Below are 98,110 nucleotides of genomic sequence, written 5' to 3'. Positions count from 1 at the left end.
CGGGAAAGAGGAGGGCGGAGGCGACCGCGTGATGGCCCTTCATGACGGGGAAGCCGATGGCGGCAAGGACGCGCCCGTTGGGCGCACAGGTGATCTGGTACGTCTGCGGCAGCGCACTCTCCAGGATGGTCCGACAGACCGCAGTGATCTCCTGGGACGGATCGCCGTGCAGCAGGTGGGCGGCGGCTCGATTGAGCACGAGGAGACGCCCCTGGTCGTCGAGCACCAGCAGGCCATCGCTCAGGTGATCTGCGGCCGCGACGATGAAGGGCCCTAAGAGCTTCTCGGCGGCGTGGTGCCGATCAAACGGATCAGGACGCTGCGACGGCGTAAGGAGAGAGCCTGGCAGCAGTTCAACCACCAGATCGCTCTTGACGTGGGTACGGCAGAGCAACACGTGGCCTTGGGCCTGCTCTGCAGCCGAGAGGATCGGGCGCGGCTGCTCGACCCGGTGGATCTGGCCACTGTGGACCATGGCCTTACACCCGCCGCAGTCGCCCTCCGCACAGCGGGTATCGACGAGGCGCAGCCCCTGCCGGAGCGCGTAGTGCAGGATCGGCTCGGTCGCCTCACACTCAATCGTGATCCCCAGCGGTTCAAACCGCACCGTGCGCTTTAGCGTCATCCTGCCGTGTCCCCTCTATGTGCGCCTGCCCCTCGTGCCTGTCACCGGGCACATGTAGCAAGCTAGCAACTCTCGTTCCACTTTTCTGTAGGGGTGGCTGAAGCAGGCTGGGGGCGTTCTGCCTCACATAGTGCGCAAGAGTCCCATTTCTTCGAGCAGCCAGAAGGGATGGAACTAATTCGCTCACGAGGGATGGTAGCCCAAGAACAGCGATTGAAAGTTGTCATTGCGAACGAAGTGAAGCAATCTCGCATTGTTGCATTGAGATTGCCACGCACCCTACGGGTACTCGCAATGACGGGAGGAAGCGAGTGGTTGCGAAGTCTATCGCTGTTCTTGGGGGCAGTATGGAGGTTGACCAGCCTCCTGAGAAGAGATTAGAATGCTAGCTGTTCTCCGCCTGGTCTAAGTGGATGTCAAGAGCGAGGCAGTGAATGGGACCACCTTTATCATGAGAGTACCTGCGGAGGACGTCTGCGGATGAGGGAAAGGACAGGATGCCGAAGCTAGGTCGAGTGCTCGTGATCGTTGACGAAGTGGACATGATCGAGAACTGCGTCAAGCTTCTCACCCGCTTTGGCTACGAGGTGGTGACTGAGGCCGATGGCAGTAAGGCAGCCACGCTGTACGAGCGGGAGAGGCCCGACCTGGTCCTCACCGACCTTCGGATGCCGGGCCTTGACGGCCCGGGCGTCCTCCAGGCGGTCCAGGCCATCGATGCCGAGGCCACGGTGATCCTGATCACCGCCTTTGCCACGATCGAGACCGCCGTAGAGGCGATCAAAGAGGGGGCGTTCGATTATCTACCCAAGCCGTTCTCGGCTGATCAACTTAAGGTGTGTGTCGAGCGGGCGATGGGCCAGCGTCGTTTGCGGGAAGAGAACCGACGGCTCCTGGAGCGGCTCACCGAGACCCATCGCTTTGACAACATCATCGGCAGGAGTCTGTCGATGCTTCAGGTCTTTGAGACCATCAAGAAGGTCGCGAAGAGCGAGGCCAATATCCTGATCATCGGTGAGACAGGAACCGGCAAGGAACTGATCGCCAGGAGCCTCCATGCCAATAGCCGCCGGGCGGCAGGCCCTTTCATCCCCGTTGATTGCGTCTCGCTTCCCGAGAACCTGCTGGAGAGTGAGCTGTTCGGGCACGAGAAGGGCGCGTTCACGGGGGCGCAAGCGACCCGTCCCGGGTTGTTTGAATTCGCAAGCGGTGGGACCATCATTCTGGACGAGGTAGGCGACATCAGTCTGAATTTGCAGGCCAAGCTGCTGAGGGTCCTGCAGGAACGCCAGGTACGACGGGTCGGGTCAAACCGGATCATCGAGGTGGACGTACGCGTCATCTCCGCTACGAACCACGACCTGGCCCAGGCCGTTGCTACTGGTAGCTTTCGGGAAGACCTCTACTATCGCCTGAACGTGATCTCGCTTCCACTGCCGCCCCTGCGAGATCGCACGGGAGATATCCAATTGATCGCGCATCACTACCTCACAAAGTACGCAGCCGGCAGCGGGAAGGAGGTCACGGGCATCACGTCAGAGGCTATGCGGCTCTTAGAGGCGCATCGCTGGCCTGGAAACGTCCGTGAGCTGCAGAATGTGATGGAGCGAGCGGTAGTCCTGGCCGAACATGAGCTGGTCCGGCCACAGGAGTTGCCGGAGCACATCCGAGTAAAGGCCGAAGTCGTCTCGACGCTCTCGCCAAACGAACTGCCGCTCAAGCAGGCAAAAGAGGTGTGGGCCGGTTCGTTTGAGCGGGACTATCTGATCCAGCTCCTCAAGCGGCATGACGGTAATATCTCGCAGGCCGCGAAGGCTGCGTGCGTGGACCGGAAAACGGTTCATCGCCTCATGAAGAAGTACGGGATCAAGCTTTCGTAGCGGTCCGGCGTGCAGGGTTATTTGGCAATAGTCATTCCCCCCCAATTTCCCCTTACCACCCCTGCATCGAAAACCATTCACGCTGTATCTGTCTTATGTCACAAGTGGATATCCCTGTTCATTTCGTTGAGGGGCGATACCCCGCGGCTTGCCGCGAGTTCGTCATGCCGGCGGAAGCCGGTATCCAGAGGGCCCGACTGGATTCCCCCGTATCAAGTACGGGGCAGGCTTGTCAAGCACGGAATGACGGGCCAGAACAGAAGACGATACCCCGCGGCTTGCTGCGGGGTAGTTCATGATCTGTTGCTATTATCGTTTAGAAAGTGTCCCGCTCCGTCCTGAAATCTCCCGTCCCCCCCCCTTTTTCGAAAAGGAGGGTTGGGGGAGGATTTGTGGAATGCTATTTGCCAAATGGGTTAAACCATTATACATTGGTAGCATGAAAGCGACGGTCACCATCGACAAGGCGGGCCGCGTCGTCCTGCCCAAGACACTTCGTGATGAACTTCACCTTGCTTCCGGAGACACTCTGGACCTTACGGTGGAGGGCGAGCGGGTAACGCTGTGCCCCCGGCGGACAGCCCCACCCTTGCAGAAAGAACGCGGTGTCTGGGTGTTCCGCATCGGCGAGCCCCTCATCGCTGCGGAAACGCGTGAAACCCTTCGCAGCATCCGGGAACAGCGCGCCCACCGCGACGCCGGTAAGTTCAGGTGAAGGTCTTTCTCGATACTTCCGTGCTGGTTGCCACGTTTTACGGCGATCATGAGCACCACGCTCCAAGCATCGACCTCTTCTTGCGCTTCGGCAAAAAGGACGCCTGCTGCGCGGCGCACAGTCTTGCTGAGGTTTACGCGACCCTCACCGGAATGCCTGGGAGGCGGCGGGTGGGAGGCGACACCGCGCTTCTTTTCCTCAGCGACGTCCGCGAGCACTTGACGCTCGTCTCCCTTGATGAGTGCGAGTACTTCCAGTTGGTCGAGGAGGCTGCGTCGCTGAATCTCGCCAGCGGCGCGATCTATGATGCCCTGCTCGGCTATTGCGCGCTCAAAGCCCAAGCTAAAACTCTCTACACTTGGAACACCAAGGACTTCCTGCGGCTGCCCCCAGCCATCGCCGGGCGCGTTCGGCAGCCCGATCAATGATCGGTGGTTGTCCACTACCCAACCCTGCCCCACATCTTACCCCAAGAACAGAGATAGGAAGTTGTCATTGCGAACGAAGTGAAGCAATCTCGCATTGTTGTACTGAGATTGCCGCGCACCCTGCGGGTGCTCGCAATGACGCAAGGAGTCGAGGGGTTGCGAAGTCCATCGCTGTTCTCGGGTCTTGCCTTTTCCCTTGACAGAATGGGCCTAAGTGATTGAAGATATGCTCCTGTAATTGTGAAGCTGGGAGAAGATTTAGGCACGTAGCTCAGGGGGAGAGCGCTTGCTTGACACGCAAGAGGTCGGCGGTTCAAGACCGCCCGTGCCTACCATTGTGCATGACACCCGATGTTGCCGCGGGTAGAATCATCTGGTCAGAGAAGGGCATCACAACGGCATGATGCCCTTCTCTGTATTGAGAACGGACACACAGAGTGAGTGAGATCCAGACACAATCGATCGTTGTCACCCTGGACGACGGACGGCGATATGATTTCCCGCCCAGCGTGACCGTGCTGGATGTGCTGGAGGTCGTGGATCCGGCGGCCAAGAAGGAGACGATCGGGGCGAACGTCAATGGGCGTCTTGTCGATCTGGGTAGTCTCATCGATCAAGAGGCCCGGGTGAAGTTTATCACCGCCACCTCTGCAGAAGGGCTCTCGATGCTCCGGCACAGCGCCGCCCACCTGATGGCAGCCGCTGTACAGCAACTTCTGCCCGGCTCACAATTTGCCATCGGTCCGGCGATTCAGGATGGCTTCTACTATGACATCGAGCCCACTCGTCCGCTCACCCCGGACGATTTGCCGGTCATTGAGGCCAAGATGCGCGAGCTGTCGGGGCAACGGCTCCCGTTCGCCAGGCTTGAGGTTCCACTGGAAGAGGCGATTGCGAAGGTGACGGCACTGAACCAGCCGTACAAGGTGGAGCTCCTGGAGACCATCCAAGGCCGGGCGATGGCGTGCGCGAAAGCCGCCGAGCAGGATGAACTGGCGCACGAGTTAGACCCCGCCGCAGAGCAGGTCAGCTTCTACACCACCGGCGGTTTTGTCGATCTCTGCCGTGGCCCACACGTGCTCGATACGTCGGTGATCCGCTTCTTCCGACTGACCCATTTGGCAGGCGCCTACTGGCGTGGTGATGAGCGGCGACCGATGTTAACCAGAATCTATGGGATCGCCTTTCCGACCCAGGATGCGCTTGAGGCACACCTGCTTCTCCTGGAGGAGGCGAAACGGCGGGACCATCGACGCCTGGGCCGCGAACTGGACCTCTTCAGCGTGGATGATGAGGTTGGCGGCGGACTGATCTTATGGCATCCTAAGGGGGCGTTAGTCCGAAAGCTGATTGAGGATCTGTGGCGTCAGGAGCATCTCAACAACGACTACGATCTCGTCTATACGCCGCACATCGGCCGGGTGAAGCTGTGGGAGACCAGCGGCCATCTTGACTTCTACCAGGAGTACATGTATCCGAAAATGGAGATGGAAGGGAACGACTATTACGTCAAGCCGATGAACTGCCCCTTCCATATCAAGATCTTTCAGTCCAAGGTCAGGAGCTACCGAGAGCTGCCGGTGCGGTTCGCTGAGTTGGGAACGGTCTATCGCTTCGAGCGCGTTGGCGTGTTGCATGGGCTCCTGCGCGTTCGGGGGTTTACACAAGACGACGCGCACATCTTCTGCACGCCGGCGCAGATGGTGGATGAGGTGGCTCGCGCCGTCAATTTCAGTGTCGCGTTCCTCGGTGCCTTTGGCTTTGATCGGTATGACGCCTACATTGCCACCCGGCCGGAGAAGGCGATTGGGGACCTGAAGCTCTGGAATGACGCAACCGAGGCGCTGCGCCAGGCAGCCGATCAGGCGGGGCTCTCGTATCAGATCGACGAAGGGGGCGGCGCCTTCTATGGGCCGAAGATCGATCTCAAGGTAAAAGATGCGCTGGGCCGCTCGTGGCAGTGTACGACAGTTCAGTTCGACTTTAATTTACCCGAACGTTTCGACATCACCTATGTCGGGGAGGATAACCGACCGCATCGACCCTTCATGGTCCATCGTGCGGTTCTCGGATCGCTGGAGCGATTCTTTGGGGTGTTGATCGAGCACCATGCAGGCGCCTTCCCAACATGGCTTGCGCCAGTGCAGGCCCGGCTGGTACCGGTGGCAGATCGCTTCCAGCCGTATGCCAAGCAGGTATCCGACCAGCTAAGAGCTACAGGGGTGCGCACGGAAGTAGACGTGCGGAATGAGAAGGTTGGCTATAAGATTCGAGATGCCGAAGTGCAGAAGATCCCCTATATCCTTGTAGTAGGAGAAAAAGAGAGTACACTAGGCACCGTCTCGGTGCGGAAGCGCGGTGGACTGGATATGGGCGTCATGCCGATCGAAGGATTCGTAGCCGCGATCCAAGAGGAACTCAAGCCAGCCGTGAAGACTACCGGGCTGGCTCAACATGAAGGAGGGAACGTCCATCAGTAGAAGTGTTCGGGTGAATGATCGGATTCGGGTCAAAGAGGTGAGGGTGATCAGTGCAGAGGGGGCGCAACTTGGCATCCTGCCGATTCAGGAAGCCCTCGATGCTGCCCTGAAACTTTCGCTCGACTTGGTGGAAGTGGCGCCGGACGCTAAGCCGCCTGTCTGCCGGATCATGAACTACGGGAAGTATCGGTACGAGCAGAGTAAGAAGGTACGGGAGGCAAGAAAGAAGCAGACGGTCGTCCAGATCAAAGAGATCAAGCTCCGGCCCAAGACCGAGGATCACGATTTTCAGTTTAAGGCCAAGCACGCCGAGCGCTTCTTGAAGGAGGGGAATAAGGCCAAGATAACCATGATGTTCCGAGGACGGGAAATGGTTCATATCGATCGCGGGAAGGTGCTCTTGGACCGCTTCGCAGAGGCGCTCAAAGAGGCCGCCATGATCGAGCAACGCCCCAGGCAGGAGGGTCGGAACATGGTGATGATCCTCACCCCCAAGCATTGATAGAGAGGAGCGACGGTGCCGAAGATCAAGACCCTCAAAGGAGCGGCCAAACGGTTCAAGGTAACGGGAACGAACAAAATTGCACGCCACAAAGCGGCGAAGAGCCACTTACTGACCGGTAAATCGAGAAAGCGGAAACGAACTCTGCGGCAGTCAGATCTGGTATCTAAGGCGGATACTGCCAGAATGCGGCGCCTGATCCCCTATCAGGGGAAGTAAATGGCGGGGGGCCAGGGCTAATCGAGGAGGTTGGGAGAATAGGATGCCACGCGCAAAAGGTGGTTTTAAGACAAGACAACGTAGGAACAGGGTCCTCAAGGAAGCGGAGGGATTCTGGGGAAAGCGGAGTAAGGCCTACAGGAGCGCGCAGGAGGCGGTCGATCGGGCGAGGCGGTACGCCTATCGCGACCGCAAGGCTCGCAAGCGGGACTTCCGCGGCCTGTGGATCATACGGATCAATGCGGCGGCGCGCCTGAGTGGCCTGTCGTACAGCGTTCTGATGGGTGGTCTCAAAAAGGCCGGCGTGGCTGTCGATAGGAAGGCCTTGGCCGATCTCGCCATCCATGATCCATCGACATTCAACAAATTGGCGGAGGTCGCGCGGGAGCAGGTGGCGGCCTAAGGACAATGCTGTTCACCTAGGCCCTCCCAACCGTTCGCCCTGAGCCTGTCGAACCGCTCATCACCAACGGCTCAAGTAAATCTACTGTGGGTTCGTTCCCCGCGACTTGTCGCAAGTTCGTCATACCGGCGGAAGCCGGTATCCAGAAGGGCCCGACTGGATTCCCCGTATCAAGTACGGGGCAGGCCCCGTATCCAGTACGGGGCAGGCGTGTCAAGCACGGAATGACTGGCCAGAACAGAAGACGATACTCCGGTTCATTAGTATTGGGCCTAAGGATCGCATAGTTGTGGACTGAGGTATGCCCCGACCCCGTGTCGGGGCTTTGTGTTATGGAGGAGAGGTGGAGGCGCTGAGGCAGGAGCTGGAGGATCTAAGAGCGGCGGCTCTCGATCAGATTCAGCAGAGCGCAGACGCGGCACAGCTCGAACGGGCGCGCGTGCATTTTCTCGGCCGCAAGGCCAGATTGACGGCGATCCTTCGGCAATTGGTTACGCTGTCGCCTCAGGAGCGGCCAGTGATCGGTCTGTTGGCCAACCAGGTTAAGCAAGCGATTGAAGCGAGCATTACAGCCCAGCGGGCGAGCCTGGAATCGATCCCAAGTGATGATGTGCTGGCAACAGACCAGATCGACATCACCCTTCCAGGGCGGCGTCCGACGTTGGGGCGCCTGCATCCCCTGACGCAGATCATGCGTGAGATCTGCCAAGTCTTCGTAGAGATGGGTTTCGCCGTCATCGAGGGGCCTGATGTTGAGTGGGACTACTATAACTTCGAGGCCCTGAACATTCCAGAGGATCACCCGGCCCGGGACATGTGGGACACCTTCTGGATTGATCCGGCAAGCATCTCGGTCGATAAACCAATGCTGCTCAGAACGCACACCTCACCGATGCAGATCCGAATCATGGAACAGACCAAGCCACCGATCCGCGTGGTGGTGCCAGGGACCTGTTATCGGTACGAAGCGGTGGACGCCAGCCACGAGAGTCAGTTTCATCAGATCGAAGGGCTGGCGGTCGATGAGGGCGTGACCTTCGCCGATCTGAAGGGGACATTGTATACCTTCGTTCAGCGCCTGTTTGGCAAAGACCGGAAGATCCGCTTTCGGTGTGACTATTTTCCCTTCGTCGAGCCGGGCGTCGATATGTCGATCGATTGTTTCCGCTGCAAGGGCGCGGGCTGCCGGCTGTGCAAGGAGAGCGGGTGGCTGGAGATCCTGGGCGCAGGGATGGTGCATCCGAATGTCCTGACGCGCGTTGGGTACGACCCGGCACGCTACTCCGGCTTCGCGTTCGGTCTAGGGCCAGCGCGCGTAGCCATGCTCAAGTACGGCATCGACGACATCCGCTTCTTCCACGGCAACGACCTTCGCTTCCTCCAGCAGTTCCCCTGAGAGATCATCTGTGCGCCTGATCGTTGGCCTCCACCTCTCTACGCCTCTCTGATCCCGCAGCATCAGAAGCTCTCGTCGGTCAAGGATTGCCAGTCTTCTCCTCTTCGCTATCGTAGTGCGTCATAAATCCCCTTTAGATTCCGTTCGTGGTGAGCTTGTCGAACCATGAGCGGAATCCCTCTGTCGAGATATTGGCGATTGTATAGGAAATAGGGACAGACACTATTGAGCCTGTCCCGCAAACCCCCGTTCACCCTTCGACATGCTCAGGGCGAACGGAATGGACATTAAAAAGATTGACGCTTTCCCGTTCGTGCTGAGCCAGTCGAAGCACAACAAGGGGTTTGCAGGATAGGCTCATGGCAAGACAAAACCGTCCGTTCTGGGGACCTTGGTAACAGTGTGGTTCTTCCGAAAATTGTAGGGGTTATACTGATCCCCTTGAAAAGTAGGCATGGGCTGTGACACACTGGGGCTACTCAACGAAGGGGAATAGTGGTTTGGCTTAAGGAGTGAGCGCGATGGAAAAGAAGCAACGGCAGTTTGCTCTCTGGTACTTCATAGCCGCCTTTTGGCTTGTGCTGGGGATTCACGAGTTCCTGATAGCCCGCCACACTGAGACCCTCTTGTACAGCGATTTCAAGGTACTCCTGAAAGCCAGCAAGGTGGAAGACCTGTCCCTCGGTGAGCGTATCATCTCCGGGCGGCTAAAGCGGGAGGGGCTCGAGGGGCTCCTCTCCAAAGAGAAGGTGGAGGAGATTCAACGGTTAGCCGATGGGGAGCATCGATTCGTGACCATCCGGGTCAGCGATCCGACCCTGATCCAGGAGCTGGAGGCTTCGAAGGTGCGTTTCGCTGGCGAGGTGGAGAGCACATGGTTTATCACCCTGCTCTCCTGGGTACTCCCTGCTCTGATCTTTGTTGGTGTGTGGGCGTTTCTCATGAAGCGGGTCGGAGGACCGGCGAGCGGTCTGATGGCGATTGGGAAGAGCAAGGCTAAAGTGTACATGGAGAAAGAGACTGGCGTGACCTTCGCAGATGTGGCGGGGATCGACGAGGCGCGTACTGAGCTGATGGAGATTGTCGAATTCCTGAAGACGCCCGAGCGGTACCGTCGGCTTGGGGGGAAGATCCCCAAAGGGGCCCTGATCGTCGGGGCCCCAGGGACCGGGAAGACGCTGCTGGCCAAGGCGGTGGCCGGGGAGGCAGGGGTCCCATTCTTTAGCATGAGTGGGTCGGAATTCGTCGAGATGTTCGTGGGGGTCGGGGCGGCTCGGGTGCGGGACCTCTTTGCCCAGGCTCAAGAAAAGGCCCCCTGCATCATCTTTATCGATGAGCTGGATGCTCTCGGAAAGGCTCGCGGGCTCAATCCGATGGGCGGACACGATGAACGCGAGCAGACCCTCAACCAACTGCTGGTGGAGATGGACGGCTTCGACACGAACAAGGGCGTGATCATCCTGGCCGCGACGAACCGCCCGGAGATCCTCGATCCAGCCTTGCTCCGCCCCGGGCGTTTCGACCGACACATAGCCCTCGATCGCCCCGATATCAGGGGTCGGGAGAAGATCCTCCAGGTGCATGCCAAGCCGGTCAAGCTCTCGCCAGAGGTTGACCTCTCGGTCATCGCCGCGAGGACCCCGGGGTTCGTGGGCGCCGATCTGGCCAACCTGGTGAACGAGGCGGCGCTTCTTGCTGCGCGGAAGGGCAAGGATGCGGTGGAGATGGCGGATTTCGATGAGGCGATCGACCGGATCGTGGGCGGCCTCGAAAAGAAGACCCGGGTGATGAATCCCGCGGAGAAAGAAACGGTCGCCTACCACGAGGCCGGCCATGCCCTGGTAGCGGAGTCCCGCCCTCGCGCCGACCGCGTCTCGAAGATCTCCATCATCCCTCGCGGTGTGGCCGCGCTCGGCTACACGCAGCAGTTGCCCACGGAGGATCGGTACCTGCTCAAAAGGGCCGACCTCCTTGATCGACTCGACGTGCTCCTGGGGGGTCGGGTGGCCGAAGAACTCGTTTTCGGGGACGTCTCCACCGGGGCCCAGGATGATCTCCAGCGGGCCACCGATATGGCCCGCCTCATGGTGACCCAGTACGGGATGAGCGAACATCTCGGCTTGGCGACGTTCGAAGAGCCGCGTGCCTCTGCCTTCCTCAATATCTCGAAGCCTCAGGGGGTACGGGAGTATAGCGAGCAGACTGCTCAGGCGATCGATGAGGAGATCCGGAAGCTCCTGGACGATGCCCACACCCGAGTCGAGCAGACGCTTGCCGCCAGACGCGGCGAATTGGACGCGCTTGGCAAGCTGCTACTGGAAAAGGAGGTGGTCGATCGGGAGGCCCTGACGCAGTTGCTTCAGCCCCAGAAGTCCTAGGGGCCCAGATCCCGGCTGAGAGCTGACCTCATCTAACGCGGGAATTCACGTTCAGAGAGCGGACGTGATGTCGGTTTTGTTGAAATCCTCACCCTTAAAGAGGAGCGACTCGCCGGTGACCTTGGCGAGCGCATAGGCGAAGCAATCGCCGAAGTTCAGGCCGGCCGGATGCCGGCCCTTCCCGAAATCCGTATAGGCCTGCCGCGCCACGTGCGCCTGCTCCTCAGTCACGGCTTCGATGGCGATGCCGGCGCGCCGGAAGAAGGCGTCTAACTGCCGGCTGCCGCTCTCAGTAGTTTGCGCTTCGACGACGATCGCCACTTCGACGAAGTTGGCGGCGGACATTCGGCAGACATCGGCCCGGGCGAGCGCGTGGGCATAGGTGTCGGCGTCGCGCTCGTTAAACAGAATCGCGAGTACTGCTGAGCTGTCTACGATCATCGCGGCACCCCGCGCTCATCATATAGTAGGGCGCCATGGTCCACGGGTCTGCCTTTGAGCGTGCTGGCGCAGCGGCGGCCAATGGCGAGGAGGTCGGCGACGGTGGCGTCGGGTTTGCGCTGTCGGCGGATACGTTCCAGGCGTTCGCGGATCGCTTCCGTTACCGCATGGGTCATCGTCTCGCCTGTTTCCTTGGCCAGGATTTGCGCGAGGGTGTGGGTCGCGGGGTCCTTGATGTTTAGGGTCATCGTATCCTCCTTAGCAGATTATTTTCTACCCGTCTTTATTATGACTTAGAATTCGGCTGTGGGCAAGCCCGAAGTTGTGAATTGAGAATGGATGGCCCAATGATCGCGTCCTATCAGCGGCTGAACAGATTACCGCTGCTGGGACATCCAGCTTCTTATTGGGGCATGCGTGTCCCACATCCCTGTCCTTTAGTTTTCAAGTGGTTACCCCGCTTCTCTGACTTCGGGCTGGGGTAGTTCGTCCCAGCCTAGCGCTGGGGTGCCAGGGCATGCCTTCAGACGTCAGCGACTTTCGGGAAAGAGATCTCATCGTTTCAATGAGTTAGGCGAGGCGCTGGAACGGCAGGGATCGTGGGGTCGTTGGCACCGGAATTGCTCCCACATAAGCTGACGGCTGTTAGCTGATGGCTATCAGGGAGAAGGGCCGGCATTATGAGTGGTCAGCGGAAGGTTTTGATCGTCACGTCAGAGTTATCGATTCGGCAGCAGATCCTCAGCCGCGCATCGGCGAAGGGGTATCAGGCCGTTGCTGTCGAGAGATGCTGTGATGCGTTACTGGCCGTTGTCGAGCAGAACGTCGGGCTGGTGATTATCGATCTCTCGATAGATGAGCCTGCTGGCGTGAAGACCGTTGAGATTCTCCGAAAGATTCGGCCTCGCTTGCCCCTGATTGTCTTGTCGGGTGACCGGTCGCTCGAAGCGGGTCGCCAGGTTCTTCAACATGGTGTCTTCTATTATCTGCTCAAGCCTTTTGATTGTGATGAGCTCGATCAGATTGTCCAGATCGCCCTGACCTCCAACAAGCAACGGGCCGCAGGACCTGGCCTGAGCCCAGTCGAAGAGATGGAGCAGGGGACTCAAGAAGTGAGGCTGGTGACGAGAGGGGAGGGGTGACATGACGGCAGTCCGGCGTGCCGTGAACATCGGCATCTTGGCGATGGCAACGCTGCTGATCATTCGTTCGGATGCGCTCGCGCACGGGGTAGGTGTGCGCGGTACGCAGACGCTCTATGTCGCAAATGAGGGCTCGGATACGGTCTCGGTTATGGATGTCGGGTCAATGAAGGTGACCAGCACCATTGCTGTGGGCTCTGGCCCGCAGCATGTCGCAATCAGCCCGGATCGGCGTTATGCCTTTGTCGCGTGTAGCCGTTCGGCTGAGGTCTGGATTCTGGCCTTGCCCACGCACGCCGCCACTATAGTGCCCAATGCTACCGGCCCAGGGGGCCAGACTGTGTTTGGATCCGGCGCGACCTATGCCTACGTTACCAATAGTCTGTACAGTCGCGTCACGGTGATTGAGACTGCCACCGGAAAGAAGGTTGCGATGATCCCGGTTGGAGAAGCGCCGACCACGATCGGCATCTCCTCGGATGGTAGCCGCGCCTATGTTCCAAGCGAGCGATCCAGTACCGTTGCCGCGCTGAACCTTTCACTGAATGTCGTTGCGGCGGAGCTACCGGTCGGCGTGAGGCCATATGCCGTCGAGATCTCTCCTGATGGCAAATTCCTGCTGGTCTCCAGCGCCGATTCAGACACCGTTACCCTCATTGAGACCGCAACTCAGAAGCCGTTGCGCAGAATCCCCGTCGGTGACGACCCGCATCACGTGGTGTTCGGCCCCGGTGGGGCCTTTGCGTACGTGATCAATAGAGGCTCGGACAACCTCAGCGTTATCCAGATGGCGAACCATCAGGTGGTGGCGACAATCCCCGTGGGGAAGGAACCAAGCGACGCCGATATCACCCCATCCGGTCACTACATCTATGTGACCAATACGGGAGGGGGCGACGTGACGGTCATCTCAACGCGAACCAGCACCGTGGTAGGGACGATCCCTGTAGGGACCCATCCCCACAACATCGTCATCTCGGGCGACGGGCGGTACGCCTTTGTGGCTAACAACGGATCGGACGATATCTCCGTGATCAACCTGCTGTCCCAGGAAACGGTAGGGCGAGTGCCTGTCGGCAAGCGCCCACTTGGGATGGCCTTATGGTGAGGAGCAGAGACTATTCAGGTAGATAGGCTGAAGGCTGAAGGCTTTTAGGGGTAAGTCATGCGTGACCACACAACAAAGTCGTAGAAACCGAGAAGGTCTTGAATGGCTTGATTCGTGCCTTGCGAGATCATTTATAGCCTTCAGCCTTCAGCCTTCAGTCTAAACACCTAAGTAGTTATGAGGAGAAACAGATGACGCAGCTTTCAGAGATCATGAATCGGACGCTGGTCACCGTGGACACGCACGCCTCTCTGCGCCAGGCCCAGCGAATCCTTGATCGGCATAACATCCGCCATCTGTTTGTGATGGACGGCAAGCGTCTGGTTGGGATCGTCACCGATCGCGATCTTCGAAAGGCTGCTCCCTCCTCCAAGTCGCCCTTGACGACCAGTGAGCGCGAGGAGTTCATGGACGAGTTGAAGGTAGTGGAGGTCATGTCGCGGAAGCTGATCGAGGCCTCCCCTTCAACCACTGTGCGGGAGGCAGCGAAGGTAATGGTCCGGGAAAAGATCGGCTGCCTGCCGGTGGTGGATGGCAATGCACTGGTTGGGATCGTGACCGAGATCGATCTCCTCGATATACTGGTTCGGGGAGAGGGGACGTCATGACCGGCGAGCGGTTTCCTTTTCCAGGCATTCCGGCCACAGGAGACGGCTCGGCGGCAGTGGTCTGGGTAGACTCGCATATTACGCAGGGTGCCTGCGCCTATCCGATCACCCCATCCACCAACATGGGGAGCGGGTACCAGGCGGAGGTCGCGAATGGCACACGCAACCTCTGGGGCGAGCCACTCTTCTTCCTCGAGCCCGAGTCAGAGCATAGCTCTGCTTCCTCATGCGAGGGTTTTGCCCTGGCCGGTGGGCGAGTCTCGAACTTTACCTCCGGTCAGGGGCTAGTCCTGATGAAGGAGGTTCTCTACACCATTTCCGGAAAGCGGCTCCCGGCGGTCTTCCACATCGGCGCCCGCGCGCTGACCTCTCAGGCTCTGAACGTCCACGCGGGTCACGATGACGTAATGGCCGTGGCGGATGTGGGCTGGGGCATCCTCTTCGCAAAGAACGCTCAAGACGTGGCCGATCTGGCGCTGATCGCCCGCCGCGTCGCCGAGGAGGGGGAGACCCCTTTCATGACTGTGCAGGACGGCTTTCTCACCACGCACACGATTGAGAATCTCCTGCTTCCGGAACCGGAGCTGATGAAGGAGTTCATCGGAGACCCGTCTGCCGGCACGCGCCTGCGCAACCTCATGAACCCGTCGAAGCCGATCATGATCGGGGTCGTGCAGAATCAGGACAGCTACATGAAGGGAAAGATTGCCCAGCGGTTCTTCTACGATCGTCTTCCGGAGATTGTCGAGCGGGTGATGGAGCAATATTACTCCCTGACAGGCCGCCGGTATGGCCTGGTGGAGGCGTACCGGCTGGAGGATGCCGACTACGCCATCGTGGGGATGGGGGGGATGGTCGAGACTGCCATGGCCACCGTCGATTATCTCCGGGATCGTCACGCAGTTCGGGCTGGCGCCCTCCACGTGACCTGCTTTCGCCCATTTCCAGGACCGCAGATCGTCGAGGCGACGAAACACCTGAAGGCGATGGCAGTGATTGAGCGGATGGACAACCCCGCCGCGCAATCGAACCCTCTCACCGCCGAGATCAAGGCGGCGTTCGCCGATGCGCTGACGGGCGCGCCAGGGTACCCGGCAATCGAACGCATCCCGGTCATCTATTCGGGGTCTGCCGGTCTTGGGAGCAGGGACATCCGCCCCGGCGATCTCGTGGCTGCTATTGAGAATATGCGGCGCGACGATGGTGGATCTCGCTACTTCGTTCTGGGGATCAAGCACGACTTGGCGCTCCTCCCTTCCGAAGATCCGGACGTCCAGCCGGCCGGCACCTTCTCGATGCGCGGCCATTCGGTCGGTGGATTCGGATCGGTGACGACCAACAAGGTGATCGCCACGATCGTCGGCGATCTCTTCGGCTTGAAGGTCCAGGCCTACCCAAAGTATGGATCCGAGAAAAAGGGGCTGCCCACATCCTACTATCTGACCGTGGCCAAAGAGCGGATCCGTACCCATTGCGAGCTCAGACAGGTCGATTTCGTACCGCTCAATGACATCAATGCCTTCAATCTAGGTAACCCGCTGGCCGGCTTAGCGACAGGGGGCATGGTCTTCATCCAGACCGACAAGACGACGCCGGAGGAGGTCTGGGCGCGGATCCCTGACTATGCGAAGAGGATCATCCGGGAGCGGCGCATCCGGGTTCTTGCCCTGGACACCGTGAAGATCGCGCGCGAGGTCGCCAGCTCTCCTGACCTGGAGCAACGAATGCAGGGGATTGTCCTGCTGGGGATTTTCCTCCGCTGCACGCCGTTTCTCCGCGAGCAGCGTCTGACCGAGGAGCAGGTCTTCTCGGCGGTAGAGCGATCGCTGCGCAAGTACTTTGGCAAGCGAGGCGAGCAGGTGGTTCGGGATAACCTGGTAGCAGTGAGGCGAGGCTATGCCGAGGTCTTCTATCTGCCAATGGAGATGATGGCAGAGGCGGAGCTGATCGCATAGGGTTCTCGTTCTGAGTAGTTCGTCTGTGTAGGTCGGGTTAGCGAAGCGTAACCCGACATCCTCCTGTGAGCCGTCGGGTTACGGCCTTAACGGCCTAACCCGACCTACTACGAAGGAAAGGTTCGGCTATGACAGATCAAGAGCCGGAAAACAACCCTCTGGATGAGGAGCACGTCGAACAGGTCCACGGGACCAAGGCTCGCGGGTCTGGGGAAGAGATCCATGAAAGCTCCTTACCGCCAACCGGGCTCCTGGATCTCGACATTGAGCAGTATGTGGGCGACTTCAACGAGCGGATCATCGGGGCATATGCGGCCGGGACGGCTGAGCAGAGTCTGCCGGCCGATGTCGGGGTAGCCCGCAGCTTGATCCCGCCCGGGACCGCCGCCCTGCGCGACTTCAGCTACATTGCGATGGAGATCCCTCAGTTCGATCGGGAGAAGTGTGTCGGCTGCATGGCCTGTGTAACGGAGTGTCCCGACACCGCCATCCTGGGCAAGGCGATACCGAGGTCGCACCTGGAGGCCAAGCTGAATGCTATCACAGACGATCAGGAGCGCGAGGGGATCCGGGCCCAGTGGGCCGAGACAAAAAAGTATGGTGAGGTCTACCAGAAGAAGGGGGAAGAGGGAGCCCTCTTTGGCATCTTCGTCGATCCGACCAAGTGCAAGGGGTGCGCCGAGTGTGTCGAGGTCTGCGATGCCCTCGGTTATCATGCCCTCACGATGGTGAAGAAGGACGAGAAGACGCTCCCCCGTTATCGAAGCTATTTTAACTTCTTTCGACATGTCGGCCCGACCCCGCGCAAGTATATCAACGAGCGGGCGCTGGCGGACATGATGCTCTACGAGGAGGCGGCGCTCCTCTATGTCGGCGGCGCCGGCTCGTGCATGGGGTGTGGTGAGGCGACGGCCATCCGGATGATGCTGGCCGCGACCGGATTCGTCCACGGCGCGGAGGCGGTCGGGATCGTGGCGGCGACAGGGTGCAACACGGTCTACGGCTCGACCTATCCGTACAACCCGTATCTGGTTCCCTGGACCAACTCCCTGTTTGAGAATGCGCCGGCCGTGGCGATGGGAGTTCGCGCCAAGTGGGATCAGCGCGGATGGCAGGAGAAGAAGCTCTGGGTCATCGGGGGGGACGGGGCGATGTACGATATCGGCTTCCAGTCGCTGTCGCGGATGCTGACCTCTGGAATGGACATCAACGTGCTGATCCTGGATACGCAAGTCTATTCCAACACTGGTGGACAGGCCTCCTCAGCGACCTATATAGGGCAGGATGCAAAGATGGCCAGCTTTGGCAAGGCGGTGCGCGGCAAGCAGGAGCGGCGGAAAGAGCTGGCGCTCATCGCCATGATGCACCCGGATGTCTTTGTCGCGCAGACCACAGCGGCCCATATCAATCATTTTTACCGGGCCATCATGGCGGCCAATGAGTACCGCGGTCCGGCCGTAGTCAGTGTCTACACCACCTGCCAGCCCGAGCACGGCGTGGCGGACGACCGGTCCTCGCATCAGGCGAAGCTGGCGGTAGATTCTCGGGCCTTCCCCCTCTTTATGTACGATCCACGAAAGGGGGAGAGGATTAAAGAGCGACTCAGCCTGGCGGGTAACCCGTCGGTGGGCGAAGACTGGTACAAGGTTCCCCATACAGGAGAGGTCATCGACTTTCTTGCTTTCGCCAGGACAGAGGGCCGGTTCGCGAAACAGTTCGATGCGGAGGGCCATCCGTCTGAAACCCTGCGCTACGCCCAAGCCGAGCGGCTTGCCAACTGGCGGCGCCTGCAAGAGTTGGCCGGGGTGCGATAGACGAGGTTGTCGGGTGTAAGCCCAGGGACGCATCGACAAGACTGCTGGTACGTACCGTTATGGTGTCTTGTAACAGGTATGATCCAGTAGCAGCTAGCGCGTTGACATGCTATGCTTAGTGAAGCGATGCTGCCCTGCTATGATTTATTCTGATGATACGGCGGGGTCTGGTTCACTGCGAGAAAGGGGTCAGGCATCAATTTGCCGAGGGAGGGTTATGTATCCTGTTATTACTGCATTTGATCACTTGGTCTTTGCCGAGGCTCCAAAGCTGATCTATTGGGAGCTTACGCGGGCATGCGACCTGGCATGCAAGCATTGTCGAGCTGAAGCCATCGCGGAGCGCGACCCCTTGGAGCTCAGCACGGAAGAGGCGAAGGCGCTACTCGCGGAGCTGCGGGCGTTCGGGGACCCGCCCCCGCAACTGGTCCTGACCGGAGGCGACCCACTGAAGCGTCCGGATTTCTTTGAGCTGATACGGCACGGCAGAAGCGTTGGGTTGCCGATATCCGTGGCTCCGAGCGGTACCCCACTGCTCACGTCAGACGCGATCTCGGCTCTGGCGGCTAACGGGGTCGTGAGTATGTCGCTCAGTATCGACGGCTCGACGGCCGAGAGCCACGATCGGTTCCGCGGAGTCGCGGGTTGCTTCGATACCACCATGCGTGCCATCCATGCTGTCCGGGCAGCGGCCATCCCACTTCAGATCAACACCCTGGTCACCCCCGAAACCATGACGGAGCTGCCTGATGTGTTCCGGTTGCTTCGGGACCTGGGGATTATGCGGTGGAGTCTCTTTTATCTGATCGCCACGGGGCGCGGTCGGGCGCTGCGCGAGATCAGACCCAGCGAGGCCGAGGCGCTTCATAACTGGATCTACGATATTGTCAAGACTGCCCCATTCGCGATCAAGGCGACGGAGGCCCCGCACTTTCGTCGCGTTGCCTATATGCGAATGCGGCTGGAAGGCCTGGATGACGCCGCGATTCGGCAGACGCCCATTGGGCGCGGGTTCGGGATTCGCGACGGGAACGGTATCATGTTTATCTCGCACACCGGGGATGTCTATCCATCCGGGTTCCTGCCAGCGATTGCCGGGAACGTGCGTCGGGAAAGCCCTGTGGCGTTATACCGTCACTCGGAGATATTTACTAAACTCCGCGACGCGGATCAATATTCCGGCAAGTGTGGCATCTGCGAGTTTCGCTGGGTCTGTGGCGGGTCGCGAGCCCGTGCATTTGCCGAGACCGGCGATCCCATGGGAAGTGATCCGCTGTGTGCCTATAGGCCGGAGGCCGCGATGGTAGGGGCGACGGAAGGCGATTGAGGATGTGCGCCGGTCACAGGCTATTGTCGAGGCCGCCTGGATGGGAAGCTCAGAATCCCCAGCGTCGCCGAGTATGTTGAGTCCTGCACAGCCGAGCACTGTCGGTCGCGTGACAAACCCCATTCATTTGCGTTGCGGTTCGATACCCCGCGGCTTGCCGCGAGTTCGTCATACCGGCGAAAGCCGGTATCCAGAGGGTCCGACTGGATTCCCCCGTATCCAGTACGGGGCAGGCTCGTCAAGCACGGAATGACTGGCCAGAACAGAAGACGATACCCTGCAGCTTGCTGCGGGGTAGTTTATTCCTTCAATTGACCCATTTTCGCATTCAAATGCTCTAGCCGATTGGTGGTATCCGGTATAGATTGTGTGTAGAGGAGGCAGCGCTCTAAGCATCAGGCCGATAGCCTGTAAGGAGCTTATAGCGCGTGAGCAGGGGCGGAAGGTCAGTTATTGCAATCGACAGGAGGGACGAATGCAAATCTCACGGGTCCTTTTTCCGACCGACTTCTCCCATGATGCCGAACACGCATTCCAGTATGCGCTCACGTTCGCCCGCGAATTTGGCGCTGAACTCTACCTTCTTCATGTTATCTACTTTCCTCCCCAGACGCCGGAGTACGATCTTGGACAGGTCATCGACGGTCTGGTCAAGAATGCTGAGGAGAGCTTGGATAAGCTGGTAGAGGGTGCCAAAGAGCCGAACCTGGTCTTTCACCGTGACGTGCAGGTCGGGGTAGAGTATGCCGAGATCACGAGGTTTGCTGAGAAGGAAAAGATCGATCTCATCGTGATGGGGACCAGCGGACGAACCGGGCTGGCTCATGTCTTTCTGGGAAGTGTCGCCGAGCGGGTGGTTCGCCACGCCTCCTGCCCAGTCCTGACCGTGAAGCTTCCGGCGACGAAAGGTGTAGAGGCGGCAAAGAGGGGGTGAGCGAGATGACGGTGCAGCACGAGGCGCTGGCCCAGTATCTCAAAGTCGCCCTCGGTGGCGTCGTACAGGTGCAGGCCTTTCGACCGCTTACGGGCGATGAGTCCACCTTTGCCATGCAGGAGCCCGGAGTTCTGCGGGGTTCCGACCTGAAGGCGTTCGGCTATGGCCAGCCGATTCAGATCGACCTGCTCCTCAACGGGATTCCCCGTTCGTACGTCCTCTCCACGATGCGGAGAGGCCCGGGCTTTGGCCACGATCACATGGCCGACAGGGCGGGCTCCTTGATCTGGGCGCATGCCGCCTACGGGAAGCTTGCGCGCCACGTAGGGAGCCTTGACGTCGGCTTCTTCACCGACGAAGGACAGTTGCAATCGGCTGGGCGCGCAAAGGAATACTTCCTCCTCGTAGAGAAGGTCGATGGGGCTGTGTATCGGGTCGATCTTGAGCGGATTCGGACCGAGGGGAAGGCGACCGCTTCCGACTTCGACCGGGCCAGGGCGCTCTCTGGGTATCTGGCGAAGATTCACGCAGAGAAAGGCCAGGATGTCCAGTTGTACTTCCGTCGGATCCGGGATCTGATCGGCCACGGTGAGGGGATCATGGGGATCCTTGATGGGTACCCGGCCGGGTATCTCCCCCTCCCATCCCAACAACAGTACCTCATAGAGAGCGGATGTATGGCCTGGCGACACTACCTGAAAGAAAAGGCCGAGCGCCTGAGTATCGTTCACGGCGATTTTCACCCCTGGAACATCCTCTTTCGAGAGGGGACCGATTTTACGCTGCTCGACCGGAGTCGTGGGGAGTGGGGGGAGCCGGCCGATGACATCGCGGCCTTGAGCATCAATTACCTTTTCTTCTCGCTCTTGCGGTCGGGGCAAATGGAGGGGCCATTCCGGGAGCTGTTCGATCTCTTTTACGGCGAGTACCTTGAGCGGACCCACGATCTGGAGCTGAACTCCGTAATCCCACCCTTCTACGTTTTTCGGGCTTTAGTGATCGCGAGCCCGCGCTGGTATCCTGACCTTCCGGAGCAGGTGCGCGTGAAGCTATTTCGGTTCGCCAAGGCGATGCTCCAAGTCGAGCAGTTCGATCACAAGGATCTCAATCGATACCTGATGTAAGGAGATTGCGATGGCGTGGGTGACGTGGCTCACAGGACTTCCCGGAAGCGGCAAGAGTAGCGTGGGGCGTGAGGTCGCTCGGCGCCTGGAGGAACGCGGAATTCGGGTGCGGGTGTTGGAACTCGATGAGATCCGCAGGGTGGTAACCCCCTCACCAAGCTATACAGCCGAGGAGCGCGAGGTTCTCTATCTCGCCCTCGCCTACATGGCGTGGCTTCTCTACAACGAGGGGGTGAGCGTGATCATCGATGCGACCGCCCACAGACGACGGTTCCGCGATGTGGCCCGGGCGCTGATCCCTGCCTTTGCTGAGATCTTTCTCTGCGCGTCTCTCCCGGCTTGTCTGGCGCGGGCGGGGTGTCGGCGTGGCAGCCACGCTCCTGCTGATGTCTATGGGCAAGCGGGTCGCAAGGGATCGACTGTTCCGGGCGTCGATGAGGTGTACGAGCCACCGCTTCACCCTGAGCTCGTGCTTGATACCGAGGAGCTTCAAGTGACGCAAGCTGCAGATCGGGTGGTGAGGTTTCTTGAAGCCTTTCAGGTCGGCCAGGCGACAGTCTCGTTGAACAGGGATCGTGAGGCTGACCGCGGAGGAAGCGTGATGAATGTGCTGTCGGACCTACAGGCTCCGGATAGCGCAGGTGAGCAGGGTGAGCGAAGTGAGGCGTGCCCCTACCTGCGACGAACCACTCCCCACTCCTGGTACCGCATCGAAGGATACTGCTTGGCGCACCCTTACGGGGGGCTTCAAGTTGTTACCGTTGCCGAGTTTCGCGATCTGTGCACAAAGGCCGAGCACGTTCGGTGCCAACCGTACCGCAGACGGCGCGATCAGGCAGTGGTCGAGGGAGATCCGGAACGCGAAGCAGCCTGATGTGGGCAGGGAAGCTCTTGGTCTCTGGCAAGCGCTATTCCTGACACCGAAGAATGGTCAGTATGCCCTCATTGAATCTGCAGGGGGCTCATTCCGCGCAGCTTGCCGCGTCCGGATGTGATAGGCTGGGGGTTGTGAACGGATCAGACAAGAGGCCGAGCTGGTGATCGGTCAAGGGCCGAACCGCTTGGCCGATTTCTGCGTTGAGTTGACCGCGGGGAAGTATCCGATTTGCTGAGGCAAAGGAAAGGAGCGTGACGATGCGAGTTAAGGATCGAATGAGGCGTTCGCTGGTCAGTCTATCCCAGTCTGACACGCTGGATCATGCGCTGATGACGTTGAGGCGGTTCAATATCCGCCACCTCCCGGTGGTCGAAGGAGACCGTGTGGTGGGGATTGTCTCGGACCGGGACGTGAAGAAGGCCGCCCCCTCTCCCTTTGACTATCCAACCGTGGAGGAGTTCCGGGCCTTCACATCCGCAGTGATCGTCAAAGACATTATGACAAAGGAGGTGGTCACGGTCTCTCCTCTTACCCCCATCGAGGATGCAGCCTGTCTGATGAACCAGAAGCGGATCGGCGCGCTCCCGGTGGTTCAGGAGGGGCTGCTGGTCGGGATCCTCACCGAGACCGATGTCCTTGGTGTCATGACTGAGATGATGGGGGCCACACAGACCGCGTCTCGCATCGAGATCGAGATCTCGGCAAGCCCAGGCGTACTCACCGAGGTCATCGGGATCGTCGAGGGGAAGCAGGTGGAGATCGCCAGCCTCGTGACCCTGCCGGCTCGTGAAGGGGCGAGGCGACTCCTGATCTTGAGACTTCGGACCATCAATCCAGACCCCATCGTCAAGGCTCTGACGGAGCGCGGTTATCCGCAGGTCGTCAGTGAGTTTATGCGCTAGGGCGGTGATGCAGAAGATCCTGATGATGGTGGACGGCTCTTTCGCCGCGGAAGCCGGAGCGCGCTACGCTCTTGCTTTGGCCAAGGCCTGCGGGGCGGAGATCGAGTTGCTCTTTGTCGCGGAGGATCAATCTGGTGAGGCGATGAGACGCGCCGAGGAGTCGCTGCTGCATCTTTTTAGACAGGCGCATGCCCTTGGCCTGAAGGTGCGGAGCGTGACAGAGATCGGCGATCCGGTCCGGGTCATGCGGGAATATGTGGCGCGCGAGGAGATCACGCTGGCCATGGCGTCCGTGACAAGACCGGAGGTTGTGCGTCGCCTCCTCCGTGAGATCCCATGTGCGATATTGCTGGTCCGGGTCGTCCATCCTGGAAGGATGGCTTCACCACACGAGATCCTGGTCCCGGTCTATTCCGGTGAGTTTGAAGGCGGTGGCCTCGATGCGGCGGCCGACCTCCTGGCCAACCTTGGAGGGTACTGGCAAGCCCGAATCGTTCTCTTCCAGTTGAGGCAACCGTTAACGCGACTGTTCGATCGCCAGCGCTTTGGAGGGGAGACGCCGGAACAAGCGGAACGTAAGTTGCACCCGTTCATTGTGGCGCTCTCCCGCCGAGGTCTGGCTCCTGGGACGCGGGTCTCGTGGGGCCGTCGCCACGGTCCTGGGATCACGGCTGAGGCGGCGGCTAGGCGGCACGATCTCATCTTTTTGGGTACCAAGGGGCCGCAGAGCTTCCTGCGGTGGTTACGTGCTGGTACCGTGGATTATTTGGTGCGGAAGAGCCCTTGCGATCTGATGCTTTTCCGGCCGGCAGCCGCCTGAGATCATGCGGGCGATGAGTCAATATGCAGATTCACCGTCTGTCACCTGAAGAGGCGCTGAAGGCCCTTGGAACCACTGACCAAGGGTTGAGCGAGGCCGAGGCAGAGAGGCGGCTTAGCGAATTCGGTCCCAACGAACTTCAGGCTGCGGAAAGGATACCGGTCCTTGCTATGCTGGGGAGGCAGTGTACCCATTTCCTGGCCATTCTCCTCTGGACTGCAGCGGCGCTGGCGTTCGTAGCGGATTGGATGAAGCCCGGGCAGGGAATGAATCTGCTCGGCTGGGCCATCATCGGAGTGGTCGGCGTGAACGCCCTCTTCTCCTTCGTGCAAGAATACAAGGCAGAGCGGGCGATCATCGCCTTGAGGCTTCTGCTGCCTATGCGCGTAAAGGTCCTTCGTGCCGGCGAGGTCAGGGAGACCTCAGCGTCCATGCTGGCGCCGGGTGATGTTGCGATTCTGGCTGAGGGAGATCGAGTACCTGCCGATGGGCGGGTGATCGCTACGGTCCAGTTCCGGGTCAACAACGCTCCACTGACGGGCGAATCGGTCCCCAAGACCCGCACGGCCGAGGCCGCGACGGAGGGCCCCCTCGTCGAGAGCGCCAACGTCGTCTTTGCCGGCACTACCGTCCTCTCAGGGACGGCGAGGGTGGTTATCTTTGCGACGGGGATGAGCACGGAGTTCGGTAAGATCGCCCACTTGACCTCGGGGGTCGAGGCCGAGATGAGCCCTCTTCAGCAAGAAATCCGAAAGGTTACTCGAGTGATCGCTGCGATCTCCATCGGTATCGGCCTCGCGTTCTTTGGGCTCGGGGTCCTGATGGGTCGGAGCTTCTGGGAGAATTTTGTCTTTGCGGTAGGACTCCTGGTGGCCAACGTTCCGGAAGGCCTCCTGCCGACGGTGACCCTCGCATTGGCTGTGAGTGGGCAGCGGATGGCCAAACGGAAGGCGCTCATAAAGAACCTGGTGTCTGTGGAGACGCTGGGATGCGCCACGGTGATCTGCACTGATAAGACCGGGACCCTCACGGAGAATCGGATGGCTGTTACACGCATTTACCTCGACGGCCGCGAGATTCGGGTTTCTGGTGGTTCAGTGACCACGGAGGCAGGAGGACCAGTGACCCCCGATCTTCTGAGACAGTGGGCGCCACTCTTTGCGATAGCGGTCGGGTGCAATAACGCCAGTCGCCACCACGACCGGGATGGAGCAGCAGCCTCAACGTTCGTCGGTGACCCGACGGAAATCGCCCTGCTGGAATGTGCAGCCGCGCTGCTGCCCAACGGGCCTGACTTATCGCCTCGAGTTGGGGAATTCCCATTCGATGCCGACCGGAAGCGGATGACCACAATTCACGCGACGACGTCTGCGAGCAGAGTGGCCTACGTGAAAGGCGCCCCCGAATCGGTGTTGTCGATCTGCCGCTATGTCCTGCGTGATGGGCTCGTGATGGGTCTGGGGGAAGCCGAGCGTGAGGCGATCGTTGACCGGCTGAATGCGTTTGCCGGGTCGGCCCTGCGGGTATTGGCCCTGGCGTACCGCGAGTTGCCGGATGCCGCCCAGCTCCCGTTGATGGAAGAGACGGAGGGGGATCTGACCTTCGTCGGCCTGATCGCCATGTACGATCCGCCAAGACCGGAGGTCCCCGATGCGGTAGCCCGCTGCAGGAGGGCTGGGATCAAGCCGATCATGATTACCGGGGATAACAGTCGCACCGCCCTGGCCATCGCACGGGCTATCGGGATGGTCCACGGGGATGAAGCGCTGGTTCTTGAGGGTAGCCAGGTCGAACGGATGCGGGACGAGGAGCTCAAGGCCGCCCTCGCCAGCCCGGAGATTCTCTTTGCCAGGATGACCCCTACCCAGAAGATGCGGGTCGTGACGCTCCTTCAGGAGATGGGAGAGGTGGTCGCTGTCACAGGCGACGGGGTCAATGACGCCCCGGCCTTGAAGAAGGCCGACATCGGAATCGCTATGGGGATCGCCGGGACCGATGTCGCCAAGGAGGCTGCCGACATCGTTCTGCTCGATGACAACTTCGCCACCATCGTCAACGCCGTAGAAGAGGGGCGGGCGGTCTATGAGAACATCCGGAAGTTCGTCACCTACATCCTTGCGAGCAACATTCCGGAGATCGTCCCCTATCTGGCCTCGGTGGTGTTTCGGATCCCCCTCCTGCTTACGGTGGTTCAGATCCTGGCTGTTGACTTGGGCACTGATATGCTGCCGGCCCTGGGTCTCGGGGCCGAGCCGTCGGATCCGAACACGATGGATCGCCCGCCGAGGTCCAGAGAGGAGCGCCTTTTGAATTTCCCGTTGTTGGCCAGATCGTACCTTTTTCTCGGACCGATCGAAGCGGCTGCGGCCATGAGCGCCGGGCTGTGGTATCTTACTACCGGTGGATGGGAGTGGGGCATCGACCTGTCAGCGGAGAGCCCGCTCTACAGGCAGGCGACGACGGTAGCGTTCGCCGCGATCGTCATCTGCCAGGTGGCGAACGTCTATGCTTGCCGGAGCCCGAGGGCATCGATCCTCTCCATGGGCCTCTTCAGGAACCGACTCATCGTCTGGGGTATCGCGGTCGAGATCTCAATTCTCGGCCTGATCGTCTACAGCCAGATCGGGAACCGGATCTTCGGGACCGCAGCCTTCGATGGAAGGTTCTGGTGGTCTCTGCTAGTCTTTGCGGCGCTGTTGCTCCTTGCGGAAGAGGCGAGGAAGGGCATCGTTCGCCGTCTCGATCCAGGGAAAGGACTTCGTTATCAGGAGGGGACCGCATGAAGCCAAAGGCTGTGCCATTGCAGAAGCAACAGGCAGAATCGACAGAGGCTGAACCTTCGAGGGATCTCGGAATAGAGGTAGAGAGACCGCTCGATGCCGAGGATGTGGCCCTATCCTTGCTGGATGCAAAGGTGCGGGCAGAAGAGACGCGGGCGGATATCAGTTCGACAGAGTCACATGCAGACTTGAGCATACGCCTTCCGCGTGCCGTGATCTTGCGCCTCTCGGCAGAGGCTGCCAATCGCAACATCACCCCGTCAGAGCTTATCAAGCGGGCCCTCATGCAGTACCTGCCCCCGCAGAAGGCCGGGCCCAGCAGGTGATGACGGACGGGAAAGGCATGAGCCACGACAGAGGATCGAACCTCACGATAAAGGAGGCTCTCTCATGCTAGCCGGATTTCCAAAGCAGGTCACACTTCAGACCGGAACGAGCGTCACGATTCGCCCAATAGTCAAAGAGGATGCGGAGAAGCTTCATGCCTTCTTCTGCAAGGTGCCGCGCGAGGATCGTCTCTTTCTGCGGGACGATGTATCCCTCCGGGAGGTGATCGATTCGTGGGCGGAAGAGCTTGATTACGAGAAGGTCCTTCCGCTCGTAGCCTTGGTGGACGACACCATCGTGGCTGATGCCACCTTGCATTGCCGCAAATTCGGCTGGACTAGTCATGTGGGAAAGGTGCGCATGGTCGTCGATGTAGACTACCGGGGGGAGGGTCTCGGGACGCTCATGATCAGGGAACTGATCGACACCGCCAAGAAGATGGGCCTTGAAATTCTCGTCGCCGAGATCATAAGGGATCAGGCGGATAATCTGAGTGCTCTTAAGCGGTTAGGATTCGAAAAGGAGGCGGTCTTCTACAACTACGTCAAAGATCAAACAGGGGAGGAACATGATCTCGTGATCATGATGAAGAACCTGCAGATTGAGCCGGCCATGGTTCCCTTCTAATGCGGAACATCCCATGAGGCTACGGCCGCACCACGGTACATGAAAACCCCCTCAATCCCCCTTTACGAAAGGGGGAGATAAGGAAACATAGAAGTCTCCCCCCTTTTTTTGAAAGGGGGGTCAGGGGGGTTTGTCTGAAGCTGATGGCTAAACGCTGATTGCTGAACGCTAGTTCCGAAGGAATAGTCCATGAAGCTGGTGATCAGGCTGAAGCTACCCAAGGGACGGGCCCCCCATCGGCCTACACAGGTAGAGCCACAGCGGGTTCGCTACGATCGGAAGAGGGCCAAGCAGTCGGTTCGGGAGGAGTTGAAAGGGGGACGGTGAGACGATGATCGATCCGTTGAAACCAGATCAGCTTCGTAAGGTATGCCCGCCGGAGAGCCTCTCCTTCGAAGGGACTGACGAACTCAAACCGCTGGAGGGGGTCGTGGCCCAGGATCGCGCTGTCCAGGCCATCACCTTCGGTGTCGGCATTCGCAGCGAAGGGTTCAATCTCTTCGTCCTTGGGCCTGCCGGAACAGGTAAGACCACAGCGATCAAGCGCTTCCTGGCCAGCGAGGCGGCTAAGCTCCCCACCCCCCCTGATTGGTGTTATGTCAATAACTTCGCCGATCCGCAACGTCCCCGCGCGCTATGCCTTCCGCCAGGCCGCGCCCACCTCTTCCAGGCCGACTGCAAGCGGCTCCTGGAGGAGCTGAAGATCGGCGTCCCCAGAGCCTTCGAGGCCGAAGCCTATGAGCAGAACCGTCACACAATTCTGGAGGAGCTGCAGAAACAGACGAGTGACGAGCTGGAGGCCTTGCGGAAGCGTGCGGAGGCGGTTGGGTTTGGGCTTGCCAAGACGGCCAGCGGCTTCATGGTCATCCCCTTATTTCAAGGGAAGCCACTGAAGCCGGAAGAGTTTGAGGGCCTCGATGAGGAGACCAAGCGACTGGTCAACCTTAGAAGCGAGGAGGTGCAGAAGGATCTGGCCGGTACGCGCCGCCGAATCCGCGATCTGGAGCGAGAGGCGAAGAACCGTCTCGACGGGATGGACCGGGAGGTCGCGACCTCTGCGGTTGATCATCTGATCGAGGAAGTCCAAGAGCGTTACGTAGATCACGCAGCGGTACGGGCGCACCTCGAGGCGATACGTGAGGACGTCATCGCCAACGTGGATCTGTTTCGTCGAGACCAAAGCGGGACAGAAGGGCTGCTGGAACTGACTGCCATGCTGCGGCAAGGGTTGGACCCCTTCGACCGGTATCGGGTCAATGTCTTGATCGAACATGGGGAAGATGGCGGCGCGCCAGTCGTGGTCGAACCCCACCCCACCTGTCAGAACCTGCTTGGGCGCATCGAACATCAGGTTCACATGGGTGCCCTCTACACCAACTTCCTGATGGCCAAGGGGGGCGCCTTGCACCGGGCCAATGGGGGCTTCCTGGTCTTGGAGGCCATGGAGCTGCTCAAACAATTCTTTGCGTGGGACCAACTGAAGCGGACGCTCAAAAACCGCCGGATCAAGATCGAAGAGCCAGGGGAGCAGTTCCACCTCTACAGCACGGTTACGCTCGAGCCGGAGCCGATCCCGCTCAACGTGAAGGTGGTCCTAATCGGCAGTCCCTGGCTCTACTATCTGTTGCACGCCCTCGACCCGGAGTTTCTGGAGCTATTTAAGGTCCAGGCAGAGTTTAGTGATCGCGTGGCCCGGACTCCTGAAACGATCCTGGCCTTTGCCCGCCTTCTGTCAACCTGTTGCGAGACCGAGGGGCTCAAGGCGTTTGATCGGGGTGCCGTTGCGAAACTGGTGGAGCATAGCTCTCGCCTGGTAGAGGATCAGGAACGACTCGCCACGACATTCAGTCATCTCCTGGATGTGGCCCGCGAGGCCAGCTTCCTGGCCGAGCAGGCCGGGCACCACCGGGTCATGGCGGAAGACGTGCGGGGGGCTATCCTCGCCAGGATCAAGCGATCCAATCGACTGGATGAACGGCTACAGGAACTGATCACTGAGCGGACTATCCTTGTCGATACCGATGGCGGCGTAGTTGGTCAAGTGAATGGGATTGCCATTCTCTCGCTTGGGGAGTATCACTTCGGTAAGCCGAGTCGAATCACGGCGCGAACCTTCCTCGGGCGCGGCGGCATCATCGATATCGAGCGCGAAGCTCGGATGGGTGGCCGTATTCACAGCAAAGGCGTGCTTCTCCTTTCAGGCTATCTCGGTGGCCGCTACGCGCAGCAGGTGCCCCTTGCCCTGTCGGCGAGTCTCGCCTTCGAACAACTCTATGAAGAGGTGGAAGGCGACAGCGCCTCCTCAGCGGAGCTGTATGCGATCCTCTCAAGCCTGTCAGGGCTGCCGATCAAGCAGGGATTTGCGGTCACAGGGTCGGTCAATCAGCAGGGAGTGGTTCAGGCTATCGGGGCCGTCAACGCCAAGATCGAAGGGTTTTTTGATGTCTGCCGTGCGAGGGGGCTGACGGGAGAACAGGGGGTCCTGATCCCAGCGAGTAATGTTCGGCATCTCATGCTCAGAGAGGATGTTGTAGAGGCGGTCGCCGCGGGGCAATTTCAGATTATTCCCGTTCAAACCATCGATGAGGGGATTGCCTTGCTTACCGGGCGGGAAGCGGGTGAGCGCGATCCGGATGGGACCTTTCCCGAAGGAAGCGTGAATGCGCTGGTGCAGGGGCGGCTGCGCGAAATGGCGGAGCAGGCGCGAGCCTACGGCGCTGATAGCCAGGTGCGGCCCAGTTCAGACCGCCAGGACGAGTTGCCGTAGCACTTATATCCGGTGACGTCTTGGCGATACAGGTTCCAGAAGTTGATGCAGGCGACCAGAAATGGTCACAAGGAGGAGAGACATGGCAGGTCCTAAGGTGCCGGTCAAGTCGGTCAAGAAGGTTGGTTCACTGCTCAGCGAGTTGTTAGAGATTGAGCGACAAGTGTCTGCGCGTGCCCATGAGCTTTTCAGAGATCATGGTTGGCAAGCCGGCCGCGAGTCTGAGAATTGGCTCCAGGCTGAAAAGGAGCTTCTGTGGCGGCCCTGTGCGGAGCTGGTTGAGACTGATGGAGAACTTCGAGCAAGCTTTGCCTTGGCTGGGCTCACCGCCAAGGATATTAAGATTCTGGTTGAACCCAACCATCTGACGGTACGAGTGGTCACAAAACATAAAGGCATAAAGGATGAGGGGACCTGCCACTTCTCCGAGTTTCATCGAGGAGAACTCTACCGGTCAATGGTCCTGCCGAGTACCGTCATCCCGGAGAAGGCTCAGGCAGAGATGAAAGAGGGCATGCTTACGGTCATCCTTCCCAAGGGGAAAGAGCCTGCCCGCAAGAAGATCCAGACTAAGAAATAGTGAGCGAGGGCTTACGGTCGGTCCTGGAGCGAGCGGGACGACTACTTCAGTGGGCGGATGGAGCGGTGATGGGAGGAGAAGCTGAGGGCGCGCAGGGGCCTTGGCTAAGGGCTAACACCTGCGGGGAGGTACGATCATGACAGTGCCGGCGCGTGTACGTGAGTGGTTGGACCAGGAAAAGGTACAGTACGAGGTTATCCCTCATCGAGAGGCCTACACAGCTCAGGAGGTGGCTGGGGCCGCCCATATTCCCGGTCGGGCCTTCGCCAAGGTGGTCATTCTGAAAGGGCAGCAAGGTCTGACCATGGCGGTCTTGCCGGCCAAGTGTCGATTGGACGTCACTCGAATGCAGCAACTATTGAACGACAGCACGGCGACCCTGGACCCGGAGGCCGATTTCGCGAAGACATTCATCGGCTGCGAGCCAGGGGCCATGCCTGCCTTCGGTAACCTTTACGGGGTCCCGATCTACTTTGATCAGCACTTGATAAAGGAGACGACGATCACCTTTCCCGCGGGAAGCCACCACGAGGTGATCCGAATTGCTTCCAGCGATTTTCTCCGATTGACAGGCGCTCAGGTGCTGGAGATATGCGAAACCCCGCGCGAAGAAGTCGCTTGAATGTGAGTTCAAAAAGGCTCAGGCAGTAGGCCCTTTGAATCCACTGGGGGTTCATTCCCTGCGGCTTGCCGCGAGTTCGTCATACCGGCGGAAGCCGGTATCCAGATGGCCCGACTGGATTCCGTGTCAAGCACGGAATGACGGGCCAGAACAGAAGACGATACCCCGCAGCTTGCTGCGGGGTAGTTCATTGCGTGATCAGTAGGCGGCGCATTCCAGTGTCAAGCCGAGGGAGTATGTTTAGCCTTGGAAGCAGAGTGTCCTGAAGGACCATTCTGCCCCCAAGGGGTAGAATTATTTTACCCGGTTACAGCTTGTAACCAAATTGGCGGAGCAGCGCCTTTCGCTCGGCGATGTCGGATTCCTGCTCGATCCCCTTTGGTGGATGTCCATCCACGACCCCTACGATGCCCCGCCCGTGAGGCGTTTCAGCTAAAATCACCTCCACCTGATTAGCAGTAGCGCAATAGATGCCACAGACCTCCGGCACCTGACGAATGGCCGGAAGGACATTGATCGGAAAGCAGCTCCGTAAGAAGATCAGGAAACTGTGGCCGGCCCCGATAGCCTGGGCGTTGTTCCGTGCCAACTCCACCAATTCCTGGTCGGTCCCACTCCAGCGCACCAGGCACGGCCCCGAGGACTCACAGAAGGCAAGCCCAAAGGCAATACCCGGCACGGCTGTTACAAGGGCCTCGTGCAGGTCCTCGACGGTCTTGATGAAGTGCGCTTGCCCCAAGATCAGGTTGACCGTGTCAGGTTTGCGGATGGTCACTGAAATGAAGTTAACGGCCATAGCTCCTCCCTTCTTCATCGCCCCTACGCCTGATATGGCCCGGTGCGGGTTACCCGTTCGTTCCCCTAGAGTTAGCGGGTACGCGTACGAGACCGCCAGTAAAAGGGGCGTCGTGCATGATGCGCTACCGCGAAGATGACAATGCCGTTGGGTTCCGGGCGATAGAAGATTGAGAAGCAGAATCCCTTCACGATCATCCGGCGCGTATTGGAGCGGGAAGGGGAGCCCGAGAGAGGGAAGGCAAGAGCGCGGGCTGCTGCCTCTTCTACTGCTGCGGCAAAACGCTCGCCCAAACCGGGTTGCGCTTCATTGTGGTAAATGACCTCGGCTAGAAATTCCAGGCGTGCCGCGGCGATGAACCGCGCGCGCTTCACCGGGTGAGGCGCCTCGCCTCGGCAAACACATCCTCGGCTGAAATCGTCCGCAGCTCTCCGCAGTCGTATGCAGCCGCGCGCTCTTCGATTTCACGGTCCCATGCCGCCTCGATGTCAGCGAGTGGCGCGTCTTGCAGTGATTCGAGGAGCATCTCCGCGAGTTGGGCACGTTCCTCCGCCGTAAGCGATTTAGCCTGTTTTTCGAGATCTTTAAGCGTATGCGACATAGCGGCACCCTCTAAATAAGGTTGCGGCAATTTCTGGGGGGTATGTTGAGAGTGTGACCGCCAGTCAACTCGGTCTCAAATTCTATCGTATTGACCATGATTTCATCGTATCCGGTGTGGATAGCGCTGTCAAGACAGAGATTCTTCGGTTGAACGTCCGCGCTACAGGTAGTGGCCGAGCGTGGAGTCTTGCTGCGGTATTACCTGGCGCAGGTGTTTGCCGACCTCGGCGTACTCCCGCTCCATCGCCTCGGTGACAGAGGGCAGTATTTGGGCAAGAGCGGCCAGGAAGTCGGTGTGGGTGACGACCTTGGCCTCCAAGTCCTTTCGCAGGGCAAGCTGGGCAGCCCGCATGCAGAGCAGGGCAAGGTCGGCCCCGGTAAATCGATCGGTCCTGCGGATAAGATCCCTCAGGTCCACGTCTTCGGCGAGGGCCATGCGGCGGGTGTGAACAGCAAGGATCTCGTGGCGGGCATCGGCATCCGGGACCGGAACATACACCAGCGCATCGAAGCGCCCTGGGCGCAGTAGAGCCGGGTCGATGAGATCAGGCCGGTTCGTGGCCCCCAGGATGACCACCCCGCGCAGCTCCTCCAGGCCATCCAGCTCGGAGAGGAGCTGGTTCACGATCCGTTCGGTCACGTGCGGTTCGCCTGCCGCCATTCCACGTCGCGGTACAAGGGCATCCATCTCGTCAAAGAATACGATGGCGGGGGCTACCTGGCGGGCCTTGGCGAAGAACTCTCGAATCCGCTGCTCTGACTCGCCGTACCACTTGGAGAGCAGATCGCTCCCTTTGGCCAGCATGAAGTTGGCCCGCGCCTCGTTGGCGACGGCCTTGGCTAGAAGCGTCTTCCCTGTCCCCGGCGGACCATAGAGCAGGACACCTTTGGGTGGCTTGATGCCGAGGCGCTCGAAGGCCTGAGGATGGGTCAGTGGCAACTCAACGCTCTCCCGGAGGGCCCTCTTCACGTCGGCCAGGCCCCCGACATCGTCCCAGGTGACCCGAGGGATCTCGATGAAGAGCTCCCGAAGGGCCGAAGGGCGGATCCGCCGCAAGGCTTGGTTGAAGTCATCATGGGTGACGATCAGGCGCTGCAGGACCTCGGCCGGGAACGTTTCAAGCCTCAAATCCAGATCCGGGAGGACGCGCCGAAGGGCATTCAGGGCGGCCTCACGACAGAGGGCAGCCAAGTCTGAACCGACGCATCCATGCGTGAGGTCTGCCACCCAATCCAGGTTCACGTCTGGTGCAAGCGGCATGGCCCGCGTGTGGATCGTAAGGATCTGGCGCCGGCCATTGCGATCCGGCACGCGCAGCTCAATCTCCCGGTCGAAGCGGCCGGGGCGGCGCAATGCCAGATCGATCGCGCCGACTCGGTTCGTGGCCCCGATGACAATCACGTTGCCGCGTGGCATGAGGCCATCCATTAATGTCAGAAGCTGGGCCACGACCCGTCGTTCCACTTCACCCGTCACCGCCTCGCGCTTGGGGGCGATGGAATCAAGCTCGTCGATGAAGATGATGGCGGGTGGGTTGTCTTGCCCCTCCTGAAAGATGGCTCGCAGACGTTCCTCCGATTCGCCATAAAAGCGCCCCATGATCTCGGGCCCATTGATGGTGGCGAAGTGGGCTTTGGCCTCATTGGCCAGGGCCTGGGCCAGGAGGGTCTTGCCAGTCCCTGGGGGACCATGGAGGAGTACGCCTTTGGGTGGTGCGATCCCAAGACGATCGAACAGCTCTGGATGCTTGAGCGGCAGCTCCACGACCTCCCGGATCTCATTAATCACCTCGCCCAACCCGCCGATGTCGTCGTAGGTGATATCCGGGAGACGGGTCTCCTTGGTCTCCACGTACTCCGGTAGGAGCTCCACCTCTGTTTGGGGATTGATACGCACAATGCCGGACGGGACGGTGCCGGCGACGACCAGGCGCACCTCGCCCAGCCCGATCGCCAGGGACCCCAGCAAGCCTCGAAAGAGCTCCTCCGGATACATCCCGGGTGGGACTATCTCCTTCGGGCGTGAGGCCGTCCCGACCGAGATCAGGTCGCCACGAACCACAGGACGGTAGAGGAGCGCCTGGCGGAGAACCTCGCCCGGGGCTACGGCACGCAAGCCTTTTCTGGCGGGAGCCAGCGTCACCTTCTGCGCGTCCCGCCATGGAGCCTTTCGCACCTGCACGTAATCCCCTATGCTGGCATGGGCATTGGTGCGAATCACGCCGTCGACCCGGACCACATCCAGGTCTTGATCGGCCGAGTGGGCTGCGGCCACCATGGCAGCCGTTTCCCTGTCCCCGATGATGGAGACGATCTCACCCCGCTCCAGCTCCAGGACGGCAAAGGCCGCGTCGCTGACGCGGACGATCCCGCGGCCGACGTCCTCCTGGCCCGCCTCGGCCACCTTCAGGCGGATACCCTCCGCCGCTTGAGCCTGTTGCATCTGCTCTTACGCTCCCTTGGTCTGAAACCTCATCTGACGCTTACCGAAATGCGCGAGTTTGGTACGCAGTTCCAGTAAGATTCCCCCCTGCCGCACGCGCGAACTCTACCAAGGGCGGCAAGTCGCGTCAAGACCAGAGTGGGGAAAAGACGTCGTTGACGCCGCCTTCGCCTTTTCGGGATAGAAAACCACCATGTGATCTCACCAGCCAGGCCTGCTTACGTAGGAGTGGCTGAACTGACGTGGGGGGAGGGTGCGTAGGGGCGCCCCTTGTGGGCGCCCTCACGTGGCCCGGAACATATATGGGGCTGTGTCGGAAAGCCTGAAGGAAAGCAAAAGCCACAAGGCGTCAGACGCTACAGCATCTCCGGGCAAAAGCCCGACACCTTATGGCTCTCTCGAGGAATCCTCGCTCGAACGGGTTCTGGCCCCTTGGCTAAGCCCCCTCGCTCTGCAAGCAGACACTGCTTCATGCTTGCTCGCACTTCTCCAACCACTGCCCGCTCACTTAGGCTTCCTCACTACTAATATAGTGCGTGAGCCACTTATTTTCAAGGGCCACTTCCTGTCCGCTTGGCCGATCAGCCGGACTCAGGCTATACTTGGAAGCGTTCGCAGATGGTAAGACCTGTCCGGGATGCGAGAAGATCGTCAGGACGATCTTCTCAATGTCAGTGAGCGGATGGCAGCATAACCCTCTTGACGGAAGGAGCCCACATACCATGATACCGAGGTATCGGAAACTGCTGGTGACCACCGATTTCTCACCCCTTGGCAATGGTGCCATCCCTCATGCCTATGCTATCCTGGCAGAACGCGGCGGGACCGTCACCCTCTGCCACGTTACTGAGGTGCACGGGCCGCCGAACCCGCTCTACGCCCACTACTCGCCATGGAGCGGACTCTCCGGGCAGGAGCGAGCGGAGCTCCGGAAGACACTGCTCCGCTCGCTGGAAGCACTTGTGCCTGAGGAGGCCCGCGTAGAGGGGATGGTAGCAACGGAGGTACGGGTGGTAGAGACCCCTTTGCTGGTCCACGAGGCGATCTGCCAGGAGGCCACGGCCCTGGAGGTGGACCTCATCGTGATGGCATCACATGGCCATTCCGGGATGGCTCGCCTGCTCTTAGGCTCGGTGGCAGAGCATGTGTTGCGGTCAGCCGATCGCCCCGTCCTCATTGTCCGCAGCCGAGAGTGAAGCTTCTTGTATCGGTGAAGGCGCAGCGCTATCGCGCGCGCCACGTCGACATCGCGCTTGCGTCAGGTCTCGGTAGGAATCTATAATGCGTTGTGGGGTAGCAGCCAATGCGGCACTGCTGCACCACGGCGTACGAAACCCCACAACCCCTCTTTAGCAAAGGGGGGCCACGGGGGGATTTGGTAAAGGGGATTTTCTGAGAAAGCTGCTTGGCAAGTAGAGGTGGCGAACCGAATTGCTTTTCTGCGGCACCAGGGACAGGAGGAAAGGGATGAAGCGAATCGTGATGGCAGCAGTGGCAGCAATGACGCTGCTCGCAGCGACCCCAGGGTTGACCCTGGCTGCGGGCTATGGCAACCCACAGTTTCTCGTGGATACCAACTGGCTGGCCTTGCACCTCAATGATCGGGATCTGCGGATCATCGACATGCGTAATAGCCCAGAGGAGTACGCGGCCGGACACATTCCGGGCGCGATCCACTTTACGGTCAATCAGGCCCGTATGGCCTTGAAAGAGTCAGGCTTCGCCCTGCCTCCCGATTATGAAATTGAGGAGCGGTTGGGACAGCTTGGAATTACCAAAGAGACGATGGTAGTTGCGTACGATGACCAGGGAGGGTTCAACGCGTCACGCCTGTTCTTCACGCTTGAATATGCCGGCCACAAAAAGGTGGCGCTCTTAAACGGAGGCATCACGAAGTGGACAGCCGAAGAGCGCGCCCTCTCGAAAACGTTGCCAGAGGTGAGCAAGACGGTCTACCAAGTCCATACTGAGACGCAGCGCGTCGCGCCGTCGGGCTGGATCGCGACAAACCTGGGCAAGCCGAACCTCGCCCTGGTAGACGCCCGGTCGGCCGCTGAGTTTCGCGGCGAGGATCTGCGCGCCAAGCGGGGAGGCCACATCCCCGGGGCCGTGAACATTGAGTGGACGCAAAACCTGACCGGCGACAAGACATTCAAGCCGGCCGATGAACTCCTGGCCCTCTATAGCCAGGCAGGGGTGACGAAGGACAAGACGATCGTGAGCTACTGTCAGACCATGCATCGCGCAGCCGTCACCTACTTCACGCTCCGGCTCCTGGGGTATCCGGACGTTCGGGGGTACGATCGCTCCTGGAGCGAGTGGGGTAACGACCCTACACTGCCGGCGAAGTGGTGAGTGAGTGGTGGAGGTCAAAGACGTTCAGCAGCCGATAGCTGAACGTGCGGATTGTCTGCCCGGCGATAGGTTGCAACCTTTTGCGGTGGCGTGAGGAGAGACATGGGTGAGTTGCGACGCGATCCGGTGAAAAATCGTTGGGTGATTATCGACCCAGAGCGGCCGGATCGAGAGGCTGCCCTGAAGGTAGAGGCACAGCCGCCTCCACCGCTTGCGGGCCCATGCCCGCTCTGTCCAGGCAATGAGGCGATGACCCCGCCTGAAATTGCAGCGCTCGGCGAGCCCTCGCGTCAGCGGAATCAGCCCGGCTGGTGGGTTCGAGTCACCCCGGACCTGCAGCCTCTTTGTCGGATTGAGGGTGATTTCGATCGAAGGCCGGAGGGGCCTTTCGACGTAATGAACGCCGTGGGGGCCCATGAGATCGTCGTGGAGAGTCCAGAGCATCATTTAACGTGGGCAGAACTCCCGGAGCAACAGTTGGAGCGGGTCCTGCGCGCCTACAGACTGCGGAGTCTGGATCTCCGCCTGGATGGGCGGTTCCGATCGCTGATCGTGGTGAAGAACCACGGCGACGCAGCGAGTATCCTCCAGCATCCCCATTCTCACGTGCTGGCTTTCCCGTTCGTCCCGCACGGGATTGAAGAAGAACTACGCGGCTGTCAGGAGTTCTATGCGAGAAAGGAGCGCTGCGCCTTTTGCGACATCATGCTCCATGAGCGGGTCTCCCGCGTCAGAAGGGTAGAGGAGACCGACCACTTCGTGGTGCTGGCGCCCTTTGCCTCTCGCTTCCCTTTCGAGACGTGGGTGCTACCCCTCCGTCACGCCTCTGACTTCGCGACCATCGATGATGGGGAGCTGGTCGATCTCGCCGGTCTTATGAAGCGGATGATGCAGATGCTCGGGAAGGTCCTCGGCAACCAATCCTGCACGATAGTCCTCCATACCGCCCCGTTTGACGAACCACATACGAATGACTATCACTGGCATCTCGAGATACTGCCGAAGACCGCGACCGTGGAGGGGTTCGGGTGGGGTGCGCGGCTCTTTGTCAACCCGGTTACACCTGAGGAGGCAGCCGCCCTGTTACGGCAGGCGGTGTAAGGTGACCCGATGTGCCCGCTGGGACATCAGAAGCTCACCCTGGACCAGGGTGACGCCCTGGTCGTGGTGGGTGCAGTATCATCATCCAAACTCTGCCATAAGCAGCTTAGAGGTGGACCAGCCTAACCCACGCGTCACACGGACCCGCAGCAAGCAGAGGCTGCCACAGGCCGGTTACGCGCCTGCTGTTAGACGGCTGCACGGCTGCTTACGGCTTGACCGCCCACGGCTGTCATGCTACAGTCGGCCCGTTACTTCCGCATATGTCTTGCGCCCGTAGCTCAGCCCGGATAGAGCGTTTGCCTGCGGAGCAAAAGGCCGGCAGTTCAAATCTGCCCGGGCGCACCACTAAAATCCGCTAGCTATATTCTTCCCTTGCCGCCCTCCTCCGGAGCGCTACGTTCCGATTCCTGTTTCGCTGCCAAAAATCTATGACCGCCTCTCAGGTTCGGAGCATGGATAGTACTCGATCGGCGCAAGAGCTGCCGGGCCATACCGATGCCAGTACTACCATGGTCTACACCCCTGGCTCAATCAAGGGCGGGGTGGCATCCGGAGCCTCGCAGATCGCCTTCCCTGTCCCGCTGCCAACATCGCTTTTGGGATCCCGGCTGATGCTCCAAGCCGGTCTCGATAACAAGGCTGTCGGTGCCGCCGCTTTGCCGCCAAAACCCCCGCAGCCACGCGGCGATAGGCGCCCAGGGGAGATCGGGCCCCTGCCAGATTAGGCGGCGAGCCCGTAGGCTCACAGTTTAGATCGATCTGTCTAATTGTAGTTCGGCCCATATGGAAAGACGCCGGCGCTCCGCTTGACACCACGCTTTACTGTAGCTATCATAATGTCATGCGAATTTAGTTCGATCCCGCGAAAGACGCAACGAATCGGCAGAAGCACGGTGCATCCTTGGCAGTTGCCGGCGAACTCGATTGGGAAGCTGCACTTGTGTGGGTTGATGACCGCTTCGAGTATGGCGAGACGCGAATGATTGCGCTGGTCCCAAAGACGGCCATCCTGTACTACGCGGCATTTGTTGACCGTGGCAACGTGCGAAGGATCATCAGCCTGCGCCGTGCCAATCGTCGAGAGGTGAAACACTATGTCGAAAACGTCTAAGCGTCCTGCGATCGCGATGCCGACCGTAGAGGAAGACAAGGCAATTACCGCGGCGGCGAAGGCCGACCCGGATGCACAGCCCCTCACGCCTAGCCAATTAAAGTCCATGGTTCCCCTTCGTGTACTACGTGGGCGCCCGAAGTCCGAGAACAAGAAACTCCTCGTGTCTGTGCGCTACAGTCGCGAGGTAGTCACGTACTTCAAGTCAACGGGCGAGGGCTGGCAGTCGCGGATGGATAGTGTGCTTCGCGAGTACGTTGAACGTAAAGCGCGCTGAGCGTGAGATTGGGGCCGAACCTCTGCCCTTGCTTCGAGCAGATCGTAGGCGCCACGTACGGTGTGATCGTAGCCGAGCTTTCCTTTTGGAACGGGAGAACGGCATGGGACATCCTACTGGAACAGGGATACTCCAACCCCCCTCGCATCAGCGTGCTACCAGGTGGACACCTGCCGCCCTCACCCCTCCGCTCGCACCTCCCGCAAAGCCCGCCTCTTGCCACCTGTCTGGCATGACCTCGGTACAGGCAGGCATCGCACTGTGCGATAACGGGGCCGGGCCACACCGATGTCAGTACGACCATGATCTACATCCATATGCTCAATCAAGGGTGGGGTGGCGTCCGCGGTTGGGCGCTTCGCGTCGGCCATCACGCGGATGCCGCATAACAATGGTCTACGCGAGCATGCTCGCGCGTCCGCCTGTCGCTGATCCGCAGCGCCGTTGGGCGTGAAATGGGGCTATGTGGCAATACGTAGTGAAGGTGTTGGTTACGGCAGCGGTGGTCGTCGCAGTTTCTGAGCTTGGTAAGCGCAGTTCGTTCTGGGGCGCGCTGCTTGCGTCCCTGCCCCTCACGTCTCTCCTCGCCTTTATCTGGATCTACATTGGCACGGGCAGCACGGAGTCCGTCGCAACGCTGTCGCAGAGCATCTTTTGGCTGGTACTGGCTTCGCTTCCACTGTTCCTGATCCTGCCGTTTCTCCTTAGCTCCGGCGTCGCGTTTTGGCCTAGTTTCGGCCTCGCCTGCGCGCTTACCGTTAGTGCATACTTTACGCTCGTGTGGGTCTTGGAGCGTTTCGGTGTGAGTCTGTAGAGTTCGCCAAGTAAGAGATAACTGCCCAGGCGGTGATGGAGCAGGAGGAGGCACTTTCCGCATAATGGGTAGCGGCATAAACTGTGGCGCCTGACCAAGCCGGTGAAGCTGAGCACTATGGCTTGACACCCCTCTGGAGTTCGTGTTAGCGTGCGCCTGTCGAGAGTTGGAAGGTCTTCGTGCGTCCTCTCTTAGCGTGTTCCTCACACATAATCTTCTGGTAATACTGGCGGGTCGAAGGGTCTGTTACGCCTACTTGCGAACGAGGCTGGTGTACGGGAAGGGATGCTGGTCAGGGAGAGGTCGATGATGGAGCGGAATGAAGGGCTTCAGGCACCGAAAGAGGGCTGCGCGATTGTCGTAAAAGATGGTCAGTTGATCGTTCCTGACGATCCGATCATTCCGTTCATCGAAGGTGACGGGACGGGCCGCGACATCTGGCGCGCCTCAGTCCGCGTGTTCGATGCAGCGGTGAAAAAAGCCTATGGCGGGAAGCGCCGTATCGTCTGGTTAGAGGTCTATGCGGGCGAGAAGGCGTTCAATGCCCTCAAGACCTGGTTGCCGGAGGAGACCATTGCAGCTTTCCGCACTTACGTGGTCGGGATCAAGGGGCCGCTTACGACGCCAGTGGGAGGCGGTATCCGGAGCCTGAACGTGGCGCTCCGCCAACTCCTCGACCTGTATGTCTGCCTCAGGCCGATCGGCTACATTCGCGGCGTCCCGAGCCCTGTGAAGCGCCCTGAACTGGTAGACATGGTGATTTTTCGAGAGAATACAGAGGACATCTACGCCGGAATCGAGTGGGAAGCCGGATCGCCAGAGGTCAGTAAGGTCATCCACTTCCTTCAGGACAGGATGGGCGTCAAGAAGATCCGCTTCCCGGAGAGCTCTGCGATCGGGATTAAACCGGTCAGCCGAGAAGGGAGTGAGCGACTGATTGAAGCCGCGATTCAATACGCGCTTCGACATAAGCGAAAGTCTGTGACGATGGTCCACAAAGGGAACATCATGAAGTTTACAGAGGGCGCGTTTCGGGACTGGGGATATGCCCTGGCGGCCAGTAAGTATCGCCACGAGACGGTCAGCCTTCGAGAGAGCTGGATCCTTGACAACAAAGAGAAGAGGCCCACCCTCACGGCCTGGGAGAATGCCCTGGCCATCGAGCCCGGTTACAAAGATATGACACCGGACCGGCAGTCGCGGGTCTGCGAGGAGGTGGAGGCTGCTCTCGCGCTGTGGCCGACGCACGGCGATGGGCAGTGGAGGAGCAAGCTGATGATCAAGGATTCGATCGCCGACATTACGCTGCAGCAGACCATGACACGGGCTGATGAGTTCGACGTGATCGCGACGCTGAACCTGAATGGCGATTATCTCTCTGATGCACTCGCCGCCCAGATCGGTGGGATCGGAATTGCTCCTGGGGGGAATATCAACTATCGTACCGGTCACGCGATCTTTGAAGCGACCCATGGTACGGCGCCGAAATACGCCGACCTGGACAAGGTGAATCCTGGCTCGGTTATCCTCTCCGGCGAGATGATGCTGCGACACCTCGGCTGGAACGAGGCGGCGGACTTGGTGGTCCGGGGGCTGGAGGAGACCATTGCTCGGAGGCAGGTCACCTATGACTTTGCCAGGCTGCTGCGTGCCGAGGGGGCTACTGACGTCAAGGAGCTGAAGTGCTCCGAATTCGCCACTGCCGTCATCGAGCAGATGAGCCAGGCAAGCTAAGACGTGAACACTTGGGGGTATTGATGCGACCGAAGGTAACCGTAGCTGGCGGTGCGGGTAACGTTGGAGCCACCGTTGGTCAGTATCTCGTCGTGCAAGAGCTGGCCGATGTGGTACTGATCGATATCCTGGAGAGCGTCCAGCATGGACGAGGGCTGGACCTGCTCCAGACGGGTCCGATCCTGGGATCTGACAGCCGGGTCATCGGCACAAAGGACTATCGGGACTCGGCCAACTCCGACATTGTGGTCGTGACCGCCGGCATTACCAGAAAGCCGGGAATGAGTCGGGATGATCTGCTCCACACGAACGCCAGGATTGTGGGCGAGGTGATCGAGCAGGTTGTGGCCCACTCGCCGAACTGTATCCTTATCATCGTCAGTAACCCGCTTGACGCGATGACCCAACTGGCGCTCAAGCGAAGCGGCTTTGCTCGAGAGCGGGTCATCGGCATGGCGGGCGTGCTGGACGCTGCGCGATTTCGAACCTTTATCGCGCAAGAGCTTCAGGTCTCTGTTGAGAATGTTCATGCCTGCGTGCTCGGCGGCCATGGCGACGCGATGATTCCTCTGCCTCGATTCTCAACGGTTGCCGGGATTCCGATCACCGAGTTGCTGCCGCCCGACCGGATCGAGGCGCTGGTGAAGCGGACAGCCGGTGGCGGGGGGGAGATTTTGGCGCTGCTGGGAACGGGAAGCGCGTATTACGCGCCGGGCGCCTCAGTCGTAGAGATGGTAGGGGCGATTCTGAAGGATAAGAAAAAGATCCTGCCCTGCTGCGTCTACCTGGAAGGGGAGTACGGGATACACGGGTTATGCGTCGGTGTCCCGGTCAAGCTGGGCGCCGGCGGTATTGAGCAGATCATCGAAATTCGACTGACACCTGATGAAACCGCGGCACTGAATCGATCGGCGGCTGCTGTGAAAGAGCTGGTTGACATCCTGAAGCTCTGAACGGACGATGGTTAACTGTGAACACTTAACAGGAGGAGGACGGGCCGTGATGCAACTGAGAAGCAGATACTTGGGTTCCTTGGCGCTGGTCGTAGGGTTGTTGGTCGCAGGCTGCGGTGAGGAGGTCAAGAAGGAGAATGAGCAGTTGAAAGGGCAGATGACAATCCTTCAGAAGGAGAATGCCGACCTTAAAGCTGGGGCGGTGACGGTGAAGGGTGATAACGAGGCGATGAAGAAGGAGCTCGATGAGATGAAGGCGCAGATGCAACTGATGGAGGAGCAGATGAAGGCCAAGGGCAAGCCTGCAAAGAAATAAGGGAACTACTCAGGTAGAGAGACTGTAGGCTTTTAGGCTATAGGAACGCGCACAGATGAGCCAGGCGTTTTCCGGTTGCGACGCGACAATGATGGAGACCGAAAAGGTTCTGGACGCCTTAATTCGGTTCATGCGCAACGACTCACAGCCTTCAGCCTACAGCCTCAACACCAGAGCAGTTACGAAATAAGTAGCCTGCCCAGGCGATAGTACTACCGTGAGCCCTTCAGGGACTCATGGCCGACGAGCGACTCAACAACCAGCGGGGGTAGGTCGTGGCAGCAACCGCGCGAAGGGAGATCTGGTGGCTGCAGCCGATGCTGATCGTGCTGACGCTAGGCGGGTTCATGGTCTACACGACCTGGGCAGTCCTTCAGGGAGCCCACTATGACTATAAGAACTACCTCTCGCCTTTCTATCCACCCTTCGCCAAGCCTGAATGGTGGCCGCTCTCACCGGCCTTCCTGATCCTCTGGGCCCCGGCGGGCTTTCGGTTGAGCTGCTACTATTTCCGGAAGGCCTTCCATCGTTCTTTCTTGCTGGCCCCGCCGGCCTGCGCGGTTGCTGACGCGCGGGCCGGCTATACAGGGGAATCCCGATTCCCCCTCATCCTCATGAACTTCCATCGCTACTTTCTCTATCTCGCCATGGTCGAGCTCATCGTCTTGTGGTACCACGCCGCCCGCAGTATCGTCTTTGACGGCCGACTCGGCGCGGGGACGGGCTCACTCGTGATGGTGGCCAATGTCACCCTCCTGAGTCTCTACCTGACCTCTTGCCACTCCTTTCGACACCTCATCGGCGGGCGCCTCGACTGTTTCTCACTCTGCCCATCCCGGCACGCCCTCTGGAGTCAGGTCAGCCGTCTCAACGAGTGTCACATGCTTTGGTTCTGGCTCAGCCTCTTTTCCGTAGGATTGACTGATCTGTATATTCGCCTCCTGTCGATGGGCATCATCAGCGACATGAGGCTCTTCTGATGGTGCAGGGGCAGTACGAGACTTACGAACACGATGTGCTCATCATCGGTGGCGGTGGCGCAGGCCTGCGCGCAGCCATCGAAGCCAAGGCGCAGGGCGTCTCCGTGGGCCTTATCTGTAAGTCGCTCCTGGGCAAGGCCCATACGGTCATGGCCGAGGGCGGGATCGCGGCCGCCCTCGGTAACGTCAATCCAGAGGACAACTGGCAAGTGCATTTCCGCGACACGATGCGAGGCGGAAAGCTGCTGAACAACTGGCGGATGGCCCAACTGCATGCCCAGGAGGCGCCGGAGCGAGTCCTGGAACTGGAACGGTGGGGCGCAGTGTTCGACCGGACCAAGGATGGGCTTATCCTGCAACGCGACTTTGGCGGTCACCGCTACGCACGCCTGGCCCACGTCGGCGACCGGACGGGCCTTGAGATGCTCCGCACCCTGCAGCAGCATGCGGTGGCTCAGGGGATCGAGGTCTACATGGAATGCACCGTAACGCGCCTGCTCAAAGATGGTGACCGCGTAGTTGGCGCATTCGGCTATCGGCGCAGCACCGGTCAGTTCATCGTCGTGATGGCGAAGGCGGTGATCCTTGCGACCGGCGGTATCGGCAAGCTATGGAAGTTCACCTCCAACTCCTGGGAGTGTACCGGCAACGGTACCATGCTGGCCGTCGATGCCGGCGCGGACCTGATCGACATGGAGTCGTACCAGTTTCACCCGACCGGGATGGTGTGGCCGCCATCGGTGCGGGGGACCCTCGTGACTGAAGGGGTACGTGGCGACGGCGGGACACTGCGGAACAGTAGCGGCGAGCGCTTCATGTTCCGATACATCCCGGAGTTCTTCAAGGCCGAGACCGCCGACAATGAGGCTGAGGCCGACAGGTGGTATACGGACAAGAAGCACAACCGGCGTACGCCAGATCTGCTGCCGCGCGATGAGGTAGCGCGGGCGATCAACTCAGAGGTAAAAGCCGGTCGCGGGAGTCCGCACGGCGGGGTCTTCCTCGACATCGCCTCGCGGCGGCCCGCAGACTACATCATGCGGCGTCTGCCGTCGATGTACCACCAGTTCAAGGAGCTGGCCGGCGTAGACATCACGAAAGAGCCGATGGAGGTCGGGCCGACCGCCCATTATATGAATGGGGGGATCCGGGTCGACGCGGACTCGACAGCGACGGCGGTGCCCGGCCTGTTCGCGGCCGGCGAGGTCGCAGGAGGGCTACATGGCGGCAACCGCCTTGGCGGCAACGCCCTGTCTGATCTCCTGGTCTTTGGCCGGCGCGCGGGTCAGTATGCGGCGCTGTACGCGAAAAGCCTCTCCAACTCGCCGACGGCTGATACGAGCCAGCTTGACGCGTGCGCACGTGAGACCCTGATGCCGTTTGAGGGTAAGGGCGCCGAGAATCCCCACGCTTTTCATGCCGAGTTGCAAGAGACCATGCAGCCGCTGGTGGGGATCATCCGGACGGAAACGGAGCTGCAGGAGGCGCTGGTACAACTCGGACAGTACCGACAGCGACTGCCGCAGGTTCGTGTCGAGGGTGGCCGTACCTACAATCCCGGCTGGCATGCGGCCTTGGACCTGAACGCGATGCTCACAGTGGCGGAATGCGTGACGCGAGCGGCGCTGGAACGCAAGGAAAGCCGTGGCGGGCATACGCGGGACGATTACCCGGCCGCAGATCCACGGTTTGCTTCAGTGAACGTGGTCGTCCGCAAACGTTACGGGGCGATCGTCACGGCACTGGAGCCGACCATCGAGATGCCGGAGGATCTCAGGCAGCTTATCGAGGAGAAGGGGTGATGCCGGTCATCACGCTACAGCTCTTCCGGGGCGACGCGAGGAGCGGAGATTTCACGGAGTACCGGGTAGAGGCCGAGGAGGGGATGGTCCTCCTCGACGTGATCCACCGAGTACAGGCGACGCAGGCGCCTGACTGTGCGGTCCGATGGAACTGCAAGGCCGGCAAGTGCGGCTCGTGCAGTGCCGAGATCAACGGCCGGCCACGGCTTATGTGTATGACCCAGATGAGCCTGTTTCCTGCCGGTGAACCGATTACGGTCGCCCCCATGAAGGCCTTCCCGATTATCCGGGACCTGGTGAGCGATGTCTCCTTCAACTACGAGGTCGCCAAGACGATCCCCGCCTTCAGGCCGCGACCGTCCGAGCCTGATGGCACCCATCGGATGATGCAAGAAGACGTCGAGCGGATTCAGGAGTTCCATAAGTGCATCGAGTGCTTTCTCTGTCAGAATGTCTGCCACGTCATCCGTGACCATGAAGAGAACAAGCCGCACTTTGCCGGGCCCCGCTTCTTCGTTCGTATGGCGGCGCTGGAGATGCACCCGTTGGACACCCACTCGCGCACGGAAATGCTCCGGGCGAAAGCCGGGATTGGCTACTGCAACATCACCAAGTGCTGCACCGAGGTCTGCCCCGAGCAGATCCGGATCACCGACAACGCCATTATCCCGCTGAAGGAGCGCGTAGTGGACGATTGCTACGATCCGATCCTCTGGCTGCTCCGTAAGCTCACCCGAAAGTAATAGGCGTCCGCTCCCCGTCAAAGACCGACTCTTCTCCCGCAAGTATCAGCGAGCTATACATCGACATAATTCTCAGGTAGTTCGTCATTCCGGGCTCGACCCGGAATCCAGTGCCTTCCTTAACTCCCGCTTACGAGGGAATGCCGCCTATCGCTACGACTTATAACGCTAAGCATAATGGCTCAACAACGGGGGTTCGCGGGGCAGACTCTTGTGCTTAACGGTATCGGTCCAAAATGCTACAGAAAGCAGCAGGTGATGGCCAGTAGTCAACGCATCAAATATGAGTATACTACCGCTATAATGTAGGAATACTATTATATTGACTAACTATATTAGAGATGGTATCCGTATATTGAAAGTATTCCCAAAGGAGGTTCCATGGATAAGGCGGTTGTCACGGTCAAGGGTCAAGTGGTGATCCCGTCGAGGCTTCGGCGGAGGTTTGGCATCAAAAAGGGAACGCAGGTGTACCTTTACGAACGGGAGGGAGAAATCGTTCTCAAGCCGATCACTGACGAATATATCCGGACGATGGCAGGGATGACCGGCACCAAGGGCAGGCTCCTGAAAGCGTTGATGGCGGAAAAGGCAAAGGAGCGGGAGCTGTGAGGGCGGCCCTTCGGGTGTTAGATTCGTACAGTCTTATCGCCTATCTGGAGGGTGAGGCTGGGGCAGAGAGGATGATTGAACTGTTCCGGGTCGCAAGGGATTCCGGACGCGATCTTCTCCTCTCAGTGATCAACTGGGGTGAGGTGTACTACATCACGCTGAGAGAGGCGGGACGCGAGCGGGCCGAGGAGGTGGCTCACCTTATTTCGACGTTGCCGATCGAGGTTATTCCTGCCGATCTGGATTTGACTAGGCAGGCGGCCGAATTCAAGTCCAGCAAGAAAATGTCTTACGCCGACTGTTTCGCCGCAGCCTTGGCAAAACTCAAGAAGGCGGAACTCGTGACAGGGGATAAGGAGTTCAGACAAGTAGAGGGGGAACTGAAGATTCTGTGGTTAGCATAGTCTTTCAACTCGCGCCTACTCGACCGTTACGCTCTTGGCGAGGTTGCGGGGCTGGTCCACGTCACACCCCTTCCGTACGGCGATATGGTAGGCGAGGAGTTGCAGGGGGACGACAAGGAGTAGGGGCATCAGGTGAGGGGAGGTGTGAGGGATGTTGACCAAATGGTCGGCCTTGGCCATCAGGCGGGAATCGGTCTCGTCGGAGAGGGCGATGACGATCCCGTTACGCGTTTTCACTTCCTCGATATTGCCCAACACCTTCTCGAAGGTCCTATCCTTTGGCGCGAGAAAGACTACTGGCATCTCTTCAGTAATCATGGCGATGGGTCCGTGTTTCATCTCGCCGGCCGGATACCCCTCGGCGTGGATATAGGAGATCTCCTTGAGCTTCAGGGCCCCCTCCAGCGCGATGGGGTAGTTGATGCCGCGGCCAAGGTAGAGGAAATCCGAGGCGGTGTAGAAGTGCCCAGCCAGTTCTTCCAGCGCGGGCCCGAGGGAGAGTACCTGCTCCATCTGCTGTGGCAGGCGGACCAGCTCACTGAGTAATTCCTGGGATCTCGTTCCATCGAGGCACCCTCTGGCTCGACCTAGGGCCAATGCCAGCAGGTAGAGAGCGGCGAGTTGGGAGGTGAAAGCCTTAGTCGAGGCGACGCCGATCTCCGGGCCGGCGTGGGTGTACAGGACGCCATCGCTTTCGCGGCTGAGCGTAGAGCCGACCACGTTGCAGATGGCGAGGGACTTACAGCCGTGGCGACGGGTTTCGCGCAGGGAGACCAGGGTATCCAGCGTTTCACCGGACTGACTGATTGTGACGACCAGCGTCCGCTCATTCAGGATCGGGTTGCGGTATCGGAACTCGGAGCCATAGTCCACCTCGACCGGAATACGCGCCAGATCCTCGATGAGGAATTTGCCGACCAGCCCGGCATGCCAGGAGGTCCCGCAGGCGACGAGGACGATCCGATCGATCGTCGGCAGCGTGCTGCGGAGTGACTCCAGCCCTTCGAGGTAGATCTGTCCACTCTCCAACGAGAAGCAACCATGGATAGTGTCACGGATGGCTCTGGGCTGCTCGTAGATCTCCTTCAGCATGAAGTGCTCGTATCCGCTCTTCTCGGCCATGATGGGGGTCCAGAGGATCTTCTGGATCTTTTTCTCCACCGGCTCCCCTGTCAAGGTTGTGACGTTGACACCGTCATGGGAGAGGACCACTATCTCTTCGTCGTCCAAAAACAGGACATCGCGGGTGTGGGAAAGTATGGCGGTGACGTCGGAGGCGATGAAGAACTCCCCGTCACCAAGCCCCACGACCAGTGGGCTGCCATTCCTGGCCGCCACCAGTCTGCGCGGATCGCTCTTCCAGAGAACCCCAAGCGCGTAGGCCCCAACGACGCTGGTTAGCGCTCGGCGTACGGCAACCTCTAAGTCTCCCGTTTCCTGAAGTTGCGCCTCGATCAGGTGGGCGACCACCTCGGTGTCGGTATCGGACGTGAAGCGGTGTCCCTCCTGCTGGAGCTTTTCTTTCAGGGCAAGGTAGTTCTCGATAATGCCGTTGTGGACGACGACTAGGTCGCCTGTACAATCGCTGTGGGGATGCGCGTTCGCTTCTGTGGGCCGGCCGTGTGTGGCCCAGCGCGTGTGGCCAAGACCAACCTCTCCTGAGAGGTCACGACCCCACAGGGCGTTCTCCAGCTCCTTGATCTTCCCCACGCTGCGATACAGGGCGATCCGGTCCTGTTGGATGATGGCCAGGCCGGCCGAGTCGTAGCCCCGATACTCCAGCCGCTTGAGCCCCTCCAGGAGGATCGGGACGACCTTCTTGTGTCCGACATACCCCACGATTCCGCACATCGCTCTACCCCTTCTGCTGCTTAGACCGAAATACCGCAGCGAAGCCGGTCTTATTGATCTGCCGTGCCCGGCCCAACGCCAGCGCATCGGCCGGTACGTCCTCTGTGATGGTCGATCCGGCAGCAATGATGGCGCCGCGGCCCACCGAAACCGGCGCCACGAGGCTCGCGTTGCTGCCCACAAACACGTCGTCTTCGATGACGGTCTGGTGCTTGGTGACGCCGTCATAGTTACAAGTAATCGTCCCGGCGCCGATGTTGACCCGCTCCCCGATACTGGTGTCGCCGATGTAGCTCAAGTGTGGGACCTTGGACCCTTCGCCGATGATCGACTTCTTAACCTCCACGAAGTTTCCAATCTTGGCCCGGTGGTGAAGCTGAGTGTGGGGCCTTAGGTGTGCGTAGGGTCCGATCTGGCACCCATCACCGATCTGGCTCTCTTGGATAATGCATCCATCAAGGATAACAGTGCCATCGCCCACCGTCGAATTGCGGATCCGGCAGCCTGAGTAGATCGTTGTCCCCTCCCCGATCACGGTTTGCCCTTCGAGGGTGACGTTGGGATAGAGGATCGAATCGGGACTGATCCTGACATACGGGCCTATGTAGGTACGCTCGGGGTCGAGCAGGGTGACCCCCTCGGTGAGCAGTCGCATGGCGGTCTTTCGCCAAAGAAGACGATGGATCTCAGCCAGCTCGGCGCGGGTGTTGACCCCTCGCACCTCGTCGGGATCGAGCACTCGGCAAGCCTGCACGCCCCCGTCGCGATCCCGCAACAGCGCGATGGCGTCAGGGAGATAGAGTTCACCCTTGACAGCGGAAGGACGGATCGTCTGGAGGGCCTTAAAAAGCGCGGGTGCGGCAAAGCAATAGACTCCGGCGTTGATTTCGTGGATTTGCCGCTCCTGCGGCGTAGCCTCCAGCTCCTCGACGATCCGCAGGAGTTCCCCTGTAGCGGATCGCACAATCCGTCCGTAGCCGGTTGGCTCAGCCACCTCAGCCGTGAGCACGGTGGCCAGCGCACGGGCCTCGCGGTGCGCCAGCAGGAGGCCGTCGAGGGTTGCTGAGGTGAGGAGGGGCGTATCCCCCGATACGACCAACAGATCGCCATCGAAGTCAGCAAGGGCCTCTTGGGCTTGGAGTAAGGCGTGAGCTGTACCTCGCCGTTTCGGTTGGCAAACGAATTCGACGGCTTTGCCAGCCAGGGCCTCTCTTACTCTGTCGGCTTGGTAGCCGACGATCACGAGCGTTCGCTTTGCCAGGAAAGGGCGGCACGCTTCGACGACGTAGGCGATCATCGGCAGGCCGGCCACCTGGTGTGCCACCTTCGGGAGCTTCGAGCGCATCCTGCTACCCTGGCCGGCAGCCAGGATGACCGTGCAGAGATCGTTCACGTGCAGACACACCTCCTCGGACGCGTCTATTGCGTGCGGCGTCTGCCGCGTCGTTGCGTCTAACCCGAAGATCGAGACTCAAAACCCGAAACTCTAATTTGGGCTATGGGTCACAGTCTCCGTGATGCTACCACACCTTCCGATGGCCGCAAAATCGATTGCGCGGACTCAGGGATAGAGATTGACATCGCAGCCGGGTCGTTTGCCTGTCATTGCGAGCACCCGAAGGGTGCGCGGCAATCTTGGTGCAGAACGGCGAGATTGCTTCGCTGCGCTCGCAATGACGGGGGGATGGCGCCTCACGTCTGCCTCCCCTGTACCTCGAGTGCGCGCAGGGCCGCCGAGACGACGAAGAGGGAGCCTGTGACGACAACGGCATCCTCTGGATCGGTCACTGTCTTGGCCAGTGCGATCGCCTCGGCCACATCCTCCAGGATCTCGATCTTAGGACAGAAGCGTTCGGCCTCCGGCAGACGGCGCGGATCGGCGGCACGCTCACTCTCCGGACGGGTGAGGATCACCCGCTTTGCCAGTGGCCCCAACTCTTGCAGCATCGCGATCCAGTTCTTATCCTGCAGCACGCCGAACACCAGGGTCAAGCGACCGGCAAACCCTTGCTCCTCGAGAAAAGCCCGTAGTGCGATCGCGCCTGCCGGGTTGTGGGCGCCATCCAGGATTACAAGGGGGCGGCCGGGGAAAATCTGGAGACGGCCAGGCCATTGTGCCTGGCGTAACCCTTCGCGGATTGAACCCTCCGAAATGACGGCGCCAGCGGTCCGGAGGAGTCGGGCCGCTGCAAGAGCAGCGACCGCGTTGATGACCTGATGCCTGCCGAGAAGGGGGATGTCGAAGGTTTCGGTGGGCTGCCCCTTTTCGCCCAAGCTGAATCGCTGACCGGAGAGATCTGACCGGTGAACCCGCCAGTCGTATGAGTTCCGGACATCGAAAAGGGTCGCGCCCCGCTTTCGACAGGCGTCGGTAATGACGGCCAGGGCTTCGGGGGCATCGACGGCAGTGACGACCCGCGTTCCCTCCTTGACGATTCCTGCCTTCTCTGCGGCGATCGCTCCTAGCGTCTTTCCAAGATACTCCTCATGCTCCAAGGCGATATTGGTGATGACCGCTACCTGGGCGTCGATGACGTTAGTGGCATCGAACCGCCCCCCCATCCCTACTTCCACCACCGCGTAGTCCACCTTGCTGCGAACGAAGTGCATGAAGGCAAGGGCGGTCGCGACTTCGAAAAAGGTGGGGTGCGTAGGGGCGCTGCTTGCTGCGCCCGGTGCGTGGCGAAATCCCCCCGTGCCCCCCTTTTGTAAAGGGGGGGTGGGGGGTTTTGGCGTTCCGGATGCCGGGTGTAGGGTGTAGGGTGTCGGAAAGAACTCAGCGATGACGTGACGAAGTTCATTGGTGAGGGCGACGACGTCGGCCTCCGCGATGGCCTGACCGTCTACCTGAATCCGCTCCGTGAACTCCAGGAGATGCGGTGAGGTGTAGAGCCCGACCCGATATCCGGCAGTCTTCAGGATCGACGCGAGAAAGGCAGCGGTAGACCCTTTGCCGTTAGTCCCCCCGATTAGAATGGACGGAAACCGACGGTGCGGATCTCCAACCGCCCCAAGAAGCCGCTGGATATTCTCGAGATCCAGCTTCACGCCGTAACGCTGGAGCCCATAGAGATAGGCAATCGCCTGGGGATAGGTCACAACGTACCTACAGGGGCCACTGAGTTACAGTCATCCAGCAACTGATCAATCATCTGAGATGACATGACGAGCTCCAGCAGAGATCGCTACTTGGCGCAGCGGAACCCAAGGTCGTTGAAGCGGCGATAGACGTGGCCGCTGGCGGTCCGCCGGGTCGTCCGCGCATGCCACTCTGGAGTGTACCACCCCCCACCTCGCTCGACCCTGCTGCCTCTGACGGTGGGGTCTTCGCGTCCGTCACCGGGATCATAGGGATAGGGCTTGTAGAGTGACGATGTCCACTCCCAGACATTGCCGGCCATATCCATCACCCCGTAAGGGGAGGCCCCTTTTGGGTAGCTCCCCACAGAGGTGGCGGACCCGACCGAGTATCCGACGTTGGCCCGTTCAGCCTCGAAGGTATTGCCCCATGGATAACGTCGGCCATCGGTGCCGCGGGCAGCCCTTTCCCACTCCGCCTCAGTCGGCAGGCGCTTGCCGACCCATCGGCAGTACGCCACCGCCGCCTGATAACTGATGATGGTTGCCGGCAGGCTGGCCTTGGTGGAATCATCGTATCCTCGGTTGGGCGGCCGGGTGCAGGCACCCGCCTCGATGCAGGGCAGGTAGCGGCCGTTCGTCACCTCGAATTTGTCAATGGAGAAGGGCCCCACGAAGACCTTTGAGGTCGGCTTCTCATTGTCATCGGCCTCTGGATCATTGGAGCCCATGAGGAACTCGCCTGCCGGGATGGCCAGCATCTCGACATTATCCTGAACAGGCGCCGCCATCTGGGCACTCGTCAGCCCGTAAGTGATGGTGAGGAATAGGAGTGCAGCCCCTGTAACGAGAGCCGTTCGCTTCATCTGCGATTCCTCCTGTGCAAAGCGGGCGCAGCAAGCGGCGCCCCTACGTTAGTGCTCCCGGGTTCCCTTCGATGACCTACCAGAGCGGGGAGTGTGGATAGCGCCGAGCCAACCAGCGATCGAATCCAAACGAGCGACCGGCCCGCGTGAGGAAGACCACCAGCAGACCGGCCATAAACGCCTGGTCCGAGGTGGTGGCTGGCGACCCGCCCCCCTTGGCCAGAAAGAAACTGAGCGTCATGAAGATCCCCGCCAGCGCAGCCGGACGCGTCAAGAACCCAAGCAGGAGCGCCAGGCCGGCCAGGATCATCCCCCAGGTGACCAGTTCGGCAAAGAGCTGATGATGGGGAATTGCCACGCCGGTCAGGAACGGCTTATACCAGCCAAACGCCCCGGTGGTCTTGGTCGTGAGCCACTTCTCCAGCGCGTCTGAACCGGTAAAGCCGCCGGTCAACTTCCCGACGCCATCCAGGAAAAAGTAGTAGCCAAAAAAGATGCGTAGGAGTGCGACCTGCCAGAGCTTCGTTTCTGTCTGCCAGTTGCCCAGTAGTTTGGTCACCGATGCTCCTGATGAGTGTCCACGCTACAGCTTCTCGACCTCAAAGACTCGGATGTTATCCTCCTCACGCGTTGAGAGGATTTTCAGGCCGACGTCGGTCAGCAACGATACGAAAATCGCGGCCGCAAACGGGAATGGACCGGCGTCAAACGCAAATTCCACTCGCTCGCCGGGCTGAAGCTCCTCGGCATGAATCTGAAAGACGCGCTTTAAGTAGGTGATGATATCCGCGCTACACGCGGGAGCCCGAACAACAATGCGCCGCATCGGCATGTCCTCTACCCCGATCGGGGATCGGAGGCCGCCGCTAGATCTTTTTCCGCGTCAGGTACCAACGTTCGGCTCCTGCCTTGGCACGCTTGTCAGCCTCATCAATCGTTTGTGGCGGGGGAACGATCACATCCTGGCCGGGCTGCCAGTCGACCGGGCAGGCGACCCCGTACTTGTCGACGGTCTGTAGCGCCTTCAGGCTCCGCAGGATCTCATCGATGTTTCGCCCGAAGGGGATCGGATAGTACATGGCGAAGCGGAGGATCCCCTCGGGGTCGATGAAGAAGACACCGCGTACGGTGAGGCCGAGCTCTGGGTTGATCAGGTCGTAGAGGTTGGCCACGACCTTATCGGGATCGGCGACCACCGGGAAATCGAATTTGACCTTGGCCGACTCCTCCATGTGGCGGAGCCACTCGATGTGTGAGTAGATACTATCCACGCTCAGGCCGATCACCTCGCAGTCCAGGTCCTTGAATTCCTTGTGTCGCTTGGCGAACTGAATGAACTCCGTCGTACAGACCGGCGTAAAGTCGGCAGGGTGAGCAAAGAATAGGACCCACTTGCCGCGGAACTGGGACAGGGCGATGGGACCCTTGGTAGTATTGGCGGTGAATTCCGGCGCCTTCGATCCGATCTTGACCATGTGACCTCCTTTGAGGCTTAGTTTATAGCGTTGTCAGCACCGAGCCTTGCCTTCCTCGTTCCAATCGGCCTAACTGTCGTCTACTCAGAGTTATTGATTCAGTACTATTGTAGTCCATAGTTCGCCCTGAGCGAACAACGATTTTCTGATCGCTCTCAGAACATCCCGTTCACCTGACGCAGCCATCGGAAGAGCCAAGCTGAGGCATCCTAGCGGGCAACCCAAGACGCCTGGCGCATACCCCATCTTTGCAGTCTCTTCAGTATACGCGATCCCCCGTCAGCGTCGCTAATCTTCGTGAGCTGAGTGGGTGCCGTAGAGGAACTCGACACCCAACCAGACGGAATGAGCGTCCTGGTGTTGCAGGTGATCTGCCCGGTCGTAGTTATACTGCAAGCGAATCCGGGAGAACTCAGATGGATGCCAGGCCAGTAGGGGCGAGAGGCGATGCCGATCGTCGCGGAAGGGGTCGGCCCCTCTACCATCATAGGCAAGCACGCTCGCCCCGCTGCCGGTAGCAAACTCGTAGCGTAGCCCGGCAGCCCACCCGTAGGAGAACCCGTACAGCGCCTGGGTGTAGAACCCCCAGTCCCGTAAGGTCTTGCGCGGCAGGTCGGTTACCCCGTTAGAGAAACGATCGGCCACATAATCTCGACCCATCACCTCCGACTGCCAGAGAAAGAACGGCCAGTCGCGGAAACTGGTGACAGGGCGCCACGTCAGCTTGAGGTCGGCGCCATAGATGCGTGTGTGTCCGTCTGGACCGGAGGCGTTGGGACCAAAGAGTCCTGAGAGACCGGACTTAGTCGTGATCGTGTCGCTGACGTTCCAGGAGTTCACCCAACGGGTAAGATACGTGAGATCCTTTAGACTCCTGACGTCACGATTGACAAACGGGCGCCCACCGATCGGCCGCTCCTCGAAGAACTCCTCGTTCGCCAAGAAGCTCGACATGGTCTCGCCGTTAGCGTTTTGGACCCCTACTTGGAACTCGGAGAACCAGGGCAGAGGTGCCAGCCAGCCCAATCTAACGCCTGGCGCGCGCATCCCGTCAGGACCGAAGAGCCTGGTATTGATAACCGGTTCATCCAGCCAGTGCCACTGATGGGGATGCTGGGGGTTGATCTGACCGAACTCGGTAAAAAAATGTCCTCCTTTGATCTGCAGGCCGTAGGGGAGCGCCTGCGTGGTGAAGAATGCCTCCTCCAACTCGACACGAGTGTCCCCAACGATAGGGTCGATGAGATAGGTGATATAGGCCTCGCCCGTAAGGTACGGGTCCACGGCACCCTTCAATGACAGTTCAACGTTCTGAGCTGTAAAGCCGCGCTTACGGGGGTCGTGGTCGCCACCCTCGAGATTGCCAAGGGAAGCGTCGCGCTCAGTTGAGGATCCGGCGGCGAAGAGCGCATTCAGCGAGATGTCGATCAAACGGAATGTGGTTCCGCCGGCCTGACGGGCGAAGAGATCGGTTGTCACGGATACCGGTGCCGGCGCCTCTATTTCCTTCAACGCTTTCTCGATTGCCAATTCAGGGGTTACGGGTTTCTCCGCTGCTGGTAATTGAGATCGCATCGCTTCAACCTGACGCTGGAGATCCTCCAGCTTCCCCTGCTTCTCGACGTCACGCCGGCGAAGCTCTTCAACCTCCTTCTTTAGGGCCTCCAGCTCTGGGTTCTTGACCTGTGCCCACGCAGCTCCAGTTCCGATAATCAGTGCAGCCAAGCACATCAGCGTAATCAGTCCAAGCCGTTTGGTGGAGAGGGTAAGCATCGATTGTTCCTCCTCAAAAGACGACAGCACTAGCCGGGGCCGGACCACCCCGTACGAAAAGGCAACCGAGAAGGTAGGGGTAGTGCGAGCTTACCGACCGCAGGTCAGAACGATTCGGATGCTAGGAGAAAACAGGCGGGGCGCGGCTGTGAAAAGATCCGAGGTCTGTGACGTAGCGAACTGTAACGAATTGGGGAATGCGGAAGAGTGAGCCGAGGAAGAATTGCGGCAGGAGAGCGAAGAGGATGCCGGTCGCGACGACTTGGTGCCAGAAATGAATCGGGCAAGGCCCGTTCGCCTCTGGCCGAGGCTCGTCTGCGGACTGATGAGGATCAGCAGTCTGGCTCGAGTCGGGGACGAGCAGCCGAAGAAGCCCACCGAGTGAGTCGGCATCCCCGTGATCGTGGGGGTCAGGGACCAGCAGCAAGAAGCCGAAGGCCAGGACCACAAGGGCCGCAGTGACCCGACTGCTGCTCCACCTTCTTTGGATTCGCTCGCAGCCTTGCACCAGACTCCCCTCAGTCGTGAGCGACGACAAAACGGATTGCCTCTGCAAACAGACGATAGTCGCGGGGGTCCACTGGACCCGTTTCAGTAAGGCGGGGGCACGCAGCAGAAAATTCTTAGAAGGGGCGTCGTTAAATTGACTGCTGCGTCACTCATGGCTAACGAATATAGATGATTATTCCTACTCCGGCAAGTCCTTTGATGCTTGAAAGCCTCCCCTTCCCCATCCCCTAAACCCACCAGAGACTCCGTTCGCACTGAGGAGGCGCGGGCGTTTTGCGCCGTCTCGAAGTGCAGCTTCCGTTCTACATCTGGTCGGCTCCCCCCAGTCCGCTTTGAATACTGTGGAGTAACTTTACCAGATCAGACGGCTGAGTTTAACGAAAATGGGGGTTTTCTACAGCCTCAACGGCGAGCAGAACCGGCGCGGCGAAGCCGTGTCCGAGCTGATGCCCTAATTATCAGCCGATGCAGGCAAACCTAAACAAATGGTCGCTGTCCCGAATGGCGCTAGTTTAAGCTGTCGCCGCACAATAGCTGTTCCGGTTTAGTCAATGTTTTCGCCTGTTTCTTTCATGCAAATAATCCTTAAGCTAGCGCCATTCGTCGCTGTCCCTATTTACTATTTAGGTTTTGCCTGTGCTCAACTCGGGGCCTTCCAGTCCTCCGGAAGTCCACAGGCCTTCAGTACGGCCTTGGCGTAGGGCCAGCCCGTCTTGACCGTGCCGTTCTCGGCCCCGCTCACCATCGCTTGGGATTTCCTCAGCTTCTTGGCAAGCTCAGCTTGAGTCAGTCCGGCGGCCTCGCGGGCCTTACGGAGATCGCGACCAATGCTTTCGCGCACGCTCTGACGGGCGGGAGAAAGGGCCTCGGGCGCGGCCTTGCCCAACAGGCGAAGCCATTCCGCCTTGGGCACTACCACAAACTCCACATTGTCGATCATCAGCGTTCCGACGGTCATGATGTCCTCCTACTCCTCGTACACTTCGCTGCGGTGTTGGATGCGAACCACCAGCACATCGTTTTCAATCCTGAAGATCACACGCCAGTCACCCATGCGGATGCGGGTATGGCCCGTCCACTCGTGCTTCAGCCATTTCACCCCGGAAACCTGGGGCCAGGACTCTAGGCGTTACAGGACATCATCCAGCAGGTATTTCATCCGGATTGGGAGCCGTTCTTTGTCAGCTTCGGCTTCAGGCGAAAGGCGGACTTCAATCATGTCTTAATAATAGGCTGGTATCAGCCTGTTGTCAAAAGCTTTGCGCGCCCCTCGCCGTCTGTAGTGGACGCGGCTCGCGTTCCATTTCCATGTTAGACGTTACCGCTTGTACGGCGGCGCCACAAGCGCCTGTATGTCGCCGCGTTGAGGATCAGAACCAGCGTCCCGAGAACCACCTGCACCGGCCGGGTCAGGTTCTGCGGGTAGAGGACTGGCAGCAGATAGTGCTCGATGAAGCCGCCCGCGTACCCCGCCTGGCCACCCAGTTGGCGGAACCGAATCTCAAGAGGGGTGAGCGGGCAGACCCACCCGGCGAACTCGATGAGCGCGCCCCAGAGCGCGCAGGGAATATGAATCCAGGCTAGCCGTGGCCAACGCAGCACCAGGAGGGCGCCCAAGACTACAAACCCGACAAAGGAAAGGTGCAGGAGTACCAAAAGGTTTGCGATCAGCAAGTACGGCATCTCTGGTTCACCCTTGGCCTGTGAGCCTCAAGCGGCAACCGGCTAAGGCGGGGCTGAGCCGCCGCGAAGCGGTCGGTTTCGTGCCCCTGGTTCTCCCGGAGCGGAGGGAAGGGAAGGAGCACTGGAGCAATGACAAAACAACCATCATGCGAATAGAGGAGCTTAATCCGAGAAGAATGAAACGGTCATCATCGCCGGAATGGTCCGGATCTTGAATCATAAAGCTCGCTCGGTGGTAGTTCACTGACTTAATTTTGCACTGGCAAGCCGATTCAGACTGACGCCAAACTCAGCGGCCTGGATGGCCAGTTTCTGATGAACCTGAGGTGGAACCCGCACCATGAATTTGCCGCTGAAATGGCGGGACGATATCGGTTCGGGGATGGCCTCACCCTTTTTATGCATATCCCTCATGACATCGTCAACCACTTTACGAATGCCTTTTAGGGCTGATTCCGGCGTTCTTGCCAGCCAACTAAGACTGGGAAATTCAGCACAGAGACCAACATGCTCGTTGTCGTCATCAGACCATGTTACCCGGTAGGTAAATTTATCTTTTTTCATGGGTATGATCTACCTCCAATCTTTCTGTTGCCAGAAGAACCTGTTTAACCTGATATGTTTTGGCTTTCCCCTTATCATTTTGAATATTTATCATTGGATCGCCTTGCCACGGGGTTTTATAAATTCGATGACTGCTCCCTCCCTGGCGAGGTTCGCCAAAATAATGGTCGCACACTCTGCATAAATCGCTGAATCGTACATCCCGTGGATTCCGACGTATATGGCTGAGTGCGTCTTCTATTGTACTCATGTTTCTATAGTATCATTAGTGGTATCATCGTCAAAGGCTATTTGCGATGGCGGCTATGGGGAAGGGATGAAGGGCCGGTTAATCGAGTAGAGCCAGCTTTGCATCTGGACTACTCTTAGCATACTCACGGTTTAGCCGTTGGCCTCGCGCCACGGACGTTGATGCTCATGGGCTTGTTCCGCAGGCGCATGAGGCATTGCTTCGCGCTTGCGCAATCTGAGGGCCTATGTTACGTTTTCAGCCGATCTCAGCCGAGTTGTCGGGTTACGCTACGCTAACCCGACCTACGGCTAACCCCCCTTTGGCAAAGGGGGGAGACCCGATGCGGGATTTCGCAAAAGGGGGAATACGGGGGACTTGTCCGAGGCTGACGGCTGAACACTTTTTCTGAGGAATCAATGGCGCGGGGCTACGACTTTAAGACGATTGAAGCGAAGTGGCAGCGGGTGTGGGAGGAGAGTGGCGCCTTCGCGGCTACGGAAGAGTCCGGGAAGCGCAAGTTCTATCTCCTGGAGATGTTCCCATATCCGTCCGGCAGGATCCACATGGGCCACGTGCGTAACTATGCGATCGGCGACGTGCTGGCCCGGTTTCTGCGGATGCGGGGGTACAATGTGTTGCACCCGATGGGCTGGGACTCCTTCGGTCTGCCGGCAGAGAACGCAGCCATCGAGCACCGCACGCACCCGGCCAAGTGGACCCGCGACAATATCGCCTACATGCGAACCCAACTTAAATGGATGGGGTTCTCCTACGATTGGCAGCGTGAGATCACGTGTAGCGATCCAGGCTACTATAGGTGGGGACAGTGGCTCTTCCTGAAGCTTTATGAGAAGGGGCTGGTCTACAAGAAGTCGTCTACCGTCAACTGGTGTGAGTCCTGCCAGACCGTTCTGGCCAATGAGCAGGTGGAGGGTGGGCTCTGCTGGCGGGACGGGACGTCCGTTGTGCAGAAGGAGCTACCGGGATGGTTCTTCAGGATCACCGCGTACGCTGAAGAGCTGCTGAGTAGCTTAGATGAGCTGCACGGATGGCCTGAGCCGGTCAAGGTGATGCAGCGCAACTGGATCGGCAAGAGCGTCGGGGCGGAGGTGCGCTTCTCGCTCGTCGAGCGAGAAGAGGCGTTGACGATCTTCACCACCCGTCAGGACACGCTCTTCGGGGCAACCTTCATGGTCCTGGCCCCGGAGCACCCGCTTGCTCTCAGCCTCTCGAAAGGCACGCCGCAGGAGCAGCAGGTCAGGGCATTCGTCGACCGGATGAAGCTGGAAGACAGGACGCAGCGAGCGGTAGCCGACACAAAGAAGGAGGGGGTGTTCACAGGCGCCTACGCCATCAATCCGCTCACGCATGAGCGGATTCCCGTTTGGATCGGCAACTTCGTCCTGCTGGAGTACGGCACCGGCGCCATTATGGCGGTGCCGAGCAACGACCAGCGAGACTTTGAGTTCGCGAAGCAGTACGGTCTGCCGATCCGCCTGGCTGTGAGGCCCATCGATATCGATCTGGATGAGACCACCATGCAGCAGGCGCACGAGGGGCAGGGCGTACTGGTGAACTCCGGCCCGTTCACGGGCCTGGGCAGTGAGCAGGCGCGCGAGGCGATCGCGGACTTCCTGGAGCGGGAGGGGATCGGGAAGCGAACGGTGAACTACCGGATCCGCGACTGGGGGATCTCACGGCAGCGCTATTGGGGCAACCCGATCCCGATCATCTACTGTCATGGGTGCGGAGTAGTCCCGGTCCCGTACCAGGAGTTGCCGGTCATCCTGCCTCAGGATGTTGAGGTCACGATGAAGGGGGGCTCCCCGCTCCAGAAGGTCGCCACGTTTGCCCACGTTGCATGTCCACGTTGCGGCGGTCCCGCCAGGCGGGAGATGGATACGATGGACACCTTTGTCGATTCGTCCTGGTATTTCCTCCGGTTCACCAGTCCGGAGGCCGAGGATGGACCGGTTACGCCTGCTCGTGTCAACTACTGGATGCCGGTGGATCAGTATATCGGAGGGATCGAGCACGCGGTTCTCCACCTGTTGTACGCCCGCTTCTTCACCAAAGCGGTCCGCGACCTGGGCCTCATCGCTGTCGATGAGCCATTCAGGAGGTTGTTGACGCAGGGGATGGTGTGCAAGGAAACCTACAAGTGCCCGGAGCATGGGTTCCGGCTGCCGGAGGAGGTGGATACCGATCGCGCCTGCAAGGCATGCGGCCGTCCGATCGAGATTGGACGGATCGAGAAGATGTCGAAATCGAAAAAGAACGTGATCGATCCCGAGGATCTTTTGGCGCGGTACGGGGCCGATACGGCCAGACTGTTTTGCCTGTTCGCCGCCCCGCCGGAAAGAGATCTGGAGTGGTCTGACCAGGGGGTAGAGGGATCGTTCCGCTTTCTGAGCAAAATCGTCCGCCTAGTTGAGGACCAGGAGGCGCTCCTCAAACAACCTTCCACGCCAATACCCTTCCCCAGGCTCGTTGCCGGTCGCGCCTTGTACCGAAAGGCCCAGCAGACGGTCAAACGTGTCACAGAGGATATCGAGGAGGAGTTTCACTTTAATACGGCCATCAGCGCCCTTATGGAGCTTGCCAACGAGATGGGCCGCTTCGAGCTGGTGGGCCCTGCGGATGAAGCTGATGAGCGGCGTTTCGCTTACAGCTATGCCGTCGAGACCCTTCTGCTGCTCCTGTCGCCCTTTGCGCCGCATCTGTGTGAGGAACTGTGGGAACGACTTGGTCGTAACGGAAGCATCTTTCGCGCGACATGGCCGACCTACGACCCGTCCGTCATCACGGCAGAGGAGATTGTGATGGTCATCCAGGTAGACGGAAAGGTCCGTAGCCGACTCTTCCTGCCTGCGGGCGCCGACGACAGCGCCATGCGTGAGGCAGCCCTCGCGGACGAGCGGGTCAAGGTGTGGCTGGAGGACAGACCGATTAAGAAGGTGGTCGTGGTGCCGAAGAAGCTGGTGAATATTGTGACTGGAGGAGTCTGATGAGGGCGATCATTTGTATAGCGGTAGTCCTGGCGCTGGCTGGATGCGGCTATCGGCCACTGGGGTCTGGGGAGGTCAGCGCTCTTCAGTCCTCCGTCAGGACGATCAGTATCGGGACCCTCAAAAATAAAACTCTTCGTCCCACCGTTCTATCAGCCCTGAGAGATGCGCTGATCCGGAGGCTTAAGGCCGAAGGCCGGATCCGCGTCGTGGAGGAGGGCGCCGACGCTCTTCTGGAAGGGGCCATTGAAGGGTTTGCCGAAGAGCCGCTTGCCTTCAGCTCCTCAGACCAGGCCAAGCGCCTACGGACGAGCATCTCGTTCTCCTTTACGGTGAAACATCGGCTGGAGGATAAGGTGCTCCTCCGAGACGGCGTTACAGGTGTGGCCTACTACTTTACGGGGTCAGGGGTCACTTCTACCAGGGCGGCCGAGGATGAGGCAACGCTTCGGGCGGTGGCGGATCTCGCCGACCAGGTGGTGAGTAGGGTGCTGGACGGGGTGTGATGGGACGCTTAGTCAAGACAGGCCACTCGGTTGCCGAACAGGTCCGCAGAGGGGAGGTTGCGCTCGTCTACTGTCTTTACGGGGAGGATGAGTACCGCCGGGAACAGGCACTTAACCAACTCCTTGATGCATTGCTGACGGAGAGCGAGAGAGACCTCAATCTCGACCAGATTCGGCCAGGGGAGGCAGGGACACAGTCGATCCTGGGGAGCGCTCGGACGTTACCGTTTCTGGGGCCGCGTCGGGTTGTCCTGGTCCGAGGTGTCGATGAGCTTTCGAAGGCGCAGCAGGAGGAGTTGCTCGCCTATCTGAACGATCCCTCTCCTACAAGCTGCCTGGTGCTGGCGGGGAGGAGCCTTGACCTCAGAACCCGATTGGCGGCGGCGATTCAAAAGAAAGGGATGGTCCTCCACTTTGATCACATGAAGGCTGATTCGTTGAAGGAAGCGCTGGTGGCAGCAGCCAAGGAGCGGGGCGTGCGGTTGCAGCCAGACGCGATCAGTCTGCTCATTGACCTGGTGGGTGACGATCTTCGCCAGTTGATTTATGCCGTGGAAAAGCTCGCGCTGTTCGGTGGGGAGGGCGTGGAGATACTGCCGCAACATATCGAAGCCATGGTTGGTGAGACCCGGGTACGAACGATCTTCCAACTGACCGATACCGTATCGGGAAGAGACCTGGATGGGGCGCTTCGCAGTCTCACGAGTCTTTTAGATGCCGGCGAAGAGCCCTTGAAAATCCTCGGGATGCTGGCCCGCCAGATCCGCCTGCTATTTCAGGCAAAAGCACTACGGGAGCAGGGGACCCCGGTGAGCAGGATGACCATCGGCCGCCTACCGCCTCGCGTCGTCGCGACCCTGGCGGAACAAGGCGCCTCGCGTTCCTGGGGGCAGTTAACGGGCGCCCTCCAGTCGATCTCACGAGCCGACATGGCCATCAAGTCGGGCAGATCTGCAGCCCCTATGGTCTTGAGTGGACTGGTCTGGAGCCTCTGCAGAACGTGAGCCCTACGACGCAGACGGGAGGGCCTGGAGCTGGAGAGCGAGTCTTGACTTATAGCGAGCCGCAGCGTTCTTGTGGATGAAGCCTTTGCTGGCGGCCCTATCAATTAACGGCACGGCAAGTAGGTATGCCTTCTGCGCAGCATCCCGATCACGCTCTTCTATCCCCACTCGCACCTTCTTGATGACTGTCCTTAAGCTACTCTTCGCTGCGCGATTGCGCAATCGTCGCTTCTGGCTTTGCCTCATGTGCTTCTGCGCTGACTTGATTATTGGCATCGTTCCGCTTCTCCTTTATGGCGTATCGTGTCCCCCCGGTACACGGGAGGGTAAACCGCGCTACTCATTACAATGGAGCGGCACTCACTTGTCAAGGAATTTCTGATGGAACAGGAACGTCCGGGGAAGATCGTACGAGCTGCCGGCGTGGTGAGCGGGGCCACCCTGTTAAGCCGTATCCTTGGTTTTGTCCGCGATCTGATCATTGCCAGGACGTTCGGCGCCGGAACCGCAACCGACGCCTTCTTTGCTGCCTTCCGCCTCCCAAACATGTTACGCGAGCTACTTGGGGAGGGGGCCCTCTCGGCGGCGTTCATCCCGGTCTTCACCGAAGCGTTCACCAAGCGTGGACGCGAGAGTGCCTGGCGGCTGGCATGGACCATCTTGACACTACTGGCACTGCTCCTCGTATTGATCTCCATCGCCGGCATTTTACTCGCGCCGTGGTTGGTCCGGCTCATCGCCCCCGGATTCCAATCCATCCCGGAAAAACTTCATCTTGCCATTTATCTCACCCGGTTGATGTTTCCGTATATCCTGTTCATCGGGGTAGCGGCGCTCTTCATGGGGATTCTCAATTCGCAGGGTCACTTCGCCACCCCGGCGCTGTCGCCCAGCATACTGAACATCGCCATGATCGGGTGCGCCCTTTTTCTGACACCCTATGTAGATCCGCCGATCATGGCACTCGCAATCGGCGTCCTGATCGGAGGTGTCGGCCAACTCCTGGTCCAAATTCCAGTGGTGTGGAGACGTGGGATGGGCGCCCACCGGGGTTTCGATCTCAGCGATCCTGCTGTTGGGCGTATCACACGTCTCATGACGCCAGGGGTCGCAGGGCTGGCCGTTACGCAGGTCAATGTTTTTGTCGGCACCTTGCTCGCTTCGCTGATGGGTGAGGGGGGGATCTCGATCCTTTACTACGCCTTTCGACTGATCCAGCTTCCGATCGGTGTTTTCGGTGTGGCAATTGCCACAGCGGCGTTCCCCGCCATGGCCAGGCAGGCGGCAAGCCGTTCCCTTGGGGAGGTTGGAGCCACTGTGGCCTACGCGATCCGTCTTGTTCTCTTCGTCACACTACCAGCTATGGTAGGCCTGATGGTGTTCAGGATCCCGATTGTCCAACTCCTCTTTGAGCGGGGCGCATTTGATCGGACTGTGACCCTGGCCACCGCTGAGGTCGTGTTGTTCTACGCCTTCGGCCTTGGGGCCTATGTGTCGAACCGCATCCTAGTTCCAGCTTTCTACTCGCTTCAGGATACGGCGACGCCGGTCAAGATCGGCATGGTGGCCGTCATGGTCAACATTGCATCTTCTCTTCTGCTGATGCGCCCAATGGGACTTGTAGGCCTGGCTTTGGCGACAAGCCTCTCATCCTTCGTGAACCTGGGTCTGTTACTGATTGTCCTACGGCGGCGACTGGGGCAGCTCCCCGGATTAAGCTTTCGCTCGCTCGCGCCGCTAGGCGGGGCCGCCGTAGCAATGGCTCTGATCGCCGTATCGCTTGTCCACTTCCGTGATCCGGTGACGGTTGAACCGGTGCTTCGTCGCGCTGGGTTGCTCACGTTCGAGCTTGTGGCAAGTTTTACCGTATTCCTCGCTGCGGCAGCCTGCATGGGTTCTGAGGAGCTGAAAGGCTTACTGCAGTGGTTCATTGGCTGGAGGCGACGGGTCTGATGGGATACCCCGTATGGGTAACCATTCAGTGGGAGGGGGGAAATCATTAAATAAAATGTGGTATGTTTTTATAAAATCCCCCTTAATCCCCCTTTTTCAAAGGGGGAAACGGGTAGTCCCCCTCTTTGGAAAAGAGGGGCTAGGGGAGATTTTCCACCCGTAACTGAATGGTTACCGGTATGGGAAGATTTGCATTGACGCTAAGAGGGGGACGTGCTAGATAAATTGGTAAGTTACCAATCGATGCTGAGCCAATTCGGCGTCTCGAAAGAGCTGTAAGTTTACGGGGTCAGGGGTACGAGGAGATACGGTCATGAAATTAACGGGGTCGGAGATATTGCTGAGGAGCCTGGTCGAGGAGGGCGTTGACACTATCTTCGGCATGCCGGGCGGCACGATCATGCATACCTATGACGTGATGACCGATAGCGCCGTAGCCCCAAAGATCCGTCATATCCTCTGCCGCCATGAGCAGGGCGCAACGCACGCCGCGGAAGGTTACTATAAGGCCAGCGGCAAGGTGGGGACTGTCATGGTGACCTCTGGACCGGGGGCCTGCAATACCGTTACAGGCCTGACTGACGCCCTGCTGGATTCAATGGCCATCGTAGTCTTTACTGGTCAAGTGCCTACGACGGCCATGGGCTGCGACGCCTTTCAAGAGGCGGATGTTGTTGGGACCACGCGCACCTGCACCAAGCATAACTTTCTTGCCCTCAAGACCGAAGATATCCCCCGGATCGTGAAGGAAGCGTACCATATCGCTCGCTCCGGTCGACCTGGGCCGGTGCTGGTTGACCTTCCAAGAAACGTCCTTATGGGACGCGCGGAGTATCGCGGCCATCCGCAAGAGCTGAACATCCGCGGGTACAAGCCGACAACGCAAGGCCATGCGGGCCAGATTAAGCGGGCTGTTGAGTTACTGAAAACCGCTAACCGACCGCTCATCTATGGCGGGGGCGGGATCATTCACGCCGACGCGTACGAAGAGCTTCGTGAGCTCGTCGACATGACCCAGATCCCGGTTGCGCTCACGCTCATGGGTTTAGGCGCGTTCAATACATCCAATCCGCGATGGCTCGGCATGGTGGGGATGCACGGAACCTACTGGTCGAACATGGCGATGATTCACTGCGATCTGATGATCGCTATCGGGTCACGATTCGATGACCGCGTGACAGGGAAACTGTCCGAGTTCGGCAAACAATGCAAGATCATCCACATCGACATCGATCCTACCTCGATCAGGAAAACTGTGCATGTGGATGTCCCGATTGTGGGCGATGTCAAGCAAGTGCTCGTTGAGCTTAATAAAGAAGTATGTCAAGTCGAACGGAACTGGGCCGGCCACTTTGAGGAGTGGTATGCCCAGATCGCGGAATGGAAGGCAAAACACCCGCTGCGGTACGGCCCTATGCAGGACATAATCAAACCGCAGTATGCCATCGACATGGTCTTTGAGGTCAGTGAGGAGATGAACCCGATCATCTCAACTGGCGTCGGCCAGCACCAGATGTGGGCGGCACAGCGCTATCGAGGTCGAAAACCTCGTCGATGGCTGTCCTCCGGCGGTCTTGGGACGATGGGCTATGGATTCCCGGCGGCCATGGGCGCCCAGGCGGCTTTCCCCAAAGATCTTGTGATTTGCATCGATGGCGACGGGAGCTTTCAGATGACCAATCAGGATCTTATTACCTGCGTTGAGAATAACCTGCCAGTCAAGGTAGTGATTATCAACAACGGCTATCTCGGAATGGTACGGCAGTGGCAGGATCTCTTTTACAACAAGCGATATTCCCAGGTGGACCTGACGATCCAGCCGGACTTCGTGAAGCTCGCAGATGCATATGGGGTGGTCGGACTTCGCGCCAAGCGGCCGGACGAGGTGAGGCCGGTCCTGGAGAAGGCCTTTGCCACGCCAGGCCCGGTCATCGTTGATGTGGTCACAGAGCGTGAAGAAAATTGCTTTCCTATGATTCCACCAGGCGGGGCGATCAAGGAGATCATAGACTACGGTGATCCGATTCCTGAGAAGCTGTTTCAGGGTTTGAGATGAGCGACAAAGCCAGGAAGACACCGAAAGAGGTTGGGGCGCGTCATATCATCACCCTGCTCGTCGAGAACCGTGCAGGAGTCCTGGCTCGTATTGCCGCCCTTATTGCCGCCAAAGGGTACAACATCGACAGCCTCACCGTTGGGGAGACCATGGATCCATCCATCTCTCGGATGAGCCTTGTGGTGAGGGGGGACGACTCGGTGGTGGAACAGGCGGTCAAGCAGCTCAATCGGCTTATTGACGTGATCCGTGTCACCGACCTGACTGGTGAGGAGTTTGTCGAACGGGAGCTTGTGCTTGTGAAGGTGAAAGCCAAATCGGAGGCAAAAGCTGAAATTCTCCAGATCGCCGATATCTTTCGGGCCAAGGTGGTCGATGTGGCTCCCTTTTCGTACATGGTTGAGCTAACCGGCGCCGAGGATAAGTTGAACGCCTTTATTGAACTCCTCAGGCCGTACGGTATTCAGGAGTTCGCGAGAACCGGTATGACGGTTATGACCAGAGGCAGCAAGATGCTCAGCAAACAGACAGAAGAGACGGTGAAGGGGCCGGACACCAAGAAGGTCGTTGGGCTCGCCGAGTAGGGGAGAGGGGTGTGGAGGGCATATGACTAAGCTGTACTACGACCAGGATGCTGATCTGAATCTGCTCAAAGGGAAGGCAATTGCCATCATGGGGTATGGAAGTCAGGGCCATGCCCATGCGCTCAACTTTAAAGATAGTGGTCTCGACGTGATCGTCGGCCTCTACCGGGAGAGCAAATCGTGGGACAAGGTCAAGTCTGATGGGCTGAAGGTCGCCACCTGTGAGGAAGCAGCCTTAAGCGCAGATGTCATCATGATGCTGCTGCCTGACCAAACCCAGCGACAGGTCTACCAGGAGTCAATCGAGAGAGCGCTCACACCAGGGAAGACCTTGATGTTTGCCCATGGCTTCAACGTACACTTCCATCAAATCCTTCCTCCGCCAACTGTGGATGTATCGATGATCGCGCCCAAGGCGCCGGGACATCTTGTGCGGCAGGTCTTTACGGAAGGGGGCGGCGTTCCGGCGCTGCTGGCTATCCACCAGGACGTGTCGGGGAACGCGAAGGCAATGGCCTTGGCCTATGCCAAAGGGATCGGATGTACGAGGGCCGGCGTACTCGAGACAACCTTTCGCGAGGAGACTGAAACTGACTTGTTCGGCGAACAGGCCGTCTTGTGCGGAGGGGCCTCTGCCCTGGTCAAGGCCGGATTTGAGACACTGGTAAATGCCGGCTACCAGCCTGAGCTGGCCTTCTTCGAATGCATGCATGAGCTGAAGCTGATCGTTGACCTCATGTACCAGGGAGGCTTGGCGTACATGCGCTATTCGATCAGCGATACGGCGGAATACGGGGACTATAGCCGCGGTCCCCGCGTCGTTGACGAGCGTGTCAAGGCCGAGATGAGAAAGATACTTGAAGAGATCCAGAGTGGCGCCTTTGCCAGAGAGTGGATCCTCGAAAACCAGGCCGGTCGGCCAAGCTTCCTGGCGATACGCAAGCAGGAGGCGGAGCATCCGATCGAGAAGGTTGGTAAGGATCTGCGGTCCATGATGACCTGGATCAAGGGACCGGGGACACATTAAGCAGCAGTCTCAATGGAGCCAGGGTATACGGATCACGACGCTCAGGTCAGCGCATTAATGAACTACCCCGCGGCAAGCCGCGGGGTGTCGTCTTCTGTTCTGGCCCGTCATTCCGTGCTTGACAAGCCTGCCCCGGACTTGATACGGGGGAATCCAGTCTGGGCCTCTGGATACCGGCTTCCGCCGGTATGACGAACGCGCGGCAAGCCGCGGGGAATGAACCCCCAGTAGATTCAAACAACCGATAGGCTGCGATACAATAGGCCCTCGCAGATGGGCGGACAGAGGCGAGGGCCTTTGTCTATAGCGTCCCATGGCAATCAAGGGCCCTCCTGTACGGTGTTGGCTGCTGTTGGACTTCTGCTCGCGTACGCGCTTGAAGGCAGACAGTGGTATAGGAGTAGTGGCTGAGACGAATGAAGATTGTCGACGTGTACGGCACAGGCAAGGTTGGACTTTCCTTCGAGATATTCCCCCCCAAGACTGAGGCCGGGGAGATCCTGTTGTTCGCCGCCATCGAGGCCCTGATGGCGTACCGCCCCTCGTTTGTGTCATGCACCTATGGCGCCGTAGGATCGACTCGCGAAAATACCCTGGAGCTGACTGCCAGGATCAGCAAGACATTTGGCGTGACCACAGCAGCTCACCGGACCTGTGTGGGATCGACCATAGAGGAGATTCTGCGCTGGTTGGAGGAGGCTGCCGATCTGGGTCTTGAGAACATCGTCGCATTGCGCGGCGATCCTCCAAAGGGGCAGGCAGAGTTTGAAAAGCCAGAGGGTGGGTTGGCGTATGCCAATGAACTGGTAACGCTGATTCGGCAAGAGTTTCGCCATTTTAGCATTGCTGTCGCCGGCTACCCCGAGACGCATCAGGAGGCGCCAAGCCCTGCGGTCGATTTGGCGAACCTGGCGCGAAAGGTGAAAGCGGGCGCCGACGCCGTCATCACGCAGCTCTTTTATGACAATCGCGATTTCTTCGACTTTCGCAGGCGTTACGAAGAGGCCGGAATTGCAGTGCCTCTCATTCCAGGTATCCTGCCGGTCCTCAACTTGGGCCAGGTTCAGCGTATTACATCCATGTGTGGGGCCAAGATGCCGGCCTCATTTCTTACCGAGCTGGAGGCGCATCGAGATGATCCTGATGGACAGATCGGCGTGGGGGTACGATACGCCATCCAGCAATGTCGAGAACTACTTGACGCAGGTATCCCCGGCCTGCACTTTTACCTCCTCAATAAATCTGAAGCCACCTTCCAGATCCTGCAGGCATTAAAGCTGTCCGGGTAACAGGTAAATAGGCTGAAGGCTGAAGGCTTTGTAACTAATCAGGCGTTTAGACTGAAGGCTGAAGACTGAAGGTTCTAAATTATCTCGCAAGGCACGAATCGAGCTATTCAAGACCTTTTCGGAGTTTTGTCTGATCACGCATGACTTACCCCTAAAAGCCTTCAGCCTTCAGCCTATCTACCTGAGTAGTTACAAGGCTGTTAGGGGTAAAAAGGAGGCAGCAATCTCTTGAGTTCTGTGCCGCTCATTGTGCTCGCGGGTCCGACTGCAGTCGGGAAGTCTTCCATGGCTCTCGCCGTGGCGGAGAGGGTGGGGGGCGAGATCATCGCGGCCGACTCGATGCAGGTCTACCGCGGTCTAGACATCGGGACAGCGAAGCCAAGCGCTGACGAGCGAAGGCGCGTGCCGCACCACCTCCTGGACCTTGTAGAGCCCAACCAATCCTTCACGGCGGCCGATTATGCGAGGCTGGCTTCTGCTGCCATTGCCGATATCCGCGCTCGTGGACGTCTCCCGATCCTGGTAGGAGGAACCGGCCTCTATCTCCGCGCGCTCTTCCGTGGCCTGTTTAGTGGACCATGGGAGATGACCCCGCTCAGAGAGACACTGTACCAGGAGGCCGAACGGATAGGTAGCGCGACCCTTCACCAGCGGCTCGAGACCAGCGACCCAGAGGCGGCTGCGGCAATCCATCCCAACGACCTCTTTCGGATCGTGCGGGCGCTTGAGGTGGCAGCCGTAAGCGGACGTCCCATCTCTACGCTCCGGGCAGAGGCGCGTCGTAACCACAAACCGATCCTGGGGCCCGTACTGCAGTTCGGACTTGAGCGGAATCGTCAGGAGCTGTATCAGCGGATTGAGGCGAGGGTAGAGGCGATGATGGCCCAGGGATTGGTGCGTGAGGTCCAGGGTCTGCTCGATCGGGGCTACAGCCCCGTACTGCGGCCTCTACGAGCCATCGGGTACCGTCATATGATCGGGCACCTGAAAGAGCACATTAGCATTAATGACGCGGTCGCGTCTCTCAAGCGTGATACGCGACGGTATGCCAAACGTCAGCTCACCTGGTTCCGTCACGAAGACGAGATCGAGTGGCTTTCTGTAGAAGGATCGGCGATGAACGAGCACGTGCTTCGCTTGCTCGTAGAGCGAATCGAGACGGCATGGTCAAGACTGGTATAGGGCGGATGCTGGTCAACCCTATCGGCTCGCTGAAGGGTGAACTGACCCTTCCAGGCGATAAGTCGATCACCCATCGTGCGATCATCTTGGGGTCGTTAGCTGATGGAGTCACCGAGATTACCGGCGCGCTTAGAAGTGATGACTGTCGTCACACCGCCAAGGCCATGGGCACAATGGGTGCAACGGTTGAAGAGTTAGGCGGCGACCGACTACGGATTCAAGGATGCGGGCTGCACGGCCTTAAGGAACCGGACAAGATCCTGGACGTCGGGAATTCCGGAACAACCATGAGGCTCCTGGCGGGCGTGCTGGCGGCACAGCCATTCTTTTCCGTGCTTACGGGCGACCAGTATCTGCGCGCACGGCCGATGGCCAGGGTTGCCACGCCCCTGAGGTCGATGGGGGCAACTATCCTGGGTCGTGAGGGCGGCAACTTCCCTCCCCTCGCCATCATGGGAACACACCTGAAGGCGATCGACTATGTCAGCCCAATCGCCAGCGCCCAGGTCAAATCCGCGATCCTGCTGGCCGGGCTCTTCACCGAAGGGGAGACGACAGTCACTGAGCCATCCCTCTCTCGCGATCATACGGAGCGGATGTTCGAAGCGCTCGGCATACCCATCCACCGCAACGGCTTGAGTCTCCGAGTAGAGAGCATTAAGAAGATCCCGTCGTTTCAGGTCGATATTCCGGGTGATTTTTCAGCGGCGGCTTTCTTTATTGTCGCGGCCATGGTGATTCCAGGGTCAGAGTTGACATTGCGACAGGTGGGCATCAATCCGACCCGAACCGGCCTGTTGGATGCGCTACGGTCGATGGGTGGGGTGATTGAGGTAAGCTGCCGGCGTATCATCTCCGGTGAGCCGGTTGCCGACCTTCATGTCAGGAGTCAAGCGCTACACGGGACCGAGGTAGCCGGCGCCCTGATCCCCCGGATGCTCGACGAGATCCCGGTGTTTGCTGTGGCTGCGGCGCTCGCCGATGGTTCCACTATTATACGGAATGCAGCCGAACTTCGGGTCAAGGAGGTAGACCGGCTCGCCGCTCTTGTCAAAGAGCTTCGTCGATTCGGTGTACAGATCGAGGAATGCCCCGATGGCTTAGTGATCCACGGCGGCGCGTCGCTCTCCGGATGTCACTGCGACAGTTGGGGAGATCACCGGATGGCAATGGCCGTGGCTGTGGCGGGCCTGGCGGCAAGAGGGAGCACCACCATCTCCGATTCATCTTGTGTCAGCAGCTCGTTTCCGGATTTCTGGACACGATTGGACGCCATCCTGCCCGGGGCAGCCATTCCGTATGCAGATGTTGGGCGCACAAGCAACCTGGCGTTGGGGACCAGTTGAGAAGGACTATGGACGGTTTCATTATCGCGGTTGACGGGCCCGTGGGAGCAGGAAAAAGCACGGCGGCGCGCCTGCTGGCCAAGCGGCTAGGGTACCGTTATATCGACAGCGGGGCCATGTATCGTGCTCTGGCGTGGAAGGCGCTGCAGGCGGGCCTCGATCTGGATGATGAGCAATGCCTACGGCGGCTTGTCGATGAAACCTGTATCGCTCTCGAATCTGTCGGCGATCGCGAGCGGATCCTTGTTGATGGTGAGGATGTTAGCGGGCATATCAGGAAGCGCGAGGTGGAACAGGCGTCTTCGAGAATCTCTACCCACCCGGATGTTCGTTGTGTGATGGTGGCGCACCAGCGACGAATGGCCGTGCATGGAGGTATCGTGATGGACGGGCGTGATATTGGTACGGTCGTCTTCCCGGACGCTGATGTAAAATTCTATCTTACGGCTCGTTTAGAGGTGCGGGCGAACCGCCGGCACCTTGAGTTGCAGGCGGTAGATAATACCAGAGGGGTGGAGGAACTTGTAGAGGAGATTACGGCGCGAGATGCAAGGGATATGGGCCGACACGCCTCGCCACTGCGAAAGGCCGACGAGGCTGTGACTATCGATACTAGTGACCTGCGAGCCTCCGAGGTTATTGATGCGATGGAAGAGGAAATCAGACGGAAGGCGGCTAGCTGAAAAGCCTTCATGTGAGTGAGCTGAATTTGTTCTTGCCTTTGCGGGAGGTAATCCTATACCATGTGGAATGCCTTTTTCCGGGGCCTTTCTCTTGAAAAGGCGATCGCTCGTGCCGTATCTATCACGAGTCGCTTTTTATGCCTCGGGATCGCAAGGGTCGTCTTTCGCCTCCATATCGAGGGGGAGGAGTTTATTCCCCGCACTGGACCAACGATCCTGGCGGCGAATCACGTAAGCTTTATAGATCCCATCGTCATCATGGTCTCGGTTCGGCGCCCGGTCCGTTTCATGGCTAAGAAGGAACTGTTTCGTTTCCCCCTATTGGGTTGGCTGCTTCGGCAGTTCGGTACGTTTCCAATCAATCGGACCCGAATCAACCTGCAGGCCTTTAAGCAGGCGGCCTCCATTTTGGAAGCAGGCGAAGTCATTGCCATATTTCCTGAAGGGACGCGCGGAGATGGAATTGAGTTACGGCCTGCCAAACCTGGGATTGGACTGATTGCGGCGCGAACGGGCGCACCAGTGGTTCCGGTGTTGCATCAGGGAACGGGGAAGGTACTCCCCAAGGGCGCATGGTTTCCCAGGCCGTATCGAATCGTTATAAAGTTCGGGCCGCCATTACGGTTTGGCGAGGGACAAATGGGGAAAAGACAAGACCATGCCGAGCTGTTCAGCCAGACCATTATGGAAAATATCGCCGCTCTTAAGACCCGACCAGCGAGTGGTTCTCAATGAGCAGCCTATTGCGCTTGCGCTATAGGAGACGCTATACCGACAAAGAAGCGAGGGATCAATGAGTAAATGTGGGAAGGATAAGCACCTCATCAAAGAGAGGAACAAAGGGGTATGATGTCTGAGACGGGCAAGTTGGAGGAGGCTATGTACACATCAACGGACGAGCTCGATCGCGAGCTTCACGACCAAGAGCACTCCCAAGAGATGGCTGACCTGTATGCCCAGAGCCTGCAGGAAATCGCTGAGGGAGAGATCGTCAAGGGGACTGTGCTGGAGATCAGGAACGAAATGGTCCTGATCGATATCGGCTATAAGTCTGAAGGGGCCGTACCAATCAAGGAGTTCCTGTCTCCCTCTGGAGAACTTACGGTTAAGGTTGGGGATGTTGTCGATGTCTACTTGGAGCAGAAAGAGGATAACGATGGCCTCATTGTCCTCTCGAGAGAGAAAGCGGAAAAGACCAAGGTCTGGGATGATATTCGTCTGGCCTATGAGCAGGGAGAAGCGATTAGCGGAATGATCTTGGGCCGCACAAAAGGTGGTTTGACGGTAGATATTGGCGTGAGGGCCTTTCTCCCGGGCTCCCAGGTTGATCTCCGACCTGTCCGCGACCTCGATAGATTGATCGGGAAGAGCTTCCCGATGAAAGTGATAAAATTAAATCAGCGTCGAGGCAATATCGTGTTGTCCCGACGGGAGTTACTCGAGGAGGAGCGGCGAGGGCTCAAGGATAAGACCCTGCAATCGCTGGAAGAGGGAAAAATCATCCGAGGTAAGGTCAAGAACATTACTGAGTACGGCGCGTTCATTGACCTCGGCGGACTGGACGGGTTGCTTCATATCACCGATATGTCCTGGGGCCGCGTCGGTCATCCTTCCGAGCTCTTCACCGTCGGTGATGAGATCGAGGTCGTGGTCCTTAAGTTCGACCGGGTAGCGGAACGCGTGTCCCTTGGCCACAAGCAGCGCTTGAAGGACCCGTGGGAGGATGTCGATCAGCGGTTTCCTATCAGCTCCCGTATTCGCGGCAAAGTAGTGAGTCTGACCGACTACGGCGCCTTCGTTGAGCTCGCTGAGGGGATCGAGGGGCTGGTTCATATCTCTGAAATGTCTTGGACCCAGCGGGTGAAACACCCCTCTAAGATCGTCTCAGTCGGGGACTCTATAGAGATTATGGTCTTGGATGTCGACAAGGTCAATAAGCGGATCTCATTAGGGCTTCGCCAGATCGAACCCAACCCATGGCTGTCGATCGAGGAAAGCTACCCGGTGGGGATGCGCGTCGAAGGGACCGTCAGGAACCTTACCGACTTCGGCGCGTTCGTTGAGTTGGACGAGGGGATAGACGGACTGATTCATGTGTCCGATATGTCCTGGACCAAGCGGGTCCGACACCCCTCTGAGATCTTAAAGCGAGGAGACAAAGTTGAGGCGGTTGTCTTGCACACCGATAAAACGAATCGTCGAATCTCCCTCGGCCTGAAGCAAAGCCAGCCCGACCCATGGCAATCTACCGTCCTCGATAAGTACCAGGTAGGCATGGACGTGAAAGCCAAGGTGGTCCGTCTGACCGATTTTGGGGCCTTCGTCGAATTGGAAGACGGTGTGGAAGGGCTTCTCCATATCTCCGAACTGAGCCATGAACGAGTAGCTAAGCCCGAGGATGTGGTTTCCATCGACCAGGAGTTCTCGCTCAAGATCATCAAGTTGGACGCTAACGAGCGTAAGCTTGGACTGAGCCTTCGCGCCTATCTTGATAGCCAGAACGCCACCAACAAGACTACTGACCAGGCCCCCCCAGATCAGCACCCATCCGATCCCCAGGGGGAGGAACTCGAAGCCTCGTAGAGGAGAGCGGGGCGATGAAGCGAACTTGGTTGATCGTCAGCCTGGCAGTGTTCGTGAGCTTGCTGGTCCTGTTCAGCCTGGCCTTCTCACTTGGCAGATGGGAGCAGTTGGGCGGAAGCAAGGTCGCGCTGATCACGGTCGAAGGGGCCATCCTGGATTCAAGGGAGGTTATCGAGCAGCTCGAAAAATACCGAATGAACCCATCCGTCAAGGCCATCGTCATCAGGATCAACAGTCCAGGGGGCGGTGTGGCGCCTTCTCAGGAGATCCATGAAGAAATTCTCAAGAGTCGCCGGGTCAACAAGATACCTATAGTCACATCCGTGGGAAGCCTTGCAGCTTCAGGTGGGTACTACATAGCGAGCGCAACGGATCTCATTGTGGCTAATCCCGGATCTATCACTGGAAGCATAGGGGTGCTGCTCCAAGTTCCGAATATATCTGGTCTCTTGCAAAAGATCGGAGTGAAGTCAGTGGTCGTTAAGAGCGGTCAGCATAAGGACCTCGCTTCTCCTACCCGCGAGATGACAGATTCTGAGCGCCGGATCCTTCAATCGATGCTTGACGATGTACACAACCAGTTTATCGACGTGGTGGCCGAGGGCAGAAAAATAGATCGTAAAAAGGTTGAAGCAATAGCCGACGGGCGGATTTTCAGTGGAAGAGAGGCACAGTCACTTGGATTGGTGGACCAACTGGGCAATCTTCAGGACGCTATTGACCAGGCAGGTACTCTGGCTGGAATCCGCGGAAAACCGACAGTGATCCAGGAGCGAAAGCGGCGACCATTCCTCCTCGATCTGGTTCGCGGTCTGAGTCCGCTTGACATCAATCTGCCAATTCATTCACCCTTAACCCTCTCTGTAAATTATCTTCTTGGGTGATTAAACCGCACGAACTTGTGCGGGATCGATACAGTTCGTGAATATGAAGGAGTTTCCAGCGATGACAAAGGCCGACTTGGTAGAATTGGTTGCTGCCCAAGTGCGTCTAACTAAAAAAGATACCGAAGTTGTAGTTGATACTATCCTCGAGAGCATCTCGAAGGCGCTGGCCTCGAAGGATGACGGGAAAGTGGAGCTTCGTGGCTTCGGGAGCTTCCGCACCAGGCAACGTCTCGCACGGCAAGGCCGTAATCCGCAAAGCGGCCAATCGGTTCACGTTTCACCAAAGCGAATCCCCTTCTTTAAACCGGGCAAGGAATTGAGGCGGCTCATCGACAGCTAGTCTCTAGTCCTGAAAGAGCCTGCTGCGCGCCCGTCAAGGGCACGCGTAGGTTGCCTCTGCGGCAATGAGCCCTGTGAGGGTACGCTCCTTTTGCGACCAGCCAACGGCAGCAGCTCACACCTACCGATCGTGATGAGCCCGCCGAAGCATGAACAGAACGCCGTGGCAAGGGTCGCCCCTTGACACGCTCAGACTGAACATCGCTGTAAAACTGTCAATGAAGCTCTTAACTTACTCGACCTCACGAATGTGATTATCTACCATGACGGCAATACCGTAAAAAGGGCTTGCGGCAGTAAGGATCGAATGGTAGATTTATCCTAGTTTGACGCTGCCAATTCAAGTATATAGTGATGAGCGGTCAAAAGTCGTCAGTAGACAGGTTGATTTCCAATGGAATCATTATGGGCGCCATGGAGAATGGTTTATCTGGAGAACTCTTGCACTTCAAACTGCATTTTCTGCGAAATACCATCAACCCAGCAAGATGAAAAGAACTTTGTTCTTTATCGGGGTAAGTCCGTATTCATCCTGATGAACCTTTATCCATATAATCCTGGACATATCATGATTGCGCCATATCGGCATCTCGATGACCTGAAAAAGCTGTCTGCGGAAGAGCAGCTTGACCTTATCCAAGAGGCCGCTAGAAGTACATCGCTTCTGCGCCAGACCATGAATCCTGACGGTTTCAACATTGGCATGAATCAGGGAAAGGCTGCAGGAGCCGCCGTTGAAGATCATCTGCACTTACATATTGTTCCGCGCTGGAATGGGGATACCAATTTTATGCCCATCGTGGCATCAACGAAGGTCATCCCGGAAGGGCTGACTGCAACCTATCGAAAACTCGCCTCCGTCTTCCGCGAGACTCAGCAATGAGGAGAGCATGATGCTTATTAAGATGACAGTACGCGGCATTGCCCTGGATCCGATCACGAATATGCCGATTGTGATCTTGAAGGATCCGGAGGATCGTCGCGCCCTGCCAATATGGGTAGGGATCTTTGAAGCGAATGCCATTGCGCTAGAGCTCGAGAAGGTGTCGACACCTCGACCGATGACCCATGACCTTCTAAAAAACATTCTGGACGGTCTGGGCATCACTGTTCAACAGATTACCGTCAATGACCTGAAAGAGAATACGTTCTACGCAACCATTGACCTGAATTACAACGGTCGTGTCGTAAGCATCGATGCCAGGCCGAGCGATGCCATCGCAATAGCTCTCCGCACGAACGCCCCGATCTTCGTCGCCGAGAACGTAGTGGCGCAAGCCAAGAACATCGAGGTCTCAGAAGAGAAAGAAGAAACGGACAAATGGAAAGAGTGGCTTGAGAATCTTAAGCCGGAGGATTTCGGTAAGTACAAGATGTGACTTGCGATTATCTTTTATTGAGCTTCGATCGTAACTACAAGGTATTTAGGCTGAAGGCTGTTAGCCGTTGCGCATGGACCGAATCAAAGCGCCCGGAACCTTTTCGGACTCCAATATGTTCGCGTCGCATTCAGAAAACGCCGGGCTCGCCTGTGCACGTTCCTATAGTCTGAAAGACTACAGCCTGTCTGCCTGAGTAGTTACCTTCAATCTTCAACACCTTTTCTCCTCGCCAGGGTTAATCAGACGGACGATACGTTTCGATCATACTCCCGACCTAACGATAACAAATGGCAGAAGCAGAGTGGTCTCATTGCCCGATCACGTCTGAGACATGCAGGTCGCGGAAACGGGGTATTCAAGTTAAACCTTAAGGGTGACATAATACTTATTATTACTTACGCTACTCCCAGGTGAGTTGCATGTCAAGCGAGTGTCGCCCAGCCTCAGGAGGAGGAGTCCGCGCCGTGGAGACGGCTCTCCCCTCGTTGGTTGACATTTACCGGCTGTTGACATAGTCTCCGGCGGTAGCCGTGATGATCCGAATGTGGGATCGAAACGACTCTGACATTGCAAAATCGAGTAGAGGGGGTATACATGTCAACGCCGAAACCGACACCCAGTAAGGCAAAAAAGCCAAAGGGCGAGATTAAACGGGAGTTCGAGGAGATCGTTGAAGAGGTGACGTCAGCCAAGGAGGCGTCGACCGCGAAGGCCGAGGCGATTCTGAAGCAGAAAGAGATGGATGTTCGCGAAGCTGTTACTGATCTCACAGTGGAAGGGGTCGTTCAGGGGGTCACGAATCTGAATCTCGAAATCTCCAGATTCCTCGCCGGTCTTTCGGACAAGCTGGTGCGTGAGGTGAATACGCTCCAGTCGGTTCGGGAGGCTATTACGCTGGAGCAGGCGGAGATCGAAAGGCTACACAAGATCGACGTCGCGACGACGGCCTTGGATATACTGGTCAAGGAGTACCAGCAGCAGAAAGAGGCCCTGGAAGCCGAGATCGGCACTGCGAGGGCTACCTGGGATGAACAGGATCGGCAACGGGAACGGGAACAGAAGGAATACGAGGATGCCCTCAAGAAGCAGCGCCAGCGTGAGGTTGAAGAATACGAATACAAGAAGACGCTCGAGCGCAAGAAGGCTCAGGACAACTACGAAGAGGGGATGCGGCTGATCGAGAAGAAGAACCGCGAAAAACAGGAGACACTGGACAAGAGCTGGCAGTTGCGCGAAGCCGATCTGAAAGAGAAGGAGTCGGCATTTGCGCGATTGTCGAAAGATGCCGAAGAGTTTGAGGGTCGACTCCAGCGGGAGGTGGAGCGTGCCGTCGCAGAGGCTGTGAGGTCAGCCGAGCGGAACCATGGGCAACAGGTGGCGCTTCTCACGAAGGATGCGGAAGTTGAACGCCGTCTGGCCGAATTGCAGATAAGATCTCTCCAGGAGAACCTATCACGGCAGACCACGCATATCGAGTCGCTCGAGAGGCGGCTGGAAGAGGCGAAAGGCCAGGTTCAAGACATAGCTATCAAGGCCATAGAGGGAGCTTCAGGCGCCAAGGCCTTGTCACATGTTGAGCAGATCGCTATGGAGCAGGCCAAAACACGGGTACAACCGTAAGGTTGGTTTTGTCCGAGACTGACGGCTATTTTCTGAGGAACAGCCCATGTGCTACTGGCACACCACAGCGCACGAAAACCCCCTCAATCCCCCTTTGCAAAAGGGGGAGGCAGGGAACACGTATACGTATCCCCCCTTTTTAAAAGGGGGGTCAGGGGGGTTTATCTGAAGCTGACGGCTGAGCGCTGATTGCTGACAGCTCTTTTACGAGGAATCTGATGAGCCCGATGAAAGTGTCGCTCAAATGGTTATCTGAATACGTCGATGTCGCGGTGCCGGCCAAGCAACTGGCCCATCGGTTGACCATGGCAGGAACCGAGGTAGGCGGGATCGAAGAGCGCGGCAACGGTTGGCCTGGGATTATTGTCGCGCAGATCGAATCTATTGACCCACACCCAACGGCTTGCTCTCTCACCTTAGTAGGCTTAGGGCTGTCTGGCGAGAGGATGACGGTTGTGAGCGGGGCCACGAATCTCAACGTCGGTGACAGGGTGCCGTTTGCGCCAGTTGGGGCCGGCCTGATAGACGCTCAGACAGGTCGACCCACCGTGGTAGAGGTGGCCCAGATTCAGGGGGTGACCTCGCGAGGCGTGCTATGCTCCGAGAAGGAGCTGGGTCTGTCGGAGGCTCACGAGGGAGTTCTGATCCTTCCCAGTGAGGCCGAGGTTGGCCTGTCGCTCAATGCGGTGCTAGGGGACACCATTCTCGACCTAGAGGTCACGCCGAATAGACCAGATTGTCTGGGGATGCTTGGGGTTGCGCGCGAAGTGGCCGCCATTATGGAGGAGCCACTGCACCTGCCTGATCTGACCTACCAAGAGGAAGGTTCAGACGTCCGGGATGACGTGCAGGTTGAGATCCTGGCGCCCGACCTTTGCCCGCGATACAGCGCATCCGTCATTCATGGGATCACGGTTGGCCCCTCGCCCTCGTGGGTCCAGAGGCGCCTTACGGCAGCCGGCGTGCGCCCAATCAATAACGTCGTGGATATTACCAACTATGTCATGCTCGAGTACGGGCAGCCCCTGCATGCCTTTGACTACGATACGATTCATGGCAGGCGGATCGCGGTGCGGCGCGCGACAGATGGAGAATCGCTTCGGACGCTTGATGGCACCCTGCGGACTCTGACGCCCGGGATGCTGGTGATTGCCGATGCCACGCGTCCAGTGGCGCTTGCCGGGATCATGGGCGGCTCAGAGACAGAGGTGACCGAGCTGACGAAGAGCGTGTTGATCGAGTCGGCCAACTTCAGTTCCGGCTCGATCCGGCAGAGCTGCCGTGCGCTGCGACTTCGGACCGAGGCGTCGTTCCGCTTCGACAAGGGGCTACCACCGGCCATCACCACCTTGGCATTGAGACGGGCGACCAAGCTTCTCGTGGAGATCTGTGGGGGCAAGGCGTCGCGCGGGCTGCAGGATGTGTTCCCCGCTCCCCGAGAGGCGATTGAGTTCAGGCTTACCGCAGTGGAGCTTCGTCGCGTCTTGGGCATTGATCTCACGTTAGCTCACATTCGAGACGTACTGGCCGGCCGACTTGGGTTTGACTGCCGGGAAGATGGGAGCGCTCTCATGGTAAGGGCGCCGGCGCACAGAAGCGACATTCAGATCCCCGCCGATCTCGTGGAAGAGGTCGCGCGCATGGTTGGCTACGATCAGATTCCAACCACAACGCTGGCAGGCCGCCTGCCCGATCATCCGCCTCAGCCGATGCGTGTCCTTATCGAACGGCTCAGCGATATGCTCGTTGGCTGCGGTCTGCAAGAGGTGATGACGTATTCGCTGATCGGCCGACGGCTCCTGGGCAAGATGGTTGTGGGGAAAGATGCTGAAACGCCGACTGGGCTTCGTCTGGCGAACCCGATGACCCCTGACCAGGAGATCCTTCGGACGTCGCTACTCCCCAGCTTCCTGGAGTGTCTGAATAATAATATTCGCGAGGACGAGGCTGGGCCTCGTCTGTTCGAGATCGGGCGGGTCTATCTGCCGCGCCAGGCCGACTTGCATGAGGAGCGGCAGATGCTGGTCATCGGTATGGCGGGGATAAGATGGCAGAGGCAATGGAGCCGGGCGACTGCTCAATTGGATTTTTACGATTTGAAGGGCGTTGTGGAGGAGTTGTTTGATCGCATGAACCTCGGAGAGACGCGCTTCGTCCAGATCATGGATCAGCATCCGTTTCATCCCGGGCGAACGACGGCCGTGTACTCAAAGGATGTACGGCTTGGGGTGATGGGAGAACTCCACCCGGTGGTGGCCCGCAACTTTGAGGTTCGATTCCCAGTCTGCCTGGCTGAGTTCGATCTGGAACAGCTCCTGAGCGTGATCGGGGGCGAGTTCTTGCAGATCGTCCCGCCGCCTCGCTTTCCCGCAATGCGAAGGGATCTGGCGCTCGTCGTTCCAGAGCGCGTCCCGGTCTCGGAGCTTTGTGAGGTCATCCGATACGCCGGGAGACCGCTGCTCCACCGGGTTGAGCTCTTCGATCTGTTCCGTGGGGAAGATCTGGCCCCGGAACATAAATCGTGCGGCATCGGGCTGATCTTCCGCTCCCCGGATCACACCCTTACCGATGCCGAAGTGGCCCAGGTCGAGGCCTGCATTATTCAGCAGTTACAGCGACTAACCGGAGCGCGGTTGCGAGGATAAGTTTCGCTTTACAAGGGTGCATTACTTTGGTAGGCTCTCGATCGGGTAAGGACTGCAACTGCGGAGACCTCATGTTAGAATACCCTTCAGACTAGGGCCGTATGATGCTTGCCGAAAAGCTGGAAGATCTTGAAGGTCGAGTGATGACGGTGGTTGCGCTTGTGACGAAGCTCAAGGAAGAGAAGGCAGGTCTTGGGCAGCGGATGGAGGAGCTGCAGGCCGTAATCAAGGCTCAGGTGGAGCAGGTGGGTGCGCTAGAGGCCGCACGAAGCAAGGATCAGGAACAGCTCATTCGAATGCAGGAGGAACGTGAGGATGTCCGGCTCAAGGTAGATCGCTTGCTGGAGGAGATCGAGAGGATCGAGGTCTCTATTGAGCCTGTCGCTTGAGTGTCGCATGGAGCAGCTAGTCAGTGTCGTGATCCGAGGAGAACAGTACACGATCCGTGCCGCAGAAGATCCGGCGTACATCCAGAGGGTTGCGGCGTATGTCGACGCGAAACTAGATGGGGTTGCGAAGGGATCTCAGTTGCTCTCACCCACCAAGGCGATCGTCTTGGCCTCATTGCATATTGCGGATGAGCTCTTTAAAGCAGAAGCAGAGAGGGAACGATCCGAGGGATTGGTAGCGATGAAGCTGGGTACACTATCAGGGCTGTTGGTAACCGCCCTTGAAGATGGAGCAAGCGGTTCCAAGGGCGGTGATCAGGAGTCCGAGGCGAGTAGTGGAGCATAGGTGGAGAAAGATGGCTGCGGTGCATCGTAATGCGTCGCATGAAGTCAGCGAAACCCCCTGCCGTGTTCGTGATGAGGGCACGTGTTTTGAACCAACAGTGAAAAAGAGGGGCCCTCTTCGTAGCGTGGTGTGCATAGCCCCACCTTGTGTGGGGAGAGCCTGAAGCGCTGCCCGGGCAACCACCTGATTATTCAGGTTCAAACCTCATCCCTCAAACGGCACAATGGTGGGGGGTCTTCCTTTTCCACTTCCGGTGTCACACACTGCCCATTGCCAGAGCCGGTTACCCTGTGCATCCTTCCTGCCTCGGGCCGAAGGCCCTCTTCGTATATCCCTCTTGGTGATCCTCTTGCATTTCTGGCCATGTCTTCAATGGCGTTGGCATAGGTAGTTAGTTAGGAAGGGGGTGTACCTCCGTTGGCGATTGGAATTGATCAGCTAGTGATCGCGTTGATTGTGGCGGTCGTAGGCGTAGTCGTTGGATATCTGCTCAGAAAACAGGTGGTCGAAAGTAAAGTGGCCGAGGCAGAAACCCTTGCCGCACGTATCCTGCAGGAGGCGAAGAAAGAGGCAGAAACCAAACATCGGGAGATTGAGCTTGAGGCCAAGGAGCTCGCCCTTCAGGCGAAGGCAGATCTGGAGCGTGAGACCAAGAGCCGACGCCAGGAGATCGAGATCGCGCAGCGCAATTTGGGTCAGAAAGAAGAGGCCCTCGATCGAAGTGTAGAGCAGTTGGATCGACGCAACCGCGAACTGGATGCACTGGTAGCAGGGCTTGGCAACAGGGAGCAGGCCGCCGCCGTCAAGGAGACACAGTGCGCCCAGTTGATGGAGGATGCGCAGCGACAACTGGAGCGTATTGCCGGCCTTACAGCCGCAGAGGGCAAGAAGATCTTGCTCCAGAATCTGGAGCAGGAGGCCAGGATCGAGTCGATGACCTTGTTCAAACGGATTGAGGATGAGACGAGGGCGACAGCAGGGGAGAAGGCCAAAGAGATTCTGGCTATTGCCGTTGATAAGTGCTCCCAGGAGTTCGTGATGGAATCAACGGTCTCCGTGGTGGATCTGCCGAGCGAGGAGATGAAAGGGCGGATCATTGGTCGGGAGGGGCGCAACATCCGAGCCTTCGAGCGAGCAACAGGGATTGATGTGATCGTGGACGACACCCCCGAAGCGGTGATCCTTTCCGGCTTCGATCCGATCCGGCGGGCCATCGCCAAGGAGGCGCTACAACGCCTCATCACCGATGGGCGGATCCATCCGGCGCGCATCGAAGAAGTAGTGGAGAAGGTAAAGGGAGAGATCGATGAGGACATCAAGAAGACCGGTGAACGAACAGCCTTAGAGCTAGGGATCAGCGGTATCCACCCCGAGCTCATGCGCCTGGTTGGGCGGCTTAAGTACCGGACCAGCTATTCGCAGAACCAGCTCATACACACCAATGAGGTGACACAGCTCGCCGGCGTGATAGCGGCTGAGTTGGGACTCGACGTCAAGGTGGCCAAGCGGGCAGGTTTGCTCCACGATATCGGGAAGTCAGCCGACGTCGCCATGGAAGGGACTCACGTCTCCATTTCGGCCGAGCTGGCTAAGAAGTATGGTGAGCGACCGAAGGTGGTGAACGCGATCGCCGCCCATCATGAGGACGTGGAGATCACCTGCCTGGAGGCCGTGGTGCTCCAGATCGCTGACACGCTCTCAGCGGCCAGGCCAGGGGCCAGACGTGAGCTGCTGGAAAGTTACGTGAAGCGGCTCGAGGGGTTGGAGAGAATCGCGAACTCCTTCGCGGGCGTGAGCAAGACATACGCCATCCAGGCCGGGCGCGAGGTACGCATCATTGTTGAGAGCGGTGAGGTGTCGGACGTGCAGGCGTATCAGCTTGCGCGGGATATCGCGAAGCGAATCGAAGAGGAGCTACAATACCCTGGTCATATCAAGGTGACCGTCATCCGCGAAACGCGGGCGGTGGAGTACGCCAAATAGCAATGTTTCGAGTTCAGAGTGTCGAGTTAAAGCTTCGGTTCGGTCAGTGTTGAACCCGAAACCCGAAACCCGAAACTCGAAACACTAAGCCATGCGAATCTTATTCATCGGTGACATTATTGGAAAGCCGGGTCGTGAGACCGTGGCGTCTGTGTTGCCTCGCCTTACCGAGGAGCAGAACATCGACCTCGTCATTGCGAATGGCGAAAACCTGGCCGGCGGCTACGGCCTCACGGGCGCGATGGCTAAAGAGATGTTCGCGCTCGGTGTCGATCTCATGACCTCTGGAAATCATATCTGGGATAAGAAGGAGGTCGAAGAGTACATTGCGAAGGAGGAACGGCTCCTGCGGCCGGCGAACTACCCAGAGCCTGCTCCGGGTAAGGGAAGCCTGGTGGTGGACAAAGGTGGCTGTGTCGTAGGGGTGCTCAATCTACAGGGGCGGGCGTTCATGCCCCCGCTTGATTGCCCGTTTCGAGTGGGTGACCGTGAGATTGGCCGGCTGCGTCGGGAGACGACACTGATCTTCGTAGATTTTCATGGTGAGGCAACGGCAGAGAAACAGGCTTTCGCCTGGTATGTGGATGGGAGGGTGTCGGCGGTGATCGGCTCCCACACGCATGTCCAGACCGCTGACGAACGGATCCTTCCTGGGGGGACGGCGTATTTGACCGATGTGGGGATGACGGGTGGTCACGACTCGGTAATCGGGATGGGTATTGAAGGTCCGATCGCCAAATTCCTTTCCGGTCTTCCGAAACAATTTCGTCCGGCCACCAGCGCACCTCGACTGTGCGGAGTGGTGGTGGAGATCGACGAGCGGACCGGACACTCGACCTCGATCGTACGGATCCAACGGGAACCCTGAGGGGGCCGTATGTCAGCGCGGATTCTCGACGGCAAGTCTATTGCGGCGGAGATTCGCCGGGAAGTCCAAATCGAGGTTGCGGCGATTACTGCGCAGACTGGGATGGTTCCGTGCCTGGCGGCGATCCTCGTCGGGAACGACCCGGCCTCAGCGACCTACGTGCAGAAGAAAGCCAAAGCTTGTAAGGATGCCGGGATCACCTCGGTACGAATAGACCTGCCGGCCGATCTTCCGGAAGCTTCACTGCTCCACGAGATCGAACGCCTCAATAGCGACCCTACCGTGCACGCCATTCTCGTTCAGCTTCCGCTCCCTCCCCACATCAGCGAAAGGCGAGTTCTGGGGGCGATTCTTCCGGAAAAGGATGTAGACGGATTTCACCCCTCTAACCTTGGCGGATTGCTGGTCGGGAATCCCCTCTTTGTCGCGTCCACGCCGCTTGGCATTCTCGAGCTACTCAATCGGACGAATGTGGTGATCGAAGGAAAGCATGCGGTTATCGTCGGGTGGAGTGTGGTAGTCGGCAAGCCGACGGCGTTCCTGCTGCTGCAGCACCACGCTACCGTTACCATTTGCCATATCAAGACCCGCGATCTTGCTTATCATACCAGGCAGGCCGATATCCTTGTTGTGGCGGCAGGGAAACCAGGTTTGGTGACAGGACCCATGGTCAAGGATGGAGCCGTCGTCATCGACGTCGGCGTCAATCGTCTTGCGGACGGCAGGGTCGTGGGGGATGTGGACTTTCCGGAGGTTGCGCAAAAAGCCTCACTGATCACCCCGGTTCCAGGCGGGGTGGGCCCGATGACGGTAGCCATGCTCTTAAAAAATACGGTAGATGCCTGTCGGCGCTTATGTGGCGTCATCAGGCCCTCTGGGGATGCGCCGGTTCCGTCTGACAAAAGAACGATGGCCCAACCCTGAGGCAGCAGCGTGACACCGGGACAGATAGGTCATGGCGCCTGTCTTCGGAAATGTGGTGATCTGCGTGGTAGATGAGTTGAACCGCCTTAACGGGGAGCCAATACTACCGGATTCTGAAGAGGGCGATCTCCCGCTGCTCACGAAGGAGGAGGCTATCGCTGAAGTAAAGCGGTGGATCGAGCGGTACAAGATCGATCCGAGTCAGATCTTCGCCAGGACAGGAGAACTGACCATCCGCTATGGGGACCTGATTCCTCACCTCGAGCAGGAGACCGATGAAGGCCGATTACTCCTTCAGGCGATCTCTAGAGGTCGAGTGGTTCGACAACAGACGCAATGAGGGCGAGCGATGATACCGACGCGATCGTCTGATCCAGCCGAGGTGATCGTTGAGCGGCAAGAGCGGGTCATGATTATTACATGGCGGGACGGCCATCGCAGCGTGTACTCGTTTGATGCTCTTCGGCGCGATTGCCCATGCGCCTCGTGCGATGACGCCAGGAGCAAGAGACTGAACGCCAGGAATCTCCAGGTTCTCAGCGGTCCAGTTTTGAAGCCCGGTGAGGTTCAGGTTACAGGCTCTCGCTCTGTGGGTTGGTATGCACTGAACTTTACCTGGAGCGATGGGCACGATACCGGTATCTATACGTATGACTTACTGCGGGCGAACTGCCCCTGCGAACAATGCTCCGACTCAACCTTATCTGGGGCCAGAGGATGAGAGCTATCCAGTTAGTGGGGCCTGGGATTGTCGAACTCGTAGAGCTGCCGATGCCCTCCATTGGGCCGGGGGAGCTGCTCCTGGAGATGAGGGTATGTGGTCTGTGCGGGTCTGATCTGGGTAAGATCTTTGGCGAGATGACGCTTGGACGGCCCGTCCCGCTGGGCCACGAGCTGGTTGGGGTAGTCAAGGCGGTTGGCGAAGGGGTGCAGCGATTTGCCATCGGCGATCGCCTTGCCGTTGCGCACCACGTCCCATGTGGCCGGTGCCGCTACTGTCTCCATGGCAGCGAGTCGATGTGCCCCCAGTTCAAGACGACCAATATAGATCCCGGCGGCTTCGCTGAGTTCGTCCGGATTCCAGCCCTACAGGTAGCGCAGACAGCCTTTGCACTTCCCGAGGAGATTTCTGACGAAGCAGGCATCTTTATGGAGCCATTGGCCTGCGCCGTGCGGGCGGTCAAACGATCCAATGTTCAGGTTGGCGATCAGATCGTGGTAGTCGGCGCCGGGTGCATGGGGCTGTTGGTCGCGCAGACCATCGCCGCGTTTGGCGCGAGGCCGATCTGTGTCGATCTTCGGGAGGAGCGCCTTGAGTTGGCTCGAACGCTTGGCGTTGAAACGACCCTGAATGTGGCCGGATCGGACCCGCTGATGGCGCTTCGTTCCGTCACGGAAACGGAAGGGGTCGATGGTGCTATCCTCACTGCGGTCAGCGCCACGATGTTAGAGGCGGTGATTAGCGTCCTGCGTGCCGGGGGGAAGATCAATATCTTTGCGGATGCAGGCGACGCCGGACGCATGGCGATCGATCTAAGCGCCTTCTACCGGCGGGAGCTATCCCTCACGGCAACCTATTCGGCCACGCCGGTGGAACTTGGCGAGGCGATCCAACTCCTGGCCTCCGGCCAAGTCCGGACCTTTCCTCTTATCAGCCATCGCTTTGACCTGAGCCGATTCGATGAGGGGGCGCGTTTGCAGCGCGGAGGGCAGGCCACGAAGGTCCTTTTCTTACCTGCCGGGGTAAGTACGGCGTGATCCCTGTGAATGTCCCGAGCCGAACGATGGTGGCGGCGGTGCTTCACGGTGCGGAAGATGTGCGCTTAGAGGAGGTACCGATTCCGCAACTTGGCCCAGAGGATCTCTTGGCCAGGGTCGAGGCTGCTTCCCTTGATTTCACGGATCGCAAGGTGTACCTGCGCGGATCGCACCCGATGATTGAGATCCCCGGGCTCTTCGGGCACGAGTGGGCCGGGGTCGTGGTGGCGCGAGGGGAGCAGGCTGATGCCAGGTGGCAGCCGGGAATGCGAGTAGTCGCAGCCAACTCGGCCCCCTGTACTGATCCGGTTCCGGCGGCCCGCTGTCGTGCTTGCCGGCGTTCTCGTCAGGGCATGTGCGAGCGACTCCTGTACAACAACGGCGCCTTTGCTCCCTACATTCGTATCCCTGGACGGATCGCGGAGGTGAACCTGTATGAGCTGCCCCCGCAGGTCCCCTTTGAGGAGGCAGCCCTCGCCGAGCCGCTCGCGTGCGTCATGCACGCCATCCGGCGCGTGCAGGTGTCCGATGGAGATCGTGTCGTGGTCGTGGGAGCCGGGCCGATCGGCCTGATGTTTATATCCGCTCTCCGTAACCGGTACGGGCAGGCCATTCGTCTCCTCAGCTTAGATCACCATGATGACCGTCTGGTTCTGGCAAGGAGCTTCGGCGCAGACGAGGCGCTGAATACTGCCGGAGGGTCGCTGATGGCAGGGGTGAGAGAGGCCTTCGGGGGAGGAGCGGAGAAGGCCGATGTTGTCATTGAGGCGGTGGGAAGTACGCAGGCGCACCAGGAAGCGTTTGAGCTGGTCGGTCGGGGTGGCACGCTGGTTCCATTCGGCGGAGTGGCTGAGGGTGCTCTCCTTTCTCTCGACCTGCATCGGTTGCATTACGAGGAGATTAGGATCTTCCCGATCTACCACCATACCCCTGGCGATTTCGCCAGCGCGGTCAACGCCATCGTTCGCCACGAGGTTCCAGTGGCCCGCCTCATCACTGCCCGCCTCCCACTCATGGAGCTGCCGAGAGCACTCGAGATGGTGCAGAATCGGACCACCCTTCGGACGATCCTGTTTTCATGATGTCGGCTTGGCGTCTGTGAAGGTCAAGGGGAGCACTGCCCTGTTTTACTCCACGCCGTAGACCGAGTCGGAAATAACGCGCAAGAAAACACGCAAAGGTATTGACAGGATTGGCTGATAGCGATAAGGATGTTACGGAGCGGCTTATCAATAGCGTGTTGGCACCCTCATAGGGAACGTGCTCGCCAGCATGGTGAAGAGACTGGGGAAGATGACTAAAGGTATGAGAACAATCCCGCTGGCCTCGTTGTCGAGCGTTACGCGCGCGAGACGGTCAGACGTACCGGTTCGTATGAGTCAGCGTGAGCCGATCCAGGGTCGGGTCACAGCGGCTTCACCGAAGCTGCGCTTTCACCATTATCGGGGCGTCCAGTGGATTCCGGCAGGAGGGCCGATGGCAGAGGCCTATGCCCCCGTTGTCGTTCATGACGATTGCCAGGGTTGCCTGGTGTGCACTCGCACCACCGAGTGGTTTATGGAGTTTGCGCGACTGGCTTGTCGCCTCACGGGGATCAACCTTCGCGACTGCCTTCACTGGGGCCATCTGTTCGACAATCCAAAGCCGTTGATTGTTCCCACCTCCAACCTGCTCGGTTGTAACAAGAAAACTCTGGCGGGGCTGCGTGAGAGCTATTTCAGCCTCAGTGAGGTCTCTCGTCCTCCCCTTTGGGATCTCTGGCCATCAGATCAGGCCCTTTCACAAAGCGAGCGGTTTGAAGACCGATTGACCATTGTGAGCAGGATGGTGGAGCTTTGGGAGGACGGGCAGTACATCGGCTGGCCAAGTTAGTTCCGCAAAAAATAGCGTTCAGCAATCAGCGGTCAGCTTCAGATAATGCGGGGGACGCAGAAAAACTGATCGCTGGCTGCTTCCCAATTGTAGGTCGGGTTAGCGTAGCGTAACCCGACACCACTCGGCTGACTTCATGGAAGTTTTACTTGAGGAAAAACTCCTGGATAGCGTCTTTGTCGTCGAGGGTAGTGGGGCGTCCAGAGGAGTAGTTCACCACTACTGAGGCCACGTTCTCCGGCACGGGGAACTCTTCTGATGGGGTATCCTTAAGGACTTGTTGCATGAAGCGAGTCCAGATGGGAACGGCAAGGGTGGCGCTCGTTTCGTGCCGGCCAAGTGATCGCTTGGTATCATAGCCAATCCAGACCCCCGCCACAAGGTTGGGCGTATACCCGATGAACCAGGCATCGGTCGCTTCCTGAGTGGTCCCGGTCTTACCTGCGACAGGTCTTCCCAGTACGCGCGCTCGAGACCCAGTCCCTCTCTCGACGACACCCTTTAAGACGTTGGTCAAAATGAATGCCGTCTCCTCCCTCATCGTCCGCTGACTCACCGGGACGTACTCTTCCAGGGGTGCCCCCTTGTTGTCCACCACCTTCCTGATGCTGTATGGCAGAAACCGGATTCCTGAATGCGCAAAGACACCGAATGCCGAGACCATCTCCGATAATGTAACCTCCGAGACGCCGAGAGCCAGGGCATATTCCCTCCGTAGCGTGCTCTCGATTCCTAGATCATGGGCCAGCGTGATGACCGGATCGACTCCAATCCGCTCGATAAGCTTCACCGCGACGACGTTGGTGGAGTGTTCGAGTCCGTATCGTAATGTAGTCGGGCCGCGGAACTTCCGGTCATAGTTTTCCGGCTTCCATTCGATTCGTTTGCCGTCCACAAGGAACGGGAAGCTTACGGGGGCGTCATTAATGATTGTGGAAGGGGTGAAGCCGCGATCAAAGGCAGCGGCGTAGATAAACGGTTTGAAGGCTGAGCCGGGCTGTCGCCTGGCCTGCGTCGCACGGTTGAATTTGGATCGCTCGAAGTCGTACCCGCCTATCATCGCCTTGATGCCGCCGTCCCTCGGATCCAGGGCGAGGAAAGCGCCCTCGATCTCGGGATCTTGTTCGAGATTCAGATCGAGAGTCTTTTTTCGCTTGTTGACGCTGACAACCTGAACCTTCACCTCCATACCGATCTGAAGCTGTTGGTGCGGTTGCGAGGCGTTGAGCCATGGTACCTTGTCAAGGGCAATGTCACCTTGATACCCGCCGACTTGAACTATGATCGCTCTTGGCAGAATCTTCGTGACTGTTGCGCTGAGAGTCTCCCCTACCTTCGGGATCAGGTACGAGAGGGGGGACTTGCCGGAATCGTGTGCGGTCAAGGATCGTGTGCGAGGAAGACGAAAGCCTTTGGCCTTGTCGATCCCCCTCAGTCCTTCTATCAGAGCCGACTCGGCGCTCCGTTGCGTGTCGATGTTCAGTGTGGTGTAGACCTTCAGGCCGCCATGGTATACGGCGTATGTACCGTATTTCTCTTCCAGTTGCTGACGGATGTACTCGACGAAGTAGGGGCCGAGGTTTCGAGTTTTCTCGAACGAAAATTCGTCGAAGGTGACGGTGAAAGCGGAAGCGGCCTGCTCATTGGTGATGAATCCTCGCTCAGTCATCCGGGCCAACACATGGTCTCGGCGACGTATGGCCCGTTCCTTATCGGTGATGGGAGAGTAGTAGTTAGGCGCCCGTGGCAGCCCGGCTAGGGTTGCAGCCTCGGCGATGTTAAGCTGATCCACCGACTTTTTGAAGTAGGTTTGGGCGGCAGACTCCACCCCATAGGCGCCATGTCCGAAGTAGATCTGGTTGAGATAGAGTTCAAGGATCTTCTCTTTAGAGTACCGTTTCTCGATTTCAACCGCCAGGAGGGCCTCCTTGACTTTCCTGGAAAGGTTTTTCTCCGGAGTCAGGAGCAGTATCTTAGTCAACTGCTGTGTGATGGAGCTGCCCCCCTCAACGGGGCGCATAGCCCGGAGATTCACCAGAAACGCTCTGGCGAGGCCTCGGAAATTAATCCCATGATGCTCGTAGAACTGAGCATCCTCGACCGCGATAATTCCATTGATCAGATGGCGAGAGATATTGTCCAGCGGAACCCAGGAACGTTTCTGCTCGAAGAAGGTGGCAAAAGGTTCATCGTGATCTGAATAGAGTGTGGTCACGAGGCTGGGCTGATACTCCTCAAGCGCGTCAAGCGTCGGGAGGTCCTGGAGGTACGTGACCAATAGGCCCCCGACGACTCCTAGCGATATGGCCATCAGCAGCAGGAAGGACCAGAGCAGCGCAACGATAGCTCGGGGTGGTCGTCGCATAGGCTATACCTCTAGACTTCTGGCATCGGCAAGGGTAATCACTTATACGACGCTCAATATACTAACCATAGCAGCCACCACTATAGCAGAGGGGTTGGACCCCCACAAGCCTCGCCAGCCCTCGCTGTAACTACTTAGGCGTTTAGGCTGAAGGCTGTAGGCTGAAGGCTCTAAATTATCTCACAAAGCACACATCAAGCCATTCAAGACCTTTCCGATTTCTACGACCTTTGGTTCTATCAGAGGGGACTCCTCATAGGCCAACAAGTCCACACGCTTCGACGCTCTGCGACGTCATCGCTTTACCCTTAACAGCCTTCAGCCTATCCACCTGAGTAGAGACCACGAGGAAGAGGAGTTTGGGATTGCAGCGAACGATCCATTGTGCTAAAAAGGCATCCACCAACCTGGCGGAGAAACTACAGATGGACGATGTGAAAGCGCGAGCCTATGAGCAACTTCGTGTCCTCCGGCGAGGCGCGGTGGAGATCATTTCCGAGGAAGAGCTGCTCGGGAAGTTAGAGCGCTCACTGCGGACGGGCGTCCCGCTGCGCGTCAAGCTCGGCGCCGACCCCTCAGCGCCTGACCTACACCTTGGTCACACGGTCGTACTGAGAAAACTGCGCCAGTTTCAGGATCTTGGCCATCAGGTGATCTTCCTGATTGGCGATTTCACCGGGATGATCGGCGACCCGACTGGCAGATCAGAGACTCGCAAGCCGCTGAGCGTTGAGGAGATTCAGGCCAACGCGGAAACCTATAAGAGGCAGATCTTTCAGATCCTCGATCAAGGCCGAACGGAGATCCGTTTCAACAGTGAATGGCTGAGTCGAATGGACTTTGCCCACGTGATCCGCCTGGCGGCGCAGTACACGGTTGCTCGGATCCTGGAACGGGACGATTTTCAAAAGCGCTACCGGGAGGGGCGACCAATTGGCGTCCATGAGTTCCTCTACCCGCTGGCTCAAGGGCATGACTCCGTGGTACTCAGGGCCGATGTCGAGTTGGGTGGTACCGATCAAAAGTTTAACCTCCTTGTGGGACGGGAGCTGCAGCGGGATCATGGCCAGGAGCCTCAGGTTGCGATCATCACGCCCCTGCTTGAAGGAACCGATGGGGTTCAAAAGATGAGCAAGAGCCTCGGCAACTACATTGGGATTGAAGAGCCAGCCAAGGAGGTATACGGGAAGACGATGTCGATTCCTGATGCGCTCATTGTGAAATATGCCGAGCTGGTGGCCGGAATGTCGCCGGAGGCTATAGCGGCAATGGATGAGGGGCTAAAGCTTGGCACGCTTCATCCCAGGACAGCTAAAGCAGAGGTGGCCAGGAAGCTGGTTGCGCTCTATCATGGAGAGAGGGCTGGCGAGGAGGCGACTCGCGAGTTCGATCGAATATTCAGAGAAAAGGGGCTACCGGACAACATCAATGTGTTCATAGTAGATGAGATATCCGCCGTTGATGTCGTGTGGTTGATTAAGGAATCAGGGGGGGCGAGGAGCCTCTCAGACGCTAGGCGGCTCATCCGTCAGGGTGGCGTCAGCCTTGATGGGGAAGTCGTACGGGATGAACATGCGAAGATCTCGATAGATCAGGAACACTTGCTGAGAGTGGGAAAGCGATTTTTTCGGAAGGTTAAAAAGAACGCTCAACCACTAAATAACACTTGACAGCTATAGGGTAGTTGCTGTATCTTCCAAATCGTGATTGTCGCTGTATGCCATTGACACTTGCGGCTCGATGACTTACATTAGATACGAGCTAGATGAGTGGCAATGGCGGAATGCCTTGATGCTTGCTCTTTGACAATAGAATATTGTTGCTACTGACTTGATGGCGAATGAATTCAGCCAGAGTGGGTGACTCGGTAACGGGAAACCTGCTTGTAGGCTACTACTATGTACGTTCCAATTTGGAGAGTTTGATCCTGGCTCAGAACGAACGCTGGCGGCGTGCCTAACACATGCAAGTCGAGCGAGAAAGTCCCGGCAACGGGATGAGTAAAGCGGCAAACGGGTGAGTAACGCGTGGGTAATCTACCCTACGGATCGGGATAACCTGCCGAAAGGTGGACTAATACCGGATGATGTTCTTGCGGTGATTCCGTGGGAACCAAAGGGGGCGAGCGTAAGCAGCTCTCACCGAAGGAGGAGCCTGCGTCCGATTAGCTAGTTGGTGGGGTAATGGCCTACCAAGGCGACGATCGGTAGCCGGCCTGAGAGGGCGATCGGCCACACTGGAACTGAGACACGGTCCAGACTCCTACGGGAGGCAGCAGTGGGGAATATTGCGCAATGGGCGAAAGCCTGACGCAGCGACGCCGCGTGGGTGATGAAGGCCTTCGGGTCGTAAAGCCCTGTCTGGTGGAACGAAACGCCTGGCGGCCAATACCCGCTGGGTTTGACGGTACCACCGAAGGAAGCCCCGGCTAACTACGTGCCAGCAGCCGCGGTAAGACGTAGGGGGCGAGCGTTGTTCGGATTTACTGGGCGTAAAGCGCGCGTAGGCGGCCAGATAAGTCGGGTGTGAAAGCCCTCGGCTCAACCGAGGTTCCGCATCCGATACTGCTTGGCTGGAGTCTAGGAGAGGAGAGCGGAATTCCCAGTGTAGCGGTGAAATGCGTAGATATTGGGAGGAACACCCGTGGCGAA

94 protein-coding genes, 2 tRNA genes, 1 rRNA gene, 1 other RNA gene and 1 pseudogene (1 of these 99 only partly in view) are annotated in these 98,110 nt (G+C 58.7%); 76 read left to right on the top strand and 23 right to left on the bottom strand.

Annotated features, from left to right (window positions below; genetic code table 11):
• The coding region (locus CLG94_RS04410) for a PAS domain-containing protein (protein ID WP_133174583.1) at positions 1-625 on the bottom strand (625 nt) is incomplete at its 3' end.
• Positions 626-1,122: 497 nt separating this feature from the next.
• Here CLG94_RS04410 and CLG94_RS04405 point away from each other — a divergent pair.
• The 10 genes from CLG94_RS04405 (at position 1,123) to ftsH (ending at position 11,026) form a co-directional block, all read left to right on the top strand.
• On the top strand, positions 1,123-2,505 hold the full coding sequence (locus CLG94_RS04405; protein ID WP_107561655.1) for a sigma-54-dependent transcriptional regulator: 1,383 nt from the start codon (positions 1,123-1,125) through the stop codon (positions 2,503-2,505).
• A 439-nt stretch (positions 2,506-2,944) separates the two neighbouring features.
• Positions 2,945-3,220: an AbrB/MazE/SpoVT family DNA-binding domain-containing protein gene (locus tag CLG94_RS04400; RefSeq protein WP_161954016.1), complete on the top strand. Its 276-nt coding sequence runs from the start codon at positions 2,945-2,947 to the stop codon at positions 3,218-3,220.
• On the top strand, positions 3,217-3,648 hold the full coding sequence (locus CLG94_RS04395; protein WP_107561653.1) for a PIN domain-containing protein: 432 nt from the start codon (positions 3,217-3,219) through the stop codon (positions 3,646-3,648). The genes CLG94_RS04400 and CLG94_RS04395 overlap by 4 nt, the downstream gene beginning before the upstream one ends.
• 260 nt (positions 3,649-3,908) lie before the next feature.
• Positions 3,909-3,983, top strand: a tRNA-Val gene (locus CLG94_RS04390).
• 102 nt (positions 3,984-4,085) lie between these two features.
• Positions 4,086-6,128, top strand: a complete 2,043-nt coding sequence (gene thrS, locus CLG94_RS04385; RefSeq protein WP_107561652.1) for a threonine--tRNA ligase — start codon at positions 4,086-4,088, stop codon at positions 6,126-6,128.
• A 10-nt stretch (positions 6,129-6,138) separates the two neighbouring features.
• Positions 6,139-6,630 carry a translation initiation factor IF-3 gene (gene infC / locus CLG94_RS04380; RefSeq protein WP_018129758.1) on the top strand — a complete coding sequence of 164 codons (492 nt, stop codon included), beginning with the start codon at positions 6,139-6,141 and terminating at the stop codon, positions 6,628-6,630.
• Between the two features lie 15 nt (positions 6,631-6,645).
• Entirely contained in the window at positions 6,646-6,849 is a 204-nt protein-coding gene (rpmI, locus tag CLG94_RS04375) for a 50S ribosomal protein L35 (protein WP_107561651.1), read from the top strand.
• A 43-nt stretch (positions 6,850-6,892) separates the two neighbouring features.
• Entirely contained in the window at positions 6,893-7,252 is a 360-nt protein-coding gene (rplT, locus tag CLG94_RS04370; protein ID WP_107561650.1) for a 50S ribosomal protein L20, read from the top strand.
• 352 nt (positions 7,253-7,604) lie between these two features.
• On the top strand, positions 7,605-8,648 hold the full coding sequence (pheS, locus tag CLG94_RS04365) for a phenylalanine--tRNA ligase subunit alpha (RefSeq protein ID WP_161954017.1): 1,044 nt from the start codon (positions 7,605-7,607) through the stop codon (positions 8,646-8,648).
• Between the two features lie 521 nt (positions 8,649-9,169).
• Positions 9,170-11,026 (top strand): ATP-dependent zinc metalloprotease FtsH, encoded by a 1,857-nt coding sequence (gene ftsH / locus CLG94_RS04360; RefSeq protein ID WP_107561648.1) that lies wholly within the window; start codon positions 9,170-9,172, stop codon positions 11,024-11,026.
• Positions 11,027-11,077: 51 nt separating this feature from the next.
• On the opposite strand, the gene CLG94_RS04355 is transcribed toward ftsH, so the two are convergent.
• Together CLG94_RS04355 and CLG94_RS04350 are read right to left on the bottom strand one after the other, a co-directional pair.
• Entirely contained in the window at positions 11,078-11,467 is a 390-nt protein-coding gene (locus CLG94_RS04355) for a type II toxin-antitoxin system VapC family toxin (RefSeq protein WP_107561647.1), read from the bottom strand.
• Positions 11,464-11,715, bottom strand: coding sequence for a type II toxin-antitoxin system VapB family antitoxin (locus CLG94_RS04350; protein WP_107561646.1), 252 nt, complete (start codon positions 11,713-11,715; stop codon positions 11,464-11,466). Before CLG94_RS04350 ends, CLG94_RS04355 begins: the two co-directional genes overlap by 4 nt.
• A 432-nt stretch (positions 11,716-12,147) precedes the next feature.
• On the opposite strand from CLG94_RS04350, the gene CLG94_RS04345 reads away from it, so the two are divergent.
• The 18 genes from CLG94_RS04345 to CLG94_RS04265 all read left to right on the top strand — a co-directional run bounded on the left by CLG94_RS04345 (position 12,148) and on the right by CLG94_RS04265 (position 31,781).
• Positions 12,148-12,609 carry a response regulator gene (locus tag CLG94_RS04345; RefSeq protein ID WP_107561645.1) on the top strand — a complete coding sequence of 154 codons (462 nt, stop codon included), beginning with the start codon at positions 12,148-12,150 and terminating at the stop codon, positions 12,607-12,609.
• Between the two features lies 1 nt (position 12,610).
• On the top strand, positions 12,611-13,717 hold the full coding sequence (locus CLG94_RS04340) for a beta-propeller fold lactonase family protein (RefSeq protein ID WP_107561644.1): 1,107 nt from the start codon (positions 12,611-12,613) through the stop codon (positions 13,715-13,717).
• Between the two features lie 191 nt (positions 13,718-13,908).
• Positions 13,909-14,325, top strand: coding sequence for a CBS domain-containing protein (locus CLG94_RS04335; protein ID WP_107561643.1), 417 nt, complete (start codon positions 13,909-13,911; stop codon positions 14,323-14,325).
• Entirely contained in the window at positions 14,322-16,280 is a 1,959-nt protein-coding gene (locus CLG94_RS04330; RefSeq protein ID WP_107561642.1) for a 2-oxoacid:acceptor oxidoreductase family protein, read from the top strand. The genes CLG94_RS04335 and CLG94_RS04330 overlap by 4 nt, the downstream gene beginning before the upstream one ends.
• Before the next feature lie 128 nt (positions 16,281-16,408).
• Positions 16,409-18,094, top strand: a complete 1,686-nt coding sequence (locus CLG94_RS04325; RefSeq protein ID WP_107561641.1) for a thiamine pyrophosphate-dependent enzyme — start codon at positions 16,409-16,411, stop codon at positions 18,092-18,094.
• A 217-nt stretch (positions 18,095-18,311) separates the two neighbouring features.
• Positions 18,312-19,421 (top strand): TIGR04053 family radical SAM/SPASM domain-containing protein, encoded by a 1,110-nt coding sequence (locus CLG94_RS04320; protein ID WP_107561640.1) that lies wholly within the window; start codon positions 18,312-18,314, stop codon positions 19,419-19,421.
• Positions 19,422-19,896: 475 nt separating this feature from the next.
• Positions 19,897-20,355, top strand: a complete 459-nt coding sequence (locus CLG94_RS04315) for a universal stress protein (RefSeq protein ID WP_107561639.1) — start codon at positions 19,897-19,899, stop codon at positions 20,353-20,355.
• Between the two features lie 5 nt (positions 20,356-20,360).
• Positions 20,361-21,479 carry a phosphotransferase family protein gene (locus CLG94_RS04310; RefSeq protein WP_107561638.1) on the top strand — a complete coding sequence of 373 codons (1,119 nt, stop codon included), beginning with the start codon at positions 20,361-20,363 and terminating at the stop codon, positions 21,477-21,479.
• A gap of 10 nt (positions 21,480-21,489) precedes the next feature.
• The gene (locus tag CLG94_RS13545; protein WP_239993111.1) at positions 21,490-22,353 is read left to right on the top strand and encodes an adenylyl-sulfate kinase; all 864 of its coding nucleotides are present in this window, start codon (positions 21,490-21,492) and stop codon (positions 22,351-22,353) included.
• A gap of 260 nt (positions 22,354-22,613) precedes the next feature.
• Positions 22,614-23,258 (top strand): CBS and ACT domain-containing protein, encoded by a 645-nt coding sequence (locus tag CLG94_RS04300; RefSeq protein WP_107561637.1) that lies wholly within the window; start codon positions 22,614-22,616, stop codon positions 23,256-23,258.
• 7 nt (positions 23,259-23,265) lie between these two features.
• Entirely contained in the window at positions 23,266-24,078 is an 813-nt protein-coding gene (locus CLG94_RS04295; protein ID WP_107561636.1) for a universal stress protein, read from the top strand.
• A gap of 23 nt (positions 24,079-24,101) precedes the next feature.
• Complete coding sequence (locus CLG94_RS04290) at positions 24,102-26,861, top strand: cation-translocating P-type ATPase (RefSeq protein WP_107561635.1); 2,760 nt, start codon at positions 24,102-24,104, stop codon at positions 26,859-26,861.
• Entirely contained in the window at positions 26,858-27,184 is a 327-nt protein-coding gene (locus CLG94_RS04285; RefSeq protein WP_107561634.1) for a ribbon-helix-helix protein, CopG family, read from the top strand. The genes CLG94_RS04290 and CLG94_RS04285 overlap by 4 nt, the downstream gene beginning before the upstream one ends.
• Before the next feature lie 64 nt (positions 27,185-27,248).
• Positions 27,249-27,812, top strand: a complete 564-nt coding sequence (locus tag CLG94_RS04280) for a GNAT family N-acetyltransferase (protein ID WP_107561633.1) — start codon at positions 27,249-27,251, stop codon at positions 27,810-27,812.
• Between the two features lie 189 nt (positions 27,813-28,001).
• A complete protein-coding gene (locus CLG94_RS13250; protein WP_161954015.1) occupies positions 28,002-28,139 on the top strand; it encodes a hypothetical protein in 138 nt (45 codons plus the stop codon).
• A 4-nt stretch (positions 28,140-28,143) separates the two neighbouring features.
• On the top strand, positions 28,144-30,579 hold the full coding sequence (locus CLG94_RS04275; protein ID WP_107561632.1) for a Lon protease family protein: 2,436 nt from the start codon (positions 28,144-28,146) through the stop codon (positions 30,577-30,579).
• Positions 30,580-30,661: 82 nt separating this feature from the next.
• Complete coding sequence (locus CLG94_RS04270) at positions 30,662-31,159, top strand: Hsp20 family protein (RefSeq protein WP_161954014.1); 498 nt, start codon at positions 30,662-30,664, stop codon at positions 31,157-31,159.
• 136 nt (positions 31,160-31,295) lie between these two features.
• Positions 31,296-31,781, top strand: a complete 486-nt coding sequence (locus CLG94_RS04265; protein WP_107561630.1) for an aminoacyl-tRNA deacylase — start codon at positions 31,296-31,298, stop codon at positions 31,779-31,781.
• Positions 31,782-32,088: 307 nt separating this feature from the next.
• Here CLG94_RS04265 and CLG94_RS04260 read toward each other — a convergent pair whose 3' ends face one another.
• The 4 genes from CLG94_RS04260 to CLG94_RS04245 all read right to left on the bottom strand — a co-directional run bounded on the left by CLG94_RS04260 (position 32,089) and on the right by CLG94_RS04245 (position 35,623).
• Positions 32,089-32,577 (bottom strand): adenosine-specific kinase, encoded by a 489-nt coding sequence (locus CLG94_RS04260; protein WP_107561629.1) that lies wholly within the window; start codon positions 32,575-32,577, stop codon positions 32,089-32,091.
• Between the two features lie 71 nt (positions 32,578-32,648).
• Positions 32,649-32,951: a type II toxin-antitoxin system RelE/ParE family toxin gene (locus tag CLG94_RS04255; RefSeq protein WP_107561628.1), complete on the bottom strand. Its 303-nt coding sequence runs from the start codon at positions 32,949-32,951 to the stop codon at positions 32,649-32,651.
• On the bottom strand, positions 32,948-33,178 hold the full coding sequence (locus CLG94_RS04250; RefSeq protein ID WP_107561627.1) for an addiction module protein: 231 nt from the start codon (positions 33,176-33,178) through the stop codon (positions 32,948-32,950). The genes CLG94_RS04255 and CLG94_RS04250 overlap by 4 nt, the downstream gene beginning before the upstream one ends.
• A gap of 162 nt (positions 33,179-33,340) precedes the next feature.
• Positions 33,341-35,623 (bottom strand): CDC48 family AAA ATPase, encoded by a 2,283-nt coding sequence (locus CLG94_RS04245; RefSeq protein WP_107561626.1) that lies wholly within the window; start codon positions 35,621-35,623, stop codon positions 33,341-33,343.
• Positions 35,624-36,345: 722 nt separating this feature from the next.
• Here CLG94_RS04245 and CLG94_RS04240 point away from each other — a divergent pair.
• The 16 genes and pseudogenes from CLG94_RS04240 (at position 36,346) to CLG94_RS04165 (ending at position 48,828) form a co-directional block, all read left to right on the top strand.
• Positions 36,346-36,819, top strand: a complete 474-nt coding sequence (locus CLG94_RS04240) for a universal stress protein (protein ID WP_107561625.1) — start codon at positions 36,346-36,348, stop codon at positions 36,817-36,819.
• 271 nt (positions 36,820-37,090) lie between these two features.
• Positions 37,091-37,978 carry a sulfurtransferase gene (locus tag CLG94_RS04235; RefSeq protein WP_107561624.1) on the top strand — a complete coding sequence of 296 codons (888 nt, stop codon included), beginning with the start codon at positions 37,091-37,093 and terminating at the stop codon, positions 37,976-37,978.
• 102 nt (positions 37,979-38,080) lie between these two features.
• Positions 38,081-39,079 carry a galactose-1-phosphate uridylyltransferase gene (locus CLG94_RS04230; protein ID WP_107561623.1) on the top strand — a complete coding sequence of 333 codons (999 nt, stop codon included), beginning with the start codon at positions 38,081-38,083 and terminating at the stop codon, positions 39,077-39,079.
• 270 nt (positions 39,080-39,349) lie between these two features.
• Positions 39,350-39,427 (top strand) — tRNA-Arg (locus CLG94_RS04225).
• A gap of 107 nt (positions 39,428-39,534) precedes the next feature.
• On the top strand, positions 39,535-39,807 hold the full coding sequence (locus tag CLG94_RS04220) for a hypothetical protein (RefSeq protein ID WP_133174635.1): 273 nt from the start codon (positions 39,535-39,537) through the stop codon (positions 39,805-39,807).
• 140 nt (positions 39,808-39,947) lie between these two features.
• A pseudogene (locus CLG94_RS04215) lies at positions 39,948-40,193 on the top strand (BrnT family toxin); the annotation flags it as partial.
• Entirely contained in the window at positions 40,177-40,470 is a 294-nt protein-coding gene (locus CLG94_RS04210; RefSeq protein WP_107561621.1) for a BrnA antitoxin family protein, read from the top strand. The pseudogene CLG94_RS04215 and the gene CLG94_RS04210, both read left to right, overlap by 17 nt.
• Before the next feature lie 463 nt (positions 40,471-40,933).
• Positions 40,934-41,284: a DUF3147 family protein gene (locus tag CLG94_RS04205; protein ID WP_107561620.1), complete on the top strand. Its 351-nt coding sequence runs from the start codon at positions 40,934-40,936 to the stop codon at positions 41,282-41,284.
• A 306-nt stretch (positions 41,285-41,590) separates the two neighbouring features.
• A complete protein-coding gene (gene icd, locus CLG94_RS04200; protein ID WP_107561661.1) occupies positions 41,591-43,018 on the top strand; it encodes an NADP-dependent isocitrate dehydrogenase in 1,428 nt (475 codons plus the stop codon).
• A gap of 23 nt (positions 43,019-43,041) precedes the next feature.
• A complete protein-coding gene (gene mdh / locus CLG94_RS04195) occupies positions 43,042-43,971 on the top strand; it encodes a malate dehydrogenase (protein WP_107561660.1) in 930 nt (309 codons plus the stop codon).
• Between the two features lie 46 nt (positions 43,972-44,017).
• On the top strand, positions 44,018-44,287 hold the full coding sequence (locus CLG94_RS04190) for a hypothetical protein (RefSeq protein ID WP_133174634.1): 270 nt from the start codon (positions 44,018-44,020) through the stop codon (positions 44,285-44,287).
• A gap of 275 nt (positions 44,288-44,562) precedes the next feature.
• Complete coding sequence (sdhC, locus tag CLG94_RS04185; RefSeq protein ID WP_107561618.1) at positions 44,563-45,267, top strand: succinate dehydrogenase subunit SdhC; 705 nt, start codon at positions 44,563-44,565, stop codon at positions 45,265-45,267.
• Positions 45,267-47,069 (top strand): fumarate reductase/succinate dehydrogenase flavoprotein subunit, encoded by a 1,803-nt coding sequence (locus CLG94_RS04180; RefSeq protein WP_107561617.1) that lies wholly within the window; start codon positions 45,267-45,269, stop codon positions 47,067-47,069. Before sdhC ends, CLG94_RS04180 begins: the two co-directional genes overlap by 1 nt.
• Positions 47,069-47,812 (top strand): succinate dehydrogenase/fumarate reductase iron-sulfur subunit, encoded by a 744-nt coding sequence (locus tag CLG94_RS04175; protein ID WP_107561616.1) that lies wholly within the window; start codon positions 47,069-47,071, stop codon positions 47,810-47,812. Before CLG94_RS04180 ends, CLG94_RS04175 begins: the two co-directional genes overlap by 1 nt.
• A 381-nt stretch (positions 47,813-48,193) precedes the next feature.
• Positions 48,194-48,424 carry an AbrB/MazE/SpoVT family DNA-binding domain-containing protein gene (locus tag CLG94_RS04170; protein WP_107561615.1) on the top strand — a complete coding sequence of 77 codons (231 nt, stop codon included), beginning with the start codon at positions 48,194-48,196 and terminating at the stop codon, positions 48,422-48,424.
• The gene (locus tag CLG94_RS04165) at positions 48,421-48,828 is read left to right on the top strand and encodes a type II toxin-antitoxin system VapC family toxin (protein ID WP_161954013.1); all 408 of its coding nucleotides are present in this window, start codon (positions 48,421-48,423) and stop codon (positions 48,826-48,828) included. Before CLG94_RS04170 ends, CLG94_RS04165 begins: the two co-directional genes overlap by 4 nt.
• 15 nt (positions 48,829-48,843) lie before the next feature.
• Here CLG94_RS04165 and glmS read toward each other — a convergent pair whose 3' ends face one another.
• From glmS to CLG94_RS13955, 14 genes are all read right to left on the bottom strand, one after another.
• On the bottom strand, positions 48,844-50,679 hold the full coding sequence (glmS, locus tag CLG94_RS04160) for a glutamine--fructose-6-phosphate transaminase (isomerizing) (protein WP_107561613.1): 1,836 nt from the start codon (positions 50,677-50,679) through the stop codon (positions 48,844-48,846).
• A 4-nt stretch (positions 50,680-50,683) separates the two neighbouring features.
• Complete coding sequence (glmU, locus tag CLG94_RS04155; protein ID WP_107561612.1) at positions 50,684-52,072, bottom strand: bifunctional UDP-N-acetylglucosamine diphosphorylase/glucosamine-1-phosphate N-acetyltransferase GlmU; 1,389 nt, start codon at positions 52,070-52,072, stop codon at positions 50,684-50,686.
• 299 nt (positions 52,073-52,371) lie between these two features.
• Positions 52,372-53,778 carry a bifunctional folylpolyglutamate synthase/dihydrofolate synthase gene (locus tag CLG94_RS04150; protein ID WP_107561611.1) on the bottom strand — a complete coding sequence of 469 codons (1,407 nt, stop codon included), beginning with the start codon at positions 53,776-53,778 and terminating at the stop codon, positions 52,372-52,374.
• Positions 53,779-53,864: 86 nt separating this feature from the next.
• The gene (locus CLG94_RS04145; RefSeq protein ID WP_107561610.1) at positions 53,865-54,623 is read right to left on the bottom strand and encodes a formylglycine-generating enzyme family protein; all 759 of its coding nucleotides are present in this window, start codon (positions 54,621-54,623) and stop codon (positions 53,865-53,867) included.
• 76 nt (positions 54,624-54,699) lie between these two features.
• Positions 54,700-55,182, bottom strand: coding sequence for a DoxX family membrane protein (locus tag CLG94_RS04140; RefSeq protein ID WP_107561609.1), 483 nt, complete (start codon positions 55,180-55,182; stop codon positions 54,700-54,702).
• Between the two features lie 24 nt (positions 55,183-55,206).
• Positions 55,207-55,449 (bottom strand): hypothetical protein, encoded by a 243-nt coding sequence (locus CLG94_RS04135; RefSeq protein ID WP_107561608.1) that lies wholly within the window; start codon positions 55,447-55,449, stop codon positions 55,207-55,209.
• 40 nt (positions 55,450-55,489) lie between these two features.
• Entirely contained in the window at positions 55,490-56,098 is a 609-nt protein-coding gene (locus tag CLG94_RS04130; RefSeq protein WP_107561607.1) for a peroxiredoxin, read from the bottom strand.
• A 288-nt stretch (positions 56,099-56,386) separates the two neighbouring features.
• A complete protein-coding gene (locus tag CLG94_RS04125) occupies positions 56,387-57,871 on the bottom strand; it encodes a coiled-coil domain-containing protein (RefSeq protein WP_107561606.1) in 1,485 nt (494 codons plus the stop codon).
• A gap of 121 nt (positions 57,872-57,992) precedes the next feature.
• Entirely contained in the window at positions 57,993-58,379 is a 387-nt protein-coding gene (locus CLG94_RS04120; RefSeq protein ID WP_107561605.1) for a hypothetical protein, read from the bottom strand.
• A 642-nt stretch (positions 58,380-59,021) separates the two neighbouring features.
• Positions 59,022-59,339, bottom strand: coding sequence for a helix-turn-helix domain-containing protein (locus tag CLG94_RS04115; protein ID WP_193450629.1), 318 nt, complete (start codon positions 59,337-59,339; stop codon positions 59,022-59,024).
• Between the two features lie 9 nt (positions 59,340-59,348).
• Positions 59,349-59,480, bottom strand: coding sequence for a type II toxin-antitoxin system RelE family toxin (locus CLG94_RS13960; protein WP_133174632.1), 132 nt, complete (start codon positions 59,478-59,480; stop codon positions 59,349-59,351).
• Positions 59,481-59,692: 212 nt separating this feature from the next.
• The gene (locus CLG94_RS04105) at positions 59,693-60,064 is read right to left on the bottom strand and encodes a DUF2784 domain-containing protein (protein WP_107561603.1); all 372 of its coding nucleotides are present in this window, start codon (positions 60,062-60,064) and stop codon (positions 59,693-59,695) included.
• 240 nt (positions 60,065-60,304) lie between these two features.
• Positions 60,305-60,628, bottom strand: coding sequence for a type II toxin-antitoxin system HicB family antitoxin (locus tag CLG94_RS04100; RefSeq protein ID WP_107561602.1), 324 nt, complete (start codon positions 60,626-60,628; stop codon positions 60,305-60,307).
• Entirely contained in the window at positions 60,615-60,878 is a 264-nt protein-coding gene (locus CLG94_RS13955; RefSeq protein ID WP_107561601.1) for a toxin HicA, read from the bottom strand. Before CLG94_RS13955 ends, CLG94_RS04100 begins: the two co-directional genes overlap by 14 nt.
• 398 nt (positions 60,879-61,276) lie before the next feature.
• Between CLG94_RS13955 and leuS the strand changes: the two genes are divergently transcribed.
• The 3 genes from leuS to holA are packed head-to-tail and all read left to right on the top strand — an operon-like array spanning position 61,277 to position 65,378.
• A complete protein-coding gene (leuS, locus tag CLG94_RS04090) occupies positions 61,277-63,868 on the top strand; it encodes a leucine--tRNA ligase (protein ID WP_107561600.1) in 2,592 nt (863 codons plus the stop codon).
• Positions 63,868-64,374: an LptE family protein gene (gene lptE, locus CLG94_RS04085; RefSeq protein WP_107561599.1), complete on the top strand. Its 507-nt coding sequence runs from the start codon at positions 63,868-63,870 to the stop codon at positions 64,372-64,374. Before leuS ends, lptE begins: the two co-directional genes overlap by 1 nt.
• Positions 64,374-65,378 (top strand): DNA polymerase III subunit delta, encoded by a 1,005-nt coding sequence (gene holA, locus CLG94_RS04080; RefSeq protein ID WP_107561598.1) that lies wholly within the window; start codon positions 64,374-64,376, stop codon positions 65,376-65,378. The genes lptE and holA overlap by 1 nt, the downstream gene beginning before the upstream one ends.
• Positions 65,379-65,381: 3 nt before the next feature.
• Here holA and rpsT read toward each other — a convergent pair whose 3' ends face one another.
• Positions 65,382-65,654, bottom strand: coding sequence for a 30S ribosomal protein S20 (rpsT, locus tag CLG94_RS04075; protein ID WP_107561597.1), 273 nt, complete (start codon positions 65,652-65,654; stop codon positions 65,382-65,384).
• A gap of 105 nt (positions 65,655-65,759) precedes the next feature.
• On the opposite strand from rpsT, the gene murJ reads away from it, so the two are divergent.
• The 27 genes from murJ (at position 65,760) to CLG94_RS03940 (ending at position 93,094) form a co-directional block, all read left to right on the top strand.
• Positions 65,760-67,331: a murein biosynthesis integral membrane protein MurJ gene (gene murJ, locus CLG94_RS04070; protein WP_161954012.1), complete on the top strand. Its 1,572-nt coding sequence runs from the start codon at positions 65,760-65,762 to the stop codon at positions 67,329-67,331.
• Positions 67,332-67,644: 313 nt separating this feature from the next.
• Complete coding sequence (gene ilvB, locus CLG94_RS04065; RefSeq protein ID WP_107561595.1) at positions 67,645-69,387, top strand: biosynthetic-type acetolactate synthase large subunit; 1,743 nt, start codon at positions 67,645-67,647, stop codon at positions 69,385-69,387.
• Positions 69,384-69,971, top strand: coding sequence for an acetolactate synthase small subunit (gene ilvN, locus CLG94_RS04060; RefSeq protein WP_107561594.1), 588 nt, complete (start codon positions 69,384-69,386; stop codon positions 69,969-69,971). Before ilvB ends, ilvN begins: the two co-directional genes overlap by 4 nt.
• Positions 69,972-69,993: 22 nt before the next feature.
• Entirely contained in the window at positions 69,994-70,998 is a 1,005-nt protein-coding gene (gene ilvC / locus CLG94_RS04055; RefSeq protein WP_107561593.1) for a ketol-acid reductoisomerase, read from the top strand.
• A 416-nt stretch (positions 70,999-71,414) separates the two neighbouring features.
• Positions 71,415-72,287: a methylenetetrahydrofolate reductase [NAD(P)H] gene (metF, locus tag CLG94_RS04050; protein WP_107561592.1), complete on the top strand. Its 873-nt coding sequence runs from the start codon at positions 71,415-71,417 to the stop codon at positions 72,285-72,287.
• Positions 72,288-72,524: 237 nt separating this feature from the next.
• Complete coding sequence (gene miaA / locus CLG94_RS04045) at positions 72,525-73,469, top strand: tRNA (adenosine(37)-N6)-dimethylallyltransferase MiaA (RefSeq protein ID WP_107561591.1); 945 nt, start codon at positions 72,525-72,527, stop codon at positions 73,467-73,469.
• Complete coding sequence (gene aroA, locus CLG94_RS04040; RefSeq protein WP_432264755.1) at positions 73,451-74,815, top strand: 3-phosphoshikimate 1-carboxyvinyltransferase; 1,365 nt, start codon at positions 73,451-73,453, stop codon at positions 74,813-74,815. The genes miaA and aroA overlap by 19 nt, the downstream gene beginning before the upstream one ends.
• An 8-nt stretch (positions 74,816-74,823) precedes the next feature.
• Positions 74,824-75,498, top strand: a complete 675-nt coding sequence (gene cmk / locus CLG94_RS04035) for a (d)CMP kinase (protein ID WP_239993109.1) — start codon at positions 74,824-74,826, stop codon at positions 75,496-75,498.
• A 60-nt stretch (positions 75,499-75,558) separates the two neighbouring features.
• Positions 75,559-76,233 carry a lysophospholipid acyltransferase family protein gene (locus tag CLG94_RS04030; protein ID WP_107561589.1) on the top strand — a complete coding sequence of 225 codons (675 nt, stop codon included), beginning with the start codon at positions 75,559-75,561 and terminating at the stop codon, positions 76,231-76,233.
• Positions 76,234-76,344: 111 nt separating this feature from the next.
• On the top strand, positions 76,345-78,081 hold the full coding sequence (locus tag CLG94_RS04025; RefSeq protein WP_107561588.1) for a 30S ribosomal protein S1: 1,737 nt from the start codon (positions 76,345-76,347) through the stop codon (positions 78,079-78,081).
• 14 nt (positions 78,082-78,095) lie between these two features.
• A complete protein-coding gene (gene sppA / locus CLG94_RS04020; protein WP_107561587.1) occupies positions 78,096-78,965 on the top strand; it encodes a signal peptide peptidase SppA in 870 nt (289 codons plus the stop codon).
• 61 nt (positions 78,966-79,026) lie between these two features.
• Complete coding sequence (locus CLG94_RS04015) at positions 79,027-79,308, top strand: HU family DNA-binding protein (protein ID WP_107561586.1); 282 nt, start codon at positions 79,027-79,029, stop codon at positions 79,306-79,308.
• Positions 79,309-79,701: 393 nt separating this feature from the next.
• On the top strand, positions 79,702-80,190 hold the full coding sequence (locus CLG94_RS04010) for an HIT family protein (RefSeq protein ID WP_107561585.1): 489 nt from the start codon (positions 79,702-79,704) through the stop codon (positions 80,188-80,190).
• Between the two features lie 10 nt (positions 80,191-80,200).
• Positions 80,201-80,686, top strand: a complete 486-nt coding sequence (locus CLG94_RS04005; protein ID WP_018129813.1) for a bifunctional nuclease family protein — start codon at positions 80,201-80,203, stop codon at positions 80,684-80,686.
• A 597-nt stretch (positions 80,687-81,283) separates the two neighbouring features.
• Positions 81,284-82,309 (top strand): coiled-coil domain-containing protein, encoded by a 1,026-nt coding sequence (locus tag CLG94_RS04000; protein ID WP_107561584.1) that lies wholly within the window; start codon positions 81,284-81,286, stop codon positions 82,307-82,309.
• Positions 82,310-82,527: 218 nt separating this feature from the next.
• Positions 82,528-84,954, top strand: coding sequence for a phenylalanine--tRNA ligase subunit beta (gene pheT / locus CLG94_RS03995; RefSeq protein ID WP_239993108.1), 2,427 nt, complete (start codon positions 82,528-82,530; stop codon positions 84,952-84,954).
• 101 nt (positions 84,955-85,055) lie between these two features.
• Entirely contained in the window at positions 85,056-85,343 is a 288-nt protein-coding gene (locus CLG94_RS03990) for a hypothetical protein (RefSeq protein WP_239993107.1), read from the top strand.
• 7 nt (positions 85,344-85,350) lie between these two features.
• Positions 85,351-85,689, top strand: coding sequence for a cell division protein ZapA (locus CLG94_RS03985; protein ID WP_107561583.1), 339 nt, complete (start codon positions 85,351-85,353; stop codon positions 85,687-85,689).
• Between the two features lie 51 nt (positions 85,690-85,740).
• Positions 85,741-85,926: non-coding RNA, 6S RNA (gene ssrS / locus CLG94_RS03980), on the top strand.
• Between the two features lie 180 nt (positions 85,927-86,106).
• Positions 86,107-87,672: a ribonuclease Y gene (gene rny / locus CLG94_RS03975; protein WP_107561582.1), complete on the top strand. Its 1,566-nt coding sequence runs from the start codon at positions 86,107-86,109 to the stop codon at positions 87,670-87,672.
• Positions 87,673-87,763: 91 nt separating this feature from the next.
• Complete coding sequence (locus CLG94_RS03970; RefSeq protein ID WP_107561581.1) at positions 87,764-88,540, top strand: TIGR00282 family metallophosphoesterase; 777 nt, start codon at positions 87,764-87,766, stop codon at positions 88,538-88,540.
• A gap of 9 nt (positions 88,541-88,549) precedes the next feature.
• A complete protein-coding gene (folD, locus tag CLG94_RS03965; RefSeq protein ID WP_107561580.1) occupies positions 88,550-89,464 on the top strand; it encodes a bifunctional methylenetetrahydrofolate dehydrogenase/methenyltetrahydrofolate cyclohydrolase FolD in 915 nt (304 codons plus the stop codon).
• A gap of 31 nt (positions 89,465-89,495) precedes the next feature.
• The gene (locus tag CLG94_RS03960) at positions 89,496-89,804 is read left to right on the top strand and encodes a hypothetical protein (protein WP_107561579.1); all 309 of its coding nucleotides are present in this window, start codon (positions 89,496-89,498) and stop codon (positions 89,802-89,804) included.
• A gap of 9 nt (positions 89,805-89,813) precedes the next feature.
• The gene (locus CLG94_RS03955; protein ID WP_107561578.1) at positions 89,814-90,185 is read left to right on the top strand and encodes a gamma-butyrobetaine hydroxylase family protein; all 372 of its coding nucleotides are present in this window, start codon (positions 89,814-89,816) and stop codon (positions 90,183-90,185) included.
• Positions 90,182-91,222, top strand: coding sequence for an alcohol dehydrogenase catalytic domain-containing protein (locus tag CLG94_RS03950; RefSeq protein ID WP_107561577.1), 1,041 nt, complete (start codon positions 90,182-90,184; stop codon positions 91,220-91,222). Before CLG94_RS03955 ends, CLG94_RS03950 begins: the two co-directional genes overlap by 4 nt.
• Positions 91,219-92,304, top strand: coding sequence for a zinc-dependent alcohol dehydrogenase (locus CLG94_RS03945; protein WP_107561576.1), 1,086 nt, complete (start codon positions 91,219-91,221; stop codon positions 92,302-92,304). Before CLG94_RS03950 ends, CLG94_RS03945 begins: the two co-directional genes overlap by 4 nt.
• A 211-nt stretch (positions 92,305-92,515) precedes the next feature.
• On the top strand, positions 92,516-93,094 hold the full coding sequence (locus CLG94_RS03940) for a hypothetical protein (protein ID WP_133174631.1): 579 nt from the start codon (positions 92,516-92,518) through the stop codon (positions 93,092-93,094).
• 145 nt (positions 93,095-93,239) lie between these two features.
• Here the strand turns inward: CLG94_RS03940 and CLG94_RS03935 are convergent, their stop codons facing one another.
• A complete protein-coding gene (locus CLG94_RS03935) occupies positions 93,240-95,459 on the bottom strand; it encodes a penicillin-binding protein 1A (RefSeq protein WP_107561574.1) in 2,220 nt (739 codons plus the stop codon).
• A 425-nt stretch (positions 95,460-95,884) separates the two neighbouring features.
• On the opposite strand from CLG94_RS03935, the gene tyrS reads away from it, so the two are divergent.
• Both tyrS and CLG94_RS03925 read left to right on the top strand, forming a co-directional pair.
• On the top strand, positions 95,885-97,129 hold the full coding sequence (tyrS, locus tag CLG94_RS03930; protein ID WP_193450631.1) for a tyrosine--tRNA ligase: 1,245 nt from the start codon (positions 95,885-95,887) through the stop codon (positions 97,127-97,129).
• Positions 97,130-97,368: 239 nt separating this feature from the next.
• Positions 97,369-98,110 (top strand): 16S ribosomal RNA (locus CLG94_RS03925); it runs 819 nt beyond the window's last position.

This window comes from Candidatus Methylomirabilis limnetica (assembly GCF_003044035.1).
GTDB classification, from domain to species: Bacteria; Methylomirabilota; Methylomirabilia; order Methylomirabilales; family Methylomirabilaceae; genus Methylomirabilis; species Methylomirabilis limnetica.
Note: the sequence above shows the minus strand (reverse complement) of the source record. Positions and strands in the feature narration are given on the sequence as shown.

What these genes read in the sequence shown, in the direction of transcription:
- CLG94_RS04290 (WP_107561635.1), top strand. Translation starts at nt 24,102, where the DNA reads ATGCAGATTCACCGTCTGTCACCTGAAGAGGCGCTGAAGGCCCTTGGA.
- CLG94_RS04285 (WP_107561634.1), top strand. Translation starts at nt 26,858, where the DNA reads ATGAAGCCAAAGGCTGTGCCATTGCAGAAGCAACAGGCAGAATCGACA.
- CLG94_RS04100 (WP_107561602.1), bottom strand. Translation starts at nt 60,628, where the DNA reads ATGAAAAAAGATAAATTTACCTACCGGGTAACATGGTCTGATGACGAC.
- CLG94_RS04030 (WP_107561589.1), top strand. Translation starts at nt 75,559, where the DNA reads ATGTGGAATGCCTTTTTCCGGGGCCTTTCTCTTGAAAAGGCGATCGCT.
- CLG94_RS04230 (WP_107561623.1), top strand. Translation starts at nt 38,081, where the DNA reads ATGGGTGAGTTGCGACGCGATCCGGTGAAAAATCGTTGGGTGATTATC.
- CLG94_RS03985 (WP_107561583.1), top strand. Translation starts at nt 85,351, where the DNA reads ATGGAGCAGCTAGTCAGTGTCGTGATCCGAGGAGAACAGTACACGATC.
- CLG94_RS04265 (WP_107561630.1), top strand. Translation starts at nt 31,296, where the DNA reads ATGACAGTGCCGGCGCGTGTACGTGAGTGGTTGGACCAGGAAAAGGTA.
- pheT (WP_239993108.1), top strand. Translation starts at nt 82,528, where the DNA reads ATGAGCCCGATGAAAGTGTCGCTCAAATGGTTATCTGAATACGTCGAT.
- CLG94_RS04340 (WP_107561644.1), top strand. Translation starts at nt 12,611, where the DNA reads ATGACGGCAGTCCGGCGTGCCGTGAACATCGGCATCTTGGCGATGGCA.
- metF (WP_107561592.1), top strand. Translation starts at nt 71,415, where the DNA reads ATGAAGATTGTCGACGTGTACGGCACAGGCAAGGTTGGACTTTCCTTC.
- folD (WP_107561580.1), top strand. Translation starts at nt 88,550, where the DNA reads ATGTCAGCGCGGATTCTCGACGGCAAGTCTATTGCGGCGGAGATTCGC.
- CLG94_RS04295 (WP_107561636.1), top strand. Translation starts at nt 23,266, where the DNA reads ATGCAGAAGATCCTGATGATGGTGGACGGCTCTTTCGCCGCGGAAGCC.
- CLG94_RS04325 (WP_107561641.1), top strand. Translation starts at nt 16,409, where the DNA reads ATGACAGATCAAGAGCCGGAAAACAACCCTCTGGATGAGGAGCACGTC.
- ftsH (WP_107561648.1), top strand. Translation starts at nt 9,170, where the DNA reads ATGGAAAAGAAGCAACGGCAGTTTGCTCTCTGGTACTTCATAGCCGCC.
- mdh (WP_107561660.1), top strand. Translation starts at nt 43,042, where the DNA reads ATGCGACCGAAGGTAACCGTAGCTGGCGGTGCGGGTAACGTTGGAGCC.
- holA (WP_107561598.1), top strand. Translation starts at nt 64,374, where the DNA reads ATGGGACGCTTAGTCAAGACAGGCCACTCGGTTGCCGAACAGGTCCGC.
- CLG94_RS04245 (WP_107561626.1), bottom strand. Translation starts at nt 35,623, where the DNA reads ATGCAACAGGCTCAAGCGGCGGAGGGTATCCGCCTGAAGGTGGCCGAG.
- CLG94_RS04335 (WP_107561643.1), top strand. Translation starts at nt 13,909, where the DNA reads ATGACGCAGCTTTCAGAGATCATGAATCGGACGCTGGTCACCGTGGAC.
- CLG94_RS04350 (WP_107561646.1), bottom strand. Translation starts at nt 11,715, where the DNA reads ATGACCCTAAACATCAAGGACCCCGCGACCCACACCCTCGCGCAAATC.
- CLG94_RS04240 (WP_107561625.1), top strand. Translation starts at nt 36,346, where the DNA reads ATGATACCGAGGTATCGGAAACTGCTGGTGACCACCGATTTCTCACCC.
- CLG94_RS04220 (WP_133174635.1), top strand. Translation starts at nt 39,535, where the DNA reads ATGGATAGTACTCGATCGGCGCAAGAGCTGCCGGGCCATACCGATGCC.
- CLG94_RS03935 (WP_107561574.1), bottom strand. Translation starts at nt 95,459, where the DNA reads ATGCGACGACCACCCCGAGCTATCGTTGCGCTGCTCTGGTCCTTCCTG.
- CLG94_RS04275 (WP_107561632.1), top strand. Translation starts at nt 28,144, where the DNA reads ATGATCGATCCGTTGAAACCAGATCAGCTTCGTAAGGTATGCCCGCCG.
- CLG94_RS04210 (WP_107561621.1), top strand. Translation starts at nt 40,177, where the DNA reads ATGTCGAAAACGTCTAAGCGTCCTGCGATCGCGATGCCGACCGTAGAG.
- CLG94_RS04145 (WP_107561610.1), bottom strand. Translation starts at nt 54,623, where the DNA reads ATGAAGCGAACGGCTCTCGTTACAGGGGCTGCACTCCTATTCCTCACC.
- icd (WP_107561661.1), top strand. Translation starts at nt 41,591, where the DNA reads ATGATGGAGCGGAATGAAGGGCTTCAGGCACCGAAAGAGGGCTGCGCG.
- rpsT (WP_107561597.1), bottom strand. Translation starts at nt 65,654, where the DNA reads ATGCCAATAATCAAGTCAGCGCAGAAGCACATGAGGCAAAGCCAGAAG.
- CLG94_RS04180 (WP_107561617.1), top strand. Translation starts at nt 45,267, where the DNA reads ATGGTGCAGGGGCAGTACGAGACTTACGAACACGATGTGCTCATCATC.
- CLG94_RS04270 (WP_161954014.1), top strand. Translation starts at nt 30,662, where the DNA reads ATGGCAGGTCCTAAGGTGCCGGTCAAGTCGGTCAAGAAGGTTGGTTCA.
- CLG94_RS04130 (WP_107561607.1), bottom strand. Translation starts at nt 56,098, where the DNA reads ATGGTCAAGATCGGATCGAAGGCGCCGGAATTCACCGCCAATACTACC.
- CLG94_RS04405 (WP_107561655.1), top strand. Translation starts at nt 1,123, where the DNA reads ATGCCGAAGCTAGGTCGAGTGCTCGTGATCGTTGACGAAGTGGACATG.
- leuS (WP_107561600.1), top strand. Translation starts at nt 61,277, where the DNA reads ATGGCGCGGGGCTACGACTTTAAGACGATTGAAGCGAAGTGGCAGCGG.
- CLG94_RS04115 (WP_193450629.1), bottom strand. Translation starts at nt 59,339, where the DNA reads ATGACCGTCGGAACGCTGATGATCGACAATGTGGAGTTTGTGGTAGTG.
- glmS (WP_107561613.1), bottom strand. Translation starts at nt 50,679, where the DNA reads ATGTGCGGAATCGTGGGGTATGTCGGACACAAGAAGGTCGTCCCGATC.
- CLG94_RS04355 (WP_107561647.1), bottom strand. Translation starts at nt 11,467, where the DNA reads ATGATCGTAGACAGCTCAGCAGTACTCGCGATTCTGTTTAACGAGCGC.
- CLG94_RS13955 (WP_107561601.1), bottom strand. Translation starts at nt 60,878, where the DNA reads ATGAGTACAATAGAAGACGCACTCAGCCATATACGTCGGAATCCACGG.
- CLG94_RS04260 (WP_107561629.1), bottom strand. Translation starts at nt 32,577, where the DNA reads ATGGCCGTTAACTTCATTTCAGTGACCATCCGCAAACCTGACACGGTC.
- CLG94_RS04000 (WP_107561584.1), top strand. Translation starts at nt 81,284, where the DNA reads ATGTCAACGCCGAAACCGACACCCAGTAAGGCAAAAAAGCCAAAGGGC.
- sppA (WP_107561587.1), top strand. Translation starts at nt 78,096, where the DNA reads ATGAAGCGAACTTGGTTGATCGTCAGCCTGGCAGTGTTCGTGAGCTTG.
- CLG94_RS03950 (WP_107561577.1), top strand. Translation starts at nt 90,182, where the DNA reads ATGAGAGCTATCCAGTTAGTGGGGCCTGGGATTGTCGAACTCGTAGAG.
- aroA (WP_432264755.1), top strand. Translation starts at nt 73,451, where the DNA reads ATGGTCAAGACTGGTATAGGGCGGATGCTGGTCAACCCTATCGGCTCG.
- CLG94_RS04280 (WP_107561633.1), top strand. Translation starts at nt 27,249, where the DNA reads ATGCTAGCCGGATTTCCAAAGCAGGTCACACTTCAGACCGGAACGAGC.
- CLG94_RS04300 (WP_107561637.1), top strand. Translation starts at nt 22,614, where the DNA reads ATGCGAGTTAAGGATCGAATGAGGCGTTCGCTGGTCAGTCTATCCCAG.
- CLG94_RS04320 (WP_107561640.1), top strand. Translation starts at nt 18,312, where the DNA reads ATGTATCCTGTTATTACTGCATTTGATCACTTGGTCTTTGCCGAGGCT.
- CLG94_RS04005 (WP_018129813.1), top strand. Translation starts at nt 80,201, where the DNA reads ATGCTTATTAAGATGACAGTACGCGGCATTGCCCTGGATCCGATCACG.
- ilvC (WP_107561593.1), top strand. Translation starts at nt 69,994, where the DNA reads ATGACTAAGCTGTACTACGACCAGGATGCTGATCTGAATCTGCTCAAA.
- rplT (WP_107561650.1), top strand. Translation starts at nt 6,893, where the DNA reads ATGCCACGCGCAAAAGGTGGTTTTAAGACAAGACAACGTAGGAACAGG.
- ilvB (WP_107561595.1), top strand. Translation starts at nt 67,645, where the DNA reads ATGAAATTAACGGGGTCGGAGATATTGCTGAGGAGCCTGGTCGAGGAG.
- CLG94_RS04125 (WP_107561606.1), bottom strand. Translation starts at nt 57,871, where the DNA reads ATGCTTACCCTCTCCACCAAACGGCTTGGACTGATTACGCTGATGTGC.
- CLG94_RS04015 (WP_107561586.1), top strand. Translation starts at nt 79,027, where the DNA reads ATGACAAAGGCCGACTTGGTAGAATTGGTTGCTGCCCAAGTGCGTCTA.
- CLG94_RS04235 (WP_107561624.1), top strand. Translation starts at nt 37,091, where the DNA reads ATGAAGCGAATCGTGATGGCAGCAGTGGCAGCAATGACGCTGCTCGCA.
- cmk (WP_239993109.1), top strand. Translation starts at nt 74,824, where the DNA reads ATGGACGGTTTCATTATCGCGGTTGACGGGCCCGTGGGAGCAGGAAAA.
- CLG94_RS04175 (WP_107561616.1), top strand. Translation starts at nt 47,069, where the DNA reads ATGCCGGTCATCACGCTACAGCTCTTCCGGGGCGACGCGAGGAGCGGA.
- CLG94_RS13250 (WP_161954015.1), top strand. Translation starts at nt 28,002, where the DNA reads ATGAAGCTGGTGATCAGGCTGAAGCTACCCAAGGGACGGGCCCCCCAT.
- CLG94_RS04345 (WP_107561645.1), top strand. Translation starts at nt 12,148, where the DNA reads ATGAGTGGTCAGCGGAAGGTTTTGATCGTCACGTCAGAGTTATCGATT.
- tyrS (WP_193450631.1), top strand. Translation starts at nt 95,885, where the DNA reads ATGGACGATGTGAAAGCGCGAGCCTATGAGCAACTTCGTGTCCTCCGG.
- CLG94_RS03955 (WP_107561578.1), top strand. Translation starts at nt 89,814, where the DNA reads ATGATACCGACGCGATCGTCTGATCCAGCCGAGGTGATCGTTGAGCGG.
- CLG94_RS03990 (WP_239993107.1), top strand. Translation starts at nt 85,056, where the DNA reads ATGATGCTTGCCGAAAAGCTGGAAGATCTTGAAGGTCGAGTGATGACG.
- CLG94_RS03960 (WP_107561579.1), top strand. Translation starts at nt 89,496, where the DNA reads ATGGCGCCTGTCTTCGGAAATGTGGTGATCTGCGTGGTAGATGAGTTG.
- CLG94_RS13545 (WP_239993111.1), top strand. Translation starts at nt 21,490, where the DNA reads ATGGCGTGGGTGACGTGGCTCACAGGACTTCCCGGAAGCGGCAAGAGT.
- CLG94_RS04205 (WP_107561620.1), top strand. Translation starts at nt 40,934, where the DNA reads ATGTGGCAATACGTAGTGAAGGTGTTGGTTACGGCAGCGGTGGTCGTC.
- lptE (WP_107561599.1), top strand. Translation starts at nt 63,868, where the DNA reads ATGAGGGCGATCATTTGTATAGCGGTAGTCCTGGCGCTGGCTGGATGC.
- CLG94_RS04105 (WP_107561603.1), bottom strand. Translation starts at nt 60,064, where the DNA reads ATGCCGTACTTGCTGATCGCAAACCTTTTGGTACTCCTGCACCTTTCC.
- murJ (WP_161954012.1), top strand. Translation starts at nt 65,760, where the DNA reads ATGGAACAGGAACGTCCGGGGAAGATCGTACGAGCTGCCGGCGTGGTG.
- CLG94_RS03970 (WP_107561581.1), top strand. Translation starts at nt 87,764, where the DNA reads ATGCGAATCTTATTCATCGGTGACATTATTGGAAAGCCGGGTCGTGAG.
- CLG94_RS04025 (WP_107561588.1), top strand. Translation starts at nt 76,345, where the DNA reads ATGATGTCTGAGACGGGCAAGTTGGAGGAGGCTATGTACACATCAACG.
- CLG94_RS04330 (WP_107561642.1), top strand. Translation starts at nt 14,322, where the DNA reads ATGACCGGCGAGCGGTTTCCTTTTCCAGGCATTCCGGCCACAGGAGAC.
- CLG94_RS04010 (WP_107561585.1), top strand. Translation starts at nt 79,702, where the DNA reads ATGGAATCATTATGGGCGCCATGGAGAATGGTTTATCTGGAGAACTCT.
- CLG94_RS03940 (WP_133174631.1), top strand. Translation starts at nt 92,516, where the DNA reads ATGACTAAAGGTATGAGAACAATCCCGCTGGCCTCGTTGTCGAGCGTT.
- CLG94_RS04315 (WP_107561639.1), top strand. Translation starts at nt 19,897, where the DNA reads ATGCAAATCTCACGGGTCCTTTTTCCGACCGACTTCTCCCATGATGCC.
- CLG94_RS04170 (WP_107561615.1), top strand. Translation starts at nt 48,194, where the DNA reads ATGGATAAGGCGGTTGTCACGGTCAAGGGTCAAGTGGTGATCCCGTCG.
- CLG94_RS04400 (WP_161954016.1), top strand. Translation starts at nt 2,945, where the DNA reads ATGAAAGCGACGGTCACCATCGACAAGGCGGGCCGCGTCGTCCTGCCC.
- CLG94_RS04310 (WP_107561638.1), top strand. Translation starts at nt 20,361, where the DNA reads ATGACGGTGCAGCACGAGGCGCTGGCCCAGTATCTCAAAGTCGCCCTC.
- CLG94_RS04250 (WP_107561627.1), bottom strand. Translation starts at nt 33,178, where the DNA reads ATGTCGCATACGCTTAAAGATCTCGAAAAACAGGCTAAATCGCTTACG.
- CLG94_RS04135 (WP_107561608.1), bottom strand. Translation starts at nt 55,449, where the DNA reads ATGCGGCGCATTGTTGTTCGGGCTCCCGCGTGTAGCGCGGATATCATC.
- ilvN (WP_107561594.1), top strand. Translation starts at nt 69,384, where the DNA reads ATGAGCGACAAAGCCAGGAAGACACCGAAAGAGGTTGGGGCGCGTCAT.